Source organism: Mycoplana sp. BE70, assembly GCF_031455855.1.
Classification (GTDB): domain Bacteria; phylum Pseudomonadota; class Alphaproteobacteria; order Rhizobiales; family Rhizobiaceae; genus Mycoplana.
In genome coordinates this window covers 168,137-282,377 of record NZ_JAVDTM010000001.1, presented here as the reverse complement: position 1 = coordinate 282,377, position 114,241 = coordinate 168,137, and the positions used below count along the sequence as shown (strand labels likewise).

Here is a 114,241-nt window from a genome sequence, read left to right as displayed (position 1 = left end):
GGCAGGCGGATGAGGGGCGAGTGCTCTACGCGTTGGCCGCTTTCAGTAGCGCTGCGACCAGCCCGGCCGTAGACGAATCATGGCCGGCGGCGCTCTCCTTGCCCTCGATCACCGGCAGCAGCCCGGTTGCCAGTTCCTTGCCGAGCTCCACACCCCACTGGTCGAACGAGTTGATGTTAAACAGCGCGCCCTCGACGAAGACGCGGTGCTCGTAGAGCGCGATCAGGCGGCCAAGCGCAAGCGGCGTCAGCGCGTCGTAGACCATGGTGATCGACGGCCGGTTGCCGGAGAAGACGCGATGCGGGGCGATCTTGTCCGCCTTCGTCTCGTCCATCCCCTTGGCGGTCAGCTGCGCCTTTGCTTCGGCAAGGGTGCGGCCCTTCATCAGGGCTTCGGACTGTGCCAGGCAGTTTGCCATCAGCAACTGGTGCTGGTGACGAAGTTCCTTTTCATGGCCCTTGGCGGCAATCATGAATTCCGCCGGGATGATGTCGGTGCCCTGGTGGATGAGCTGGTAGAAGGCGTGCTGGCCATTGGTGCCCGGCTCGCCCCAGACGACGGGTCCGGTCGCCCCCTCCACCGGCTTGCTCTCCATCGTCACCGATTTGCCGTTCGATTCCATGTCGAGTTGCTGCAGGTAGGCCGGAAAGCGCGACAGCCGCTGGTCGTAGGGCAGGATCGCGCGCGACGGGTAGCCCAGCACATCGCGATGATAGAAGCCGATCAGGCCAAGCAGCATCGGAATGTTCCGGCGGATAGGCGCGGTGCGAAAATGATTGTCGAGGGCATGGCCGCCCGCGAGGAAATCGGCGAAGTCGTCCTTGCCGATGGCGATCATCAGCGGCAGGCCGATGGCCGACCAGATCGAATAGCGTCCGCCGACCCAGTCCCAGAAGCCGAACACACGATCTTCGGCAATGCCGAAGGCGGCGACCTTGTCGAGCGCCGTCGAGACCGCGCAGAAATGGTGGCCGACGGCGGCTTCACCGAGCTTGCCGGCGATGAACCGGCGCGCCGTTTCGGCGTTGGTCATCGTCTCGATCGTGGTGAAGGTCTTCGAGGCAACGATGAAGAGGGTCGTCTCGGCGTCGAGGGGCTTCAGCGTATCGGCGATGTGGGCGCCGTCGACGTTCGAGACGAAATGCAGGCGCGGCCCGTCATGGTAGGGGGCGAGCGCCAGCGTCGCCATGGCCGGGCCGAGATCAGAGCCGCCGATGCCGATGTTGACGACGTCGCTGATCTTCCTGCCCGTCGCGCCGGTGAGCGCGCCGGAGCGGATGCCGTCGGAAAAGGCGCCCATCGCGTCGAGCACCGCGTTGACATCCGGCATGACATCCCGGCCATCGACCAGGATCGGGCTGTTGGAGCGGTTGCGGAGGGCGGTGTGCAGGACGGCGCGGTCCTCTGTGATGTTGATCTTTTCGCCGGCAAACATCGCGTCGCGCTTCTTCTCGACGCCCGCCTGTCTTGCCAGCGCCTCGAGACCGTCCAGAACGCGATCGTTCACCGCGCATTTGGAATAGTCGAAGAGGAAGTCGTCGAGCGCAACGCTGAAGCGGGCGAAGCGCTGTGGATCGGCGGCGAAGGCGGCACGGATGTCCGTGGCTTTGGTCTCCGCAGCAGTGGTTTTCAGCGTCTCGACAAGCGCGGTCATGGCGGGCTCCTTGAATCGCTACATGGCTGATGGGCGCTAGCTAGTCGTTTTAAACGAGGCGAATCAAGGGCGCTGCGCCAAAATTCGTGAAAATTTAAATCGATTTATCCTGAGGCGGCTACCGCGGCCGAAGATCCTTTCGCAGGATCTTGCCGACGTTCGATTTCGGCAGTTCGTTGCGGAATTCGACATAGCGCGGCCGCTTGTAGTTGGTGAGGTTCTCCCTGCAGTAGGCCTTGACGTCCGCTTCCGTCAGCTCCGGATCCTTCTTGACGACGAAGAGCTTGACCGCCTCGCCGGAGTGCTCGTCCGGCACGCCGATCGCCGCGCATTCGGCGATGCCGGGATGCGTCATCGCCACCTCTTCCACTTCGTTGGGAAAGACGTTGAAACCGGAAACGAGGATCATGTCCTTCTTACGGTCGACGATCTTGATGAGGCCCTTTTCGTTCATGAAGCCGATATCGCCGGTGCGGAAATAGCCGTCCGCCGTCATGACCTTGGCGGTCTCCTCCGGCCGGTTCCAGTACCCCGCCATCACCTGCGGGCCGCGGATGCAGATTTCGCCGAGCTCACCGAGCGGCAGCGAGTTGCCCGCGTCGTCGCGAATGGCGACCTCGGTCGAGGGGATCGGCATGCCGATCGTGCCGGTGAACTCGGCGGAGTCGAGACGGTTGGCCGTCGCGACCGGGGAGGTCTCGGAAAGGCCATAGCCCTCGGCGATCGGGCAGCCGGTCATCTTGTGCCAACGCTCGGCGACCGGCCGCTGTACGGCCATGCCGCCGCCGAAAGTGAGCGCCAGGTTGGAAAAGTCGAGCTTGCGAAACTCCGCATTGTTCATCAGCGCGTTGAACAAGGTGTTGAGGCCCGGAAAGACATTGGGTTTGTAGGTGCCCATGTCCTTTACCAGGGAAGGGATGTCACGGGGGTTGGCGATCAGGATGTTGTTCGCCCCCGTCAGCAGCCCGGCCAGCGAATTCACCGTCAGCGCGAAGATGTGATAGAGCGGCAGCGCGCAAAGGAACACCAGTCGCTCCGGCCGCTGCTTGCCGAGAAACGCCGTCTCCAGCCAGATACCCATCTGCTCCATGTTCGACAGCAGGTTCGCATGGGTGAGCATGGCCCCCTTGGAAACGCCCGTGGTTCCGCCGGTGTACTGCAGGAAGGCGATATCGCCGCGTTGCACCTTCGGATCGGTAAGCTTCAGACCCATGCCGCGGGCAAGGACTGCCCTGAAGGCATGGTGGCCGGGCAGCGACCAGGCCGGGACGAGCTTCTTCACCTTGCGCACGACGAGATTGACGATGAGGCCCTTCACACCCAGCATGTCGCCGATGCTGCAGACCACGACATCCCTGACCTGGGTGCGCGCGACCACCTGCTGAACCGTATAGGCAAAGTTCTCCAGCGCGAACAGGATCTTGGCGCCGGCGTCGTTCAGCTGATGTTCCAGTTCGCGCGGCGTGTAGAGCGGGTTGACGTTCACCACCGTGTAGCCGGCGCGCAGAATGCCGTAGACCACGACCGGGTTCTGCAGGATGTTCGGCATCATGACGGCGACGCGATCACCCTTGGCCAAGCCGCGTGACTGCAGCCACGCCCCGATCCCGGCCGACAGCGCCTCAAGCTCGCGAAAGCTCATCGCCTTGCCCATGCTGGTGAAGGCGGCGCGGTCGGCATACTCTCCGCAATGGTGCACAAGGGCCGCGCCGATCGATTCATACGCCAGCGGCGGGATCTCGGCCGGAGTTCCCGGAGGGTAGGAGGCGAGCCAGACCTTGTTCGGGGTAGGGGCGGCCTGATCCTTGACGGTTGCTGACATGAGCGCGCTTCCTCCCTCGTCTCGACTGCATCCACGGCCTGGAATCGCATCCCCAACCTTACGATGCAACGAGCATGATGCCTTTGATCCATGGCTTCAAGCACAATCGCCGGATATCATTGACGTGCGCGTCAATGAGGCGCGCACTCGGGACTTTGTTTCGATGCAAGCAGACTGGAAATGTGTCCGCGAGGGTGAAAGAATGACAGATAGAGCGGAAGGGAGAGAGCAATGAAAAAACTGTTCGCCATCCTGTTCGCAGCCGTCCTCGAGGGGTGTCTTGCCTTCGCCGCGCCAGCGCCGGCCTGGGCGATCGATGCGTTGCGCTCATCCAACGACGCCACCCTGCTGGGAGGCGGTGATCCGGTGGATGCGCTCGGGCGCGGCGGGGATCCCGTCGACACGTTGCGCGGCGGCGGGCGCTACTATCGCGGCTTTCTCGGCAGCCGGTTCTATCGGGATGGGTACTTTCGCTACAGGGATGGTTACTGGTATCCGCGGTCTGCGTTCACGACCGGCGAATTGCTCGGTGACGTGACGGTGGGGCCGGGCGCGCCGATCTACGGCATGACGACCGAGCAATGGTGCGCCAATCGCTACCGGAGCTACCGGCTCGCGGACAACACCTACCTGCCGAGGACCGGCGGCCCCCGCGTCCCGTGCGTGCCGCAGTAGATCCTGCCAGCCCCCTGCGTGCAGGAATGTGGCCAGATCTGCGGTGGCAACGATGCACGGCTGGCGATGCTCAAATCAGAACGATCCTGAGAATCCTTTCCGCATGAACCGGAACCTGAAGCCGAGCCGCGCAGCGGGATAAGGCCGCCGAATGTTTCGGGCGTCGCGTTCAGAAAAAATCGGACGGCGGGGTCCTTGTTTCGTCGGGGCTCGTTGCGGACCTCGGCCTGGTCGCCATTGGGTCTTGAGCCTCTCGTACTGCGGGATGCACGAGCACGTTGTCGTCGCATCGTCGGTGCGCGCAGCCTGATTGTGCCGAGGCGCGAGTGGGATATACTGGCCCGGGCTGGGGCTTTTGATCTGGGAGGAATCCATGAGCAAAGTCCCGATTCCTGCGACCAAACGGCAACTGCGTCTGGTGAGCGCCGTCGCGGCGAGCGCAATCATCGTGGCGCTCTCAGCGCCGGGTGTTGCGCTTGCGCAGAATGTCCGCGGCAGCGCCACCGGGCCGACATCTGCTCCCGGCTACGACCATCCCGGTCAGTACATCCATCTGCAGGACGTCAAGCCCGCCGACAACATGTACCCGGTGATCCAACATGCAGACCAGGACGAGGCCGCTCAGGCAAAGCTCGCCGCCTTGCAGCAGAGGACCGGCAAGAAGCCCAACATCCTGTTCTTTTTGTTGGATGACGTTGGCTGGATGGACCCAGGTTTCAACGGAGGCGGCGTCGCGGTCGGCAACGCCACGCCAAACATGGACAAGCTCGCAAACGAGGGCTTGATCCTCACCTCCGCCTATTCGACGCCATCATGCTCACCGAGCCGCGCCACGTTGCTGACCGGCCAGAATCCGCTCCACCACGGCATACTGCGTCCACCGATGTATGGCGAGGCGGGCGGCCTTGATGGCGCAATCACCATGCCCATGCTGCTCAAGCCGCAAGGCTACGTTACGCAGGGCGTAGGCAAGTGGCACATGGGCGAGAACCAGGGGTCTCTCCCCCAGAACGTCGGCTTTGACGATTACGTCGGCTTCCTCGGCGTCTCAGACATGTACACCGAGTGGCGTGACGTTTACTTCAACCCCGAAGTGGCGCTGTCGCCGGCTCGCTTCAAAATGATGGAGCAGGACAAGTTCAATCATACCGAGGTGCACTGCACGGCCGCCAACAAGACCAGTTGCGAGGACGGCAGGCTCATCGACCTGACCTACATCAAAGACCTCGACAAGCACTGGCTGGAAGTCAGCCTCGCCTTCCTGGATAAGATGAAGGGTAACAGACAGCCCTTCTTACTCTACCACGCAACGCGGGGCTGCCATTTCGACAACTATCCTTCGGATGAGTGGGCTGGAAAATCCGAGGCCCGCACCGTGTTCAGCGACTGCATGGTGGAAATGGACGATGTCCTCGCAAAGCTCGTCGCTAAATTGCAGGAAGTCGGCGAGCTCGAGAACACGCTGATTATCCTTTCCTCCGACAACGGCCCTGAGTGCGAAGTCCCGCCGCATGGCCGCACGCCATTCCGTGGCTGCAAAGGCTCAAGTTGGGAGGGCGGCGTGCGGGTGCCCACCTTTGCCTACTGGAAGGGGATGATCCAACCGCGCAGGTCTGATGGCCTGTTCGACTTTGCGGACGTTTTGCCCACGGCACTTTCGCTCGCGGGTGTTCATGGCGCGCAGCTTGCCGACCTGTTCCCCAAGACTACCTACATCGATGGTGTCGATCAGGCGTCGTTCCTGGTTGCTAATGACGGCCTGTCGGCGCGTCGCAGTCGGCCCTACACCTTGAACCAATACTTCGCGTCGATGCGGGTGGATGAGTTCAAATACACCTGGACTGCGGAAATTGAGAATGCCGTCGTGCAGAAAGGCGATTGGGGCGGGTTCTCTGGATCAGTCTTCACGGATAGCGGCGGCGCGATCGCCTTCAACCTCTATACCGACCCCCAGGAGGACGTGAACATTGGTGTCCGTCACATTCCGATGATGGTCCCCGTCATGGGAGCGGCGGGTTGGTACCTGCAGGAACTGATAAAATATCCGCCGCAGTTCAAGATCGGCTTCCTGAGCAACAATCCGCCCGTCTACGATGTGCTGCCAAAAGCACAGGAATTGCTGAAGCAGACCCTGGAGAAGAGCGGGATCGGGAGACCGACACCGTAGAGGGTTGATCGGATCTAGGAAACCGCGCTGCTCTTTGTTTGCGATGATGCAGCGCGGTTTTTGGGGGGGGAGAGTAAGTGCAATGTCTGCTTCTGGCGCGCGGCAGACTTTGATCGCACCGACGACCCAAAGGTCGCGCGCACAATGCTCACGACAAGACGTCTTCGCGCGTGTCGAGGCCGTCGATCTGCGCTATAGTCGCCTCGAGTAACGATCGGGGAGGCGTCAATGGCGACGTCCGTGAAGTATCCGTCGGGCCTCATTGCCCTCTTCTTCGTCGAAATGTGGGAACGCTTCAGCTACTACGGCATGCGGGCGATCCTGATCCTCTTTCTTGTCGACCAGGTGCAGACCGGCGGCCTCGGCCTGACGACGGCCGACGCGGCGGCAATCTACGGTCTCTACACGGCTTCGGCCTACATACTGGCCTTGCCCGGCGGATGGATCGCCGACCGGTTCTGGGGGTGCAAGCGGGCGATCATCGTCGGCGGCATCGCCATCATGCTCGGTCACGCCCTGCTCGCAGTATCCGGGACCGCGGCCACGATCTTCTTCCTCGGCCTCGTCTCGATCGCCGCCGGCACTGGGCTGCTCAAACCCAACATCTCGACCCTCGTCGGCCAGCTCTATGACAAGAACGACATCGGCGGCCGCGACGCCGGCTTCTCGTTCTTCTACATGGGCATCAATGTCGGCGCGATCCTAGGCGGGCTGATCGCCGGTTATCTCGGCGAGAACTGGGGCTGGCACTGGGGTTTCGGCGCCGCCGCCGTCGCCATGCTGATCGGCCTCGTCAACTTCCTCTACGCCAGCCGCGGGTCGCTGCGCGACAAGGGCAACGTGCCCGCCGTCCACCACCACCCCGACGCGGCCACCGGCCGACGCGACCACCTCTTCACCGGCATGATCGGCGGCATCGTCGTCGTGCTGGTCGCCGCCGCCGCCGTCACCGGCCAGATCGACCTCGCCAGCGCCGCCGGCCTCGCCAAGGCCATGGGCCTGATCATCGTCACCGTGGCCGTCGGCTTCTTCCTCAACATCTTCTTTGCCGGCGACCTGACCGGGCCCGAGAAAAGACGGATGATCGCGCTTGCCATCCTCTTTGTGGCGGCAGCCCTGTTCTGGTCCGGCTTCGAGCAGGCGGGGTCCTCGCTCAACCTGTTCGCCAACGACCTCACCCGGCGCGAACTCGGCGGCTTCACCGTGCCGGCCTCATGGTTCCAGAACCTCAACTCGCTCTTCATCATCCTGTTGACCCCGGCATTCGCCGCGTTCTGGATCTATGCCGAGCAGCGCTGGACCATCCCGGTCTTCGTGAAATTCGGCGCGGGGCTCATCGCCATGGGGTTGGGCTATCTGGTCCTGGTGCCCGCGGCGCAGACCGCGGCAACCGGCGTGAGGGTCTCGGCGCTGTTCTTGATCGCCACCTATCTCCTCCACACCGTCGGCGAACTGATGCTGAGCCCGGTCGGCCTGTCGACCTTCTCCCGCCTGGCGCCGGAACGGTTTACCAGCCAGATGATGGGCTTCTGGTTCGTCGCCTCCTCGCTCGGCAACCTGATGGCGGGGCTGCTCGCCGCCGGCATGGACACGGAACACGCGACCGGCCTGGAGGACGCCTTCCTGCGCATTTTCATGACCAGCGCCGCCTTCGGGCTGGTGCTCATCCTTCTCGCCCGCCCGCTGACCCGCTGGGTCCTCGGCGGCAGCGAGCGCGTCGAAGAAACAGCCCCGGCCCAATAGGTCCGCGTTGGGCGGGCCGCCGCACGCGTGGCGTTCCGAGATGACCGAGTGGAGAGAGATATGGCCACGCCCGGATGCATGCTTGTGCTGGCAGAGGTAAAGCCCGAACTTTGGGCGGATTTCAACCGATGGTACAGCGACATCCATATGCCGGAGGCCGTGAAGCGGCTGAGGGCGAGGAAAGCGCTCCGTCTGGTCGATCGGTCCACTCCCTGTCGGCACATCGCCATCTATTACTTTGATGACATGGAACAATTCGAATCCGAGACGATCAGGAGCGAACTTGAAGCGCTGGTCCGGGAATTCAATGATCAATGGCGCGAGGGCGTTGCGCGCGAGAGGAGATTTGTCGACATCATCGACGAGCATGTTCCGGTCGCGGATCTTTGAAAGCTGCCTAAACTCCCAACGAGTAGTCTGGCCGCCCCCAGTTCGGAAAGCCGCGAGCCCGGCCCTCTTGATCTATCTAGGGCCAGCACCCGGCCGGCCGTGACGCAAACCGGCTCAGCCGATATCGGCCGCGATGATCTGGTCCATGGGGATGTCGTGCGGTTGGGGATGGATCGTCGCGATCGCCTGCGAGCGGTAGCCGACGCCGATGGCCATCGGCTTTTCCTGCAGTGCTGCGAGCGTGCGGTCGAAGAAACCGCCGCCATAGCCCAACCGATAGTGCGCAGGATCGTAGCCGACCACCGGCGCGATCACGATATCCGGGTCCGCGGCAATACCGTCCACCGGCATGGGGATGTTCCAGACGCCGCGTTCGAGGCGCTCGCCGTGGCGCCAACTGCGAAACAGCAGCGGATGCTTCTTCTCTACGACGATCGGCAGCAGCGCCATGCCGCCGCCCGCCCAGATTTCCTCGATCCAGGGCCGCAGGTCCGGCTCGCCACGGAAGGGCCAGTACAGGCTGATGCGTCGGCCGCGCACGTCCCCCACCGCAGCACGCAGCCGATCAAGGATGTTCGCCGCCGCCTGCGTCCGGCTCTCGGCAGAATGGGCGAGCCGCTGCGTGATCAGCCGCTCCCGTTCCTGTTTCCGCCATCCGGCAACGCCTTCCGGCGGGAGGGGCGTCGCCAGCCTGGTCAGGGCGCCGGCACCGGCCGATGCCGGATCGTCACTGCTGCTTTCCTTGTCGTGCATCGTGCTCTCCCGACGAGGACCTAAATTAGGGCCATTGTGCCGAACAGCGCCAGCATCATCCCTTCCAAGTGCGGCAGTGGTCGTCGCAATCGGGGGTTCCATCGTTGCGCGCCTGCAAGGAACCCGATGTGTACCGGCGGCTGCGGCAAAAAAGATCGTCGTACACGCAAGGTTTTCTTTGCCGTGACATAAGACGCTGATATCACGATAGGCAGGTGATCGGCCCGAGAACACTGGTACGAGGGGCGACGCCGACAAGGAGAAAGACGGTGCATCAGCCCGAAGTGCGCAACATCCGATCCGAACCGCGCCTGCTCGGAGCCGCCCGGCCTTCCAGCGTGGCGTTGATCTCGCCGATTTCCGCCGCGCGCTGGCTCCTTTTCCTCATTATCGTCGCCGGTATCTATTTCTTCCACGGCTTCGTCGTGCCGGTGCTCGCCGCTCTGGTGATCGCCTCTGCAAGCTGGCCGCTTTTCTGCCGCCTCCGCCAGGCGATCGGCGGCAGCCGCACGCTGGCCGCGGCAATCGCCATCCTCTTGATCCTCGGCTTCATCGTCGTGCCGCTGATGTATGCGATCACCTACGCCTTCCAGGAGGTGCGCGAGTGGATCGGCTGGGCGGTGGCGACCAACAAGACCGGCGCGCCGGTGCCCGACTGGATCCGTGCTCTGCCGGTTATCGGCGAGTGGACGGCGAAGCAGTGGACGGATCTCCTGGATCATCCCGGCGCCATTGGCGAGCTGACCCAGATCATCAGCGGCGCGAACATCGGCAACATCTATCGGGTGGCGCTGGCCGCCGGCGGGGCGGCGTTTCACCTGCTCCTGACGATGCTGTTCATGCTGATCGCCCTGTTCTTCATCTACCGCGACGGCGAGACCTTCATGGCGCAGGTCGACAGCATCGGCGAACGCATCCTGCCGATGCGCTGGGGGCGCATCTCGCGCATCGTCCCGGCGACGATCAGCTCGACCGTCACCGGCATGACGCTGATTGCGATCGGCGAGGGCATCGTGCTCGGCGTCGCCTACTGGATCGCCGGCGTTCCCTCGGCCGTCACGCTCGGCGTCCTGACCGGCCTGATGGCGCTCTTTCCCGGCGGCGCGCCGCTGTCGTTCACGCTCGTCTCGGTCTACCTGATCTCCAGCGGCTCGCCCTTTGCCGGCATCGCGCTGTTCCTGTGGGGCTCGATCGAGCTCTTCATCGTCGACAAGACGCTGCGCCCGCGGCTGGTCGGCGGCCCGATCAAGCTGCCGTTCCTGCCGACCTTCTTCGGCCTGATCGGCGGCGTCAAGACGATGGGCTTCCTCGGGCTCTTCATCGGCCCCGTGCTGATGGCGCTCCTGGTCGCGGTCTGGCGCGAATGGGTGCGCGAGGTGGAACTGACCAGCGAGGCCGGCCCGGTCATCGAGAAGCGGGCGGCGGAATAGTCGCGCGAAGCACCTGGGCATGCCGGCAAGGAAGGTCCGTTGCCAGCGCGGGGGGTTTTCAGGCATCGCCGGGGGCGTCCAGCCTCAAAGGGCGGCTCGAAGAAACCATTTGCGAGCAGGGGCGGGGCGCGCGGAATGTCGCACGCCCCCTAAGCCCCTGGCGGCCGTCACAGGATGAAGTCGGACGCCTTCATGGCGAGGGAGAGATCGAGCAGGATCGAGAAGTCTGCCTTGCCGTCGCCGTTCGTATCGCCGTGGATGTAGGTGTCGCCCGACTTGATCTCGTAGCGCAGTTCGCCAGCCGTCTTGTGAAACGCCTGCTTGTCGATGAAGATGAACGCCTGATCGCCGCTTGCCTTGGCGTTGGCATCGATCCCTTTCAGGTCGATCTTGTCGCCTTCCGCACGGGAGAAATCCTTGATGACGTCACGGCCCAGCGAGTTGATCGTGCTGTCCCTGAGGCTTTTGAAAACAAACATGTCCTTGCCGGCGCCGCCTGTAAGCGTGTCCTTTCCAAGGCCGCCGTAAAGCGTGTCGTTGCCGTCACCCCCGACGAGAACGTCGTTGCCGTCATCCCCTTGGAGAAGGTCGTTACCAGCATCGCCTTTCAGCGTGTCGTTGCCTTTTCCGCCATAGAGCTTGTCGTTGCCGGCATCGCCGTTGAACCTGTCGTTGTCGATGCCGCCGCGTAGCGTGTCGTGGCCTGCGCCGGCGAAGATCGTTCCCGTCAGCCGCCCACCCGTGCCGTCATACACGTCGTTGCCGGTCTTCAGGGCCATGTTGCCAATGATCTTGCCGGTGTTCGTTATCTTCTCGATGGAGGGCGTCGCGTCACTGCTGCTATAGATCGCATATTGTCCACCTTTGATCATGCCAGAATTGGTGATGACAAGTGTTTCGGTGGCGTCCGAACCGTGCCAGATCGCCCAGTTGGCGGCCTCTATCGTTCCGGAATTGACAAGCCTTGAGGTCGTCGTGGTCGAGTCGCCGTTCATGTAGACGCCGTCGTAGTCCGACCAGATTTTCCCGTAGTTCTCGACGATGCTATTGAAGCCGTAGATCCATATGCCGGTAGTCCCAAAACTTTTGATGTTGCCTGTTTGCCCGATGACGACGTGCTGGTCGTGGTCCGTGGCGGGGGAGCCGCCGAGAGAAATTGCATCCACTGCGGCGGCAAGTGTGCCATCGACGTAAACAGTCCGCCAGCTACCGAATCCTTGGATGGCCGTTGAATCGCTCGATGAAACGAGCACATTTGCGGCGACGTAGGCGCTGTCGGTAGTGCCAAGGTTAACTTGAACGCCGCTGCCGATCAGATTTGCACCGATTCCCCTCAAAGCCATGATTGAAGTCCTCCAGGTTCTCAATCCCTGGTTGGAACAGCTAAGATGTTTGGAATATTCATGCAACACTTAAAAAGCCGCCTCTAAGGAAGGTGCGAGCTAAGCACGTGGCGCCTCGTGGCGACCCAGCCAATGGACGGTCACAGGGCAACTGTCCAACTATTTGAAATTGAGGGAAAAATGGTGCCGCTTAGGTGACTCGAACACCTGACCCCATCATTACGAATGATGTGCTCTACCGACTGAGCTAAAGCGGCCCGTATCGGCCCACGAAGTTTCGTGGGCCGGAATGTGTGGGGCTGATAACCGCATTGCGCGGAGATTTCAAGTCATCTGTTTGCGCTTTGGTGCTTTTTCATGGCTTGTGGACGCGTCCGACCTCAAAGGGCTGCAAGGCGGGTGCGAGCGGCCCGGTACTCGCCTTCCAGGCGGGCGACGAGCGCCTCGGTAGAGGTGACTTCGGTGACGGCACCGATCCCCTGGCCGCAGCCCCAGATGTCTTTCCAGGCCCTCGCGCCGCTTTCCGACTTCTCGAAGTCCATCTTGGAGGGGTCGGCTTCGGGGAGATTGTCCGGATCGAGCCCGGCGGCGCGGATCGACGACCGCAGGTAGTTGCCGTGGATGCCGGTGAAATGGTTGGAGTAGACGATATCGGCTGCATTGCCCTCGACGACGGCCTGCTTGTAGGCATCGCTGGCGCGGGCCTCGGTCGTGGCGATGAAGGGGGAGCCGATATAGGCCATGTCCGCGCCCATCGCCTGGGCGGCGAGGATGGCGCCGCCGGTCGCTATCGCCCCCGACAGAAGCAGCGGCCCGTCGAACCACTGGCGGATTTCCTGGACGAGCGCGAACGGCGACAGCGTGCCGGCGTGCCCGCCGGCGCCGGCGGCCACCGCGATGAGGCCGTCGGCCCCCTTGCGGATCGCGGAACTGGCGTGGCGGTTGTTGATGACGTCATGCAGCACCAAGCCGCCATAGGAATGGATCGCGTCGTTGACCTCGGGCACGGCGCCCAGGGACGAAATGACGATCGGCACCTTGTGCTTCACGCACAGCATCAGGTCGTGCTCGAGCCGCCTGTTGGACTTGTGGACGATCTGGTTGACGGCAAAGGGGGCGGCGCGGCGCTCGGGGTGCTTCATGTCATGGTCGCGCAAGCCTTCGGTGATTTCGGCAAGCCACTCGTCGAGCTGCGATTCCGGCCGCGCATTGAGCGCGGGGAACGCGCCGATCACCCCCGCCTTGCATTGGGCCAGGGTCAGCGCTGGATGCGAAATGATGAACAGCGGCGCTGCGATCGCGGGTAGCCGCAGATTGTCGCGCAGGATGGCGGGCAGGGGCATGATCGGTCCACAAATTGACGCTTACGAAAACGTAAAAAGCGTAACAATCTTCCTGCGCCTTGAAAAGGCCTCGCATAGTTCGCTCGTAGCCGCTCCCTTCGACCGGAGCGGCTACAGGCGGCCCAAGGCTGCGGTTCCGCGGGTTGTTTTCGCCCCATTGCGGCCGCATGGATCGTCGCAAGGCTTGCAGAACGCTGCCGCAACGTTTACCGAATCCTTAAACAAAGGAAAACGAAGACGCCTTGATCGCGTTTGACCCGCGCGGATGGATCTGCGCGAAGCCGCCCGAGGAGGCAATGTGAGCGGACTGGAACAGGCCATCAGGAATGCGCTCGCGCGCGCCGAAAGCAACGACCCCGAGACCCGTGCGCGGATCTACCAGTCGGCACGCAACGCGCTCGAAGCGGGCCTGCGCAAGCAAGAGATCAACAATCCGGAGGCGATCGCCGCACAACGCCATCGCCTCGAAATGACCATCCGCCAGATCGAGAGCGAACAGCGGGCCGCCCTCAAGGCGGAGCGGCCGCCTGCGGAGCGTGCACCTGTTGCGCCGCCAAGCGTGGCGAACGAGCGCGCTACACCGGCGGCGGATGCTCAGGTGCGGCCCGAGCAGCCGATGGCGCGGGAAAAACCACCCGCCGCAGTCGGAGCGGTGCCGACGCTTGACGAGATCCGTCCTGATCGTGGTGATGGATTTGGGGCGGCCGCCAAAGGTGCGCGGGTTGCCGCCAGCGAGCCTGCAGGGCAGATGGATGCGACCGTTGCAGCCTCCCCCCGAATGGCCAAGGCGCCCAGGCGACGCGGGCGGCTGTTCTCCTTCCTGCTCGTCGTGACGACGCTTGCTGCCGCAGTCGGCACGGCGGCCTGGTGGGTCCAAAGCAGCGGCTTGCTGCTGCCTCCCGGCGCACGCGACGGCAGCGTCGCCAACCCGCCGCAGACGGTGCGGGGAGAGGATTTCTCCGGAACCGATCCCATCAAGGAGGCGCTCGACACGCAGAACACCTTTTCAGCCGACTGGCGGGAAATCTTCGATCCGACACTGACCAGTGCGCTGACGGCCGGCGCCAAGGGGCGTTTCGAGCCTGTCAGCACGGACGAGGGGCCGGCGGTCCGGCTTGTCTCGCAGGTTCCCGATCGCTCCGGCGCCGTCGCGGTTTCGGTGGAGCCTGGTGTGTTGCAGGCCATGGCGGGCAAGACGTCGACCATTGCCCTGACCGTCGAGCCCGAAAGCGGCAAGCCGGTTCAGGTCACGGTCGAATGCGACTTCGCCACGCTCGGCGACTGCGATCGGCATCGCTTCGCCGTCTCCGATCGCACGGATCTGCTGTTCCAGGTGACCTTCGACCGCACGCTTTCGCCGAACGGGACGGGGCGTCTGTTCATCAACAGCGACGTGAGCGGCGGAGGGGCCGGGGTCAACCTCTTTGCCATCCGCGTCCTGCCGGGCGAATGACAAATCCGCAGCCGCGGGGAAGAACGTCCGGTTCGCTATTTCAGGAACTTCGGGCCTGAGCCGAGGATCTTGTCGTCGACCTCGCCGATCGCGCTGCGATCCCTGCCGTCGTAGTCGATCCGTTCGAGGATGTGGCGGATGGCGTTGAGACGGGCGCGCCGCTTGTCGTTGGCGCGCACCACGGTCCAGGGCGCACGCTCGGTGTGCGTCTTGTGCAGCATGCGGTTGCGCTTCTCGGTGTAGTCGTCCCATTTGTTGAGGGCGGCGACGTCCATCGGCGACAGCTTCCACGTCTTCAGCGGATCATGCCGGCGATCATGGAAGCGCTTGATCTGCATCTCGCGACCGATGTCCAGCCAGAACTTGAAGAAGAAGATGTGATCGTTGAGCACCATCCGCTCGAAGTGCGGTGTCTCTTCGAGGAAGGTTTCATACTGCTCCGGGGTGCAGAACCCCATGACCGGTTCGACGACGGCGCGGTTGTACCAAGACCGGTCGAACAGGACGAACTCGCCCGCGGTCGGGAACTGCGCCACGTAGCGCTGGTAATACCATTGCCCCTGCTCGGTCTCGGTCGGCTTGGCGAGCGCGACGACCCGTGCAGATCGGGGGTTCAGATAGGCACGCGTGACGAAGATCGTGCCGCCCTTTCCGGCGGCGTCGCGCCCTTCGTAGACGGCGATCACGCGCCGGCCGGTCGCCTGCAGCCAGTACTGCACCTTTACAAGCTCGACCTGCAGCTTTTTCAACTGTTCGTCGTACTCGTCCCTGTCGATTTTCTTCTCATAGGGAAAGCCGCCCGAGGAGAGGGCATTGTCATCGACCCAGTCCGGAAGCTTCGGATCGTCGATGTCGATCGAGCGCTTCTTGCCGCCGATCTCTATCTCCACAGGTTTGATGTCGGGAAAGATCACCATGCCGCGAGTCCTCCGCTCGATGTCCGGCGAGGAGGACATATCCGCGTTGCGATTTCAAGCGCACCGTGAAAAACATGTCATCAAATCGCGCTATTGCTGCCTGTTGCAAAGGCAATCGCGGAGCAAGCCGATGAAGGTGACGAAGGGAGTTCTGGTGGAGACGCGCGGGTCGACAATTCGGTGGCTCCTGACGCAGTTGTGGGATGAGCGCGTGCTTCTCGCCGCTGTTGTCTTTACCGCCTTCCTGATGTGGATGGGTGGGGTGCCGGCAGGCTGGGTTGTCTTTGCGGCCGTGTTGCTGGTTCTCGCCGGCTTTGCCCGCGCGGATCGCCTCGAGGGCAAAGCTGACGCCGTGCCCGTCGCCATGGCGCGATCGGATGCGAACGCCGGTGATGGACTTGCGTCGATCGCTGTGCTGATCGATGCGCTCGACATGCCTGTGCTGGTGGTGACCGCCGACGAAACGGTCAAGCTCCAGAACCGGGCCGCCACCGCTCTCTTCGGGCCGATCCCGCGCAATGCCGATCTGGCCGGGCGGATCCGCGCGCCGGGAATCCTCGACATGGCACGCGAGGTGATAGCGATCGGCCAGACGAAGGAGATCGAGCATTCCGAGCGGCTGCCGGCGGAGACGGTCTACATCGTGCGTGCGGCGCCGATGCCGTCGCTCGGCCAACGTCTCGGCGGTGGACGCTACTTCCTGATTTCGTTCCGCGACGTCTCGCAGGCGCGGCGGATCGAGCAGATGCGATCAGATTTCGTCGCCAATGCCAGTCACGAGCTCCGCACCCCGCTTGCCTCCTTGCGCGGCTTCATCGAAACCCTGCAGGGGCCGGCGAAGGCCGACGAGAAGGCACAGGAGCGGTTCCTGGGCATCATGCATGAGCAGGCGACGCGAATGAGCCGCCTTGTCGATGATCTGCTGTCCCTCTCTCGACTGGAGTTGAAGTCGAATATTGTCCCCGACGAGATGGTGGATCTCAAGCCGCTGCTCGGTCATGTGCGCGACAGTCTCCAGCCGTTTGCGGCCGAGCTGGGCGTTGAGATCCATCTGGAACTGCCGGAGCAGGCGGTCGAGGTCGCCGGTGACCGGGACGAACTGACCGAGGTGTTCGAGAACCTGCTCGAGAACGCGTGCAAGTATGGTCAGGAGGGAAAGCGCGTCGAAGTGCGGCTTTCCGCGTCGGATGCCGAGCATCCGGAAGTGACCGTCATGGATTTCGGCTCCGGCATCCCGCCCGAGCACGTTCCGCGCCTCACCGAGCGCTTCTACCGCGTAAACGTGGAGGCGAGCCGCTCGAAGAAGGGTACCGGCCTCGGGCTTGCGATCGTCAAGCACATCCTGACGCGCCATCGCGCCCGGCTGGTGGTGAAGTCCGAAGTCGGCAAGGGGACGGTCTTCACCGTCAAATTCTGACACAAAGACCGGCGAAAAATGGGCGTCGTCCGGAATAGCCATAAAATATCAAAGGCTTAATGTGTCATAAATGTTTCGTCAAAGTGACATAAAAGCGATTGCGACGGAGCGCTAGATAGGGCGGCCGATCGACGGCAGGCAAAGGCCGACCGCCGGCGAACCCACACAAGCCCATCATGGGAGACACAGATGAATTCTCTTAAGCTCACCGTAGCCGCACTGGTCGCCTCGGTCGCCTTCGCCGGCGTTGCCGCCGCCCGCGACCAGGTCCAGATCGCCGGCTCCTCGACCGTGCTGCCCTATGCCAAGATCGTCGCCGAAACCTTCGGTGAGACCTTTGGCGACTTCAAGACGCCCGTCGTCGAATCCGGCGGCAGCGGCGCCGGCCTGAAGGAATTCTGCAAGGGCGTCGGTCAGGACACGATCGACATCGCCAATTCCTCGCGCAAGATCAAGGACTCGGAACTGGAGGCCTGCAAGGCAGCCGGCGTTACCGACGTCCAGGAAGTCAAGATCGGCTACGACGGCATCGTCTTTGCGACCGACGCCGGCAATCCGGACCTCGCCTTTGCGCCAGCCGACATCTACAAGGCGCTCGCCGCCGAAGTCGTGGTCGATGGCAAGCTCGTCGCCAATCCCTACAAGAAGTGGTCGGAAGTGAACCCGGCGCTGCCGGACGCCGAAATCGCCGCCTACATTCCGGGCGAAAAGCACGGCACCCGCGAAGTCTTCGAAGAGAAGGTTCTGGCTGTCGGCTGCAAGGATAGCGGTGCTGTCGACGCGATCAAGGCCGTCGTTGCCGATGAGAAGGAAGCGGGCAAGAAGTGCATCGCCGTTCGCAAGGATGGCCTTGCGGTTGACATCGACGGCGACTACTCCGAAACGCTCGCCCGCATCGCCGCCAACAAGACCGGCGTTGGCGTGTTCGGCCTGTCCTTCTATGAAAACAATGCCGACAAGCTGAAGGTCGCCACCGTCAACGGCGTGACGCCGTCGGTCGAGACGATCGCCTCCGGCGAATATCCGGTGTCCCGTCCGCTGTTCTTCTACGTCAAGAAGGCGCATGTCGGTGTCGTTCCGGGTCTGAAGGAATATGTCGAGTTCTTCGTATCCGACCAGATGATCGGCCCCGACGGCCCGCTCGCCGAGTACGGTCTCGTTTCCGCTCCGGACGCCGAGCGCGAAGAGATCCGCACGGCGGTCGAAGCCGGCAAGACCATGTAACACCGAGGGAACCGGCGCAGCCTGCTGCGCCGGTTCCGCTCATTTGCACTTTCCCGCATGAGGCGGCCAGGATATCCGCATGAGCACGACGCTACTACTCGCCATCCTGCCGGCCATTGCCGCGGTCGCCTTTGTTCTCGGCCGCATGCGGGCAAACGCGGTGTCCGGGGGCAAGCCTTCCGCACTGCATTCCCGGCCGAATTACTACGGCGCCTATGTGGCGCTCGCGGCGTTCCTGCCGCCGCTGATCCTCGTCGCCCTCTGGCTGACGATCAGCCCGCTCGTCGTCAATTCTTCCGTCCGTGACAGCTTCCCGGACGCGGTCAAGGCGCAGTCGTCGGCGCAGCAGAGCCTTGCCTTCGGCATGGTCACCACGATCGCCCGCGGTCTTCCGCTGCTCTCGGAGGACGAAGTTCTTTCCGTCAAGCAGGATCCCTCGACGCTGCAGTCGGTCTTCGCCGCAAAGGGTGTCGCCGTCGCCGCCGAGGCGCAGCCCTACATGCTGGAGTCCGCGGCGACGCTGAACGCGATGGCGCAGTCGAGCCAATTGGCGCTCGCCGGCGTCTCGATCGCGCTGTCACTTGCGGGCGCCTTCGTCGCCTTGCGCACCGTCGCGCCGCAGTTTCGCGCGCGCAACAGGGTCGAGCGGGTCATGCTGTGGGCCCTGGTGCTGGCGTCCTCGATCGCCATCCTGACGACGATCGGCATCGTTGCCTCGATGCTGGCCGAGTCGATCCGCTTCTTCAACGCGGTCCCGGCGTGGGATTTCTTCTTCGGAACCGTTTGGGATCCGCGTTTCGCCGGCGCTGGGTCCAGTTCGGAGGGGCAGTTCGGCCTGATCCCGCTGCTGGCCGGCACGCTCTATATCGGCTTCGTCGCCATGCTCGTGGCGGTTCCGGTCGGCCTGTTCGCCGCCATCTACATGGCCGAATATGCGTCCCCTCGCATGCGCTCGCTGGCAAAGCCCCTGCTTGAGGTGCTGGCCGGCATACCGACGATCGTCTACGGCTTCTTCGCGCTCGTCACCGTCGGCCCGTTCCTGCGCGACCTTTCCGCAAACCTCAACGGTCTGGTCACCGGCAACTATGCCAGCTTCATCCAGGCGCAGAGCGTTCTCACCGCCGGGATTGTCATGGGCATCATGCTGATCCCCTATGTCTCCTCGCTGTCTGACGACATCATCACCGCGGTGCCGCGGGCGCTGCGGGACGGCTCGCTCGGCCTCGGCGCCACTCGGTCGGAGACGATCAAGCGGGTGATCCTGCCGGCTGCCCTTCCGGGCATCGTCGGTGCGCTTCTGATGACCGCCTCCCGCGCGATCGGTGAAACGATGATCGTGGTGCTGGCCGCCGGCGTCGCCGCGCGCATGCAGTTCAATCCGTTCGAGCCGATGACGACGGTGACGGTAAAGATCGTCAACCAGTTGACCGGCGACCTGGAGTTCACCTCGCCGCAGACGCTGGTGGCCTTCGCGCTGGGCATCACCCTGTTCTGCATCACGCTCGCACTCAACATCTACGCGCTCTATATCGTCCGCAAATACCGGGAGCAGTACGAATGACCGATCTCCTCTCACCGGTTTCCGGCGATACGGTCTCCAAGGCGCCGCCGCGCCGCGACATCGGCATTCGCCGCCGCTATGCCGCCGAACGCCGTTTCCGCTTCTATGGTCTCGCCGCGATCGTCTTCGGCCTCGTGTTCCTGTTCGTGCTGCTGTGGTCGGTCGCCGGCAAGGGCTACACCGCCTTCCAGCAGACGGAGATGACGCTGCCGGTCGAATTCTCCGAAAAGGTCATCGACCCCTCCAACAAGCGCGCCACCGATCCGAAGGTGCTGGTTACCGCTAACTATCCGTTGCTGGTGCGCAATGCGCTGGCCGAGAAGCTCGGCGTCAAGTCGACCGATCGGGCGGCGCTGAAGCAGGTTTCGGCGATGGTGTCGGATAGCGCGCGTGTGACGCTGCGCGATATGGTGGCCGACGATCCCTCGATCATCGGCAAGACCGTGCCCGTCACCGTTCTCGCCAGCGCCACCATCGATTCCGCCTTCAAGGGGCAGTTCGACCTGACTGTCGACGAGAAGAACCGCAAGGTTTCCGACAAGCAGGTCGGCTGGATGAAGCAGCTTGCGGAGGAAGGTGTGCTCGCCAAGGGTTTCAATACCGGGCTGTTCGTCAATGGCAATTCCAGCCGGCCGGAAGCCGCCGGCCTCGGCGTGGCGCTCGTGGGCTCGCTCTATCTGATGGGCATCGTGCTGGTGCTATCTCTGCCGATCGGCGTCGCCGCGTCCATCTACCTGGAGGAGTTCGCGCCGAAGAACCGGCTGACCGATCTGATCGAAGTCAACATCAACAATCTCGCCGCCGTGCCTTCGATCGTCTACGGCCTTCTCGGGCTCGCCGTCTTCATCAACTTTGCCGGCCTGCCGCGCTCGGCGCCGCTCGTCGGCGGTCTGGTGCTGACGCTGATGACCTTGCCGACAATCATCATTGCCACACGCGCGGCTTTGCGGGCCGTTCCGCCGTCGATCCGTGCGGCCGCCCTCGGTCTCGGCGCCTCGAAGATGCAGACGATCTTCCACCACGTCCTGCCGCTTGCCATGCCCGGCATCCTGACCGGCACGATCATCGGCCTGGCGCACGCGCTCGGCGAGACCGCGCCGCTCCTCCTGATCGGCATGGTCGCCTTCGTCGCCAACGTTCCCGCCACGCCGCTCGATCCGTCGACGGCCCTGCCGGTGCAGATCTACATGTGGGCGAACGAGGCCGAGCGCGCCTTTGTCGAGCGGACTTCGGGGGCGATCATCGTCCTGCTCGTCTTCCTCATCATTATGAACTTTGGCGCAATCCTGTTGCGGCGCCGGTTTGAGCGCCGCTGGTAGTGAGATAGAAGCAGATGAACATCATGACCGAAGCCGTGGCTGAAGAAGCGCTGGAAAAGAAGATGAACTCTGTGCCTTACAAGATGATCGGCAGGGATGTCTCCGTTTACTACGGCGACAAACGCGCCCTCTACGACGTGAACCTCAACATCCGCGAGAATACGGTGACGGCGCTGATCGGTCCGTCCGGCTGCGGCAAGTCGACGTTCCTGCGCACGCTCAACCGCATGAACGACACGATCGACAATTGCCGCGTCACCGGTGCGATCACGCTCGATGGCGACGACATTTACGACCCCGCGATCGATGTGGTCGAGCTTCGCGCCCGTGTCGGCATGGTGTTCCAGAAGCCGAACCCTTTTCCGAAGTCGATCTATGAGAACGTCGCCTACGGGCCACGGATCCACGGTCTCGCCAAGAACAAGGCGGATCTGGACCAGGTCGTCGAGCACAGTCTGCAAAAGGCCGGTCTCTGGAACGAGGTGAAGGACCGCCTGCATGAAGGCGGCACGGGCCTCTCCGGCGGCCAGCAGCAGCGTCTCTGCATCGCCCGCGCCGTAGCCGTCAGCCCGGAGGTGATCCTGATGGACGAGCCCTGCTCGGCGCTCGATCCGATCGCCACCGCCAAGGTCGAGGAACTGATCCACGAGCTGCGCGAAAACTTCACGATCGTCATCGTCACCCATTCGATGCAACAGGCCGCACGCGTTTCGCAGCGCACCGCCATGTTCCATCTGGGCAACCTGGTCGAGGAGAACGACACCGACAAGATGTTCACCAACCCCGACGACCAGCGCACGCAGGACTACATCATGGGCCGGTTCGGCTGAACCCGGTGCAACGTCGCAAATGAATACCCGGCGCTATGGCGCCAGTTGAGGATCACACCATGTCATCGCCCCACATCGCTTCCGTCTACGACGAAGAATTGAAGTACCTTGCGCGCCGCATCTCGGAGATGGGCGGCACCGCCGAGCAGATGGTGGGCGACAGCGTGCGCGCCCTGGTCAACACCGACGCCGCGCTGGCGCAGAAGGTCATCTCGGAAGATGTCATCCTCGACACTGCCGAGCGGCAGATCAACGAGAAGGCGATCCTGACGATCGCCAAGCGCCAGCCAATGGCGGCGGACCTGCGCGAGATCATGGGCGCGATCCGCATCGCTGCGGAACTCGAGCGCGTCGGCGACCTTGGCAAGAACAACGCCAAGCGCGTCATCGCCGTGCAGAGTTCCGGCATGCCGCGCAAGCTTGCCCGCGGTCTGGAGCATCTCGCGGAACTGGCACTGATGCAGTTGAAGGAAGTGCTCGACGTGTATGCGTCGCGCAACGTCGAGAAGGCCAAGGAGATCCGCGAGCGCGACGACGAGATCGACGCGGTCTACACCTCGCTGTTCCGGGAGCTTCTGACCTACATGATGGAAGACCCGCGCAACATCACGCCCTGCACCCATCTTCTGTTCTGCGCCAAGAACATCGAACGCATCGGCGACCATGCCACCAACATCGCCGAGACGATCTTCTACATGGCGACGGGTGCGCCGCCGGAAGGCGAGCGCCCGAAGGACGATCACACCACCTCGGTCGGCGCGGAGAAGGAATGATCTGCGTCGCACTGTTTGAATTCTAGAACGCCGGAGTTCGCAAGGCATGGTTCCCAAGATTACCGTGGTAGAAGACGAGGAGGCGCTGAGCGTCCTCCTGCGCTACAACCTCGAGGCCGAAGGCTTCGAGGTCGATACGATCCTGCGCGGCGACGAGGCGGAGATCCGCCTGCAGGAGCGCCAACCGGATCTCCTGATCCTCGACTGGATGCTGCCCGGCGTTTCCGGCATCGAGCTATGCCGGCGCCTGCGCCAGCGCTCCGAGACCGAACGCCTGCCGATCATCATGCTGACGGCCCGCGGCGAGGAGAGTGAAAGGGTGCGGGGTCTTGCCACCGGTGCCGACGACTATGTGGTGAAGCCCTTCTCGACGCCGGAGCTGATGGCGCGGGTGAAGGCGATGCTGCGGCGCGCCCGGCCGGAAGTGGTCTCGACGCTGCTGAAGTGCGGCGATATCGAACTCGACCGCGAGACGCACCGCGTCCATCGCCGGACGCGCGAGGTGCGCCTCGGTCCGACGGAATTCCGCCTGCTCGAGTTCTTCATGACCTCTCCCGGGCGCGTCTTTTCGCGCTCGCAGCTGCTCGACGGCGTCTGGGGACATGACATCTATGTCGACGAGCGCACGGTCGATGTGCATGTCGGCCGGCTGCGCAAGGCGCTGAACTTCTCCAACATGCAGGACGTCATCCGCACTGTGCGCGGGGCCGGCTATTCGCTGGAGGCCTGATCGGCTGGAAACAATCGGAAACGAAAAACGGGCCCCGCGGGGCCCGTTTGCAATTCTGTCTTTTTCCAGCGTGTCGCCGGTTACCGCATGCGCCGACGTTCGGCCGACGGCTGGTAAGCCAGGCGCTGATGGAAGAGGCAGTAGGGCGAGTTGTCCGGGGACTCGTTGCCGCAGAAGTGAAAATCGTCGGTCAGCGGGTCGCCGTTCGGCCACTTGCAAGTGCGCTCGGTGAGTTCCGTCAGTTCCAGCCGGCGCGACATCGGCAAGACGACGTTCGTGTCGATCCGCGCGAGCGGCGCGTCGTCGTACTCAAACGCGACTTCTTCCTTGACGACGGTCGCGCCTGCCGGGCGGGCGACGGTGCGGGTCACGACGCGCGGGGCGAAGTTCGAGGGGCGCGGCGCGGCGGCCGGCCGCTTGGCCCGTGTCGCCGTCGGCGTGCCGCCGGCTTTAGCGCGACCGGGAAGGGCGAGGCGGTGCACCTTGCCGATGACCGCGTTGCGGCTGACGCCGCCGAGTTGTGCTGCGATCTGGCTGGCGCTCAGTCCTTCGGACCAGAGCTTCTTAAGCTTCTCGACCCTCTCGTCTGTCCAGTTCATCCTATCGCCTCCATTCCAGCGTTCGCTACCGGGAATCCGTCGCCAATGCCCCGGATGGCTCCGGAGCACGGAACGCCTTGATACTGTGGGTGACTAGTTCCGCCGCATGCAGTCTAGCAATTGACTTTTAACCTACTGACAGGGGGACTCTGTGACAAGACTCGCCCGATTCAGGCCGAATCGATTTTCCAGTTTTCCCCAACTTGCTAGTTTGGTGTGACTGCCCGGCGACACTTTCCGCGCGCAAGTCGGGTCCGTCTCCGCGACCAATTGAGGTGGAACGGATGGAAGCTACTTTTATTGACATCGACCGCCGAAATGCTGATAGTGCCGCGGCCGCCGTAGGGCGGCATTTTTCATTTTTCCACACGGAAAGCTCAAGACGGGAATGGATTTCCGCATCCGCTGCGAAGGAGATACGCGCCATGGCTGATGCCACGCCGCTTTACGAGACCTATCTGCGTGCGCCGCTGCGCTTCGAGCGCGGCGAAGGCGTCTGGCTGATCGCGGAAGACGGCTCGCGCTATCTCGACTTTGCCGCCGGCGTTGCGGTCAATTCGCTTGGCCATGCCCATCCACAACTGGTCGACAGCCTCAAGAGCCAGGCCGACAAGGTCTGGCACGTTTCGAACCTCTACGAGGTGCCGGGACAGGAAACGCTTGGTAAGCGGCTGATCGACGCGACGTTCGCCGACAAGGTGTTCTTCACCAATTCCGGCGCAGAGGCGCTGGAGTGCGCAATCAAGACGGCGCGGCGCTATCATTTCGCCAAGGGCCATCCTGGCAAGTTTCACGTCATCACCTTCGAGGGGGCCTTCCATGGCCGGACGCTGGCGACGATCGCCGCCGGCGGCCAGGAGAAGTACCTCGAAGGCTTCGGACCCAAGGCGCCCGGTTTCTATCAGGTGCCCTTCGGCGACATCGCGGCCGTAAAGGCCGCGATAACGGAAGAGACGGCGGCAATCCTGATCGAGCCGGTACAGGGCGAAGGCGGCATCCGCGTCGTGTCGAACGAGTTCCTGCGGGAACTGCGCGCGCTCTGCGACGAATACGGGCTGCTGCTCGTGCTTGACGAGGTGCAGTCCGGCGTCGGCCGGACCGGCAAGCTGTTTGCCCATGAATGGGCCGGCGTCACGCCGGACATCATGGCGGTCGCGAAAGGCATCGGCGGCGGCTTTCCCCTCGGCGCCTGCCTGGCGACGGCGGAGGCTGCGGCCGGAATGGTCGCGGGCACGCACGGCTCGACCTATGGCGGCAATCCGCTGGCCATGGCCGTCGGCAATGCGGTCCTGGACGTCGTGCTGGAAAAGGGGTTCCTGGAACATGTTCGCGACGTGGCGCTGGTGCTGCGTCAGGGCCTGGCCTCGCTGGCGGACCGCTTTCCGGATATCATCGAGGATGTCCGCGGCGAGGGCCTGATGCTCGGCATCAAGGCCAGGGTTCCCTCGGCCGACCTGCTCAAGGCGGTTCGCGCGGAACACATGCTGCTCGTCCCGGCCGGTGACAACGTGCTGCGGCTGCTGCCGCCGCTGGTCACGACGGCCGAAGAGGCGCGCGAGGGGCTGGCACGGATCGAACGGGCGGCGGAGAAACTGAGCGCCGAGAAGAAGCAGGCCTGAGGCGATGCCGAGGCTCAAACAGCAGGACTGACAGCATGGCCAGACACTTCCTCGACCTCTCCGCCATGACGGCCGAGAATCTTCGCACGATCATCGACGACGCCAAGGTGCGAAAGGCGGCGACCAAGGAGGGCACGGCCGACAGGCCGCTCGCCGGCAAGATGCTGGCGATGATCTTCGAGAAGCCCTCCACTCGCACCCGGGTCTCGTTCGACGTCGGCATGCGCCAGCTCGGCGGCGAGACGCTGTTTCTGTCCGGCACCGAGATGCAGCTCGGCCGCGCCGAGACGATCGGCGATACGGCGAAGGTGTTGTCGCGCTATGTCGACGCGATCATGATCCGCACGACCGATCATGCGCGCCTGCTGGAGATGGCCGAGCATGCGACCGTGCCGGTGATTAACGCGCTGACGGACCTGACGCACCCCTGCCAGATCATGGCCGACATCATGACCTTCGAGGAGCATCGCGGACCGGTCAAGGGACGGACGATCGCCTGGACCGGGGACGGCAACAACGTGCTGCATTCCTTCGTCGAGGGTGCGGCCCGCTTCGGCTACCGCATGAACATGGCCGTGCCGCTTGGCTCCGAGCCGGAGGACAAGATCCTCAACTGGGCGCGCAACAATGGCGGCGAGATCATGCTCTGCCACGACGCCGATCGGGCCGTCGCCGGCGTTGACTGCGTCGTTACCGACTGCTGGGTTTCCATGAACCAGGAGCACCGCGCCCGTGGCCACAACATCTTCCAGCCCTTCCAGGTGAACGAGGCGCTGATGCAGAAGGCCGACAAGGACGCGCTCTTCATGCACTGCCTGCCTGCGCACCGCGGCGAGGAAGTCACCGACGAGGTGATCGACGGACCGCGGTCGGTCGTCTTCGACGAGGCGGAGAACCGCCTGCATGCGCAGAAGTCCATCCTTGCCTGGTGCCTGAACGCCATTTGACCGGCCGTTCACGCCCTATTGAAATCGGCTTTTCGCGCCACGATCTATGGCGCGAACCCCGATGTTGCAGCGGCGCCGCTGGCGTCGCATCCGCCGGATGTGAGATCATTCCGACGGCGAAAGCGCAGAATCACTGAAGAACGCAGCCGTCGCAGGCAGATGTGGCCAGCATCCCGCCGGACGGCCGATGGCGTTGAAGGAGCGAAATATGGCCCAGCCAGCCCCGATACTTGGCGAACTCGATTTTGCCGGCGACGACCACGTCGTGCCGTTCCAGGTGGAAGGCCTGGACGTGCGCGGCCGCGCGGTCCAGCTTGGGCCGTTGCTCGACGCGATCCTCGAGCGGCACGACTACCCGCAACCCGTCGCGCGCCTTCTGGCCGAGGCGATCGTGCTGACGGTCCTGCTCGGCACGTCGCTGAAGTTCGAGGGCAAGTTGATCCTGCAAACGAAGAGCGACGGCCCGGTCGATCTGCTCGTCGCGGACTTTTCCAGCCCCGAGAACGTGCGCGCCTATGCCCGGTTCGACGCCGACGCGCTGGAGGAAGCGGTACAGTCCGGCAAGGTCGCCCCGCACGAGTTGCTCGGCAAGGGTATCCTTGCCTTCACCATCGACCAGGGCGCCCACATGCAGCGGTACCAGGGCATCGTCGCGCTCGATGGCCACACGCTCGAGGAGATCGCCGGGGTCTATTTCCGCCAGTCGGAACAGATTCCGACGCGGGTCCGCCTCGGCGTGGCCGAACTGTTCGATCGCGATGAGAACGGCAAAGCCCGTCACCGCTGGCGTGCGGGCGGCATGGTTGCGCAGTTTCTGCCGGAGTCGCCGGAGCGCATGCGCCAGGCGGATCTGCCGGGCGGAGACGGCGAGGAAGTCGGCCACAGTGTCGCTGAGGACGACAAGTGGTCCGAAGCCCGATCGCTCGTCGAGACGATCGATGCCGACGAGCTGACGGATCCGAATGTCGGAACCGAGCGGCTGTTGTTCCGGCTTTTCCATGAGCGCGGCGTGCGGGTCTACCCGCCACAGGCGGTGTTCGACCGCTGTTCCTGTTCGCGCGACAAGCTCAAGGCGGTTCTGTCGGGCCTGTCGCCGGACGAGGTCGAGCATACGGCGACCGACGGCCATATCGCGGCAACATGCGAATTCTGTTCGACGACGTACCGCTTCGAGGTTGGCGAAGTCACCGCCGCCTGACGCATACGATCCTGTTGCAAAGGCGGACGCCGGCCCAGGCGTCCGCTTTTGTGTTAGAATTGCGCGCACGCTGGACAGTACGATCGCGGTGACCGCTTCGTCCGGCCGCCACGCTCGTTGAGGAGCAGGCCATGATCCGCGCATTTGCCTTTCTCGTGCCGATGACAATGATGGCGGCCGATATGCCGGTGGCGAACTCGGACGCCGACAAGCAGCAGATTCTGAAGAATGACGAGGCCTGGCTGAACGCCGTCGCGACAAAGGACCCGAAGGCCATCGCTGCGTTCTATGCCGAAGACGGATCGATCCTGGCGCCGGGCATGCCGATTGCCAAGGGACGAGACGCAGTCGAGGCCGCCTGGAAGGGCCTGGTCGGCATGAAGGACTTCCCTCACCTTTTCGCCCTCCCTTGTTGAGGTCGCCCAGTCGGGCGACATCGCCTATGAGATCGGAACGTACGAACTCGGATACTCGACCGACAAGCCCGTTGACGAAAAGGGAAAGTACGTGGTCGTCTGGAAGAAGGCCGGCGACGACTGGAAGGTGATGGCCGACATCTTCAACAGCGACGGCGCGATCTAGAGCCTTTCCGGGTTAGATTGAAGCATTCTGTTGGCTGAAACGGGCCGCCTGATCGACCGGTCGGCTTGGCCGTAGCACATGGCTACGACACGCGCCGACCGGTCGACCATCCGACTCCGTTTGAGCCAACAGAATGCTTCAATCTAACCCGGAAAGGCTCTAGGCGCCGGGGCTTTCAGTTCAGGGTGCGGCTCTGGCCCGGCGCATCAAGCGAGAAGGCGGGGATGGTGACCTCGAACGCTTCGCCGCTCGTCGTTTCCATCTGGTAATGGCCGAACATGACACCGGATGGCGTGTCGAGCGGGCAGCCGGAGGAGTACTCGTACGTATCCCCCGGTCCCAGCACCGGTTGTTCGCCAACCACGCCGGGACCGCTGACCTCGTCAACGAGCCCGTTCTGGTCGGTGATGTGCCAATAGCGCGTCATCAGCCTGACCGTCGCATCGGAATGGTTGGCGATGACGATGCGGTATCCCCAGACATAGCGGCTGTCGTCCGGGTCGGATTGCTCCTCCAGGAAGTAGGGCTCGACAGTGACCTCGATATCGCGGGTAAGCGCTCTGTACATTCCAAGGCCTTAGGCTGATTGCTCTCGAACGGGTTGCGGCGAACCATGCACGCAGGTGCATCGCATCTGCGCTTTGGCATTTGCGGCAGCACGCTCACCGCTATCCATTGGTTGGCACGTTCTCGACGATCCGATCAAGACAATTGTCGATCGTCAAGCGGCGTTGGCTGCCCCTGGGCGCAAAAAAAAAGCAGCGCACGGCCGGCATGCGCTGCTTTGTCGGGTTCAGGATTTCACCTTCTCCAGCGCCTGGGCGAAGTCGGCGAGCAGGTCCTCGCTGTCCTCGATGCCCGCGGAGAAGCGGACGGTGCCGGGCGAAATGCCGAGTTCGGCGCGGGCCTCGTCGGTCAGGTTCTTGTGCGTCGTCGTTCCCGGATGTGTGATCAGGCTCTTTGCGTCGCCGAGATTGTTGGAGATCTCGACGATCTCGAGCGCGTTCTGCAGCGCGAAGGCGGCTTCCTTGCCACCCTTGAGCTCGATGCAGATCAGCGTGGAGCCGCCGGACATCTGCCTGGCGATGATGTCGGCCTGCGGGTGATCCTTGCGACCGGGGTAGATGACGCGGGCAACCTTCGGGTGATCGGCGAGAAGGTCGGCAATGCGCGAAGCGTTTTCGGTCTGCTGCTTGACGCGCAGCGGCAGCGTTTCGATCCCCTTCAGCAGCGTCCAGGCGTTGAACGGCGACATGGCGGGACCGGTGTGGCGGAAGTAGTCCTGCAGGCTTTCCTCGATCCACTCCTTGTCGGACAGCACGATGCCGCCGAGGCAGCGGCCCTGGCCGTCAATGTGCTTGGTGGCCGAGTAGACGACCACATGGGCGCCGAGCTCAAGCGGCTTCTGGAACAGCGGGGTGGCGAAGACGTTGTCGACGACGACCTTGGCGCCGATCTGGTTTGCGAGCTTGGCCACGCCGGCGATGTCGACCACTTCGAGGGTCGGGTTCGTCGGGCTTTCGAGGAAGAAGACCTTCGTGTTCTTCCTGACCGCCTTTTCCCAGTTGGCGAGATCGCGCCCGTCGACGAGCGTACACTCGACGCCGTATTTCGGCGCCAGCGTCTCGACCACCCAACGGCAGGAGCCGAACAGGGCGCGGGCGGCGACGATATGGTCGCCGGCCTTCACCTGGCAGAGGATCGCGGCAGCAACCGCCGCCATGCCGGATGCCATGGCGCGGCCTTCCTCGGCGCCTTCGAGCAGGCATATGCGCCGCTCGAACATGTCGTTCGTCGGGCTGCCGTAGCGGGCGTAGATGAAGCCCTCTGTCTCACCCTTGAAGCGAGCCTCGGCGGCTTCCGCGGTCTCGTAGACGAAACCCTGGGTCAGGAAGATGGCTTCGGAGGTTTCGGCGTGCTGCGAACGGGTGGTGCCGCCATGGACGAGTTGGGTTGCCGGGCGCCAGGACTTGCTCATGATGATTGCCTTCCAAAACAAAAAAACCGGCCGCGAAAAGCAGGCCGGTTGGACACCCGGCCTTTTTAGCTACTTGTTTAACGTGGCTGCAAGCCGACCGGCCAAATCACCACGGGATATCCGCTCCATACTGCGAGGCGGTGCTTGCGTCAATTGCCGGCATTTGGTTTTGTCGGCCAGTTTAAAGGAACGGTCTATGGTACGTGCAACGGGAATTCTGGCGGATCGCGCCATCAAGGGGCTGTTCGACAACAACAGGCTGGTAAGCGAGGCCGCGCTGGACCGCGACCAGATTCAGCCGGCGAGCCTCGATCTGCGCCTGGGCTCGAAGGCCTTCCGCGTCCGCGCCAGTTTCCTGCCCGGGCCCGCCCATCTGGTCGCCGACAAGCTCGACCGGCTGAAGCTGCATGTGATCGACCTTACCGACGGCGCCGTACTGGAGACGGGCTGCGTCTATATCGTGCCGCTGATGGAAAGCCTCGACCTGCCGGAGGAACTGTCCGCTTCCACCAACCCGAAAAGTTCGACCGGTCGGCTCGACATTTTCACCCGCGTCATCACCGATCGGGCGCAGGAATTCGACAAGATCCCGGCCGGATACAAGGGGCCGCTCTATCTCGAGATCTCGCCCCGGACCTTCCCGATCGTCGTGCGGCGCGGTTCGCGCCTCTCTCAGATCCGCTTTCGCAGCGGCAATGCGCTGCTGACAGACGCCGAGCTACTGGCCCTGCACGCATCCGACACGCTGGTGGCGAGCGACACGCCGAACGTCTCGGGCGGCGGTATTGCGCTATCAATCGACCTGGTGGGCACCGGGCCGGAGGGCCTCGTCGGCTATCGCGGCAAGCACCACACGGCCGTCGTCGACGTCGACAAGAAGAACCAGCACGACGTGTTCGATTTCTGGGAGCCGCTGTTCAGCCGCGGCCGCAACGAACTGATCCTCGATCCGGATGAATTCTACATCCTTGTCTCGCGCGAGGCGGTGCACGTGCCGCCGCTCTATGCCGCCGAAATGACACCGTTCGATCCGCTCGTCGGCGAGTTCCGCGTCCACTATGCCGGCTTCTTCGATCCCGGCTTTGGACACGCCGCCGCCGGCGGCTCGGGCAGCCGGGCGGTGCTGGAAGTGCGCAGCCATGAGGTGCCCTTCATCCTCGAACACGGGCAGATCGTCGGGCGTCTCGTCTACGAGCGCATGCTCGAGCTTCCCGAAAGCCTCTACGGCACCGGACTGGGCTCCAACTACCAGGCGCAGGGCCTGAAGCTGTCGAAGCATTTCCGCACCAGCTGAGCCGGGCGCTCACTGCGACCCGATCGAATGAATCCCGACGCGCGCCGGCCGCAGCTTCGCCGCCGCCGCTCGTTCGGCATCCTCTCTCAATTTCACGTTAGCTGTTTCCTTGGTGACAACCAGTTGTCTCGCTTAGCGCTAGCAACCGAAGCCAGGCCGCCGTTGCGGCATCGGACCGAGCCGTGATGGAGGAAACTCAAATGGCGGTTCACCTTATCAAGGAAGACTCGACCACACCCGTGACAGCCTCGGTTGCCAGTGGTGTCTGGCTGGTACGGGAGGGTGTCACGCTTGCAACCGCGCCCGACGGCTCGGCCTACCGCGGCGCGATCGACGCCAGCGCCAAGGCGAACAGCCGCGTATTCAATGTCGAAGGAAACGTTTTCGCGGACTGGGGGCCTGGCATCTATCTGGGTGAGGGGATCGACAGCAAGATCGGGGTCGGGGACACAGGATCGATCACGAGTTCGACGACGGCGATCATCGCCTGGGCACCAAAGTTGGAGGCCACGGTGAGAATGCAGAACGATGGCGAGATTTACGGCTCCACCGACGGTATCTATGTCGTCTTGACGCAATTCGACCTCACCAACAACGGGACAATCGGGGGAGGCTATACTGCAGTCGTTGCCAGATCGGACGTCACCTATATCGCCAACAGTGGGGTCATAAATGGTGTCGTCGCCGCTTATGGGGACGGAGTGGGCAAGGCTGCGATCAACAACACAGGTACTATCAATGGTCGGCTCGAGGTGCTCACGAATGCGGCACAGGTCAACACGATCTTCAATTCCGGCACGATTGCCGCGCACGACAAGCTGGGCGGTAGTCAGAACGCGGTAATCGGTGGCCTTGCCGCCGAACAGGTGGTCAACACCGGTACGATAAGAGGGGACCTGGACCTCGGTGGAGGGGCGGACACCTTCTCCAACTCCGGTTTCGTTCAGGGCAACATTTCCTTCCAGGCTGGCGACGATGCGCTGACGCTCAATAACGGCGGCGTCATCGACGGCAATGTGGACATGGGAGAGGGCAACGACCGCATCAACCTGATCGGCGGATCGATCACCGGCACCGTGTCGGGCGGTCAGGGAAATGACTACTACGTCATCCGCAACGCAGACGCCGTTTTGACTGAAACAGCGGATCAAGGCGTCGATACCGTCGAAACCCGCACCACCTGGTATTTGGACGACAACTTCGAAAACCTCGTGCTCGCCGGCAACGCGAGCGTCGAGGGGCACGGCAATGAGCTTGCCAATGCATTGACCGGCAACATCGCCTCCAACCGGCTGTTCGGCTACGAGGGCGACGACGTGCTCGATGGCGGAAAGGGGGCCGACCGGCTCGACGGCGGTGCCGGCAACGACACCTATATCGTCGACAACGCGGGAGATGTCGTTATCGAAAGAGCGGGTGCGGGCAGGGACACCGTCAAATCCACCGTCAGCTTGGTGCTTTCGGCGAACGTCGAAAACCTGATCCTTGGCGGAACCGGCGCGCTGAACGGCACCGGCAACGCCCTCGCCAACACACTGACCGGCAATGCCGGCAAGAACGTCCTGAACGGCGGTACCGGCAAGGACACGCTGGTTGGCGGTGCCGGCAACGACACCTACATCACCGATGGCGGCGACACGATCAAGGAGGATGCGAATGGAGGCGTCGACCTCGTCAAGAGTTCCGTCACGCTCACGCTCGGTGCAAACCTCGAAAACCTGACGCTGACCGGTACCAAAAACATTGGCGGCACCGGCAACGCGCTCGACAACGTTCTGGTCGGCAACGCCGGAAAGAACGTTCTGAACGGAGGCGCGGGTGCCGACACTCTGACCGGGGGGCGTGGCAGTGACACTTTCGTCTTCAACTCCGCCCTGAGCAGCAAGAATATCGACAAAATCAGCGACTTCGACACGAAGTCCGACATCATCCATCTGGACGACGCGATCTTCCGCGGCTTGAAGGCCGGTGCTTTGTCAGCCGATGCCTTCCGGATCGGAACTGCCGCTGCCGATGCCAGCGACCGCATCATCTACAACGATGCGACCGGGGCGCTGTTCTTCGATCGCGATGGTTCCGGATCCGCCTACAAGGCCGTGCAGTTCGCCGACCTGTCAGCGGGTCTGAAAAGTGCGGGCATCGCTTATAGCGACTTCTTCGTCATTTAGCGTAGGGATCACTGCAGTGCCTCGGCAAGGCTATCAAGGCTCCCGGATGGCGCCGTCGAGCCCGCGCAGCAGCGGATAGAGGAAATAGGAGATCACGGTTCGGCGACCGACCTTGATCTCGGCCGAGACCGTCATGCCCGGCAGGAGTCGGATCGGCTCACCGTCGGAGTGGAGTTGCATGTCGGTCAGCGGCACCCGGGCCTTGAAGTAGGGAGCAGGCGATTGTCCCGTGGTCGCTTCCTGCTGGGTCGGGTTGAAGGCGTCGCGGCTAATCGTGCGGATCGTCCCGGAAGCTGTTCCGTACTTCTGGAACGGATAGGCGTCGAGCTTGATCCGGGCTTCGCTGTCGACTGCGACGCGCGCGATGTCGCGGGAGTTGACCGAGACCTCCGCTTCGAGCGGGACGTTGAGGGGGACGAGCGTCACGATCGGCTCGGCCTCGCGGACCACCGAGCCGACCGAGCGCTGGGCCAGGTCGAGGACGACGGCGTCGGCCGGCGCCGTCAGCGTGATCATCTCGCGCCTCAGTTCCATTTTCTTCAATTCGTCGGCGGCGGTGTCGCGCTGGTTGCGTAGCTCGACCAGTTGTTCCATCGACGCCCTGCGAAAGTCCTCGACAAAAGCCTGCCGGTCGGCTCGCAGTTTCGCCAGCGTGTGATCGGCTTCCGCCGCCTTGCCGCGCAACGCCGACAGGCTCGTCTCGACATCAAGCCGCGCGTCACGCGCGCCAAGGAAGTTGATCAGCGATCCGCTGTCCTTCCGGTAGAGCGACTCGCGCGCCCCTTCGATGCGATTGAGATTGTCGCGCCGGTTCGTCAGCACCGTCTGCTGATCCTTGCTGGAGGAGATCGCCGCAAGCTGGCCGGCGATCTGCTGGTCGAAATTCTGCACCTGCGCGAGGTAGTAAGCACGCCGCTGGGCGAAAAGCTGCGCTTGCAGTAGTTCATCCGGTGAACTGCCTGGGTTTGCCGTGTAGTCGACCCCTGCGAGTTCGGCGTCGATGCGCTTCACCTGCGCGTCGAGGGCGGAAAATTTCGTGCGCTGCTGGTCGGCGTCCGATTGGCTGAAGGTTGCGTCCATTCTGGCCAGCGTCTGGCCGGCGTGGACCACGTCTCCCGCCGAGACCTCGATGGATCGGATGATCGACGTCTCGAGCGGCTGGACGACGATGGTCGGCTGCGTGGTGACGAGTTTGCCGGGGGCGATGACGACCTCGTCGATCTTCGATAGCGATGCCCAAAGGATGGCCGAGCCGATCAGCGCGGTGATGCCGTAGAGGGTCATCCGCGCTACCCTGGGCGGCGCGCGCTCTTCGAGTTCCACGGCGTCCGACTGGAATTCCGCGATCACCGGCGGGCGGGCGTATTGCACGACGAGTTCGGTTCCGGGCTTGCCGGCCGGAACGGGAAGATTCTCGTGTCCTCGCGCGCTGTCGTCGCTCATGCCACCTGCCTTGTTTGCTGGGACCATAGGTGGCGATAGGTCATGCAGCGCGAAACCAACTGGTCGTGGCGGCCGATATCGGCAACCTTGCCGCGCTCCACGACGAGGATCGCATCGGCATCGACCAGCGTCGACAGCCGGTGCGAAACGATGATGACGGTGCGCCCCTTCGCGATCTTGCTCAGGTTCTCGCGGATGATCGCTTCACTGTCGGGATCGAGCGCGCTCGTGGCCTCGTCGAGAATAAGCAGTTTCGGGTTGGTCAGCAGCGCGCGGGCGATCGCGAGACGCTGCTTCTGTCCGCCCGAAAGGTTGGCGGCGTTCTCTTCCAGCATGGTCTCGAAGCCGCGCGGCAGCCGCTCGATGAACTCCTCTGCGCCGGCAATGCGGGCGACGTCGACGATCTCCTCGATGCTCGCGTCCGGCTTGGCCGCTGCGATGTTCTCGCGCACCGAGCCGCGGAACAGGAAATTATCCTGCAACACCACGCCGATGCTCGAGCGCAGATGAACGAGATCGATTTCCCGGTTGTCGTAGCCGTCGATCCGGACCAGCCCCTGCTGGTTCTGGTACAGCCCCTGGATCAGTCGCGTCACGGTCGTCTTGCCGGAGCCGCTCTTGCCGACGATGCCGAAAACCGAGCCGGCGGGAACGGTGAACGACACGTCGTCGAGCGCCGGGGCGTTTTCCGGCACGTAACGGAAGGTGACCCTGTCGAACTCGATCTTTCCGCTGAACTCCGGCCGGATTCCGCGGCCGCGGCCGGCCTGTTCGCGGCGCTGGTTCATGATCTCGCCGAGCATCCGCACCGAGAGTGCCACCTCCTGATACTCGTGCACCATGGTGACGATCTGGACGAGCGGCCCGGAAACGCGCCCGGCCAGCATGTTGAAGGCGACCAGCGCGCCGATTGTCATCGCGCCGCTGAAGACGTCGAGCGCGCCGAGCCCGATGATGGCGACGCTCATCAGCTTTTCCAGCAGCCCGGTGATGGCCTGGGCGATTGATGAGATCTTGTCGACGCGAAAGCGCACGGAAATGGTTTCGGCCGAACGATCGTCCCACACCTGCCGCTGCCGCGGCTCCAGGGCAAGCGACTTGACCGTGCGCATGCCGTGCACGGTTTCGACCAGCAGCGCCTGCCGCTCCCCCTCGACCCGGTAGAGCGCCTGCAGCCGTCGTTGGAACGGCCCAACGAGCATCATGACGACGAGGCCGACGAGCAAGGCAAAGCCGAGCACGACGAAGGTCAGCTTGACGCTGTAGAGAAGCAGGATCGGCACGAACACCAGCAGCGACAGGCTGTCCAGAAGCGTCAGGAACATACGGCCGGTCAGGAATTCGCGAATGCGCCCGGTCTGCTGCATGTGCTTGACGATCACGCCGGCGGAGGATTGTTCGAACAGGGCTATCGGCAGATCAAGCAAGTGGCCGAACGTTCGCGTGGCGATCCGGATATCGATCTTGTTGGTTGCGTAGAGCAGCAGATAACGCCGCAGAAAGGTGAAGGCCGCGTCGAAGATCAGCGCAATCGCAATGCCGACCGTGAGGACGGTGAGCGTCGCATAGCTCTGGTGCACCAGCACCTTGTCGATCACCAGCTGGAAGAAGATCGGCGTGGTTAGGCCAAGCCCGTAGAGAACGAAGGCCGCCAGCGCCACGTCGCGAAAGAGGCTGCGCTGGCGCACGATCTCCGGAATGAACCAGCGCAGGCCAAAGGGCTGATCGTCATCGAAGAGGCGATAGTTGCGCTTCAGGAGGACGATGGAGCCATGCCAGCTTCGGGAGAACTTCTCCTCGTCGAGAAGAATGAACTCCGGACGCTTCGCGAGCGGATCGAGCACGCGGATCATCCGGTCCTCGCCGCTGCCGGCGGCGGCGGCGATCACGATCCAGTTGCCGTTGTCGAGTTCGGCGAGCACGGGATAGGCCTGGCCCAACGTGAACAGGCCATCCCAGCTCAGGCGGACATGCCGGGCCTTCAGGCCCGCATCCTTCGCCATCCTGAGGAGCTTTCGCGTAGGAACCGGCTGCTCGCCAATGGCATAGTCATGCATCAGCCGTTCGGGCGCCAGGTCGATCCCATGATGACGCGCGACCAGCGTCAGGCATTGCAGGTTGGTGTGCTGAGACGCGCCCATCACCGCTCCCAATAAGTGCCGCGCGTGCTCAGTTGAAATTCGGCGACTCGTTTGTAGATCCCCGTGTCTGCTGCCCCGCATCGCCCGCCGGATGTGCCGCAATGTCGCCGATGCGGCGAACGGCGCCGGCTTCGACAAGACCGTTGAGCGCCTTCTGCATGAGGTCGACCGCATTGGCGAAGGCATCCACCGGCATGACGACCCGCTGGCGGAACACCGGCTTGGGATTGTTGTTCGCGTCGCGTTCGGTCGCCGACAGGGACATCAGGTCGATGCGGACGATCGTGCCCGTGACGGTGATCTCGCCGATGCCATCGGAATAGAGTTCCTGGGTCATTGTGGTCTCCGTATGATGTTGCTCGCAGGTGAAGGAGGAGGGGAATCGTGTTGCCAGGGCGGGAAGGGATCATCCAGATCGCGCGCGCTGCTGGAATCGAAGCCGGCCTCGCCACCGACCAGGCACTCATCGAGCGCTGAGCGGATCGAGGCTTCGGCCAGCCGGGTGCCGATGAAGACGAGCTCCTGCCGTCGGTCGCCCCAGATCGGGCTCCAGTGACGGTCGAGAAGCGCATGGAACTGTGGCTGGCGCGGCCAGTGGCCGCGCGGCACCGTCGCCCACCAGAGGCCTTTCGCCTCGGTGCGCCGCTGCACGCCGGCAATCGACAGCAGTCCGATCCAGTCCGGCCGCGTCGCCAACCAGAAATGACCCTTCGCCCGGATCAGGCCGGGCCAATCCATGGAAAGAAATGCATGGAACCTCGCGGGATCGAAGGGGCGGCGCGCCCGGTACACGAAGCTGGATATGCCGTATTCCTCCGTCTCCGGAACGTGGTCGCCCCAGCCGAACAATTCCTTGTGCCACAAGGGATGCCTTGCCGACTTTGCCTCGGAGAACAGGCCGGTGTTGAGGATGGCCCGCAACGGCAGCACGCCGAAGTCCGTCTCCAGCACGCGTGCATCCGGGTTGAGCGCGGCAATGACCCGGCGAACCGCCTGCCTGGTTTCGGCCGGCACCTCGGAGACCTTGTTGACGACGACGACGTCGGCAAATTCAATCTGCTCGACCAGGAGATCGACGAGGCTGCGATGGTCGTTTTCGTCGCGCGTCGCACCGCGGTCGCTCAGAAAATCGGTGCTGGCATAGTCCGCCAGCAGATTGGCGGCGTCCACGACCGATACCATGGTGTCCAGCCGCGCAATGTCGGCGAGCGCCGCCCCAGCCGCGTCGCGGAAGGAGAACGTTGCGGCGATCGGCAGGGGCTCGGCGATTCCGGTGCCTTCGATCAGGAGATAGTCGAAGCGCCGCTCGTCTGCGAGCCGGCGAACCTCGCCGAGCAGGTCGTCGCGCAGCGTGCAGCAGATGCAGCCGTTGGTCAGCTCGACCAGCGTCTCGTCCGTCCGCGAAAGGTCTGCTCCGCCATCACGAATGAGATCCGCATCGATGCTGATCTCGCTCATGTCGTTGACGATGACCGCCACCCGCAGGTCCTCGCGATTGCGAAGAACGTGATTGAGAATCGTCGTCTTGCCAGCCCCCAGAAACCCTGCCAGCACGGTTACCGGGAGTCGATTGTCGTCGACCATGCCTGCCCCTTGTGCCCAACCTTATGCCGCCAGCTGCGGCCTGAAGAGTACGTCCACGTAGTAGTTCGTGTTGTTGTAGCTGCTCGTGGGGAACACCCCTGCCGCTCCGTATGCGTACACGCCATTGCCGCCGCTCAAGGCCGATGACAGGGCATGAAGATTGTTGTTGTCGACGCCCGAATTGAAGAAGTTGCTGGTTGCCGAGTAATTTCCGTTGCTGCTGTAGGACACGACGTAGGTCGTGTTCGCCTGGATCGAGACGTCGTTCGAGAGATTGACGGTCTGCCAGCCGCTGGCGGTCTCGTTCGTAAAGGTCGCGCTTGCCAGCAGCGTGCCGGTCGCGCTCCACAGATAGCCGGTGTGCGGACCGGTATTGTTGGCGCCCTTGTAGAAACGGAAGCCGGTGATGGAACCGGCCACGTCCGCCTGGAACTTCATGCCGAGGTTGACGCGGTTGTTGTCGTTGACCGAGAGCGTCGTCGGCGTGCTGGTGGCGGCAAAGACGCTCTGCGTGCCCGTCGAGGGCGGGACCACCGTCAGGCTGACGGTGGCCGATGCCGTTCCGCCGCGGCCGTCGGAGATGCTGTAGCGGAAACTTGCCGGTCCGCTGTAGCCCGCCGTCGGCGTGAAGGTGACGGCATTCGTCTGGCCGTTGAATGCAACGGTGCCATTCACTGCGTTGTCCACCCCGGTGATCGTCAGCGGGTCGCCGTCGGGATCGTTGTCGTTGGCGAGCAGCGCTGAGGCCTGGATCGTCGCAGCCGTACCGGGCGTGGTGGTGAAGCTGCTGTCGTTGGCGGCCACCGGAACCGCGTTGGCGGTGGAGCGCTCGAACAGGACATCCACCCAGTAGTTCGACGAACTCCAGCTCGAGGTCGGAAACTCGTTGCCGGAGCCGTAGGCAAAGACGCCGTTGCCGCCGCTGGTAGAACTTGAAGGGGCGCTGAGCACGCCGTTCGTCCGCGTCGTGGTGAAGTAGTTCGGCGTCGCGGCATAGTGGCCGTTGGATTGGTAGCTGGCGACATAGGTCGTGCCGGCGGTGATGTTCACCGGCTGCGAGAACATCACCGTCTGCCAGCCGCTGGCGCTTTCGTTGACGAAGGTGGCGCTCGTCAGCAGCGTGCCGGAGCTGGTCCACAGCGAGCCGACATGGGTGCCGGTGTCCTGGGCACTCTTGTAGTAGCGCAGCCCGGTGATCTGGCCGCTCGCCGAGGCCACGAACTTCACCCCGAGTTCGACCGGGCTGGCGTCGTTGTTCGAGGTGATGCTCGGCGTATCGGTGAGCGAGAACAGGCTCGTCGCCGTCGAGGGCGGGTTGACCGTCAGGCTGACGGTCGCCGATGCCGTGCCGCCGCGGCCGTCGGAAATGGTGTAGCGGAAGCTCGCCGGGCCAGTGTAGCCGGCCGTCGGCGTGAAGGTGATCGCATTTGTCTGGCTGTTGAAAGTGACGGTGCCGTTCACCCCGTTGTCAGCCCCGGTGATCGTCAGCGGGTCGCCGTCGGGATCGTTGTCGTTGGCGAGCAGCGCTGAGGCCTGGATCGTCGCAGCCGTGCCGGGCGTGGTGGTGAAGCCGCTGTCGTTGGCGGCCACCGGAACCGCGTTGGCGGTGGAGCGCTCGAACAGGACATCCACCCAGTAGTTCGTCGAACTCCAGCTCGAGGTCGGAAACTCGTTGCCGGAGCCGTAGGCGTAGACGCCGTTGCCGCCGCTGGTGGAACTGGAAGGGGCGCTGAGCACGCCGTTCGTCCGCGTCGTGGTGAAGTAGTTCGGCGTCGCGGCATAGCGGCCGTTGGATTGGTAGCTGGCGACATAGGTCGTGCCGGCGGTGATGTTCACCGGCTGCGAGAACATCACCGTCTGCCAGCCGCTGGCGCTTTCGTTGACGAAGGTGGCGCTCGTCAGCAGCGTGCCGGAACTGGTCCACAGCGAGCCGACATGGGTGCCGGTGTCCTGGGCGCTCTTGTAGTAGCGCAGCCCGGTGATCTGGCCGCTCGCCGAGGCGACGAACTTCATCCCGAGCTCGACCGGGGTGGCGTCGTTGTTGGAAGCGACGCTCGGCGTATCGGTGAGCGAGAACAGGCTCGTCGCCGTCGAAGGCGGGTTGACCGTCAGGCTGACGGTCGCCGATGCCGTGCCGCCGCGGCCGTCGGAAATGGTGTAGCGGAAGCTCGCCGGGCCGGTGTAGCCGGTCGTCGGCGTGAATGTGATCGCATTCGTCTGGCTGTTGAAGGTAACGGTGCCGTTCACCCCGTTGTCCGCCCCGGTGATGGAGAGCGCATCGCCGTTCGGATCGGTATCGTTGGCCAGCAACGAAGCGGCCTGGATGGTCAGGACCGTGTTCTGGGTAGCCCAGTAGCCCGTGTCGCTGACGGCAACCGGCACGCCGTTGACGGTCGAGGCGTTGAACACCACGTCGACCCAGTAGTTTTCGCCCCGGTACGAACTGTTCGGGAATATGCCCGCGTTGTTGCCATAGGCGTATACGCCGCCGTTCTGGCTGACGCTCAACGGCCCCCGCGTATAGGCAGAGTCGAAGTATCCGGTGCTGCTCGAATAGTAGCCGTTGGTGTGGTAGGAGGCGACATAGGTCGTCCCCGCGGCAATGTTGATCGGGCTGGAAAAAGTCACAGTCTGCCACCCGGAGAGCGACTCGCCGGTCGATGTCGCCGTCCCGAGCAGCGTCCCGTTGGCGGTCCAGAGGCTGACCTTGTGCTCGCCGATATTGTAGAAGCCCTTGTAGAAGCGGATTCCGGAGATGGTGCCGTTGGTATTGGCCTGGAAGCGAACCCCCAGTTCGACCCCGTCGGGCTCGAGGTTGGTCTCGACAGCCGGCTTCGCGGCCAGCGTCCACAGGCTGGCGGTCGAGGGCAGCGTCACGCTCACCTGCTTGCCCGCCGCGGGCGTCTCGAGGTTGACGCTGTCGTCGACGGCCCGCGACATGATCGTGTAGGTGCCGCTGGCCTGGACGACCCAGTTGTAGCTCCAGCTCTCCCGGCCGGTCGCCTTGAACCAGCTGTTGCCGCCGTCGGTGGACACCTCGACGCCGGCGATGACGCCGCCGCCGAGATCCTGGGCGGTGCCGGTGATCGTCACGTGCTGGCCCTCGACGAAGCTGGCGCCGATCGTCGGCGAGGTGATCGTCGAGGTTGGCCGGATGGTGTCGGTCGATTGCGTCGCCAGGGCAAGACTGGAGACGAGCGTCGAGGGCTGGATGCCCATGTCGGCGAACATGTTGACCATCGCCTGCTGGACGTTCCGATCGGTCGGCGTCGTCGCCCCTTCGTGCTGGGCATCGAGCGCCCAGGACCAGAAGACGGTGCCGGCGCTGAAGACGAGGGCGCCGCTCTCGTCGCGGTACATTGTCAGGCTGTGCGTGGCGTCGGCATTGCCGATGGTCGTGCCGTAGTCGCGCAGATAGGTGTTCACCGAGACATTGGAGAGCGACAGATTGACGAGCCCGGCCGGCCGGAAGCCGTTCTCGACGTCGGAGTTCCATTCGTAGCCGAGGATGTTCTGCGGCAGGCTGTAAGTCTGGCCGGGCTGCAGGTTGGCGACGTCGGTGTTGCGCCAGAAGCGAAGCTTTGAGAAATCGTAAGGAACGGTCATCGTGTCCTGGCGATTGCTGTCGACCGTGAACATGGTGCCGATCAGGGAATTTTCCGGCTGCTGGCCGGGATCGGCATAGCGCGGATCGCGCCAAGTGCCGGTGCCGACATTGCTCGGATCGGTGCTGGTGCCCCAGGTCTCCTTGTAGCAGACCATGGTGCGGTAGGGGGTGCCGTTGCCGTCGATGCTGCTTTCCCAGCGAACCTTCCAGTAGCAGTCGTTGCCGCCCCAGAAAGCCAGGTTGACGCCGGCGTCGCGCGCGGCCTCGACGTTGCTGCGTTGCTCGGCCGACCAGTACTCGTCGTGTCCTACAGAGAGGAAGGCATCGTGGTTCAACAATTGGCTGCCGTTGCGGGCCGAATCGACGCCGGAGATGTAGGAGACGTCATAGCCGTTCTGCTCCAGCCAGCGGATGGCGGAATGCTCGGCACCGAAGATGAAATCATGCGTGCCGCCGAACGGGCTGGTGTTGGTGATGAAGGGGCGGTTGTAGCTGACCGCCGAGGCGCGGCCGATCGCATTGAGACCGCAACTGCAGTTGGGCGGCCGGTAGCCGATCAGTTCGGCCGGGTCGACCGGTACCTCGCCGTAATAGAGACTGGCCCCGCCCCAGGCATTGTAGGCCTGCCAGGTGGTGTCCGAGGTCTGGAAGACGATGTTGCTCGTGGAGCTGTCGTCCCGCACGACGAAGGGGATCAGGCTCTGCCCCGCGGTGCCGTCCTGGCGAACCAGCTTGGCGATGTAGACACCGGAGACCGCGTCGGAGGGGATTGCCCAGCTTGCCGACACCGACCAGTTGCCGCAGTCGATCAGGCCCTTCGACATGTCGACGATCGGATGCGGCTGGATTTGCGCGGAGGTGAGCGACTGGTTGATCGTGCCAACCTTGCGGGCGCCGTCACCGCCGTAATAGCCGAGCCGGTAGATGTCGATCCGGTAGTTGGTCGAATCGGTGGCGATCTTGAAGTCCACCGTCTGGCCGATATTGGTGCTGATCTCGGTGGCAAAGCCCTGGATGTTGGCATCGCCGTCGCCGTCGACGCCCCATTCGCTGCGCGGGTTGCCCTGCTTCATGTTTTCGAGGGCGATCTTGTTCGGCGTCGCCGCCGCTGCCGGTTCCGCCGCCAGCGCCGCCATTGGGACGGCCAGCGTATCGGTCGCAGGCTCGGCTTCGGTCGCTGCGGCTGAAGATGCAGGCATGACCGACGACCCGGTCGGCGTTTCGGAGCCGGCCCCTTCGACCGCTGGGGCCGCATCATCTAGGCGTACGGCAGTCCCAGACACGCCGCTGATCGCAGGCGCAACCAAAGTCACGCTCGGTGCAAAGGACACTCCGCCAGCGGGCGAGGCATCGCTGGCCCGGTCGAGCGCCGGGCTGGTGACAGCGCTGGACGCGGCGGCCGTATCGGGTCGGAACGAGACCGATGCAGGGGCCGATGCCTCCGGTGCGATGCTGTCTGAAGACCGGTAATGCACCACCGAAGCGAAGCCGTTTCCGGACGGCGTGCTTTCCGGCGCCTGGTCCGGGCCATCGGCGGACATCGACGGGCCGCCCGCGTCTGCGGACAGACCCTTGACCGCGCTGAACGGCGAGGCGAAACTCCAGGACAAGGCGTAACCACCGGGCGATTGGAAGGCCGATATCCATCCCGGCAACGCCGGCAGATCCACAGAGGATACGGCTTGCGACCATGCCGCCCGCATGTCGGATGCGCCCGGGAGGTCGGGCTGGCTGGTCCCCGTTGCTACCGACAGGCACGAACCCTTGCTAGCCAGATGATGTCGCGCTGCCCCATAGCTGTTGCCACCGGACATGCTCAACAGGTCGTGGTTTCTGATGTGAAGCCTGAACATGTTTCGCCTCCGATCCGCATCGAGCTGCGCGGACATGGGTGCCGGTTGGAATGAATGGATCGTCTCCTCAATGGCTCATTCTGCCAACAATCCGGTGCCGGCGTACTACATCAATCGGTAGTAGCTCGCCCAGGGGAGCCCTCCTCCCATTTGACGATCGAATCCGTGCGCGGCGGGTGTCGCACCCCCATTAGCGTATGTGTCATGACGAGCGCGCCGCGCTGAAGATCGCTTTCCGCAGTTGATGTTCCAAAGGCCGAGGCACCGAAGACGACAGGCGCATCCGATGGTGGAGGAGGTGGGTGTCTCGTAAACTTTTGCGATCGTGTCGATGCATCGTCACGATCGACAGAACGTTACCCCCTATGACGTACGCGGAAGTTCGAACTCCGACGGAATGGCAGATACTGTTCCGGATCGAGGCCCTTAGAATGGGTGTCGAATGTTTCAGGCGAGGGTCGCCCGGAGCGAGGGGGTGCCAGGCCGACGGCCCTCGGATCGTGCGCGGATCTGAATTGAGACCGCGTCGGGCTGGAGCGGAGCATGCCGCGGACAGTGAAGGCGGACGCAAGGTGCGGGCACACGAACTTGGAAGTCTTAGGCATACCGCGCGCGAACCGCGTTCAACACGGCAGGATCGCTTTGCCCAATCACGCCGTTCAGAAACAGCCGTCGCCGATTCGAAGGGCGAAAAGTCAGGTTCTTGGCCGGCATGGCCGATAAGGTTCTTTGTCGTTTCCCTCTTTGTCCCCTGGCTGTTCGATCTGAGTGGGCTGATCATAAGCCCGTATAGACTCGTTCTCCTTGCCATGGTGCTTCCATGCCTGTTCCGATGGCTTAGCGGCGCTGCCGGCCGGTTCCGCGTCGCCGACTTCTGCCTGCTGTTCTACTGTCTGTGGGCGGCGATCAGCATGGTTGTCCGCGATGGATTCGGAGCTGCACTGGAGGGTGGCGGCATCCTGTTCGTCGAAACGATGGGGTCCTATCTCCTGGCCCGGTGTTTCGTTCGAAGTGCCCGCGACTACTACAGCGTGGCGCTCCTGTTCTTCCGCTGCATTCTGTTGTTGATGCCATTTGCCGTCTTCGAAACCCTCACAGGAAACAACGTCCTGCTTGAAACGACACGGGCGCTGTTCACGACGCACTATGCTGTCCCCGACACGCGCTGGGGACTGACGCGCGTTCAGAGCGTCCTGGAACATCCAATCCTGTTCGGCGTGGTCGTCGGCAGTGCCCTAGCGCCAGTGCATCTGGTCCTCGGTTACGGGCAGAGCGTGATCAGGCGCTATTTTCGGACGTCGGTGGTCGCCGTGACGGCGTTCCTGTCCTTGTCTTCAGGACCGCTGACCGCCCTGTCCGTGCAGATCCTGCTGCTCACCTGGAATGGTCTGCTGGCGCACGTAAAGGAACGCTGGAAACTGTTTTGGGCTGTAATGTTAGCCGGCTACGCAGCCGTCGCAATTGCCTCCAACCAGAGCGTCTTTCAATTTGCGTTTACATACTTCTCCTTCAGCCCGGCGAACGCCTATTTCCGTGTGCTGATTTGGCACTTCGGCTCCTCGTCCGCACTGAACCATCCGATCTTCGGCACTGGCATGGAGGATTGGGAGCGACCGGAGTGGATGCCGCCAAGCATCGACATGTTCTGGCTCTACCACGCAATCGTTTATGGCATCCCCGCCGCGCTTGCGATGCTTGCGGCGTTTCTCGCTATTTTTCTCAGCGTTTCGACGCGGCCTGCGTCTGCGGATCCGAAGCTGATGGCCTATCGCCTGGCCTATCTTGCGGCGATGGCCAGTCTCTTCTGTGTCGGCTGGACGGTTCATTTTTGGAATGCCACCTACGTCCTTTTTCTGTTCACGCTGGGAAGCGGTGTCTGGTTGCTGGAAACCGAGGAGCCGGCAACGCGGGAGCGCGACATACGGCCGGTCCGCGGACGCAGTGTTTCCTCGTCCCGTCCCGCCACGGAGAATAGGCGCGGACGCGCGACAAATGGGCCCACTTCATCTTGATTTGCCATGATAATCCGCCCTGCCGGAGAGTTGGCTTTTTGCAAATTCAAGGCGGGCTTTTTTAGTACTGCCGTAAGTGATTGTTAACTGACGTCTGCAATCGTACGGTACCGTTCATTATTCCGGCCGTCACCGCCACTTCGTCGCGTCTGCCGAATGATCGATCACGGATCGGACGAGGGCTGCGGCGCAAGGGGGAGTGCGGTGCAGCGGTTGTGCGACAGGCAGAGCGCGCGGGTTTGAACCGCAAGCAACAGTGCCAGAGACGTCTGGCGAACGTGCAGGCCGCATGACGGCGGCCCGACCTCCAGGTGGCAGGATGCCGCCTCCCCGACACTGACTAAACCCATGAGGAACCACGATAGGTGGGGAAGGGTCTACCTATGACGAACGCGCTTATTTCCGGAGGCATGGCGGCAGCGCCAAGTCCTCTTGCGGCGAAAGCTTCCAGCCGGATCGCAATCACGATCCGCGCCACATTGCTTCTGATCCTGTCGGCCTTCGGCGCGACGCTGCTGGTCCTGGCCAGCATGAATATGTTCTCGACATGGGATAGCATGCGCAGCGCGCAGGCCATGCGGACGAACAATGAGATCGGCGATCTCTTCCTGGCAAGCGCCGGCTCGCTCGCGAGCGAACGGGGAATGATCAACACCGCCTTTGGCAAATCGGCCAGCGCGGCACCGGAAACGGTCGCGAAGATAGCCGAGCATCGCCGGCGCGCGGACGAGGCGCTCGAAGCGGCTCTCGAACGGCTGAAGAACTCGCCTGACTTCAAGGAAAAGGACGAGATGATCTCGAAGGTCCGGCAGGACCACGACGCCCTGAAGGCTCTGCGCCGCGACATCGACGGTCAACTGGCTGTGGACGGAGCTGCGCGAAATCCGGAGATCCAAGGCCAGTGGGTGCCGACGGCGACCGCGCTCATCATGTCGTCGCAGCATCTGCGCATCGACGCGCAGGTAACGCCATCGTCGGCGCTTGCCCGGACGCAAATCGTCCTCGACCTGAGGCAGGCCATCTGGGTGGTCAGCGAATATGCCGGACGCGAGCGTGCCGCAATCGGTGGTGCGATCGCGCGCGGCGCCCGACTGGACGACGGTACGCTCGCAACGCTTTCCGAATATCGTGGACGGCTCGAGCAGTCCTGGGTGTCGATCGAAAGCTATGAGGGCCGCGACTTCGCCGACCCGTCGGTGCTGTCTGCGATCGCTGCGGTGCGCTCGGAGTACTTCGGCACGTTTGAGGATGTTCGCAAAAACATCTACGCCGCCAGTGCGCAAGGCCGCGAATACCCGCTGACCGGTGACGAATGGATGGCCTCGGCGACAAAGGCCATCGACGGCCTGTTGGCGCTGTCGAACGTCATCGGCCAATCTGCAGGCTCCTATACGCAGCAGATCGAGGACAGTGGACGCAACGGCTTCATCGCCAGCACGGCGGTGCTGATTGCCGCCGTGGTTCTGGGGCCGTTTGCCTTCTGGATCGTCACGACCCGGGTTACGCGGCCCATCCAGTCGCTGACGGAAACCATGTCCCGACTGGCCAACGGCGACCTGGAGACGTCGATACCGTCGGTCGAGAGCAGGGATGAGATCGGCGAGATGGCGCGCGCGGTGGAAGTGTTCCGCGAAGCCGGTCGGAACAATCGCCGGCTGGAAGCAGAAGCTCACGAAGGCCGCGAATTGACTGAACGCGAGCGGCGCGAGCGCGAAGCGCAGAGAGCCGTCGAGGCGCAAAAGATGCAGGAAGCGGTCGACGCGCTCGGCACTGCGCTTGGTCAACTGGCCGAAGGCAATGTCGGTCATCGGATCGAAACGGTGTTTGCGGAATCGCTCGACCGCTTGCGGACCGACTTCAACCAGTCGGCGAGCAAACTGGAAGAGGCGCTGCGTTCCGTCGGCCAAAACGCCGCCGCTATCCATTCCGGTTCGGAGCAAATCCGGGCGGCGGCCGATGATCTCTCCAAGCGCACGGAAATGCAGGCCGCCTCGGTCGAGGAGACTGCCGCTGCCATCGAGCAGATCACGACGGCCGTGCGGGACACCAGCCAGAGGGCCGGCGAGGCCGGCGGCCTGGTGGCGCGGGCGCGCGAACAGGCCGAACGCTCCAGTGTCATCGTCGAAAAGACGGTCACCGCGATGGGAGCGATCGAGACGTCCTCCCGCGAGATCAACAACATCATCGTCGTGATCGACAACATCGCCTTCCAGACGAATCTCCTCGCGCTGAACGCCGGGGTGGAAGCAGCGCGGGCCGGAGATGCCGGAAAGGGCTTTGCCGTGGTCGCGCAGGAGGTGCGTGAGCTGGCACAGCGATCAGCGAAAGCAGCGCAGGAAATCAAGGCGCTCATCACGAGTTCGGCCGAGCAGGTCAACACCGGCGTAGCGCTCGTCGACGAGACCGGCAATGCCCTTCGGACAATCGCCGCTGAGGTGCAGGAAATAAGCCACCATGTCACCGCGATCGTCGAGGCCGCCCGCGAGCAGTCCGTCGGGCTGGGTGAAATCAACACGGCCGTCAACCTGATGGACCAGGGCGCGCAGCAGAACGCGGCAATGGTGGAGCAGTCATCCGCCGCCAGCCACAGCCTCGCCTCGGAGGCGGGCGCGCTCAACGAGCTGCTCGCCAGGTTCCGCTTCGGCGAGGCTAGGCAGACGGTGCAGGAAGAGCCCGCTCCGGCCGCTCGGTCGCCGGCGCGCGCATTGATCCAGCGAGTCGCAAGTTTTGCGGGCCGCAGCGGAAACGCGGCAGTCGCGCCGCGCGAACGCTGGGAGGAGTTCTGATCCGCCCCAATCGACAGGGGTAAAGAGGACCTAACTCAGGCACCGGCCATCGACTGGATGGCCGGTGCCTTTTTTTCGTCTGAACGCCCCCTGCCATCTCCCTGCGGAGCCTTTCCTTCCTGACGGCAAGCTGACGACGATCGCCGACTTTCTTCAGAGGCTCGTCAGTTTCGGGGGTGATTGTTGTTGCGTGGACAATCGCAACCGAGGAGTTTGGATCCATGAACAAGGCACTGACGACGCTCGCTTTCCTTGCTGTTCTGCCGGCAACCGCTGCCCTGGCTGCTGATGAATGCCGTGTCCCTGTAGGCCAGGAGCAGTCTCGCGAAGCGCTGACGCAGCTTACAACCGAATTCGGTTGGACGATCGACACGCTGAAGATTGATGATGGCTGCTATAATCTGCGGGTGACGGACGAGAGCGGTAACGTCTTCAAGGTGAAGATCGATCCGGAGACGATGGACGTCGTCGACGGTGAGGTGGAAAGCCTCGCGGACGGCAGCATCTAGACCACGCGTGATCGTGGTTCTTATAGCTGACAGAGGAGGTGCTCAGTTTGCCTCTGTCAGCTACATGTCTGACCGCCATTCAAACTAGAGACGGTTAAATTTTGCGGGGGACACATAGGCGACCCTGCTCGCATTCCAGGTCGACACGGGGCCAGTTTCCCGTGTCGGCGGCTGCTCGATAGGTTGACTCGAGGAACAGCAGCAGCGTCCGGCCGGGATCACCGCTCCGGCGCACTGCCTCGTACGGAAGCAGGAACTCTCCGAGCGTCTGATCGAACCAGGCGTCGGCCGGAGCGACCTTGCGATCGGAGAATCCTTCCGGCGCGGGGTAGGCATAGGAGTAGAACGTCGCGTCGTCAGCTCCCGCACCTCCCGGCCAGAACCCGGCTGAAGACACTTCGTGGCTATAGGCTTCCTGGGAAACGGTGTCGGGGAGGTTGGGCACGCCGCCAGGATGACGCGGAGCTTGCCGACCCGAAAAACGTATAATTGCCAGATCGAAAGATCCCCAGAAGAGATGCACCGGTGAAACCTTCCCCAGGAAGCTCGTCCGGAACTGTTCGAACACGCGCGAGGCGCTGACCAGCGCCCGGTGGAAGCGGCGAACGGCGTCCGCGTCGTAAGGGCGCTCGGCATGGTCCTCGGCGAACGGCACGGGATCGGCGACCTCGTTCGGGGTCCCGTGAATTGTCGGCTGTCCGCCAACCGCCAGGATCGCTTTCCTGGTCCGGTCGAGGAACTCGGCGACGCTCATGGGCTCCAGCCGAAACGACGCCCGCGCACCGCCTTCCGCCTCGGCCACCAGGACATCATCGCAGAAATCCAGGCTCAGCGTCGCCAGCACGGCCTCATCAGGAACCGGTCCAGTCGTCAGTCCGCGGGGCGTGACGTAAAGCGTCGCGTGCCAGGAATGGTTGACCCATGGCGTGTGGGCGAGGCGGTACTTGCCCACGATCTGGCACCACAGGTGGAGTGCGGTGCAGGTTTCACGCCATTCCGAGTACGTGATTGAGGGCCATCGATCCATCATAAGGTAATCCCTCCGATATGATCCGACGGCTCAGATCATGAAGGCTGAACCGGTCCTCGTACAGTAGAAGTCGGCCACGGCAGAGTCTCCGCGTGACAGATCCATCCAGCAATGCTCGGTTTGCGGAGTGGCGACAGCTCCTGCGGTCGGCCTTTCGCGGGTGCTCGCCGCCTTGTCGCTTTCTCGTTGCAGCCCGTTTCTTGGCCGCTGCAGTTGGGCTCACCCTCCGACCCTTTGCCCGGTGTCTGCATCGAACAGGTGCATCATGTCTGCTTCGAAGGAAAGGCTCAGTACCTCTCCCGGTTCCACCCGCGACCGCGACGGCAGGCAGGCGACGATCTGCTGACCGCCCGCATTTGCCGAGACGACGAGCTCCGGCCCGGTGAGTTCCACCACCTCGGCGCGGGCATCGATGGTGATGCCGGGGCCACGGCCTGGCTGCAGTGCCTCCGGCCGAATTCCGAGAACAAGGTGTCGGCCTTCCTTGAGGAGGGCGTAACGTTCGGCGGGCAAGGGCAGGGCGAGGTCGCCGAACATCAGCGAACCGCCCGCCGCGGTGACCTCCAGGAGGTTCATCGGCGGCGCGCCGACGAAGGTCGCCACATAGAGCGTCGCCGGCCGGTTGTAGATTTCCTCCGGCGTGCCGAGTTGCTCGATCCGCCCGTCGCGCATCACGGCGATCCGGGTCGCCAGCGTCATCGCCTCGATCTGGTCGTGCGTGACATAAACCATCGTCGTCTGCAGCATCTGGTGCAGGCGCTTCAGCTCGGTGCGCATCTCCATGCGCAGCTTCGCGTCGAGGTTCGAGAGCGGCTCGTCGAACAGGAACACCTCCGGCTTGCGAACGAGCGCCCGGCCGATCGCCACGCGCTGGCGCTGGCCGCCCGAAAGCTGGGAGGGCTTGCGGTCGAGGAGGTTTTCGATCTGCAGGAGCTTCGCCACATCACGCACCGCCCGGTCACGCTCGGCGGTCGGCACCTTCCGCATCTCCAGCCCGAAGCCGATATTGCGGTGAACCGACAGGTTCGGATAGAGCGCATAGGACTGGAAGACCATGGCAATGTCGCGATCCTTCGGATGCACGCCGCGCACCGACCGCCCGCCGATGCGCACGTCTCCGCCGGTCGCCTCCGCAAGGCCCGCGATGATGTTGAGGAGGGTCGACTTGCCGCAGCCGGACGAGCCGAGCAGCACCAGGAACTCGCCATTCTCCAGCGTGATGTCGATGCCCTTCAGCGTCTCGACGTCGCCATAGGCCTTGCGGACATTTACGATTTCCAGCGCGCTCAAGGCGTCGTCTCCCCGAAGTGAATGGACCCGCCATAGCTGCGCGGAAGGGTGGAAATGGCGTGCGAGGCGAGATCGGTTCCGGCTTTCAGGCAGGCTGCGAGCGGCTCGTCTCTGGCAAGCGCGGCGAGGAAGCCGGCATTGAAGACGTCGCCCGCGCCGATCGTGTCGACGACCGTCACCGCCGGTGCCGTCTGCGACAGGAGCACGCCGTCGGAACCGAGCGCAATCGCACCGTCCGGACCGCGCTTGATGACGACGGTCGCACCGCCCGGCATCAGCGTGCGGATCGCTTTTGCCGCCGCCGCCGGGTCGTTCGTATCCGTGAGCGTCGTTGATTCCACCTCGTTCATGATCGCGATGCGGCAGCGCGACAGCCAGCCTCGTGCGGCTGACTTGTTCGCCTCCGTCCAGCCTTCGATCGGCCAGCCTGTGTCGAGTGCAACGGCAATGTCGTGCCGGTCCGACCAGTCGAAGAAGGAGGGATAGTCGGCCGTCAGGTCGTCGGTGAGGAACGAGCCACAGAGCAGCGCGTAGCCGCCGCCGAGAGCGGGGCCGTCCAGCACAGAGAGCACGTCGGCAAGGCTGAGGCGCGCCAGATGCCCGCGAGTGGTGAAGAAGGTGCGTTCGCCGTCGGGGTGGGTGATGCCGACCGACAGCGTCGTCCCTTCCGGCCGCACAGGCCACTTTTCCGCGCGCGCGTCAAAACCCTCTTTCAGCCAGCGGCCGAACTGATCCGAGCCGACATTGGCGGCGATTGCGAAATCGACGCCGAGCCCGTCCCAGGCGAGCGCGGTATTGCCGGCCGCGCCTCCGACGCGAAGTTCGTCATGGTCGACGATGATCTCCGTCCCTGCCTTGGGCCAGGGCGCAGCGGGCCCAAGGATCAGGTCGACATTGACGTTGCCGACGACAGCAAGCGGTCGCATTATTCGCTCCGCGTGATCTTGGTGGTGCGCACCAGGGTGCCGACATCCTCTACCCGTTGCCAGGCAAAGGCGATCATCAGGCGCTGCGCGACCGGCAGCATGGCAAGCGTCGCCGCCAGGCCGGTCGCGGGCTTGAAGGCGAGCGTCACTGTTCCGGGAACCGCCGCCTCGCCGGACGCGTCGAAGACCACGACCGGTGCTCCGGTAGCGACCGCAGAAGCGGCCATCGCCGTGACGAGACCGGCGGTCGGATCATTGCCGCGGAAGAGGACGACGCCGACGCCCGGTCCCAGCATCTCCATCGGGCCGTGGCGCAGTTGGCCACCTTCCAGCGAGAAGCAGGGACGGCGAGAGAGTTCGGTAAGGCCCAGCGCCAGCGCCTCTGCGGCGCCCTGAAGCCGACGTCCGGACGTGACGACGACGTCAACCTCGGCCAGCGCTGCCACAGTCTCGGAAATGTCCGGCTCCTGCGCAACCTGCAGAGCGGCAAGAGCGGCCGCCGGATCGTCTCCCAGGGCGGCAAGGACGGCGAGGTGCAGGGCGAAGCTGATCGTCAGGCTCCGGGTGGCGGCAAACGCGAGTTCAGTGCCGCCGGCGCCGACGAGGCAGGGCGCGCTTCTTGCAAGAAAGGAATTCGCTTCCAGCGTCAGCCCGAAGGTTTCCGGCGTTCCCCCGGTCTCGGCAAACCAACGCAAAACCTCGGCGCTCTCGCCCGATTGCGACGTCAGCAGGATGGTATTGCCATCGACGCGCAGCGGCTGGCCGAGTTGCTCAGACAGCGGCAAGGCAATGGCATCGATGCCGAGCGCACGGTAGAGCGGCTCGACGGCACGGCCGACCGCATGCGAACCGCCCATGCCGAGCAGCAGCAGCCGGCCGGTCCGCCGAAGCGAGGCGGCGATCGTCATTGCCATGTCGCGCGCATTGTCGAAGGAGGCGATGGCATCGGCGCGCTGCCGCGCCATTTCGCGATCGATCGCGACAAGCCCCGCCGGGCGTGTTCTTTGTACCGTCATGATCATCCCCCGGTCATCCCTTGACGCCGCCACTGGTCAGCCCGGAAATCAGGGCGCGTTGCATGAGGAACCCGATCAGCACCGGTGGCAGGGCGGCAAGCACACCGGCGGTCGCGATCAGGCCGTAATCAGAAACGCGGCCGCCGGCGAGATCGGCAATGGCGACCGTCAAGGTCTTGGCGCGCTGGTCGGATGTGAACAACAGCGCGTAGAAGAACTCGTCCCAGGCGAGCAGGAACGCGAACAATGCCGACGTCGCCACGACCGGTGCGGCGAGCGGCAACGTCAAGATCCGCAGCGTTTGCCAGAGGCTGGCGCCGTCGATCATCGCGGCGGCTTCGATTTCGCGCGGGATCGTGTCGAAGCCGGACTTCATCAGCCAGGTGGTGAAGGGTGCAAGAATCGTCAGGTAGACCAGCGCCAGCCCGAACACGTTGTTCAGCAGCCCCAGATAGGAGAGGCCCATATAAAGCGGGACGGCCAGCGCCACCGGCGGCAGCATGTAGGTGGCGATCACCAGCGACAGCGACCAGTTGAGCGCGGGCGCGCGCGACACGGCCCAGCCGGCGGGAATGGCAAGCGCGATTGCGGCGACCGTCGCCATGCCGGACACCACCAGGCTGTTGCGCAGCGACGCCGTGAAAGCTGCGCCGGCGCTGTTCGCCACGGTCGACAACAGCATCTGGTAGCGCGAAAAATCGGCCGATTGCGGCCACCAACGCAAGGGCTTGGCGGAAAGATCAGCCGCCGGCGAAATGCTCATGACGAACAGCCAGACGAGCGGCGCCAGGATGACCGCGGCCAGCAGCAACGCCGCAAGGTGGATGAAAACGGAAAAGGCAAAACTCTTTCGTTCCATCAGGCGGCACTCCCAGCGGTCCTGCGCACCAGCGCCGCATAGGCCAGCGCCAGAACCGTCACGATCAGGGTGACGATCAGCGCGAGCGAGGCGCCAGAACCGGCCCGCTGGAACGAGAACGCCTCCTGGTAGACGAGGATCGACAACGTACGCGTGCTGTTTGCCGGGCCGCCGCGCGTCATCACCCAGATGATGTCGAAGACCTTGAAGGCCTCGATCGTTCGCAACACCAGCGCCACCATCAGGGGACCGGCGAGATACGGTAGAATGACGAAACGGAATCGGGAAAACGGGCCGGCGCCGTCGACGAGCGAAGCGGCAATGATGTCGCGCGGCACTGCCTGCAGGGCGGCCAGCGCGATCAGCGCCACCAGCGGAAAGTTCTTCCAGCAGTCGGCAACGATCAGCGCAGTCAGAGCCGAGCTGGGCTCACCGAGCCATGAGCGATAGCTGTCCAACAGGCCGATCTGCGTTAAGGCAGCGTTGAGGGCGCCGTACTCCGGATTGTAGATCAGCCGCCACAGCGTGGCGTTGACGACGGTCGGCAGAGCCCACGGCAGGATCATCAGCGCGCGCAGGACGGTGCGGCCGCGGAAATCCTGGTTCAGAAGCAGGGCTGCGAGAACGCCGAGCACCATCTCCGCGGCGACCGAGATGATCGCGAACCATGCCGTCGTCACCAGCGTGCGCTGGAAGTTCGTGCTCGACAGCATCTTCGTGTAGTTGTCGAGCCCGACGAAATTGCCACCCGTTCCGACGAGCTTGGCATCGGTAAAGGACAGCCCGACGGTGTCTACCAGCGGCCAGCCGATCACGGCGATCATGACCGCGAGCAGAGGCGCCATGAGCAGCCATGCGCGCGTCGTCATCCAGGTGCCGGACATCGGGCAGCCTTTCCATCAATGCGACCAGTCGCGGTCTATCGGGCCGATCTGGTCCCAAAGCGGATCACGTCCGGCGCAGTCCTGTCAAATACGCACCCCACTCACTGGGCGGCGCCTGCGGGCGGCGGCGAGCGCCACCCGCATTCCTTGCGTTTTGGCTCAGAGGCCGCTGTTTTCCGCAGCCGATTTCAGCGCATCCTCAGCGGAAGCCTGGCCAAGCAGTGCCTCCTGGATCGCCTGCTGCAGGGCGGTCGAGAGTTCCTGGTACTTCGGCGTCGTCGGGCGCGGATACATGGCGGCGAGGCCGAGCTTGGCCGCGCCGATCAGCTCTTCCTGGCCCTGCGTCACGGCCGGATCCTCGTAGGAGGAGGCCCAGATCGGCAGGCTGAGCTTGGCATACTGGTTCTGCGTGTCCTGCGAGGTCATGTGGACGATGTATTTCCAGGCTTCGTCCGGATGCTTGCTCACCGAGGTGACGCCGAGACCCATCGAGCCGTTGACGGCCGACACTTCGCTCTTGCCAGCCACGCCGGGGGCGGGAACGACGCCGACCTTGCCGGTGACCTTGCTGTCTGTGCCGCTATTGGCGAGGTTGTACATGTAGGTCCAGTTCAGCGCGAAGGCGGCTTCGCCGTTCTCGAAGACCTTGCGGACGTCCTCTTCCAGGAACTCCTTGGAGTTCGGGTTGGTGAGGCCGGAATTGTAGCTGGTGACCATGTAGTTCAGTGCATCCAGCCCGCCGCCGCTCTGGAACGCCGGCTTGCCGTCCTTCAGGAACTCGCCGCCATAGGCGCTGACGAGGGTGGTGTAGTCGCAGATCGCGGCTTCCGCCTGCGACCAGCTCCAAGCGATCGGCGTTTGCAGGATGCCCTTGTCCTTGATGGTCTTTGCCTGCTCGGCCAGTTCGTCCCAGGTCTTCGGCGGTGCCGTGATGCCGGCTTTCTCCAGGATTTCCTTGTTGTAGAACAGGTACTTGGTGTCGAGGATCCACGGCATGCCGTAGGACTTGCCGTCATACTGCACGGTCGTCCAGGCACCCGGAAGGACGCCCTTCTTCATCTCGTCAGTGACGCGCGAGGAAACGTCGACCAGCACGTTGTTGGCCGCGTATTCGGCCGGCCAGATCACGTCGAACAGCACCACGTCGTAGCCGCCGCCGGAGCCCTGGGCCAGCACGGTCTTGTCGTGCAGGCCCTCATAGGGGACGAACTCGAGATTGACCTTAATGTCGGGGTTGGCCTTGGTGAAGGCCTCGGTCATGGCACGCACATCCGCCTCGCTGTAGGCGGCCTGGGCCATGAACAGCGCGTTCAGAGTGGTTTCGGCAAAAGCGTGGTGAGCGAAGGACGCGCTCAACAGCGCTGCCCCGATAAGGGCTTTGGTGATCGAATTCGACATCTCTACCTCCTAGTTTTCAAGCGACAAACAGCGGTGCCACGAAAAGCGGCGACGACACCCCGCGAACGGAATGCCGAAACATGCAGTCATCCTGCCGGATCGGCCGGCATCGGTTCCCTGGAGCTCTTACGGCCCCTCATTAAGTCAAATAACTTGACTTAAATCTTTCCCAGTCTTTTAGTTCCTGTCAAGAGGAATTGCGGGATGACCGACCCACGGCAGATCCGTGCCAAGAGCGGCACGAACCACGAAGGCACGAGTGCCCACAACCGTCGTGTGACGATCGATGCGCTGCGGGTGAACGGCGCGCTTTCCCGCGCCGATCTTGCCCGGGCCACGCGCCTGACGAAGCAGACGGTGTCGAACATCATCGAGGAACTGGAGCGCGACGGGCTGGTCGTGCCGCAGGAGGCGGTTCGCAACGGTCGCGGGCAACCTTCCACACCCTACGCTCTTGTCTCCACCGGTGCATTTGCGATCGGCCTGCAGATCGACCGGTATGTGACGCGGGCCGTTGCGGTCGATCTCGTGGGCACGCAATTGGCGCGCGCGGAGGCCGACTTGCCGGCCGGTGGACCGGCGAACGGGACCAAGGTCGTGCTCGACCTGATCGCCGGGGTGAGGGGGGAACTGGCAAAGGTCGTCGCGGAATCGGAGAAGCGTCTGGTCGGGCTCGGCGTCGCCATGCCTGGCCCCTTCGGCGTGGATGGGGCCGACAACGATCAATGGATGATGGAGGCCTGGCAGAAGTTTCCGCTGCTCGAAACACTGGCCGCACGCACCGGATTGAATGTCAGCCTGCAGAACGATGCCGCCGCCTGCGCCACCGCGGAGCGGATGGTCGGCGCGGCCCATGGGCTCGACAATGCCGTGTGCCTCTATCTCGGCTACGGCATCGGCGCCGGGTTGATCCTGAATTCGGAACTCTATCGCGGCGCGAACGGCAATGCCGGCGAGATCGGCATGGCCCTGCTTTCAGCGGGCGATCCGAAGCGGACGGCGCTCGAGCATCGAGCTTCACTTGCCTCGCTCTACCTCCACCTCGGCATCGATGCGGCCGCGCATGGCGTCCATGGCGACATCGGCCGGCTCGCGGCCGGGGACGATCCGCGTATCCTCGAATGGGTGTCGCACGCAGCCAGCAACCTGCGTTGGGCGGTACACCTGGTCGAGACGATCTTCGATCCCCAGACTGTGATCGTCTGCGGGGGGGCGCCCGAAGCGCTGGCCCGCCGGTTGCTCGCCGCGATGGAGCCATTGCTGCCGTCGATCGCCGACCGGCCCGGAAGAAACCTCCCGCGCCTTACGCTTGGCATGACCGACCCCTGGTCGGTGGCCCTTGGAGCCGCTGCCGAGCCTATCGGGCGTGCTTTCGATCCGCGCTTCTCCGCGATCATGAAATAGACCGAGCGCGCAGCGGCCCGCATACAAAGCGCGCCGTCAGGCGAAGGTCTCGCGGCAACAACGTACACTCCCCGAATATACAGGTTCTCCCGTCGAGTTAGGAATGCTTGTGCGCGTCTGTCCTGACGGTTGCCTCAGAACGTTGATCAATCCGGCTGTGGCCGCCGACAAGATTTGCCAGTCATTTTGGAACCTGCCCGAGGGTCCGGAGGTTAGCCACTCGAACACGGAGAAAGATCTCGAGAGGAGACACGTTTTGACTAGTTCAAACCGACACCCAGATGCCACCCAACCAAAACCGGCTCTGAACGTGGATGCTGTCCAAGCCCGCCAGGGGCGGCTGGGCCGACCCGTTGCTGTGGTCCTTGCCGGCGGGCTTTTGCTGGCCCTGATTGCCTGGGGCGCCGTGGAGTATTGGGGCGAAACACTGGATTCGTCCGTAACGGGTTCGACGGCACCAGCCGTGAGCCAGCCAGCGAACAGTCCAAAGCCCGACGCCGGGACGACTTCCGAAGACAAGACGACCCCGGAAAACACCGCTCCCACTGACCGTGATCCGACGTACCAATCCGGCACTGGCGGCCCGTCGCCGGTTGTCACCCCTGACGGCACCCAACGTTGAGACCTCTTTCGGGATGAACATCCTGAGGTCGAGGCATCGGCACGTCTTCGCCGTGACATTGGCCACGGGTCCCGCCGAACCGGACTGCAGGGGAGGGCGTGCAAAACAGAACCCGCCGAAAGATCGGCGGGTTGCAGAGCTCGGACCCGGCCATTGGCCGGGCCCTTTTCTTCGTTGCTTCGTGCACGTCCTACTGTGCGATCGGGGCGTAGTTGCCGTTGGTCCAGCGGTTGATGTCGTAGCTGGCGTTCTTCAGGTCGCCCTTTTCGTCGAAGGTAACGGTTCCGACGACGGTGTCGATCGGCTGGCCGTTCTTCAGTGCCTCGGCGACCTTGGTCGGATCATCCGAGCCGGCACGCTCGATGCCCTGGGCAAAGGCCTGGATCACCGCGTAGGAGAAGAGCGTGAAACCTTCCGGCTTGAAGCCGCCGGCCTGGATCTTCTCGACGGCTTCCTTCGCCTCGGGCTTGGCCTGCGGGTCCGACGGGAAGACGAACATCGTTCCTTCGCCGGCCGGACCTGCGACCTGCCAGAATTCCGGCGAAGCGATCGAGTCGGGCATGATCAGTTGGAACTTGTAGTTCTGCTCGGCGGCCTGGCGCAGGATCAGGCCGGCTTCCGGGTGGTAGCCGCCGAAATAGACGACGTCGACCTTGGCATCCTTCAGCTTCGTCACGAGGGCATTGTAGTCCTTCTCGCCGGCATTGATGCCGTCGTAGAGCACTTCCGTGAGGCCGCTGTCGTTCATGGTGGCGCGAACCGCATCGGCAACACCCTGACCGTAGGCCGTCTTGTCGTGCAGGACGGCGACGTTCTTGCCGGCATATTTCTCGGCGATCCACGGACCGATGAAGGCGCCCTGGGCATCGTCGCGGGTATAGAGGCGCATGATGTTGGTCCAGCCCTTGGCGGCCGCATCATCCGTCATGACGGGGTTGGAGGAAGCCGGGCTCATCATCAGCGTGCCGTTTTCGGCATAGACTGCCGAGGCCGGGATGCTCGAGCCCGAGCAGGCATGGCCGTCGACGAACTGGATTCCGGCTGCGGTAATGCGGTTGGCGACCGAGACGGCCTGCTTCGGGTCGCACTGGTCGTCCTCGAATTGCAGCTTGATCTGCCGGCCCATCACGCCGCCCTTGGCGTTGATGGCATCGGCGGCGGCCTGCGCACCCTGCCTGAACTGGTCGCCGATCGTGGCGAGCGGCCCGGTCAGCGGGCCGGCCACGGCAAAGGTCAGGTCTTCCGCCCGCGCCGCGGTGCCCATGAGCAGGCCAAGCGCGGTGCCGAGGATCAGAATTCTTCTCATTGTCTCTACTCCCTTTTGTGCCCGCATCGGTGCGGGTCTCTCCTCCAGAAATGAACCTACTCTTGCAAAAAGAGTGGTTGCCATTGGAACCACTCCCAGAGGTAGGCGGCAAGCCCCCGATCCACATGAATGCGCAGGGTCTCGGCATCGCCGTGCCGGTATACGGTGCCCATCACGCCGGCGAACGGCATGGCAGCGCAAGGCCCGGGATTGTCAGGATCGATCGTCGTTGCTTGCGCCAGGAGATGACGCACGCCGTTCCCCTTCGCCTCGAACAGGCGCAAGGCGGAACTGACGGTCGAGACCGCATAGCCCTCATCATGCCATCCATCACGCAAATCAGAAGCTGACAATCCGATAACGAGCAACCGGTCGCGCGCGACACGCACCGCATAACGATCACCGAAGGCAAGCCCAAGCGCGCCGACCTCCTGACCGAGATCATGGCGGGCAAGGAAGCGGTCGATGTCACCGCTGACCAGGCGCTGCGGAACACCGTTGACGGCGCCGACCGCTATCGTTCGGCCTGCAAGGCGGGCATGCGCCCAATCCGGCTCGGGCTGCCATTTTGCGGCGACATCAAGCATGGAGGCGGCTCCCTTCCTCATCAAATGCGCAAGCGGGGACGATGCGCGCCCGCCTGACGTTTCGGAGGTGCTGCAGTTCGATGACGTCGCCCATGCGGGACAGGCCGCGCTCGATCAGTCCGAGCGCGATCGGCCTGTGCAGGGCTGGGCTGAAGTAGCTCGACGTGACATAACCGGTGCTGCGAAGACTGTGGCCATCGCGCTCGATGCCATGCGCGCCGGTCGGTAGCACACCCTTGCCGTCGATCGCTTCCAGCCCGACGAACTGGCGACGATCCGAGCGGGCGGCATCCTCGGTGATCAGCGAGCGGCGACCGATGAATTCCACCTTCTTTCGTTCCAGCGGCGCGGTGAGGCCGAAATCCATCGGCCGGCTGGTGCCGTCGGTGTCCTTGCCGATGACCACATAGCCCTTTTCCGCGCGCAGGATCATGAGCGCTTCGAGGCCGAGCAAGGTCGCGCCAAAAGCCTCGCCGGCCAGCCTTAGCCGCGCCCACAGTGCGGCGGCGTGGTCGGCCGGCACCGAGATTTCGTAGGAGCGCTCGCCGGTGAAGCTGATGCGGGCGATCCGCACCGCAACGCCTTCGAAAGCGCCGGACACGACGGCCATGTGCGGCAGGGCCGCATCGTCGAGCGTGAGGCCGAGATCAACGGTCTCCAACAGTGCCCGCGCCCGTGGGCCGGTGACCGTCAGCGTTGCCATCGCGGCCGTCGCGTTGTGAATGAAAACGCGCCGGCGATCGAAACGGTCCTGCCGCCATTCTTCCAGCAGGGCATGCACGCCCGCCACATGCGAGGAGGAACAGGAGACGATGAAGCGGTTTTCATCGAGCCGCACCAGAACGCCATCGTCGTAGATGTTGCCGCCTTCCGTCAGGATGAAACCGTAGCGGCAGCGGCCGGGCGCCAGCGTCGACATGGTGTTGTAGTAGATGAAATCGAGGAAGGGCGCGGCATCGGGGCCGATGACCTCGATCTTGCCGAGCGGCGAGCCGTCGAAAATCGCGACGCCCTCGCGCGCGGCCTTGGCTTCGGCCTGGATGCATTCTTCCGGTGCCTCCGTGCCATAGAAGGCCGGCCGCAGCCAGCCGCCATAGTCGCGGAACACCGCCCCATCGGCCCGATGCATCTTTTCGAGCGGTAGCCGGCGGAGCGGGGCCATGCGCGTGCTGGAGCGGGCACCGGCGAAGGAGGCCAGCGGCACCGGCGTGAACGGCGGACGATAGGTCGTCGTCCCCACCTCGGGGATGCGCCGGCCGGTCAGTTCGGCCATGAGCGCCAGACCGTTGACATTGGAGGTCTTGCCCTGGTCGGTCGCCATCCCGAGCGTGGTATAGCGCTTCAAGTGCTCGACGGAGACGAAATTCTCCCGCACGGCCAGTTCCACATCCTTGGCCGTGACGTCGTTCTGCAGGTCGATCCAGACCCGTTCCTTCGCGCCCGGCTTCGGCCAGGCCGCGACGATGCCGAGGTTCCGGTCCGAACCGTCGGCAAGCGCCGCCGGCAGGTGGAAATGCCCTGCGGCAGCGCCAACCACCTCGACACCCTCGACCACCCGGCCGGGAACGAAGGCGAGAATATCGTCGCGCCAGTCGAGTTTACCCTGCGCCTGGCAATAGAGATGCACGGTCGGTGTGAAGCCGCCCGAGACGAGCACGGTGTTCGCTTCCAGCACCGTGCCGTCGGAAAGCTTGACGGCGTTGACGGCAGCGCGGCCGATCGCGGTCGTAACGGTCAGGCCCTTCAGCACCCGCACGCCGGCGGGTGACGGGGCGTCCGTGCGGTAGTCGACGACCGTAACATCGGCACCGGCCGCCGCCAGCGCCTCGGCGGTCTCATGGGCAAGCCCGTTGTTCGTCGCAACGACGACCTTGCGGCCGGCAGCGACGCCGAAGCGGCGGAGGTAGACCAGCGCGGCCTCGGCCGACATGATGCCCGGCAGATCGTTGTTGCCAAAGGGCAGTGGTCGTTCGATCGCGCCGGTGGCAAGCACTATCGACCCGGCCCGAACCCGCCACAGTCGATCCGGCGCACCATCCGAGCCCTTCTGGTTGAGGCCGACGAGATGGTGGTCGTAGATGCCGAAAGCCGTCGTGACGGTCAGCACCATAGCTCCGGCCCGCTCCAATTCGGCGGCGACCTCCGCTGCCCATGCCGCACCCGGTTTGCCCTCGATGGTTGCCGCGCGGAAAAGCAGGCTGCCACCCACCTCCCGGCCATCGTCACACAGCACGACGCGCTTTCCGGCGCGCACCGCGTTGCGGGCGGCAAGCAGACCAGAAGGCCCCGCACCAACCACCAGCACGTCGCAGTGATGGTTGATCTGCTCAGCGAAGGCCGGCCCTGTTGCTGTCTCGTCCAGTGTCCCGAGGCCTGCCATCTGCCGGATGCGCGGCTCGAAGTGGTGCCAGTCGGGGAACATGAAGGTCTTGTAGTAGAAGGCGGCCGGGATGAAGCGCGAGAAGGCGTCGAGGAAGGCCTGGCGATCGTTTTCCGCGCTCGGCTCGGCATTCACGCTCCGCACCCTAAGACCGTCCGCGGCCAGCGCCTGCGTGGCGCGCGTGTTCGGCATACCGCCGGCTATGTCGACAAGGGCGTTCGGTTCTTCGACGCCTGCCCCCCAGAGGCCGCGCGGACGGTGGTATTTAAAGCTGCGGCCGAACACGCAAATGCCTCCGGCGAGAAGCGCCGAGGCGACCGTATCTCCTGCAAAACCCTCTACCACTCGGCCGTCGAAGGTGAAGGCTAGCGGCCGCGACCGGTCGATCGCCGTGCCGCCGTCAGTGCGCCATGCCGTCATCGTCGCCTCCTTCCCCAAGTGCTGCGGACTGCGCCACGCGGTGATGCACGGTGTCACGCTCCATGCGGAAGATTTCGCCGCAGGCCATGTGCATCCAGATTTCGTTTGCGGTCCCGCGCGGGTTGTTGCGCTCGTAAAGATAGGCGGTCCACTCACCGTCCGTCACATCGCGAAACCCTTCCGGACGATGGTTGCCGGCATCGCCCCCGAAGCGGAATTCGCTCTCGCTCCTCGGTCCGCAGAAGGGGCAGGGGAAAAGCTGCATGGTGGCCTCCTAGTGCGCGATTCCGGAGCCGGCGGCCTCGTCGATCAATCGCCCGCGTGAAAAACGGTCGAGGTCGAAGGGGCGGCTGACATCGTGATGTTTTCCTGTCGCCAGCAGATGAGCGAGCAGCGTGCCGCCGGCGGGGATGGCCTTGAAGCCACCCGTTCCCCAGCCGCAGTTGAGAAAGAGGCCCGGCAGCGGGCTTTCGCCGAGGATCGGCGAGGAGTCCGGCGTCACATCGACGATGCCCGCCCACTGCCGCATCAGCTGGAGCTGGCGGAATGACGGGAACATTTCGAGCAGCCCCGCGATGACGTCTTCCAGCACCGGCAGGTTGCCGCGCTGGCCATAGGAGGGAACGCGGTCAAGCGCCCCGCCGAGAACGAGTTCGCCCTTGTCCGACTGGCTGGCATAGGTGCCCGTGCCGGGAGACAGCACGACGGTGTCGAGCACCGGCTTGATCGGCTCGGAAACGCAGGCCTGCAAGGCATAGGACGTGATCGGCAGGCGGAAGCCGGCCTTGGCCGCGAGATGCGAGGAATGGCCGGCGACGACCATGCCCGTCCGCTCTGCACGGATCTCGCCGCGGCTGGTCTTCACGCCGCGGCACCGCCCGCCTTCGATCAGAAATTCCTCCACCTCGCAGGACTGGATGATGTCGACACCGAGCCTGTCGGCGGCGCGGGCGTAGCCCCAGGCCACCGCATCGTGTCGCGCCGTGCCGGCCCTGGCCTGCCAGACGCCGCCGAACACCGGGTAACGCGCCTCCGGCGAAAAATTGAGGAGCGGGAGGACGCGGCGCACATCCTCGACGCTGAACAACTCGGCATCCGTGCCGTTGATCTGCATGGCGTTGGCGGTCCGCGCCGCCATTTCCATCTCCGCCTCTGAGTGGGCGAGCGTGACGATGCCGCGCTGGGAGAGCATGATGTTGTAATTGAGGTCCCGGCCAAGCGTCTCATAGAGACGGAGCGCCAGGTCATAGAGCGCCGTGCTTTCCGGGAAGAAATAGTTAGAGCGGACGACGGTGGTGTTGCGCCCGGTATTGCCGCCGCCGAGCCAGCCCTTTTCGATAACCGCAATGTTGCGAATGTTGTGCGTCTTGGCGAGGTAATAGGCCGTCGCCAGCCCGTGCCCGCCGCCGCCGATGATGAGAATATCGTAGCGCGGCTTCGGCGCCGGTGAACGCCAGGCCTGCTGCCATCCCTTCTGGCCCCGGAGGCCCTCCTTGAAGAGCGAAAAAGCAGAGTAGTGCCGGGTCATCGCAAAACACCCGCACGCGCTCCTGCCGAGCGGTGGAATGGCAAGGCCGAGTGCTGCTTCATGCGCTGCCCCATGGATGAAGATGAAGGAACCAGTCGACTGATCTGCACTATCCGTATCACTCTGGACACAAATGTCTAGAGATTTGCAGCAGACTACACGCCCGATTGATCTTCTGCCGGCTATCGCCTTGGGAGCACCCGCGTACAGATATGCCCACCCTTCAGCCGTCCGGCTGAACACGCCGCATCAGGGTTTCAAAGGCCTGGACCTCATCATCCGATGCCTGGCGGCCGGTGAAGCTGAGGAGGTAGGGACGCAAGAGACGCAGCCGCATTTCCCGGTCGTCGCGCATGCCGAGTGTGAAGTGACCGATCTGCGTGAAATAGAGAACCCGGGCCCGGATGAAGGCCTCGGATTCCGGATAATCATAGCGCAGAAACATGCGTGTGAGCGCGTCGACACGTTGGTCATCGGCCTGGTCGACAACACCGCGCACGGCCGCGTCCACCTGTCCCCAGGATCGCACCGCCGCGTCGAGGCGCGGGTCAAACAGGGTCGGGTCCACCCAGCATTCGAAAATCTGGCACACCGCCTTCGTCACGGTCGGCGCGGCGCGAAGGGCGTGCTTTAGGATCGGGCTGGTGTTCTTGCGAAGCCAATAGTCAAGCAGTTCCCTGTGCAGTTCCTGCAAATCGGCAAAGAACCAATAGAAGCTAGACCGCGACACCGCGAGTGTCTTGGCCATGACCTGGATCTTCACGTTGGCGATACCCTCGTCGGTGAGCGCCGCGATGCCCGCCTCGATCCAGGCCTCACGGCTCATGCGACCGGCAGCCTGCCTGGTGGCGCGGTTTCGTGTGCCCGAGGGAGTCGTTGTGCTCGCCATTCTTCTCCCTCAATCGATCGTGTCACCGCATCTGGCGGATTTGGGAAGTCATGATGCCCAATGGCAAACGGATATCAAGTTGGGAGCGCAGGCCGCGGTGCCTTGTCTGCGGTGCCTTGTCTAAAGAGACCCCCTTGGATGTATTCCATCAAAGGGGACTTCCTGCGCCTTAAATTGACCGGATGCTTGCTATCGCGGCGATGAAATCCGCCTGCCGGGACATTCCGGATTTGGACAGGATAGCCTTCACATGCGTCCGTACCGTTTCCGGGCTGACGGACATTTGGAGTGCAGCAGAAACGACATTGTTTCCGGCTGCCAGCGCACGGGCAATTTTGGCCTCCGCGGGCGTCAGGTCATACAGTCCCTGGATGGTTTCCGCCGTCGGTACGCGCGTCCGGTCTATCGGCGTAACAACGAGGAGGGCGGCCGCGTTGGTGAAGATATCTCGCGCGTTGCCTTCGACGGCGACAATGTGCACGACGGCTGGCGGGTGCTGTTCGACTTGCGGCAATGGAAAAGAGCGGCTCGCCAGGCTGCCGTGAACCCGCCGTTGTGCCAGCCCCTCGGCCAGCAGTCGGTTAGCGGCGGCATGATGGAAGTAGAGGCTGTCGTATCCTCCGATCGCGATCTGGGGGGCCATTTCCTGCAGGAGTTGATTGGTGCCCAGGACGCGGCCCTCGCGGTTGAGCACTGCAGATGGCAACCCGCTCAGTTGCAGGGCCTCGACCGCCGCCTTGATCCTCTCGAATTCAAGCCGGCTGGACATCATTGCCGCCCGTGCCAGGTGGGGGCGAAGCTGATCGAGATAGCCGATCGCGGCAGGTGTGACGGGCCCCGTGCGCTTCTTCTTCTCCACCGCGAAAATCATCCGGTCGCCGCTCGGAGACGTGATGAATGTCGATGTGCCGAATCCGTAGCCGAGCGGCTTCATCACCTCCGTAAAAATGGGCTGCGTGTTGTAGTCGTCCTCGGTGAAGTAATCCGCCTCGTCGATAAAGCCGTGGTGATCGATAGTCAGCAGCTTTGCAGCCCTGGTGTTCCTGTTGATCCAGCCTTCTTCCAGCATCTTCTGGCTGAGATCATCGAGGGAAGCGGAACTGATGACGCGCATGCTGGTGGCGCTGGTGTTGAACAGGGCCGTGCCGTGGGCGCCGGCTCCCTGGGCCATCACGTCGAGAACTTTGTCCCAGGTCTCCGGAACGAAGGCTGCCTCGTAGATCAGGTCCAGTGCTTTCACGACTTCGTTCATCACAACCCCGGAACGGCGGACTACTCAGGCACGTCCTTCCAATTACTGGCATCCGATCCTGAATTCCCGGTAAACGTGCGCAAGGTATGTCGCGGCCCTGAGACTGATCGAGGGGTGAAGCTTAATGACAGAAGCGGAAAACGAGGCTAGGCGCCTCCGGGGCATGCACACCAGTGCGCCCGACGTCATGCGCCAGACAGGTTTCAGCATGTTCAAAGTCTAGGAAGTAACCGAAGGCCGCCATACGGCTGTGGCGAAGATGGCCCGCCTCCACTTCGTCAGAGGAACGGGGTGGCCGTGGGACCTGATGGTGGTCGACCCTGACGATCAGCGCCCACTGTCAGGGGAGCCAGCGCTGGACGCAGCGAGAGCAGTCGTGGATCTCTTCCGTGGAAGACGATCGGAAGATCCGGTGCGTCAGATTTTGGATGCCATGCCGCAGGGAGAGCGACGACAGATGGTGGAGATACTCACGCGCCTGATCCAGGCTGCTGCAGTGTCATCGGCGAAGGCTCAATGAGCTTGTGGACGTGTCGCAAGATGTCGTAGGGAAGTGGGTGTCTTCGGCCGCGACCTGTCGAGCTTCTCCTGCGCGTTGCGCTTGCGGACCTCGTTCGCAAGCTGATCTTCGACTGCACTTTCCGACCGGTTGACCCATCCGACTACAACCAACTTCCCCGACTGATCCGCAAATGCTGGGTCGAGCTTTACCCACCCCATATCTCAAAGGCGTCGGTCAGGCCGTTCCTCGATGAGGACGCGATTGGAAGCCACCTGGACGCTTTTCTACAGCAGGAAATCCGCTTTCGTCAGCTTGATCGCATCGTCGAAATGCAGGACGAAGTTCGCCTTCCCATCGCCGTCGGTGTCGCCGTAGACGTAGGTGTCCGACGCCTTCTTCTCGTAGCGAAGCTGACCAGCTTTCTTGGTGAAGTGTGCGGTGCCGATGAACGAGATCGATTTCAGTGGTCGTTGGCCCACTAGCGAGCGAAGCGGCGTTCCACGATTTCATGCAATTCCTGCGGCACCAGAACGCTCCAGTTAAAGCGGGCCGATCAATCTGGCTCAGATCAACCCGACCAACCTGCATGCGTTCCAGAATGCTCCCCCAACCCTTGACAGGTCCGCCAAACTCGCCGATGACTGCGCCATGCCATTTGCGGGTATGATGTAATGGTAGCCTGTCAGCTTCCCAAGCTGAACGCGCGGGTTCGATTCCCGCTACCCGCTCCAGGCGCGCTTCATGCCGATGCAACAACTGGCGCCGAGCCGGGATCGGTTTCTTCGCCGTTGGCGACCGCGGTCGGTCGGTGTGCGGTCTTGTTCCAGACAAACGGCTTGTTGCGCAATTCCGCCACCGCGCGCCAGGCGGCGACGGAGATCAGCATCCAGTAGGGGGCGACCAGCCCCCATCGCCAGCCGACGGCGGTCCGTTCGCGCCGGTCCATCGGAGCGCGGCCGAGCGCGATAAAGACCGCGTAGCTGCCGAAGATGTTGGCAATGTCGATGACAAAGAGCGACAGGTGGAAGACGCCCGGCGCGTATGGGCCTTCGCCCGCCATCCGCCAGGCGACATGGCCGACATAGGCGATCAGCAGGGGATGGGTGAGCGAAGAGAGCAGCAGGCCGCCGATCAGCACCTGGAACACGGCAAACGGCATGACGCCCATTTCGCCCACGACGCGAACAGGCTGGCGCATCAATACAAGCCAGGTCTGCAGCCAGCCCTTGAACCAGCGGGTGCGTTGGCCGAGCCAGGTGCGGATGTCTTCCGGGGCATCCTCCAGCGTCGGCAGGTCCACCGTGTCGCACGTGTAGCCCATGCGGTACAGCCGCAAGCCCAGGTCGGCGTCTTCGGTCACATTGTGCGGATCCCAACCGCCGCAGCGCTTCAAGACCTCGGTGCGGAAGTGGTTGGACGTGCCGCCGAGCGGCATGGGGAGACGTTTGGCGGCGAGCAGCGGCAGCAGACGGCGGAAGAGGGCCGCGTATTCGAGGGCGAACAGCGCGCTGATCCACGACGCCCCCGCGTTCGAGATCACCAGCGGCGCCTGCAGGCAGGCCAGCTCTGCCGGCCCCGACCGGAACATTGTCCAGGCCTCCATGAGTTGCCCGGGGTGGGGGCGGTCCTCCGCGTCATAGACGACGAGGAATTCACCGCGCGCGGCCGGCAGCGCATAGGACAAGGCCTTCGGCTTCGTCCGCGGCAGGCCGGGAGGCACCGTGACGATCTCGAATTGCGGCCCGAGCGGCAGACTTCGCAGGACGTCGAGCGTTGCTGCGTCGTCGGCCTCGCAGATCAGCTTGATGTCGAGGCGGGAGCGCGGCCAATCGAGACGCTCAAGCATGCCGACCAACTGCCTCGCGACGTCGGCCTCGCGATAAAGCGCGACGAAAACCGAGTAGACGGGTCGCGCCGCGGAGGGGGGGGCGAGTTTTAGTGGCGGGCCGCTGCGACGCGGTCCGAAAAGCGCAGACAGGCGAATGACCAGGGCGGACAGGAAGAGGAGAGACAGGATCACGTGCATCACCGCGATCGCGATCAGCGGCACGGTCGCAGCGGCAAGCAGCGCCCCCGACAGGCTCATTCCGGCGTAGAACCCCTGCCGACCCCAGACGGTGAGCCGCGCACTGTGTTCCGGAGTTCTCTCGAACAACTGGCGGGTCGTCTCGCGCGAACGCCGTGCCGCGCCGGCACTCCAGACGGCATCGCGCATTGCCTGCGGAGTCGTGACTGCCAGGCGGGTGCGCAGCAGGGGAAAGCGCTCCAGCGTGTCCTGTAGGAGTTCGATCCGCCCGGCCATCGGCACGATCGCGGTCAGCGGCGGCTGTGACTTGAACGCAAGGCGCACGTTCTGCGGCCGCACGAGTTGGGTGTCGATACCTTCGACGTCGACGATGTGGGCCGGGTCGATGCTGTGCAAGAATGGCAGGCCGAGGATTTCGGCGAGCGCCTCGTAGTAGGCCTCGGCGCGCACCGATCCGCAGGACAGCAGTTCCGTCTCCAGCGACGTGCCATTGCGTGTTGCCCGCGAAAGCAGACCGGAGATCAGCGGCTTGGCGAAGCCGAATCGTTGAAGGATCCTGGTCTCGGCGAGGAGATGCGGGGAGATCGCGCCGATCGGCGCGGGCGAGCCTGTCCGGTCCGCAGCAAACGGGATTGCTGTGGAATTGGACGTCTGATCGGGATAGTCTGCCAGTCGCATGCGGCCAGCGTCGCATCCTCATGATGCGGCGTCCCCTCTAAACCCCAAGTTGATAATAATGCGGCAAGGCGGAATTTCTTCAAGAAAAATTTGCGTACTCGTCGCGCTATGCGTGCTGATCGGCCTTGCCAGCGGCAGGACGGCCGCCGCTGACCCGACCGGGCCGGCCACCTTCCCGACGAGCTTCGACAGTCGGGAGCGGATCCCGAAGCCGGACCTGTCCGCGGTCGCACGGCTGCGGTTTCTGACGACGGTCGATTTCCCGCCGTTCAACTTTATCGATCAGACCGGCAAGCTTGCGGGTTTTCACATCGATCTCGTGCGGGAGATCTGCAAGGAACTGGATATCATCGCAAAATGCCAGATACAGGCGTTGCCGTTTGCGGAACTGCGCGAGAGCCTGACGGCGGACGCGGGCGAGGCGGTCGTCGCGGGCATGGCGGTCACGACGGGGCTGCGGCGCGATTTTGCCTTTTCCCGTCCCTATCTGCGGCTGCCGGCTCGCTTCGCAGTGCGCGCCACCGCGGTTCCGGAGACCGGAACTGCGGCGGCACTGACGGGGCGCCCCGTCGGGGTCGTTGCCGGCAGCGTGCACGAGGCGATGCTGAAAGCTTATTTCCCGACGCTGAACCCGGTGCCGTTCGGTACGCTCGCCGACATGCAAGGTGGCTTGGCCGCGGGCAAGGTGGATGCGGCGTTCGGCGACGGCCTGCAGATGGCTTTCTGGCTCGGCGGTCCGGGTGCCGGGAATTGCTGCCGGTTGTTCGATGGTCCCTATTTTTCCGATGCCTTTCTCGGTGAAGGCCTGACCATCATGACGCGCAAGGACGAACCTGCGGTCGGCGGGGCCATCGACCATGCGCTTCTGTCGCTTTCGCGCAGCGGTCGGCTGGCGGAAATCTACCTGCGCTATTTTCCGGTTGGCATCTACTGAGGGAGCCGGTGGCAACCTGAAGGCGGCTCGCCGTCAGTGCCGGCGCAAACGGGCGATGGCGGCGCGCTCGATGGCCGCGCAGGTGAGCTTGTCGAGACCGAGTCGGTCGCGCAGCATCTGCAGCAGGCGAATTTCCTCGTTGCGGATGCGCTGGTCGGCGGCTGCGATTTCGACGGCGAGTGCATAGGCCGTGTCGACAAAGCGGGCGGGAATGCGCTCGCGAATGACCTCGAGCGTGACATCGAGACCCTCCGGAGCCGCGAGCAGGACCGTGCATTCGCGGGCAGCGTGCAGGATTTGCGCTTCGTCGAACCCGTCGAAGACGGGCAAGGAGCGCGCCAGGCGGCCGATGAGGGCCAGTTCCGCATCGGTCATCGCATTGTCCACAGCCGACATGATCACCATCACTTGGACGAGGGCTTCCTGCAGGTCGTAACGTTCGTTCATCGGGGTCTTTCAAGGCTGCTGGTGTTGGGTATCGCTCATGGGGTCGCCATGGCTGGTGCTGTCTTGCGGCCTGGTTCCGCGGCGGCGCGGATCAGGACTAAACAGCCCAAGGCCGGCCTGCCGTGCGGTTTCGGCGTTGGCCGCGAGGGGCGAGTCAGGATGGGCTTCGGCCCAGCCGTTTTCCACAAGCCACTGCGAGAGGTCCTTGCCCGCCAGCGTGCAGCGGGCAATGGCCGTGCCGCTCCATTCTGCCGACGGCACCTCGCAGTCGATCGTGCGGCCGCGCACCAGATTGGCAAACGCCGTGCGCGCCATCCGCCCGCATGGCCATCCTTCTCCGGATGCGTCCGTGCATTGGCGATTGACCGGGACCGGAACGATCCGGTCGAGCTCCAGAATCTTGCCGCCGATGCTGAATCGGCCGGCGGCAAGCACGATCGGGCGCGCCAGCGCCACGGGTTCGGCCACCGGTGGGGGCAAGCCGCCCGGAGAAGTGTCCGCATGATCGGGCTGCATCTCGGCCGGGTCCGCGGCCGGGGCCGTTTGCGCGACGCTGTCCGCTCCTGCGCTATCGATTGCTGCCGCGCCTGCCTCCGGCAAGGGCATGGGAATATCGTCCTCGCCGGCCGGGCCGATGGTGCTGGGGTCCGGCACCTCGAGCGTGAACTGCGGACCGCCGGCAGCTTCACGGTCTCGGATCTGCCCGGCGCCAAGGGCAATAATGAGCACCGTCGCGCCGATACAGGCAAGCCCCCCGGCAAACGTCTGGCCTTGGGACTTTGCCGCAGACGACGTCAAGGAAACCTCCGCATCACTGACTGGCCCAGATGATCCGGGCGATCCACTCGATGTCCCGGATGTCGAAAGACCGGTTGGGGTGCTCCGGATTGAGCGACAGCAGTTCGATCGAGCGCGGGCTCTGCCGGTGCAGGACCTTTGCCATCACCTCGCCCTCCCGGGTCTTGACGACGACCCGATCGCCCCGGCGCACCTGCGCGGCCGGCTCGACGATCAACACGTCGCCGTCACGATAGAGCGGCATCATGCTGTCGCCTTGGACTTCGAGGGCGTAGACGCCCTGCTTGCGCTCCGGCGACGCGGGGAAATCGACGACATCCCAGCCCTGGCCGGCGGGAAATCCGCCGTCGTCGAAGAAGCCGCCGGCGCCGGCCTGCGCGAAGCCGAGCAGCGGAATAGAGCCCGATTGGGGCGGAAAGGTGCCCTGGGGAAGAATGGCGGTGCGGTTGTAACCTGAGGTTTCGAGACCGATGAATTCATCGATCGTCGCCCCCGTCGCGTCCAGAACCTTTGCGATCGATTCCGTCGAGGGCCAGCGCAGCCGTCCGTCCGTGCCCAGCCGTTTCGACTTGTTGAAAGATGTCGGATCAAGCCCGGCACGCCGGGCGAGCCCGGACGGCGAAAGCCGGTGGCGTTCGGCCAGGGCATCGATTGCCGCCCAGATCCTTTCGTGGGAAAACATCGTCGTTCGTCCTGCTCAGCGGCGCGGGTGAACCTGCGCCGGTTGGGGTCGAGCATAGCGAAGCGGCGGTTCTTAGTAAAGAAAAAAGGAAAATAATCCTCATAGCTCGCGGTCGACTTTGCGCCGGGCGACGACGCTCTCGCGCCAGATTGTGAAGATGCCAGCGCCGACCACGATGGCCGAACCGACGATCATGTTGGGCGTCAGCCGCTCGCCAAAAAGGGTCACGCCCATGAAACCTGCAAAGACCAGTTGCAGATAGGTCAGCGGCTGGACGGCGGCCGCATCGAGCAGGTCATAGGCGCGGATCAGAAAATAGTGGCTTGCCATGCCGGTGATGCACAGCAACGCCATCCAGCCCCAGTCGACCGGCGCAAGTCCTGTCCAGTAGAACGGGCCGACGAACGAGAGGGTGATCGCGCCGACGGTACCGATGTAGAAAAAGCTCGTGGTGGCCGAATCGTCGCGGCTGACGAGCCGGGTGGCGATGACATAGAGCGAGAAGACCGCGGCCGCGGCCAGCGGGAGCAGCAGCATCGGCTCGATGCCATCCCGACCTGGATCGAGGATGACGAGCACGCCGATGAGCCCGAGAAGGATGGCCGTCCAGCGGCGCCAGCCGACCTTCTCGCTCAGCAGCGGCACGGAGAGGACGGCGACGAACAGCGGCGTTGCGGAAAAGATCGCCTGCGAATGTGCCAGCCCCACCTTGGCCAGCGACGTGATGACGATGACGATCTGTGCTGCCAGCATGACGCCGCGCAGGATCTGAAGGACCGGCCGCCTGGTCGCCGCCGCAGTCCGCAGCCCGCCCTTGGAGCGCGCAGCCATCAGGATGGTGAACGCGGCGAAGGCCCAGAAGCGGATCATCGCGATAAAGGCCGGCGGGTAGAGACCGCCGAGATGCTTGGAGATGCCGTCCTGTATGGCGAAGATGACGATCGCCAGGAGGGTGAAGATGTAGCCGCTGCGTTTCATATCCATGGCTCCGCCATATACCGCGGCAGCCCGCAATGCACCTGCAATCCGCTCTTTCAGGGAAAGCGGACACGGCGGCTGGGCAACGGGGGCACCCCGGCGGACGAGCACAGGAAGCGCCTCAGGAGATCGCGATGGGCTATTTCTGGCCTCTTTCGCAAGCCCGCCGCCGGCGCTATCAGTGGCGTGGGCGCATTCGGTCTCGCGCCCGGAGTCCCACCCGTGCACAAGCGCATCCTTTCCGGCATCCTGCTGACGAGCTTTTCCTATTTCCTGTTTTCGGTCCAGGACGCCTCGGTCAAGTGGCTCGTGGCGGCCCTTCCCATCTGGCAGGTCCTGTTCGTGCGCAGCGTAACGATCTTTGCAATCTGCGCCGTATACGGACGCGGACCGCTTCTGCGTCGCGCGTCCGTATCGCCAATTCTCAAGCCGATGTTCGTGCGCAACCTGCTGCTGCTCGCAGCCTGGCTCTCCTACTACACGGCCTCGCGCGATCTCGGTCTGGCAGAACTGACGACGCTCTACTACGCCTCGCCGATCATCGTGACCGTGCTGGCCATCCCGATCCTTGGCGAGGCCGTGCCGCTGAACCGCTGGGTGGCCGTGCTGACCGGGTTCCTCGGCGTACTGATCGCCTGCGACGTGTTCGGCAAGGGGATGACCATCTCGCTTCCGGTCTATCTTGCCCTGCAGGCGGCGGTCTTCTGGGGGATCGGCACCATCCTGCTGCGGAAGACCGCGCTTCAGGAAACCACGCTGGTGCAGATGACGATCTCCAGCGGCTTTCTGATCCTGTTCACAGGACTGGTCGCCCCATTCGTCTGGCTGCCATTCGCCCTTTCGGACTTCGCGCTGATGATCGGAACCGGCGTTCTCGCCGGTATCGCGCAATTTGCCTTGTTCGAGGGCATGCGGCGGGCGGAGGTGTCGCTCCTGGCGCCCTTCGAGTATTCCTCACTGGTATGGGGCTTTATCCTCGGCTTCCTGATCTGGAACGAGGTTCCGGCGCACAATGTCTTCATCGGCGCGGTGCTGATTTTCTCCGCTGGCATGATCATCATCGCCGCGGAGCGCTTTGCGCGTCAACCAACCGAAACACGGACGTAGCATTGTTCGACCGGCCGATGCCGGCTGGTGGCCGAACGGTGTCGGCGAACCAGCCGGCGTCAGAGGTCGGTCATTGCAGTTTCCCGTCGCCGCTTTTGTCTGCCGCGGCGAAGTCGGCCATCACCCGGTTCATGAACTCGGTCTGCGTGACGCTGCCATTGGAGTTGGCGTCGGTGGCGGCGAACTGGTCGGCGGTCAGGACGCCCGTGACTTCCGAATCCACCAGCACCCCGTCCTTGTTCTTGTCCAGGTTGGCGAAGGCCCTTTTCATGAAGGCCTGGTATTCCGAGCGCTGCACCACTCCATCCTTGTTGGTATCGAGTTGATCCTTCTGACCCTGGTGCATCTGCGCCGTTTGCGCCTGGGCAACGGCACCGACGCCCGGGCACGCCACGAGGGCAACCACGAAAATTGTTAGCCTCATGCGCGCCTCACCTGTATCTGCAGGTCAGGAGATTGCCGACAACCCCGCCGACACCGATACCGCCACCGATGGCGGCGATCTGCCCGGTTCCGGCGCCGATGGTGGCGCCGGCGAGGCCGCCGACGATCGCTCCGCCGACCGTTCCGGCGACGCAGGCAAACTCGGCATTGCGGTCGATAACGCTCTGAGAGACCGGCTGCGATGCGCAAGCCGACAGGGCGAATGTGGCACCAACGAGAATGGTGGCCGTATGTTTCTTCATCTTACCCTCCAAGTATTTCTCTTCGCTTCTCACGGAATCGCCAATTCGGGCCGCAATGAATACCGATATTAGTCGTAGCTTGGATGACCCTTGGCGGCTGATTGTCGATTGCATGCATCCAGCTAAAGGTTGCCGTCAGCACAATGCAATTCATGAGCGCGGGCCAAACGGCATCCGCAACTCGGGGGTTCGATCCACGCCTTCGGTGTGGACGCCGCCATCCTACAATCGACGCGAAGTGATGGCAACTCGACCGCGATCAGGATCTATTACAGGCGTTCACACCGCCCAGCTTGCGTCCCGCCAAAATCGGCAGATCGGTATGGCCCGGCGGTTGCGCTGGCAACGCGTGTACGATCCCGGCCGCGAGAAAAGCCACGAATGCGTGGCCCCCACTCCGAGGCTACGGAGAGAGGGCGATCGGTCAGAAAATGTTTGCGACCGAGTGGCCAAGCGCCATGGCGCCGGCATATTGGGCCTGCGGACCCGGCTGCAGCGGGTGGAAGCGGGCGCCCTGGATGTCGCGGAATCGGCGCTCGAGGCCGAGGCTGCGGTAGAAGCCGGCTCCGCCCGCCAGTTCCATGGCGAGCTCGACGGCCGCGATTGCGTTCTTCGCCACCAACGAGCGGCCGATCATCATCTCGTTGACGCTGTCTGCAGACGGCGTATTGCGCTCGACGGTCTCGACCATCCAGCGATGCGCCATCTGCGCAGCCCTGAGCGACGTCTCCATCCGCCCGGCAAGATCAAGCGTGGTCGGACTGGGGTGCCGCTTGCGGGCCGTCTCCAGCGCAATGTCGCGCGCGCTCTCGGCAACGCCGAGATAGACCGCGTAGATCAGCGGAAAGGCGGTGGTGGCAATGATCTGGAACACCGGATGCCACTCGCCGGCGCGGCGCGTCAACGATATCCCTGCATCCGGAATGAAGAGGTTGTCGATGACGACGTCGTTCGAGCCCGTTCCGCGCATGCCGAGCGTGCGCCAGGTCTCGACGATGCTGACTTCCGGAGCCTTCATGGGAGCAGCGAAATGGATGACCGCATCCGGTCCCTCGGCCGTTTCGACGACCGCGCCGGTCATCAGCAGATCGCCGGCGGGGGCGCCGGAGGTAAAGACCTTGCGCGCCGAGATCCGGTATCCGCCCTCGACCTTCGTCGCCTTGCCCGAGCCGCCGATCCAGTCGGAACCGCCGCTGGACAGCAGGATCAGCTTCTCGGCGGCGACCCGCCGCAGCAGCGGCTCGACGGCGGCAACCTGCTGGTGTCGCCAGCGCCAGGCGGGGATAGCCACCTGATGGGTGTGCATCGAAAAGGCCAGCGCCGTCGACGAGCAGGTCTGCGCCATCACCCGCAGCATGTCGGCCAGTTGGCGCACCTCGGCGCCGCCACCGCCCAGTTCACGCGGCACGCCGGCTTCGACGAGGCCGGACTTCTTCAGCAGTTCATAGTTTTCCGCGACGAACAGGTCACCTTCGTCGAACCGAGCCGCACGCTCGGCCAGGACCGGCGCCAGTGCCGTCGCAATTTCGACCGGATCGCCGGGCGTTTCCAGTCGCTTGTCTGTGTCTTTCGGGGACGTATTTGCCATTGTGCTCATGGGCTCCTCCTCTCGCTGCGCCGCGCGTCCTGATGGATGCGCAAAGGACGCAGCAACGCTCTGGACGGCGCACAATCCCCTCCGAAAATCGGTCCGATTTTCGCGGTCATGCGCTAGACCATCGCAGGTTCCTCCCATCCAGGATTTACGTCCAGTTCACGAACTGTACCACCCGTTGGCCGCCGCAGACATTTTGGGCTATGATCCAGCCGAACTCTGCCCGGTGATGATCATGGAAGAACATGGAAGCTACGGCCAGTTCTGCCCCGTATCGATGGCCGCCGAAATACTCTGCACCCGCTGGACGGTGCTGATCCTGCGCGAGTTCCTGTGCGGTACGACGCGCTTCAACGACCTGCGTCGCGGCGTGCCGCGCATGTCGCCGGCGCTCCTGTCCAAGCGCCTGAAGGAGCTGGAACGTGCCGGTGTTATCGTCACGGCGGCGGGCGAAAAAGGCGTGACGGAGTACCGCCTGTCGCAGTCTGGCGAGGACCTGCAGCCGATCATCATGGGCATGGGGCAGTGGGGACAGCGTTGGGTGGATTCGCAGCTTTCGCTGAAGAACCTCGATCCGTCGCTCCTGATGTGGGACATGCGCCGCAATCTGAACCCGCAACCGCTGCCGAAAGGCCGCTGCACGATTCAGTTTCTGTACCCCGAACTGCCGCTCGCCCGGCAGAATTGGTGGCTGGTGGTGGATGAAGGGGCCGTCGATCTGTGCGGGTTCGATCCCGGCTTCGAGATCGACCTGCTGGTGACCAGTTCGCTGCGCAGCATGACGGCGATCTGGATGGGCCTTTCCGTCGTTCGCCGGGAGGTCGAGGCCGGAAACGTCGAGTTCGATGGCGACCCAAGCATAGCCAATGCCATGCAGCAATGGCTCGGGCTCAGCAAGTTCGCTCCGGAGCCCCGCCGGGTCTCCTGACATTTACGTGATCGCGGGGCGCGAGAAAAAGCCGGCCGCGACCTTACACTCGGAAACGCCAGACCCTATATCGCGCCGAGGCGCCTCGATGGCGTGGGAACAGACAATGGGAAGGCTTGGCATGCAGCGTTTTGGACGAATTTTCGCGATGATCGGCGTCGCCGTCATGGTGATGGTGACTGCGGTCGACGTGGCGGAGGCGCGCCGCGCGGGCGGTGGCGGCTTCGGCAGCCGCGGTACGCGCACGTTCTCACCGCCGCCTGCGAACCGCACGGCACCGACGCAGACAGCGCCGATCGACCGGAGCATGACGCAGAAGCCGGCGGGCCAGCAGGCCCCTGGTGCCAACCAGCAGGCGCCGGGCGCTAACCGGCCCGCGGCCCAGCGCCCGGGCATGTTCGGCGGTCTCGCCGGCGGATTGCTCGGCGGCCTGATGATGGGCGGCTTGATCGGCATGCTGATGGGCAACGGCCTTGGCGGCGCCGCCGGTTTCCTCGGCCTGCTGCTGCAGGCGGGCCTGGTCATCGGTGCAATCATGCTGGCCATGCGCTTCTTCGGCCGCGGCAGCCAGCCCGCGCTCGGTGGGGCAGGGGCATCGATGTCGCGGACGGCGGCCTCGGGTTCGACCGGTTCCGGCGTGCCGTCCTTCTCAATCCCCCGCATCGGCAGCGGGCTGGGTGCCGGCTTGGGCAGCACATCGGGTGGCGCATTGGTTGGTGGCGCAGCGGCCGCCCCGCAACAGCCAGACGAGATTGGCGTGCGCCAGGAGGACCTAGAGCAGTTCGAACAGATGCTGAAGGGCGTCCAGGCCGCTTATGGCGCCGAGGACTATGCGGCGCTGCGCAAGCTGACGACGCCGGAGGCGATGTCGTGGCTCGCCGAGGAGTTGAGCGACAACGCCACCAGCGGCGTGAAGAACGAGGTGCGTGACGTTCATCTCGTCCAGGGCGATGTTGCCGAGGCATGGAATGAGGACGGCGCCGACTACGCGACGGTCGCGATGCGCTACGAGAGCATCGACGTGATGCGCGACCGCGCGACCGGTAAGGTCGTCAGCGGCGATCCGGACAATCTGACCGAGTCGGTCGAGGTCTGGACCTTCGTGCGCAAGCCGGGGTCCGACTGGCTGGTGTCCGCCATCCAGGGCACCGAGGCGGCGTAGCACGACGCACATTCTTTGAGAGCGAAGGGGCGCAGCCGTGTTGCGCCCCTTCGTCGTCCTTGCGGTGGTGGGCCGAGCGGGATAGGGATGCCGTCATGAGGAACATCCACTTCCGCAAGGCCGAGCCGCGCGATCTTGCCGCCATCGTTGCGCTTCTTGCCGACGATCCGTTGGGCGCACAACGCGAGATCCAGAGTGAGATGCCGGACACCGCCTATGAGGCGGCCTTCGCGGCGATCGACGCCGATCCGAACCAATTGCTCGCCGTCGCCGTCGATGGCGAGGAGGTCGTCGGCACCCTGCAACTCACCTTCATCCCGGGCCTGTCCCGCGGCGGTGCCTGGCGAGGTCAAATCGAGGCGGTGCGCGTCGCAAGCGGCCGGCGCGGGGAGGGGCTGGGTCACCGCATGTTCGAATGGGCGATTGCGGAATGTCGCGCCCGCGGCTGCCGGCTGGTGCAACTGACGACGGACAAGAGCCGCCCCGACGCGCACCGCTTCTACGAAGACCTCGGCTTTGTCGCCAGCCATGTCGGCTACAAGCTTTCGCTCTGAACGGGCTTGCCCTGGCTTCGTTTCTGGCTTCAATGGAAAGACCAGATGCGCGGCTGATTTTCTGTCAGTTTGCCTTTGGTTTGCAATCCGGATCGGAGTATCCCATGTCTTTCAAGACCTTCGCCGCAACCGCGCTTCTGCTGCTGACCGTTTCCGGATGCGCTAAGAGCGCTGCCAACAACACGGACTACGCCCGTCCGCCGGAACCCGGCGGCGGCATTCGCATCCCGATCAACTGAGTTGGTTGCGCTCGACTCCGCATAGCCTCGATCGGGGATCCTTGCGGGTCCCGGTTGTATGCCCTAGACTGGATTGGTCTTGCACGTTTAAAAAGGTTTGCGGTGCGCGAGTTGATCGCGCGCCGAGCAGTATGCGATCGGGAATTTTCTTCCCTGCAATGGGTTGATCGAAGCACACTTCCTTGGAGGGGTCGATGATTCGTGCCACGCAGATGCTGACTGTTCTCATGCTCACCCTCATTCCGGCGGCGGCGTTCAGCCAGAGCGCACAGCCGGCGCCGGCCCATGTTCCCTTGCAGAAGACGATTGGCCAGGCGAAGCCCGATATCGTGCCCTCGCTGATCGTTCTTAATTCGGACGGCGCCAGCCTTACGGGCGACACGCTGACGCTGACCGGTGTTTCGACGAACGCCGTCATATTCGCCGATCGTCCGGTACGGTCGGCGGGCCACGCGCTGACGGATCACCTGCTGGAGGAGTGGGCGGAAGGCAGCGACAGTTTCGCCAAGGACCCGCCGAATGCGACGGTCTCGGCTTTCAGCAAGGACGGCAAGACGATCCGGGATGCCGTCGTCGTGCTCAAATCGCCCAAGCGCGAGGGTGACCGGCTGGCCTTCGCCGTGGAGGTCCTCGAGGGGAGCCTCGACGGTGCCGATGGCCCGGCATCGATCTTCATCGACATCATAGGGCTGCCGAGAACGCCCGCGTCCTTTGCCGGTGTCGCGCGTCGGACCGCCTATCGTGGTGCCTGGTATGCCGGCGCAGCAGCCGGCGCCGGTTACGCGGCCGCCCCGTATTATCGCCCCTACGCGCCTGCCTGCGGCTACTACCCCTATCCGCCCTGCTACTGAGCGGGGAGACCCCGTGGGCGGCCGCGCGCTGTGATCCGGGAAACGAAATAAGGGCGGGAGCCGCGGCCCCCGCCCTTTGGTGAAATGTATCCGTTAGGGTCAGGGACGACGGCCTATGCCGCCGCCTTCTTTCCAAATGGATCGAACCGGCCGTAGAAGGACTCGTCCTTGGCGGCCATGTCGAGCAGCAGCGGCGTCGGCCTGTAATGATCGCCGTAGCGCTGGGCGAGCGTCTCGCACAGCGCTACGAAGGTTTTCACACCCATGCCGTCGATGTAGGAGAGCGTGCCGCCGGTATAGGGGGCAAAGCCGAAGCCGAGGATGGAGCCGACATCGGCCTCGCGCGGATCGGTGACGATGCCTTCCTCGACCGTGCGGGCCGCTTCCAGCGCGATCGTCACGAGCAGCCGCTCCTTCAGCACCTTCACGTCGACGTCTTCCGGCCGCTGTTGCGGATAGAGGTCCTTCAGGCCCGGCCACAGGCGCTTCTTGGCCGGCTTCGGCGGGTAGTCGTAGAAGCCCTTGGCGCTCTTGCGCCCCAAACGGCCGTCCTCGACGAGTTTTGTCACCAGTTCCATGTGGCGCGGGTCGACGGACTGCGGGCCGAGGTCGGCGATCGCCGCGTTGAAGATCTTGTAGGAGAGATCGACGGCGACCTCGTCGTTGAGCGACAGCGGCCCGACCGGCATGCCGGCCATCTTCGCCGCGTTCTCGATCATCGCCGCCGGCACGCCCTCGATCAGCATGTCGTAGGCCTCGCCGATATAGCGGAAGACGCAGCGGTTGACGTAGAAGCCGCGCGTGTCGTTGACGACGATCGGCGTCTTCCTGATCGCGGCCACGTAGTCGAGAGCGACGGCGAGCGCCTTGTCGCCGGTGTCCTTGCCGAGGATCACCTCGGTCAGCATCATCTTCTCGACCGGCGAGAAGAAGTGGATGCCGATGAACTGGGCCGGGCGGCTCGAGTTCTTCGCAAGGCCGGTGATCGGCAGCGTCGAGGTGTTGGAGGCGTAGATTGCGCCCTCCGGTAGCACGGCCTCGACCTTCTCGGTGACGGCCTTCTTCACATCGCGGTCTTCGAACACCGCCTCGATGACGAGGTCGGCGTCGGCAAGTGCGGCATAGTCCGGTGTCGGCGTGATCAGCGACAGCAGTTTTTCGCCTTCCTCCTTGCTGATCCGGCCCTTGGCGACGCTCCCGGAAACGAGACTCTCGCAAACGGTCTTGCCCCTGTCGGCCGCCTCCTGGTCGCGGTCGATCAGAACGACGGGGATGCCGGCGGCGGCAGTGACATAGCCGATCGAGGCGCCCATGAAGCCGGCACCGACGATGCCGATCTTCCTGAACTCCGCCTTCGGCACGCCGGCGGGACGGCGCGCACCCTTGCCCAGCTCCTGCATGGAGATGAACAGCGAGCGGATCATCGAGAAGGCCTCGGTGGTCTGCAGGATGTGGGTGAAGTAGCGCTGCTCGACCTTCAGCGCCGTGTCGAAGGGCAGTTGCAGGCCCTCGTAGACGCACTTGAGGATCGCGAGGGCAGCCGGATAGTTGCCGGCCGTCTCGCGGCGGAGGATGGCGGGGGCGGCCGGCCAGAGCTGGGCCGAGGCCGGCGTCCAGATGCCGCCGCCCGGAACCTTGAAGCCCTTCTCGTCCCAGGGGGCGACCGGCTTCAGGCCGTCCTTGATCATCTGCTTGGCGGCAGAAATCAGGTCTTCGGGAGCAACGACCTGATGCAGGAGATTCATCGCCTTGGCGCGCGCGGCCGAAAGCGACGAGCCGGTGGTCATCATCTGCAACGCGTCTTGGGTGTTCGCCAGCCGCGGCACGCGCTGGGTGCCACCGGCGCCAGGGAAGATGCCGACCTTGACCTCGGGTAGCGCGATTTTGACCGACTTGGCATTCGAGGCGACGCGGCCATGGCAGGAGAGCGACAGTTCAAAGGCACCGCCCATGCAGGTGCCGTTGATGGCGGACACCCAGGGCTTGCCACAGGTCTCAAGCTTGCGGAACAGCCCGCTCATCTGGCCGGTCAGCGCGAAGAGCTTTTCGACGGCTTGGGCCGGATCCTTCGCCTTTTCCTCCTGCTGCAGCGTGAACATCGACTTGATCATCGACAGGTCGGCGCCGCCGGAGAAGGAGGACTTGCCGGAGGTGATGACGACGCCTTTGACCACAGAGTCGGCGACCGTCTGGTCGATGATCGTGTCGAGTTCGTCCATCACCTCGACGGTCAGCACGTTCATCGACTTGCCGGGCATGTCCCAGGTGACGAGCGCAATGCCGTCGACGTCGGTTTCGATGGTGAAGTTCTTGTAGGTCATTTCTCTCTCCCGAAACCTGTCAGACGCGCTCGATGATCGTCGCCGTGCCCATGCCGGCGCCGATGCAGAGCGTCACCAGCGCGGTGTTGAGGTCACGCCGTTCCAGTTCGTCCAGCACGGTGCCGAGGATCATTGCGCCGGTGGCGCCGAGCGGGTGGCCCATGGCAATGGCGCCGCCGTTGACGTTGATCCTGTCGTGCGGGATCTCGAAAGCCTGGCAGTAGCGCAGCACGACGGCCGCAAAGGCCTCGTTCAGCTCGAACAGGTCGATATCGGACAGCTGCATGCCGGCGCGCTTCAGGAGCTTCTCGGTCACGTCGACGGGGCCGGTCAGCATCAGCGCCGGATCGGAACCGATGTTGGCGAAGGCCTTGATGCGGGCGCGCGGCTTCTTGCCGAGGATCGCGCCGCCTTCCTTCGAGCCGATGAGCACGGCCGCGGAACCGTCGACGATGCCGGACGAGTTGCCGGCGTGGTGGACGTAGTTGATCGCCTCGATCTCCGGATGCGCCTGGATGGCGACGGCCTCGAAGCCGCCCATCTCGCCAGGCATCTGGAAGGAGGGGTTGAGCTGGGCGAGCGCCTGCATGTCGGTACCCGGGCGCATGTGCTCGTCGCGATCGAGGATGGTGAGGCCGTTGATGTCCTTCACCGGAATCACGGAATTCTTGAAGTAGCCCTTCTCCCAGGCGTTCGCCGCCCGCTTCTGGCTCTCGACCGCATAGGCGTCGACGTCGTCGCGGGAGAAGCCGTATTTGGTGGCGATCAGGTCGGCGGAGACGCCCTGCGGCATGAAGTAGGCCGGGAAATTGACGGAGGGGTCCATGTACCAGGAGCCGCCGGACATGCCCATGCCGACGCGCGACATGCTCTCAACACCGCCGGCGATGACGAGATCGTCGGCGCCTTGCGCAATCTTGCCGGCGCCGAAGTTGACGGCGTCCAGGCCGGAGGCGCAGAAGCGCGAGATCTGCATGCCAGGGGCCCTGGAGGAATAGCCGGCCTCGAAGGCGGCCGCCTTGGGGATGACGGCGCCGGCGTCCATCACCGGATCGACGCAACCCATGATGATGTCGTCGACCTTCGATGTGTCGAGCCCGTTGCGGTCGCGGATGGCCTCGAGCACTTTCGCCGCGAGGCGGACGGAGGGCACCTCGTGCAGCGCCCCGTCCTTCTTGCCGCGCCCGCGCGGGGTGCGCACGTGGTCGTAGATGAAGACGTCGGTCATTAATCTCTTCTCCCTATCGGCGCGGCTGCGCCGTCAATCTCTCTCTTCGTCCGCCGGCCCCTCATCCGCCTGCCAACACCTTCTCCCCGCAAGTGGGGCGAAGGGACGATGCCGCGGCGACTGTACTCCCTCTCTCCGCAAGCGGGGAGAGGGTTGGGGTGAGGGCAAACTGTTAGAATGCCTCGGCCGGAAGCGCCATCATCGTCTCGGCGCCGGTCTCGATGCGGGCCTTGCGCAGCGCCGTTTCCGGCATGATGCGCTCCATGAAGAAGCGGGCGGTGATCAGCTTGTTGCGCAGGAACGCCTCGCGCTCGCCGGCACCGGTCGTCAGTCCTGCCTGTGCTGCCTTCGCCATCTTCGCCCACATGTAGCCGACGACGACGAGGCCGAAGAGGTGCATGTAGTCGGTGGAGCCAGCGCCGGCATTGTCGGGCTTGGCCATCGCGTGCTGCATGAACCACATGGTCGATGCCTGCAGGTCGTTCAGCCCCTTCTTCAGGTGCTTGGTGAAGAAGGACAGGCTCTCGTCGGCGCGGTTCTCCTCGCAGAAGTCGCCGATCTCCTTGAACAGCGCCATGACGGCACGGCCGCCGTTCATGCCGAGCTTGCGGCCGACCAGGTCGAGCGCCTGGATGCCGTTGGCGCCTTCGTAGATCATGGCGATGCGGGCGTCGCGCACGTACTGGCTCATGCCGTGCTCTTCGATATAGCCATGGCCGCCGAAGACCTGCTGGGCCATCACCGCGTGGTCGAAGCCCTTATCGGTCAGAACACCCTTCAGGATCGGCGTCATCAACCCGAGAAGATCGTCGGCGGTCTGCCGCTCGTTCTCGCCCGCCGCCCGGTGGGCAATGTCGGATTGAAGCGCGGTCCAGAGCAGGAAGGCGCGCCCGCCTTCGTTCCAGGCCTTGATGGTCAGCAGCGCGCGGCGGACGTCGGGATGAACGATGATCGGATCGGCGCGCTTGTCGGGTGCCTTCGGCCCGGAGAGCGACCGGCCCTGGATGCGTTCGCGGGCATAATTGGCGGCGTTCTGATAGGCGGCCTCGGCGACGGCGAGCCCCTGCAGGCCAACACCCAGGCGCGCCTCGTTCATCATCACGAACATGGCGTTGAGGCCCTTGTTCTCCGCGCCGATCAGGTAGCCGGTCGCCTCGTCGTAGTTCATGACGCAGGTGGCATTGCCGTGAATGCCCATTTTGTGCTCGACGGCGCCGCAGGAAACGCCGTTGCGCTTGCCCGGTTCGCCGTTCTCGTTCAGCAGGAACTTCGGCACGATGAAAAGCGAAATGCCCTTGGTACCCTCCGGCGCGCCCTCGACGCGGGCGAGAACGAGATGGACGATGTTCTCCGACATGTCGTGTTCGCCGGCCGAGATGAAGATCTTCTGCCCGGAGATCCGGTAGGAGCCGTCGCCGTTCGGTACCGCCTTGGTGCGCAGCATGCCGAGATCGGTGCCGCAGTGCGGTTCGGTGAGGTTCATCGTGCCGGTCCAGGTGCCGGATACCATCTTCGGCAGATAGGCCTGCTTCTGCGCTCCCGAGCCATGCACGAGGATCGCCGCGATCGCGCCCTGGGTCAGGCCCGGATACATCATCAGCGACATGTTGGCCGACGACATGTACTCAGCGACGGCGGTGTGCAGGAGATAGGGGAGTCCCTGGCCTCCGAATTCCTCCGGAACCGCGAGCCCCAGCCAGCCGCAATCCCGGTAGAGGTCGAACCCCTCCTTGAAACCCTTCGGCACGCGGACCGAACCGTCGTCGCCGCGCTTGCAGCCTTCCTGGTCGCCGGAAAGATTGAGCGGTAGCAGGACCTCTTCGGAGAGCTTGGCGGCTTCGCCGGCGATGGCCTCGATCATGTCCGACGACGCTTCGGCAAAGCCCGGAAGGTTATTGAAGCGCTCGATGGCAAGCACGTCGTTGAGGACGAACATGGTTTCGTTCACGGGGGCCTTGTAGATTGGCATTGTCTCGCGTTCCTCGGCTCTTCGACGGACCTCTGTCCACGCACTGACAGAGATACTAGGAAAATTTGACGTTTGCGTAAACGTCAAATTGGTCGCACGCGGAAGTTACGAGTGAGCAGGGCAGATCGGCGACCCGAGCACTCTCCCGCAGCAGTTGCGGCGTTCCAACGCGGTACGGTCGGCCTTTTCTATGAGCAAATCGTTAAAAAAGTTCGACCGCGTTAACGGCTTATTTACCATGTTCCGTGAATTGTGGCGCTTGAGGGCAGCTCACGAAATAGTTTCATCGTTTCAGATTTCGCCTGCCGATCGGAGCGTCAGGTCCGGGAAAGATGTGCCTTCTAAAGGTTGTCTCCCGCCTGTGCATCAGAATGGAAGCGCCGGCACCAAAATCTTGCCGGCCCATAAAACAGCAAGGCGGCGCGCACCGAGGACGGCGGCGCGACGCAGGTTCTCCGGCGAGCCGATGGGCTCCCAAGCGAGGCGAAAACATGAACGGATCGCGAGCAAATCCTCCCCGCTACGGCGACAGGTCTTCATTCGACGCGCTGAACCGGACAATAGAAGGTCTGGAGGCGCGAATCGAAGGATTGATGGGCGGACGCGAACGCGGGCGAGAGGCCGGTCATGGCCGCAGCGAGCCGCCGCGGCAGGAGAACGCGCGGGCAACCCCCCTTCGCGATGATCCGGTTGGCGAAATCATGCAGCGCCAGCGCGCGCTGGAGGCGGGCCGCGAACGGCAGGCCGTCCGATCCGACCCCCGTCCCTCAGACAGGTATCCTTCGCAGCAGCAAACCGCACAGCAGGCTGCCCCCGACTTCGCCACGGCGGAGATCGCTCGCGCCCTTGTCGGATTGCGGCAGGATCTGAAGCGCGACATTTCCGACGGTCTCGGCCGCGAGATGGACACGCTGCGTGCGGAGATGCGCGCCATTCGTCAGGCCGCTGAGGCGCGAGACCATGGCGATGACGTGCGCGAAGATTTGCAGCGGCTCGCCCAGGGCATCAACCAGCTCGGTCGGCAGTCCGGCCGGTCAGAAGCCGACGGCCTGCGCGTCGAATTCGATCAACTGCGCTCTGTTCTCGATGGCCTGGCCCGCGAGGATTCCGTCCGCCGCATGGAGGGACGCTGGAACGACGTGGAGCAGAGGCTCACCGCCTCCGACCAAAGCCGCGACGACGAACTGGTGGCCCTCGCCTATCGGCTGGATGAGCTCAAGGCGCAGATCCAGACGGTCAGCGCCACTCCGGCTCTGCGCGATCTGGAACGGCAGCTGCATGCGATGGGGCAAGCGGTGGAGGCACTCGGCCGCAGCGTCCAGCAGGACGACCGGCGCTTTTCCCCGCAGTTCGAGGGGTTGGACCTAAGGCTCGACGAGATCAGTCGGGCGATCGCCGCAAGCGGTCGCGCCCAGAATTCTGCCGCCGAGGCAGCGGTGTTCCAGCGCATCGAAGGCCGCATCGGCGACCTTGCCGACCAACTTGACGCGATGGCCCGCCGCCCGGCGGCCGAGCAGGGGCTCGGCCAGCGGCTGGAGACCCTTGCCTACCGGATCGAGGAAATGACGCACGAAAGAGCGGCCATCCGTCTCGAAGAGCGTCTGGATCAGCTGTCGGCGATGATCGAGCAGGGCCAGCGCGCGCCGGCGATAGGCGCCGATCTGACGCACCATCTCACTGATATTTCCCGCAAGATCGACGCGCTCGACCAGGGCGCGGTCAATGATGTGCTGGCGGAGCGGCTCGACCATCTGGCCCGCCGCATCGACGAATTGGACGTTCCGGCCGAGACGCCTTTTGCCAATGACCGTTTCTCTTCGATCGAAAGCCGCCTGCAGGCGATCGCCGAGCGGCTCGACCGCACGGGCGCAGCACCTGCGGATGATGGCGGTGCATTGCGCAGCCTGGAAGCCCAGATCGCCAATCTCTCGACCCTGATCAGCAAGCCGTCGCCTGCAGTCGCGTTGCCGTCGGACTTCGACAGCCGCATGGCGACGATCGAAGACTACATGGCGACGAACGACGAATACATCATCGAGGCGGCCCGTCAGGCCGCCGAGACGGTGATGCAGGCGTATCAGCGCCATGGTGACGCGGGGGCCGCTCCCTCCGACATGGCGGCAATCTCGGCGCTGGCCGAGGACCTGCGCACGCTGGAAGACGTGATGCGTTCCAGCGAGGATCGCACAGCCCGAACCTTCGAGGCGCTGCACGACACGCTGGTCCAGATTGCCGGACGGCTCGAGCAGCTGGATGCGCCGGGCGAGCGCTATGAAGCGCCGCATGACCGCTACCCCGGACAGGAGCGGCAGGCCGCGCCGGCGATGCCGCCGGTATCTGCGCCGATGCTCATGCAGGACGAGTATCCGTTCGTCGACGACGGCTACGATACCGTGACGTCTGGGTCTGGCGACGACCAGGCGACGGATGAACCAATTGCCGACCGCGAGGTCGAAATGGCCGTTGATGTCGCCGGTTCCGTGATGGTCGATGGCGCCGCAAGTGCGGTCGCGAAGCCCGCCGCCGAGAAGGCCGGCCGGACCAGCCTGATCGCCGGCCTCGCACGCCGCTTCGCGCCGGCGAAGGAGGAAGCACCGCTTGTGGCGGAGCGACAGCAGATCGATCCCGCTCCGTCGATCGACCCGGGCGACGAAATCGCCCCCGAAGTGGCAAACCAGCTGCTGGAGCCCGGTTCCGGTGCGCCGGACGTGCGCAAGATCCTTGAGCGTGTCCGCGCCAACCAGGCCGCGGAAGGCCAGGCTGAATCGGCCGATGCCGGCAAAGCGGACTTCATCGCGGCGGCGCGTCGCGCGGCTCGCATGGCGGCGGAGGAAACCGATCCACTCGCCCGGGTCGCTCCGGAAAAGAAGGGGGCCGGCTCCGGCGCAGCTGCCGCGACCTTCGGCCGCCATCGTCGTCCGATCCTGATGGCCGTCGGCGCGATCCTGCTGGCGATCATGTCCTATCCGCTCGTCAATACGCTGGTGCGTGGCGACGAGGCGCCCAAGGCTTTGCCGGTCGCGCAGGCGGACATCGCCGCGCCCGAAACCGCCGACGCCAAGCCGGCCGCGGTCGAAGTTGCAAGCCAGGACGACGTGGCCGCGGTGCCCGTTGACACGGCATCCGTCGAAATTCTCGAGGAAGCTGCCCCGGCGCAGGTCACCGCTGCTGCGGGTGAGGCCATCACCAAGCCAATGGTCGAAAACACCGCTATGGACACGGCCTCGCCTGCCTTGGCAGTGACCGGCGCCGAGCAGCTGACACGGCCGGCCGACAATTCAATCGCCGTCCAGACCGGCGGTTTCGAGCCGGTCGCAACGATGGCCAAGGCCGTCAATGACATTCCGCCCGGGGAGCAGGCAGTTGCAAGCGCCGGCGCTCCGTCCGGCACGATCGCCGACGTCATCACCGTGCCGCCGGCCATCGAGCCGGCATCGCTGGCCAAATCGGCGGGTGACGGCGACAGCCTGGCATTGTTCGAGATCGGCGCGCGCTACACCGACGGCCGCGGCGTCTCGATTGACATGGCGGAATCCGCGAAGTGGTACGCATTGTCGGCCGAGCGCGGTTTTGCCCCGGCTCAGTATCGTCTCGGCAGCCTTTATGAAAAGGGGCAGGGCGTCGAGCGCGATCTCGACAAGGCTCGCAGTCTCTACGAGCTGTCCGCCAGACAGGGCAACGCCAGCGCCATGCACAACCTCGCCGTCCTGCTTGCGACCGGCGGCGGCAAGGCGCCGGATTTCGCAGCCGCCTCCGAATGGTTCAAGAAGGCGGCGGATCTTGGCGTCCGTGACAGCCAGTTCAACCTGGCGATCCTCTACGCGCGCGGCAATGGCGTCCCGGTCGATCTCGAAGAGTCCTACAAGTGGTTTGCGGTCGCCGCTCGCGACGGAGACAGGGATGCCGCCGAGAAGCGCGACGAGGTTGCCAATGCCATGAAGCCCGAGCAGCTTTCGAGCGCGAAGGCCAAGCTGGAGCTTTGGAAGGAGCAGCCGCTCGATGACAAGGCGAACTCGGTGGACCTGCCCGACGAATGGGTCGGTAAGGGCACCAAGACCGCGTCCGTCGATATGAAGAAGGCGGTCCGCAACATCCAGGCCATCCTCAACAACAATGGCTTCGATGCCGGCACGCCGGACGGCAGCATGGGGCCGAAGACCGTGCAGGCGATCAAGGCCTTCCAGAAAACCGTCGGTCAGCCGGAGACGGGCAAGATCGACGACAAGCTCGTCAATGAGTTGCTGAAGCGCAACAAGCCGCAAGGTTGATTGCCCGCCAATGCGCCGCGGCGCATAAAGCCTGATGGTCGGCCGTTGAGCAGTTGACGGGCCGCCTGAGCACGGGCATGACGGATCATGAAAAAACCACAAGCCGCTTCAGAATGATACGGGGGCGGCTTCCATCTGCGTGCGGATGCATGGCGCTACCGTGAGCGATGGAATTTGCGAACGGGCAGGCATCATGCGCGCCCGCGGAAAACCTGCATGCCGGGCGTGTTCTCTGACCCAGAACACGTGGCGGCCGGTCCAGACTTGGTGAGGGGTGGCGTCAGGGGGCGCCGAAAGTTCCGGGCCGCCGGCCCATCGGGGTAATGCTGTGACAGTCTATCTGCCCATCGCCGAGCTCTCGGTGAATATCTTCATCATCCTCGGCATGGGCGCAGCGGTTGGCTTTCTCTCCGGCATGTTCGGTGTCGGCGGCGGTTTCCTGATCACCCCGCTCCTGATCTTCTACAACATCCCGCCGGTCGTGGCGGTCGCGACGGGCGCCAACCAGGTCGTCGCCTCGTCGGTTTCCGGCGCCATCACCCATTTCCGCCGCGGCACGCTCGATATGAAGCTCGGTACCGTGCTGCTGGTCGGCGGCCTTTGCGGCGCGACCGCGGGCGTGTGGCTGTTCGCCCTGCTGAGGCGCCTCGGTCAGCTCGACCTCGTCATTTCGCTGCTCTATGTGGCGCTGCTCGGCACAGTCGGCATCCTGATGTTGTTTGAAAGCATCAGAGCCTTGCGCCGTGCCGCCAAGAACCAGCCGGTGACACTGCGAAAGCCGGGCCATCACAGCTGGATTCACGGCTTGCCGCTGAAGATGCGGTTCAAGAAATCCAAGATCTACCTGAGCGTCATTCCGCTCGTCCTGCTCGGCTTTTCGATCGGCGTGCTGACCTCCATCATGGGTGTCGGTGGCGGGTTTATCATGGTGCCGGCGATGATCTACCTCTTGCGCATCCCGACCAACGTGGTCGTCGGTACGTCGCTGTTCCAGATCATCTTCGTAACGGCCTTCACCACGATCATGCAGGCGACGGCGAACAACTCGGTCGACATCGTTCTCGCCTTCATCCTGATGGTGGCAGGCGTCGTCGGCGCGCAGTACGGCGTGCGTGTCGGCCAGCGTTTGCGCGGCGAGCAATTGCGGGCCCTGCTTGCGCTTCTCGTGCTCGCGGTCGGCATGCGCCTTGCAGTCGATCTCGTGCTGGCGCCCGAAAACATCTACTCCGTCGTCAGTGAAGGGGGGCGCCGATGAGAAGCCTGGCGTACGCCCTTCTTGCCGCAGCCGTCCTGGCATTGGCCGGTCCGGTCCGCGCGCAGGAGAAACAATCCGAAAACACCGAGCAGTTGGAAATCGGCATCTCCACCGACGAGATCGCCATCTCCTCCGATTTTCGCGGGGCGGACCTCACCATCTTCGGCGCCATCGGGGGCTATGATCCGAACCTTCTGGCGCAGAGCAAATACGATATCGTCGTAGCGCTGGAAGGACCGAAGGACAACATGACGGTCCGCCGTAAGGAACGCGTGCTCGGCGTCTGGGTCAACCGTCATTCGATGACCTTCGAGCTCGCGCCGGAATCCTACTCCCTGTCCAGCACACGCAATGTCGATCAGATCGCATCCGAACAGGTGCTCAACAGCATCGGCGTGGGCCTGCAACATATCCGTCTCGACCCGATCGGCTTCATCGGGGACGGCAGCAGCGTCGCCGCGTTCCGCGAGGCCTTCCTGCATCTGAAGGAAACCGGCGGCTACTTCCAGCGCGATCCGGGCGGGGTGCAGTTCATCAGTGCCAGCCTGTTCAAGGCGACCGTGAAGCTGCCCGCCAACGTCCCGAATGGCACCCATGTCGTGCGGGCCCAGCTTTTCCGCGACGGTGTCTTCATCAGCGAGAAGGCGCTACCGCTAAGAGTCGTCAAGACCGGCCTGGAACAGATGATCTCGAATGCCGCCTATAATCGTCCGGTCTCCTATGGCGTCCTCGCCGTCGTGCTGGCCCTGTTGACCGGCTGGATCGCGAGCGTGGTGTTCCGCAAGGACTGACGATCACGCCAGAAGCATTGCAGCCTTCTTGGCGAGAACGGCTTCATAGGCGCTCTGCAACTCCGCAAAGACGGAACGCTCCGGAGGCGCCGCGCCGCAATGGATGGCGCGCAGTTCGTCCATGAAGTCGCTCCACATCTCCGGCCCGCCGGCCTCCAGGAGTTCGGCGCGGATGCTCAGCTCTTCGCTTACCGGCAGATGCCGGCGGCCCCATGCGCCCATGTGAGCGAAGAGCGGCACGAGGGCGATCGCCATGTCCGTCAGACTGTAGAGCGCCTTCTGCTTGTGGCTCGGATCGTCGGCCCTCGTGATCAACCCCTTCTCGGTCAGCCGCTTCAGCCGGTCGGCGAGGATGTTGGAGGCAATGCCTTCCTCCGATCGCGTCAGCAGCTCGCGGAAGTGGCGGCGATTGCCGAACATCATGTCCCGGATCACGATCAGGCTCCAGCGGTCGCCGAGGATCTCGAGCGTCAGATTGATCGGGCAGCCCGATCGATGTTCGTCCTTCATTGCAGTCTCCGGCGATTCTGATTGCATTTTGCCACCGGTGTGCATAGGCTTCAACTGCTTGCAAATTAAAACCGGAATAGATGGAGGAAGAAGAGGATGAGCAAGGTCATCGTCTGGAACCTGATGACGCTCGACGGCTATTTCGAGGGCGAGGAGAAATGGGATCTGGCCTTCCACGGCCACGCCTGGGGCGATGAGCTTGCCGCCATGAGCGCCGATTTCGGAGAGCGGGCGCGTCTTCTGGTCTTCGGTCGCGTGACGTACGAGGGCATGAAGTCGTTCTGGACGACGACCGAGGAGGAACTGGAGACGAAGTCCTACATGAATGCCCTGCCGAAGCTCGTCGCTTCGCGCACGCTCCGAAGCTCCGACTGGAACAACACCCGCATGACCGACGACATCGTTGGCGAACTCTCCCGGCTCAAGAGTGAGCCCGGCAAGGACATCTTCGTCTTCGGCAGCGCCGACCTGACGGATACGCTGTTGGAGGCTGGCCTCGTCGACGAACTCATGATCGGCCTCGTGCCGACCCTGCTCGGCAAGGGCAATCGCTTCTTCAAGGACAGCGACACACTGCAGCGGTTTGACCTGATCGAGGCACGGCCGCTGAAGACGGGAACGGTGATCCTGCGCTACGCGCCGATGGCGACGTAGCCGCGGGACGTCAGGCCAGCAGATTTGCAAAGCGTACGGAATAGATGCGGTCACGCCCGAGCAGGTGCGCGACAAGCGTCTCGCGCTCAAACAGCCCCGCCATGGCCCGGTGACGCAGATCGAGCCCGCCGGTGGTGACACCGAAGGCCGGCATCAGCAGGCGTCGGCCGTCCGTGGCGAAGCACGGGCGGCGCACCGATTTGTCGCGGCGGCGCACCGTCGCGGACGGATGCAGGTGACCAGCGATCTCGCCCGCGCCGTCAGCAAGCGATGGCTCGTGCCGAAAGATAAGGCCGGCATAGTGCAATTCGTCGGCCGACTGGCCCGGCAGGCCGGTCGTACCGTCCGGGTCATGGTTGCCGTTGATCCAGATCCAGTCGCGCCCGCGCGCCATCGCCTCGATCCTTTGGCGAAAGATCTCCGGCAGGTGTACTGAACCGACACGATCGTGAAAATTGTCACCCAGACTAACGACGATCGCCGGGTCGTGTCGGGCAATGACGGCCTCCAGGATCCTGAGCGTCGCCAGCGTGTCGTAGGGCGGCAGCAGCATGCCGCGGCGCGCAAAGGCGGCGCCCTTTTCCAGATGCAGGTCGGAAATGACGAGCAGCCGCGTGGCCGGCAGGTAGAGCGCGCCGAAGGGATCACAGACCGCCTCGACGCCGGCCACGACCGCGCGCGCCGTCAGCGCGCCGAAGTCCTGCACGTCGGCATTAGCGAGGGCCAGCCTGTTCATTGGCGCATTCCGTTCATTCCGTCGTCCTGTGGCCGCCTTCTTCCAACCATTACCGTTCCGTTTCCGGTGCCGCCAACTCGCCCAAGGCTTCCGCGATCAGGTCTTCGGCCGCCTCGGCCAGCACGGCATCATGGGCTTCGCCCGATACCGTTTCCCTGCCGATCTCCAGCATGACGGGGATCGCCAGCGGCGAGATGCGGTCGAGCGTGCGGTGGGTGATGTGGCCCTTGATTCGGGCAAGCATAAACCCCAGGCGCTCGATGTCCAAAAGACCGGTCGCAGCATCGTGCCGTGTCGCTTCGAGCAGGATATGGTCCGGTTCGTGTGAGCGCAGCACGTCGTAGATGAGGTCGGCCGAGACCGTTACCTGCCGCCCGGTTTTTTCCTTGCCGGGATGGCGCTGGTCGATAAGACCGGCAATCACGGCACAATTGCGGAAGGTGCGCTTCAGCATCCAGCTTTCATCGAGCCAGGCCTCCAGGTCGTCGCCCAGCATGTCCTCGTCGAAGAGCCCGCCAAGGGAGGGGCGGCGAGCACGGAAAGCTGCTCCCAGATCGTCCAGCGCCCAGATCGCCAGCGAATAGTCGGTGGCGACGAAGCCGAGCGGCTTCAGGCCCGCCCGTTCGAGCCGGCGCGTCAGCAGCATGCCTAGCGTCTGGTGGGCGAGGCGGCCCTCGAAGGCATAGATCACCATGTAGTGCCGGCTGCCGCGCGGAAAGGTCTCGATCAGAAGCTCGTCGCGCCTCGGCAGCATCGAGACGTCGCTCTGGATCGACAGCCAGTCGCGGACCTGGCCCGGCAGGGCGCGCCAGCGGTCCGGGTCGGCGAGCATGGTGCGCACCTGCTCGGCGAGGTAGGTGGAGAGCGGAAACTTGCCGCCGGCATAGGCCGGCACCTTCGGATCCTGCGAGAAGGCCTGGCTGACGAGGCATTCGTTCTCGCGGATGCCCTCGAAGCGCAGCACCTTGCCGGAAAAGAGGAACGTATCGCCCGGCGCCATGGTCTCCAGGAAATACTCCTCCACCTTGCCGAGGGCCGCGCCGCCGCGGCCGAGCGAGCCTCGCGCATTGCGCTTGACTAGCCTGAGGTTCAGCATCGGCATCTCGACGATCGTGCCGAGGTTCAGGCGGTATTGCTGGGCGACCTGCAGGTTGGAGACGCGCCAGAGGCCCTCCTTGGTCTTGCGAATTTTCGCGTAGCGTTCATAGGTCTTCAGCGCATAGCCGCCGGTTGCGACGAACTGCACGACGCGCGAAAATGTCTCGCGCGGCAGTACCGCATAGGAGGCGGCCGAGCTGATCTCGGCAAAGAGCGCATCCTCGTCGAAGGCGGCCGCGCAGGCCATGCCGAGCACGTGCTGGGCGAGCACGTCGAGCGCGCCGGCGGTCATCGGCGGGGTGTCCTGTGCGCCGAGATAGTTGGCGTCCAGTGCCGCCTGGCATTCCATCACCTCGAAGCGGTTCGCCGGCACCAGGATCGCTCGGCTCGGCTCGTCCATCCGGTGGTTGGCGCGGCCGATCCGCTGAGCGAGACGGGAGGCGCCCTTCGGCGCGCCGACATGGATGACGAGGTCGACGTCGCCCCAGTCGATGCCGAGGTCGAGCGTCGAGGTGGCGACGACGGCGCGAAGGCGGTTTTCTGCCATCGCCGCCTCGACCTTGCGGCGCTGGGCCACGTCGAGTGAACCGTGATGCAGCGCGATCGGCAGCGTCTCTTCGTTGATGCGCCAGAGTTCCTGGAACAGCATCTCCGCCTGGCTGCGTGTGTTGACGAAGAGCAGCGCGGTGCGGTGCTCGCGGATCGCCTGGTAGACCTCGGGCATCGCATAGCGGGCCGAATGACCGGACCAGGGGATGTGCTCTTCGCTCTTGAGAATGGTGATGATCGGCTTGGCGCCGGAAGGCCCCAGCACCAGCCCGGCGTGATTGTCCTCGCCCGGCACCTGACCGGCGAGCCAGCGGCGCAGGTCCATCGGTTCTGCGACGGTGGCGGAAAGGCCAATGGTTTGCAGCCCCGGCGCCAGCCTGCGCAGCCGGGCGAGGCCGAGCGCGAGGAGATGGCCGCGTTTGGAAGTGACGAGCGAATGAAGCTCGTCGAAGACGACGAATTTCAGGTCCTTGAAGAAGCGCGGTGCCTCACCGTTGGCGATCAGCAGCGCCAGTTGCTCTGGTGTCGTCAGCAGGATGTCGGGCGGGTTCAGCCGCTGCCGCTGGCGCTTGGATTGCGGCGTATCGCCGGTGCGCGTTTCGATCGTGACCGGCAGGCGCATCTCCTCGATGGGTTTTGCCAGGTTGCGCTCGATGTCGACGGCCAGCGCCTTCAGCGGCGAGATGTACAGCGTGTGGATGCCGGTAAACGCCGAACCCGGCGGGACGCGGCCGCGCGCGACGAGGTCGGTGAGGGAGGGCAGAAAACCGGCCAGCGTCTTGCCCGCGCCCGTGGGCGCGATCAGCAGCAGGCTTTCTCCGGCGCGTGCGCGCTCGAGCAGTTCCAGCTGGTGTGCGCGCGGTGCCCAGCCTCTGGCTGCAAACCAGTCGGTAAAAGGCTTCGGCAGCGGGCCGGGCCGGGCGGTGGCGGAATCGGTTGCGTTCACGCCGGTGAAATTAGCCGAACGGACGCGAAAAGGAAGGACCACACTGCGAGACGAACGCGCCGCGACACGTGCCAATATAGCAATTGACAAAGCGAATAATCATGGATAAAAAATATCCACGAATTGAGGGTGCGGCATGAAGCTCAGCGAAGGCGTCGAGCAGGCAATCCACAGCGTCGCCATGTTGGCGAACCTGTCGCCGGAGGGCGTGTTGTCGGCGGCTGCGTTGGCGGAATATCACGGCGTCTCGACCAGCTATCTCCTCAAGCACCTGCAGGCGCTTTCGGGCGCCGGCCTCCTGCAGACAGTCTCTGGTCCGCGCGGCGGATACCGCCTGGCGCGCGCGCCGGCGGAGATATCGTTGCTGGACATCGTTCTGGCGGTGGAGGGGCCGGAGCCGGCCTTTCGTTGCCAGGAAATCCGCCAGCGTGGCCCGAACCCGCTTCCGGCCCGTTACATGACGCGGCCCTGCGAGATCAACGCGGCGATGCTCAAGGCGGAGAAGGCCTATCGGGCGGAGCTGAAGAAAGTGTCGATCGCCGATCTCGGCGCCGAAGTGGCCGCCAGGGACGATGGCGCGATCGCATCCAGAAGCTGCGCCTTTCTGGAGGTGCACGAACGCAGGCAGCGCTCCTGACGACTGCCACACGAGCCATTCCCACATTCCAACCAAGGAGAAAGTCGATGCAGCCTCGTTTCAATTTCGCCAAGGCCTCCCCTGAAGCCTACAAGGCGGTGGTCGCCCTTGAGGAGTTCGTCCAGAAATCGGGTCTGGAGCGCCGCTTCATTCACCTGATCAAGCTGCGCGCGTCGATCATCAATGGATGCGCCTACTGCGTCGACATGCATGTCAAGGAATCCCGTCATGACGGGCTGTCGGAGCAATGGATCAACATGATGTCGGTGTGGAAGGAATCGCCCGTCTATGACGCCCGCGAACGCGCGCTGCTGGGCTGGGTGGATGCCGTCACCAACATCGCCCAGTCCGGCGCCCCGGATGACGCCTACGAAGCGTTGAGGGCGCATTTCTCCGAGGAGGAGATGACCAAGATCACCGTTGCGATCGGCACGATCAACGTCTGGAACCGGCTCGCCGTCGGCTTCCGCTCGCCGCATCCGATCGACAAGCCCGTCAAGGCTGCCTGAAGCAGCCCCGTCGGGCGAAGGAGGCCCCGAGCCTTGGCATCAAGGCTTCCCGGGTATTGTCACATGGCGATGTAGCGGTCGGAGCGGTGGTTGATCGTCAGGAACAGGTTCAGCGCCACCGCGCCGATCACCGAGCAGAGAACGATAAAGGGGGCGGCCACCGCAAAGGCCGCCGCCAGAACCACAAGGTCGACGGCGAGTTGCACCAGCCCGGCCCGCCAGCCGAAGCGATCCTGCAGATATACGGCGAGGATGCCGATGCCGCCCAGGCTTGCGCGGTGGCGGTAGAGGGCGAGCAGACCGTAGCCGAGCAGCAGTCCGGCAAGCAGCGCGGCCCAGAGCGGATCCAGGGTTTCGATCTTCAGGTAGCGCGGCTGGATTTCCGTGATCAGCGAGGTCAGGCCGACCGCGAGGAACGACTTGATCGTGAACGCCTTGCCGAGGCGGCTCAGGGAGAGCGCGTAGAACGGCATGTTCAGCGCGGTGTAGTAGAGGCCGAAGCTGTAGCCGGTCAGGTAATGCAGGATGAAGGCAACGCCGGCGACACCGCTGGCGATGAGGCCGGCGCTGCCGATCAGCGTAAGCCCGAGGGCCGCGATCACGCTGCCCGTGAAGATGCCTTGCGCATCTTCCAGCGGCGAGTGACGCGCGGGGGCAGGATTCCAGAAACCGTAGCGCCGCTTGTCGCCGCTCATGAACATTTCCCTTTTGATTTGAAGCGCTGGTGTGCGGGAACGCGGTCAGCTCCGCCGGCGGGCGAGGAACAGCCGGCCGTGCACGGGCTCACCGGCATCCTTGCGGATGACGGTCGCCTGGCTGAGGAGAACATCAAAACCCGCAGCCGCGGCGCGCTCGCGCACATAGGTTTCGCCATGGGCGTAGCGCAGCGACGTGCGCAGCACATAGCCCTCGTTGGCGCACGCGTCCTCCACGGAGAAGGCGAAGTGGCCACCTGGGGCGATCAGATTGGCGGTGATGGAGAAGAGGGGGGCGAGTTCGCCGAGATACATCAAAACGTCAGCGGCGCTGACAAGCTCGGCCCTTGCGAATGGCAGGTCGGGACCGAAGACGCCGCTCGCGCCGGGCGAGAGCGATAGATCGGCCTGGGCAAGCCGATCGTAAACCTGTTTCTCCCGCGCCTTGGCGAGCATGTTGGCGGAGAGGTCGAAGCCTTCGAGGAAGGCAGTGCGTTCGCGGATCCGGATGCCGAAGAGGCCGGTGCCGCAACCGAGGTCGGCAACGCTTGAAAAGCGCGCCGACCCAATGTGCTCGAAGATAAGCGTGGCCAGTTTCTCGGGAACGCTGTAGCCGAGGCGTTCCACAAGGGCGCTATCGAACCGATCCGCATAGTCGTCGAAGAGTTGTTCGACATAGCGGCTCGGTGGGGTACTTGGGGCGTCGCGCCCGCCAAGCACCGCAATTTTCAGCCCCGCGCCGAATGGATCGGCCGGGGCCAGATCCAGCACTTTGGCAAGTCCAGCCGCAGCCGCCTCCTTCAGTCCGGATTTCTCGGCATACTCCGCCAGTCGGAACCAGCCCGCCGCCCAACGCGGGGCGAGTTCCAGCGCCTGTTCCATCAGTTCCCTCGCGCTCGCAAAATCGCCACTGCCCGCGAGCAAGCGGGCATAGTCGGCGCGGCGGTCGGCGAGCATATCGCCGGAGGAATGCTGCGTAGCGGTTGTCATGATGACGCGACTGGATAAGAGGTGGCATCGCTAATCTTCCAAGAAACGGCAAAACGCAAGGGGAATCGTCACGATTTTCGGCGCCCGGCCCTAAAAAAGCTCTCCTTGCGGTTCTTGCAGCGTCGGCTTAAGACGCACGATGAGAACAACAGGAGCGAGCAGCATGTCGGATGGCGTGAACAGATTCCTCGGCGATACGCCGCTGCGGGTCGCCGTAAAACTCTTGATCCTGTCCATTGCACTCGGGTTCCTGATGTCGGTCTTCGGCCTCTATCCCGATGACATCCTGCGCGCCGTCCGCGACTTCATCATCAACCTGTGGGAGAAGGGCTTTGCCGCCCTCGGTCAGGTCGGGGACTACCTCGTGCTTGGCGCGGTGATCGTCGTGCCGGTGTTTCTCGTCATTCGTGTTCTGAGCTACAGGCGCTGACATGACATCGACGACGACGAAACCGCTCGGCCGCAGGGCCGTTCTCGGCGCCACGCTCGGCGCGTTTGCCGCCACCGTGGCCGGCTGTACGACAACGGACAAGATCGACACCGGCGCGAACGCCAGCGACCAGACCGATGCGACGCTGGCGATGATCAACAAGCTGCGCCGCGAGCGCGGGCTGGAGCCGCTGTCGCGCCACCCCGCCTCTGCAAGGGCCGCCGTCGACCAGGCAAGGCGCATGGCTTCGGCCGGCAAGATGGAGCACAATATCGGTCTCGGCGCGAATTTTGCCAAGCGGATGAAGGGCATGGAAGTGCCGTTGCCGGCGGCCGAGAACATCGCCGTCGGCCAAGCCGACGCGGCGCGCGCGTTCCAGGCCTGGGTGGATTCGCCCAAGCACCTCGCCAACATGCTGGGACCGGGCTATCGCGGCCTGGGCGTAGCGGAAGCCAGAAATACCTCTTCCGGCTACCGGCCCTATTGGGCAATGGTGCTGTCGAGCTGAACTGATTCCGGCGCGCTTGCCGGCAACGCGCCAAAGGGCAGGTAGACGCATGGATGCATCGGTCGGGCCAAACGAGGGGGCAGGCCCTTTTGTCGTGACGCACCGTCTGGTGTTGTCGATCGCCATTCCGATGACGCTCGGATTCCTCACCACGCCGCTGCTCGGTCTGACCGATACCGCCGTCGCCGGCCGTCTCGGTTCGGCGGACGCACTGGCGGGACTTGCGGTCGGTGCGGTTCTCTTCGACCTGATTCTCGGCAGCTTCAACTTCCTGCGCGCCTCGACGACAGGACTCGTCGCGCAGGCTTTCGGCCGCGGCGACCGCAGCGAGGAGCAGGCCATCTTCTGGCGCGCACTCGCGATCGCGATCGGCTGCGGTCTCCTGATCGCGCTTGCCTCGCCCCTGCTTCTACAGGCAGGGCTTGCGCTGATGGCGCCGCCACCGGGTGTGGCGGAGGCGACCATCACCTACTTCTCGATCCGCATGCTGGCCGGGCCCATGGCGCTTTCCAACTACGCCATATTGGGCTTCGTGCTCGGGCGAGGCCAGGGGACGACCGGCTTGCTGCTGCAAGCGATCATCAACGGCATGAACATCACGCTCTCGATCGTGCTTGGTCTTGGCTATGGCTACGGCGTGGCCGGCATCGCGGTTGGCGCGCTGATCGGCGAGACCACCGGCATGCTGGTTGGCCTTGCGCTGGTTCTCTATCGCTTCCAGCGCGCGGACCGCCCGGCGAAGGGGTCGATCTTCGCGGCTGCGCGCATGAAAGCGCTGTTCGCGCTCAACCGGGACATCATGATCCGGACCTTCGTGCTGCTGGCCGCTTTTACGTTGATGACACGTATCGGCTCGTCGTTCGGCCCGCTGTCGCTTGCCGCCAACGCGGTATTGATGAACATCTTCCTGGTCGCCGGCTATTATCTCGACGGGCTGGCGAACGCGGCCGAACAGATCGTCGGCCGGGCGATCGGCGCGGACTATCGACCCGCCTTCGATCGGGCGGTCAGGCTGACGATGGTCTGGTCGTTCGGGCTGGGCGCTGTGACGGCGCTGCTCTTCCTCGTCTTCGGTACGGATATCATCGCGCTTTTAACGACGACCGAGAGCGTCCGCGCGGAGGCCGCAACCTATCTCCCCTGGGCGGCCGTGACGGCGATCACCGGCGCTCTCGCCTTCCAGATGGACGGTGTCTACATCGGTGCGACCTGGTCGCGCGCCATGCGCAACATGATGCTGGCGGCTTTTGTCGGCTATCTGGCCGCCCTTGCCATCTTCGTGCCGCTCTTCGGCAATCACGGGCTCTGGCTGTCGCTGAACCTGTTTTTGGCCTTCCGCGGGCTGTTTCTGGCCGCGCGCATGCCGAAGCTTGCCGGTCAGATCTTCCGATCGGCCCAATAGCTGTTGCGGCTGCCGCGAATGTCGCGGATCGAGGCAAGGCGCTCGCGGTCGCAAAGGTCTGACAGGCCCCGGACGATCGAGGCGGGCAACCCTGGCCCCGCATAGACCATGCACGAATAGAGCTGGACGAGGTCGGCGCCGGCGCGAATCTTTTCCGCCGCCGTCTCTGCCGAGCTGACGCCGCCGACGCCAATGATCGGTAGCGCTTCGCCGACACGCTTGCGCATTTTCGCAAGCGCAATGGTGGACTTCTCGAACAGCGGCTTGCCCGACAGTCCCCCGGCCTCGGCGGCATGGGTCCGGTCAGTCAGCCCGTCGCGGGACAGCGTCGTGTTGGACACGATGAGGCCGTCAAGGTCATGGGCGAGCGCAACGTCGGCGATGTCGTCCAGCCCCTCTTCGGTGAGGTCCGGCGCGATCTTGAGAAAGACGGGAACATGCCGTCCGGTCCGTCCGGCCTGGTCGGAGCGCGCCGAAAGCACGGCAGACAGGAGCGCGGCGAGGCTTTCGCGCGCCTGCAGGTCGCGCAGCCCGGGCGTATTCGGGGACGAGATGTTGGCGGTGAAGTAGCGTGCCACATCGTAGAAAGCACGGATGCCGGCGACGTAGTCTGCGATCCGGTCGTCGCTGTCCTTGTTGGCACCGATGTTCACGCCGATCAGAGACTGGCGCGAGCAGGTTCTCAACCGTTCAAGCGCGGCAGCATGACCCTCGTTGTTGAACCCGAGCCGGTTGATGACCGCGTCGTCGGCAGTGAGCCGGAAGATGCGCGGCTTCGGGTTGCCGGGCTGCGGCTTCGGCGTGACCGTGCCGATTTCCGTAAAGCCAAAGCCGAGGCGGAGCAGCGCTTCGGGCACCTCTGCATTCTTGTCGTAGCCAGCGGCCATCCCGAGCGGATTTGCGAAGTCGAGACCGGCGATAGTCTGGTGCAGCCGCGGGTCGGGGCGAAGGCGGCAGGATGGAACCAGGCCGCTCTTCAGCGCCGTGATCGAGAGACCGTGTGCGGCTTCGGGATCGAAAAGAAACAGCCCCTTGCGGGCGAGTCCGGCCAGCGTCATGTCAGTCCATCTCCGGAAACACATGCCGTCCATCAGCGCCGAGCGGCAGCGATTTTTCCCACAGCACCGCATCCAGCGGCAGCGCGCCGTAGAGGTGGGGGAAGAGCTGGCCGCCGCGGGAGGGCTCGTAGACGAGCGCCTTGCCCAGAGCCGCGCCGTCGATTGCGACCAGCAGCAGGTCGGTCTGGCCGGCGAAATGCTTCGCCGCCGTCTCGGCTGCCTGTGCTGCGGTGGAGAAGTGGATGAAACCATCAGCCAGGTCGACGGGTGCCCCCCCGAACATTCCCTTGGTCCGGGCGGACTGCCACAGACCTGCCGGAACAATCTTGTATATCGTGTCGGACATGGCGCGCTTCTCTGCTCGTTGGAGTGGGCGTATTGTTCGGCCAGCGCATGCCCTTCGGATCGAACTCGGCCTGAAGGGAAGTACGCAGATTGCGCAGTAGCGCTTGCAGCATCGCCGCGGGAATGTCCACGGACAAATTCATCGGGCGGCGCCGTTTTGAGGAGGAAATCGGATGCGGAAGACGATTGCCGGCCTTGCGTTCATCCTGCCGCTCATCATGGCGGGGGCATCGAACGCCGAAGGCGAGGGGCGCTACCAGATGGAGCGCAACGCCGATGGCTTCGTCCGACTCGACACCGTCACCGGCGAGATGTCGGTCTGCAAGGAGGCCTCCGGTCAATTGACCTGTCGCATGGCTGCGGACGAGCGCGCCGCCTTCGAAAAGGAGCTCGATCGTTTGGCGAAGCGTGTGGAAGCGCTTGAGAAGGCACAACGATCAGGCGTTTTCGCGGACAAACCGCGCCTGCCGACCGACGAGGAGATTGACCGGACCATGGGCATCATGGAAAGAATGATGCGACGCTTCATGGATATCGTGAAGACACTGGAGGGTGGGGAGGACAAGACCAGCCCCCAGAAGGACCAGATGCCAGACAAGACCTGAGCGCGGCCGCAGTTCAATGTCGCGTAGCGGGGGGCTGATCATGACTGTGCTCTTGGGAGGGAGCCCGCATGACGACAGGACTGACAATCATCATTGCCGATGACCATCCGCTGTTCCGGGGGGCGCTGAAGCAGGCCTTGCAGGGAATGGCGGACGCGCCGGAAGTCGTGGAAGCGGGCGATTTCGAGACGGCGCGCACGACGGCCGAACTGCATCCGAACGCTGATCTGCTGCTTCTCGATCTGGCAATGCCCGGCGTCAGCGGGCTTTCGGGATTGATGATCCTGCGGTCGGAAATGCCGAGCCTGCCGGTCGTGATCGTTTCGGCCAGCGACGACGCCGCGACGATCCGGCGCGCGCTGGACCTCGGCGCCTCAGGGTTCATTTCCAAGTCCGCCTCGATCGATGAAATCCGCCAGGGGATTGCCACCGTCCTCGAGGGCAATATCTACACGCCCGACGGCTATGAACGCGGTATCGAACAGGACGCCGAGATCGGCGATCTGATCAACCGGCTGCGTACACTGACGCCGCAACAGTCGCGGGTCCTGTCGATGCTGGCGGAGGGGTTGCTCAACAAGCAGATCGCCTATGAGCTCGGCGTTTCCGAGGCGACGATCAAGGCGCATGTCTCGGCGATCCTCCTGAAATTGAACGTCGACAGCCGTACCCAGGCGGTCATCCAGCTCGGCAAGATCGGAGCCACGGTCGCCGTCGCCTGACGGCACTGGCAATGCACACGCTCGAGGGAAGGCCGTTCCGGGCTGCGTTCGGGCCGCGCTATTCCGCCGCGACCTTCAAATTGGCGAGTCGCGTCAGCCAGGCGCGCATCGAAGCGGGACGCACCGGCTTGTTCTGGAGCGAGATGTCGCTGTTTTCTGCCAGCATTCGCACCTCGGCCGAGCGATCGGCCGTGATGAGCAGGCCGGGAATATCGGAGCCGTGCGCAGCGCGCACGCGGGCTATCGCCGTGACACCGGTGCCGTCGCCCAGATGGTAGTCGGCGATGATCGCGTTCGGCGGCGCGCCGTGACCGGCCAGAAGCACATCGATTGCACTAAATGAATCCGCAGTCACGACCTCGCAGCCCCAGCCGGTCAATAGCAACTCCATGCCGTCGAGGATCTTCGGTTCGTTGTCGATGCAGAGCACTCGCAATCCACGCAACTGCTCGCCGGCTGGCGGCTCTTTGGTTGCGGCGGCTTTGCGGCCGGTGGCAATGGTATCGATCGGAATGCGGACCTTGAAGCTGGTTCCCCTGCCCGGCGTCGACTGCAGATCGACGGGATGGCCGAGCACGCGCGAGATCCGGTCGACGATCGAAAGGCCGAGCCCGAGCCCTGGTGCCGTGCGGGCCCCTTCGTCAAGCCGGATAAACTCCTTGAAGACGGTGCGAAATTTCGACGACGGGATGCCGATGCCGGAGTCGAGCACCTGGACGCTTGCATATCCGCCCTTACGCCGCACCCCGACAAGCACCTTGCCGGAATTGGTGTATTTGATCGCGTTGGAGACGAGGTTCTGCACGAGGCGCCGCAACAGGTTCGGATCGCTCCGCACCGCAAGGGAGCTCGCCACGACCGTCAGCGTCAGGTTCTTCGCCCGCGCCATCGGCGCAAAATCGGTCTCGATCCGCTTCAAGAGGTCGTCGAGGCGCACGATTTCCAGACGCGGCTTCATTGCCCCGGTATCGAGGCGGGAAATATCCAGAACCGCGCCAAGAATGGTTTCGACCGACTCCAGCGAGGAATCGATATTCTGGACCAACGGCCGGTTCTCGGAATCGCCGAGCCGTTCGACCAGGGACGTGGAATAGAGCCGGGCGGCATTGAGCGGCTGCAGAATGTCGTGTCCGGCGGCGGCGAAGAACCGTGTCTTGCCGAGATTGGCCTCTTCGGCGGCGGCGCGCGCCTCGGCCAGCTCGGTGTTGACCCGGGTCAGTTCGGCGGTGCGTTCATCGACGCGAAGTTCCAGCGTCTCGTTTGCGAGCTTCAGCGCCCGGTCGGCTTCGACCCGTTCGGTGATGTCGGTGAAGGTCGCGACGAACCCCTTGTCAGGGATGGCGTTGGAGACAACTTCGACGATGCGGCGACCGCCCGACAAAACGAGTTGGAGCGGCTGATCGAATTCCATGATGCCATTGAGGATCGCCCGCCTTTCCGCCGCGGCGACATGACCCTCGGCGACCAGGATGTCGATCACGTCGGTGAGCGCGAAGCCGACCTGGCCGACCTGTTCGGGCAGATCGAGCAACTCGCGAAACCGGCGGTTCCACACCGTAAGATTGTTCGCGCTGTCGAATACGGCAATGCCCTGGTTCATCCGGCCGAGGGCCGTCTGGAGTATGCCCTGATTGTACTGCAGGGCCTCGCTGGCCTGGTCGAGAAGCCAGCTTGTGTCGGCGGTGGTATCGTCGATCCGCTGTAGCGTGAGCGACAGGACGAGCCGTGCCGAGGAGGAGCCGATCGCACTGCCGAGCACCTGCTCGGAGAAGTGGATGAGTGCGATGTCGGCGGGCTTATTGTCCTCGAGCCATCGGCCGGCTTGCTGCTCATAGGTGTGGAACGAGCGTTCGGTCCGCTCCTCGCCAAGGTAGGTGGCGACGGTGTTCTTCAGATCGCGGACCGTCACCTTCGTCTTGCTGCCACGGAAGGCACGCTCGAGCTGGGGGCGCGAGTGGATGAAGATGTTCGCTTGCAGGCGCTCGCTGTTCGTCGGGTTGCGCGACAGTGAGCCGATGATGAACGCGCCGGTGTTGACAAGCAGCGCCAACACGGAGGCAGCGACCAATGGATCGGCCTTCTCTCCGGAAAATACGCCGACCCCCGGCAGCAGAAAGCCGAGGATCGACGTCGCCAGGCCGGAGTTCTCGCTCAGGCCGAGGCTCGGCAGGAAGAGCAGGTAGGCCCAGACCAGCAGGCCGGAAACCATGCCGGTAATCGCGCCCCGGGCGTTTGCCTGGCGCCACAGAAGGCCGCCGAGCAGGGCGGGCGCCACCTGGGCGATTGCGGCAAAGGCGAGCAGCCCGATCGAGGCCAGACCGGCGTTCGAGGTGGAAAACCGATAGTAGGCATAGCCGAGCAGCAGAACGAAGAAGATCGCAAGCCTGCGAATACGCAGCAGCGTTCTCGTCAGGTCCTCTTGCGGCTCGGCCTTGCCGATCAGGTTGCGCCGGAGAACGACGGGGATGACGATATCGTTGGAGATCATGATCGACAGCGCCACGCATTCGACGATCACCATGGCCGTTGCGGCCGAAAAACCGCCGATGAAGGAGACGAGCGTCAGGATCGGCTGGCCCTGCGCCAATGGCAGCGCCAGCACGTAGAGATCGGCGTCGCCCAAACCCTGGAAGGTGAGCAGGCCGCCGATCGCCACCGGCAGCACGAACAGGTTGATCGCCAGAAGATAGAGCGGAAACAGGTAGCGGGCGGTGCGCAGTTCCCCGGCAGTCCGGTTTTCCACGACGGTCACATGGAATTGCCGTGGCAGCATGACGATGGCGAAGGCCGACAGCACGATCAACAGCAGCCATCGCGCCACCGGCGTCTCGTACGACAATGCCGTCATGACGCGCTGGCTCTCGGCGGCACGCAGCCAAAGGTCGCCAAGTCCGTCGAACATGAAATAGACGACATAGACGCCGACGGTCGCGAAAGCGAAAAGCTTGACGACCGACTCCATCGAGATCGCCAGGATCAGGCCGTCCTGATGTTCCGTCGCGTCCGTGTGTCGCGTGCCAAAGATCGCGGCGAAGCAGGCAAGGAACAGGGAGACGATCAGTGGCAGGTCGATGATGGAATGGCTCTCCGCAAAGCCGTATTCGTAGAAATCGACCACGACCTTGACCGAACTCGACACCGCCTTCAGTTGGAGCGCGATGTAGGGAATGGCTCCGATGAGCGCGATGAGCGCGACGATTGCCGCCACGCCCGGGCTTTTCCCGTAGCGTGCGCCGACAAAATCGGCGATCGAGGTCAGGCGCTCGGACTTTGCCAGTCCGACGATCCGGCGGATCAGCGGCAGTCCCAGCGTGAACATCAGGATCGGGCCGATGTAGATCCCGAGGAATTCCGGTCCCTGGACGCTGGCAAGGCCGACGCCGCCGAAATAGGTCCAGGAGGTGCAATAGATGGCGAGGCTCAGCGCGTAGACCAGCGGCCGACCGCGGGTGGCCGCGTCCGGTGCGCGCGTCTTCCTGTCGCCGTAGGTGGCCACCGCGAAAAGCAGCAGCAGATAGGCGAAGGCCGCGGCGAAGATGGTCCAGCCGGGCAGCATGCGTCCTCCCAGATCGGCGGGACCCTTACCCGCCGCCCGGCACAATAGGGCATTCAAACGGCAAAGAAAATCGAATGCGGCTTAGTCTTAAGTCCGATAAATTCCGGAAAGGTTGCAGGATCGCCAGTGGCGCGCAATGGGTGTTCCATGCGACGAAAAACTGCATTAGGTTGGAGATGCAGGCAGCAACAGGAGATGCACATGCTCAACGAATTCAAGGCGTTCATTGCCCGCGGCAATGTGATGGATCTCGCCGTCGGCGTCATCATCGGTGCGGCGTTCAGCAAGATCGTCGAATCGGTCGTCAACGACCTGGTCATGCCGATCGTCGGCGCGCTCACGGGCGGCGGCTTCGACTTCTCGAACTATTTCCTGCCGCTGTCCTCGACTGTCACCGCGAGCACGCTGGCCGCTGCGCGCGAGCAGGGGGCGGTTTTTGCCTATGGCAGCTTCATCACCGCCCTGATCAACTTCCTGATCCTCGCCTGGATCATCTTCCTGATGATCAAGGGCGTGAACCGTGTCCGCACCAGCGTCGAGAAGCAAAAGGTGGCAGAAGCGGCGCCGCCGCCGGAAGACGTCCAGTTGCTGACGGAAATCCGCGACCTCCTGAAGACGCGATCCTCGGTGTGATCCTCGCCAAAAATGCGAGCCGGGTCGCGCCTTCATCACCGAAATCGATCGGAGTGTCAGACAAACTCGCGTGATCGGGCACCGAAATTCCGTTAGAGATCGATCGGAGACGGTCGGCCGGCATTGAACGCGCGCCGCCCGCAGCGGAGAAGTCATGAATATTGTCAATAGCCTGAGCCCGCGGGCGCTGCAGGCGCCGGAAAGCGGCATCGTCGAAGTGGTGAACTACGCGCGCGGTCGGGAAGGGCTCATCCCGCTCTGGGTCGGCGAAGGCGACCTGCCCACGCCGTCCTTCATCTCCGACGCGGCTATGGAGGCTTTGACGGCCGGCGAGACCTTTTATACCTGGCAGCGCGGCATACCGGAGCTGCGCCAGGCGCTCTCGCGCTACTACGAGCGTCAGTTCGGCCGCGCGCTGTCGCCTGAGCATTTCTACGTGGTCGGCTCCGGCATGCAGGCGATCCAACTGGCGCTTCAGGCGCTTGCTTCTCCCGGGGACGAGATGGTCTATCTGAGCCCCGCCTGGCCGAATTTTGCCGCCGCCGCCGAGATCGCCGGGATCCGGCCACTGGCCGTCCCGCTGGCATTCACGGGTGGGCGTTGGCAACTGGATCTGGCGCGGCTGGAGGCGGCGATTACGCCCAGGACGAAGGCGCTCTTTATCAATACGCCCTCGAATCCGACCGGCTGGACAGCGACACATGACGACCTCAGGGCAATTCTCGAAATCGCGCGCCGCCGCGGTCTCTGGATCATGGCCGACGAGATCTACGCTCTCTACTTCTACGCCGGCGGCAGGGCGCCGTCCTTCCTCGACGTGATGGACGAAGGCGACCGGATTGTCTTCGTCAACTCGTTCTCGAAGAACTGGTCGATGACCGGTTGGCGTGTCGGCTGGATCGTCGCTCCGCCTGAGATAGGACAGGTCATCGAAAATCTCGTCCAGTACTCGACCTCCGGCGTGGCGCAATTCCTGCAGAAGGGCGCGGTCGCAGCCCTCGATGCGGGTGACGATTTCGTCCTGTCCAACATCGAAAAAGCAACCCGTTCGCGCGATCTGCTCTGCGATGCGCTGATCGCCACGAACCGCGTCGAGACATTGAAGCCGGATGGCGCCATCTACGCCTTCCTGAAAATCGACGGCGTAAACGACGTCCGCAAGACGGCTCTCGACATCGTCGACAAGACCGGCGTCGGGCTTGCGCCGGGCACGGCTTTTGGTGAGGGCGGTTCGCTCTTCATGCGGGCCTGCTTCCTGCGTGATCCCGCTCAGGTCGCCGAGGCCGCCGAGCGGCTGTCGCGCTACATCGCATCGCTTTAGGCTAAAAACGGCCGCATTGCTTCTTCACCGCCATGGCGCTTTTATGCGTCGTTTCAGACACGAGAGTTGGAAGGGACCCCGATGGCGGTACTAGTAACTGGAGGAGCAGGCTATATCGGCTCGCACATGGTATGGGCGCTCTGTGACGCCGGCGAAGAGGTCGTCGTCATCGACCGGCTCTCCACCGGCTTCCGCTGGGCGGTCGCACCCGAGGCCCGCTTTTACGAAGGCGACATCGCCGATCGCGAATTGCTGCGGCGAATTTTCGCGGAGAACCCGATCGACGCCATCATCCATTTCGCCGGGTCGATCATCGTGCCTGAATCGGTCGCCGATCCGCTGAGCTACTACGAAAACAACACCGTCAAGTCGCGCGCGTTGATCGCCGCGGCCGTGGAAGCGAAAGTCCCCCACTTCGTCTTTTCATCCACCGCGGCGGTCTACGGCACGCCGGACACGGCAGACCCGGTCGAGGAGACGGCGCCGCTGCGACCGGAATCTCCCTACGGCGCGTCGAAGCTGATGACGGAGATCATGTTGCGCGACACCGCGCTCGCGCATGATTTCGCCTACACGGCGCTGCGCTATTTCAACGTCGCCGGAGCTGATCCGCGCGGCCGCACCGGCCAGTCGACGAAAGGGGCGACGCACCTGATCAAGGTCGCCGCAGAGGCTGTGCTCGGCAAGAGGCAGGGCATGGACGTCTTCGGTACGGATTACCCCACGCCGGACGGAACCTGCATTCGCGACTACATCCATGTCAGCGACCTTGCGAACGCTCATCTGAAAGCACTTGAACGCATGCGCGCCGGCGGCGACTCGATCGTCGCCAACTGCGGCTATGGTCGCGGTTTCTCCGTGCTGGAGGTGCTCAATCGCGTCAAGGAGGTTTCGGGCGTGGACTTTCCGGTGCGGATCGCCCGCCGGCGCCCGGGCGATGCCGTGTCGATCGTCGCCAACCCCGCAGTGGCGATGCGGGAGCTGAACTGGCAGCCAAAGCACGACGATCTTGCCTTCATCGTCCGCACGGCGCTCGACTGGGAAGATCACCTCGCCCGTCGCAACCAGATCTGACGCGGCTCCGGCGCTCGCGCGGCAACTTATTCGCCGAGACGTTCTGCCTCATAGGCAATCGAGTGCTGGATCAGGCTGTTCCACAGGTCGTCGTAGAACGCTTCGTCGAGACCATGCTGCCGCGCGTTTTCGCGTGCATTGGCGCGGACTTCCTCGACGCGCGCAGGAATGTCGGCCTTCAGTCCAAGGCCTGCCTTGATCTCGGCCGCGCGGCCGATGAAGGTCCAGCGCTCGGCGAACAGCTGCATCAGCGCGCGGTCGATCCGGTCGATGTTCTCGCGGATTTCCGCCATGGTCCGGCATTCGGCTGCTGTCTCAGGCATTCTCTGTCTCCGGTCTTGTTCGCGTGTGCTTGCCCCGCGGTCATTGCGGTTGGCTGTAACAAAGCAGGAGGAGAGAGGAAAGATGAAAGCGCCTGCGGCGGCGCCGTGCCACATAGGGACCGCGCGAAAGACAGGGAGGGTGCGGTCCTGTTCCTGTTTCCGGCGGTCCCGTATGCTGGCCAAGGACAACCTAGAACACGAAGCTTGAGCGAGCCTTAAATTAACAGGCACTAAAGGGTTGTGTTGGTGGTGGCGGGCTTACCTTAGGTGAGGCGATAGGGATGCAATACCGGAACGGCAGCAAAAAACTTGCCGTAACCGAGCGGTTCTGTGGCAGCGGCGCTCAGGCGCCCAGCGCGAACCTGATGATAAGGCCAACAAGGGCGACGGTTGCGACGCCGGCGATCCAGAGGCCTGCAAACCACATCAGCTTTCGGCCGATTCCGCCCGCAGCCATCAGTGATATCCCTCTTCCGGATCGACCTTGCCGCGGAAGACCCAGTAGGCATAGGCCGTATAGGTCAGGATGATCGGCACCAGCACAATGGTGCCGACAAGCAGGAAGACCAGGCTCTCCTCCGGCGCCGCGGCTTCCCAGATCGTCAGCGAAGTGGGGACCATGTAGGGGTAGAAACTGATCCCAATGCCGGCAAAGCCGAGTACGAACAGGCCGAGTGCCGCCAGGAAGGGCTGGCTATCGTGTTCGCTACGCAAGCCCCGAAGCAGAAGCAGGAAACACCCCAGCACGAGCAGAGGAACGACGATGCTGAAGATGGCGGTCGGCCAGCCGAACCAGCGATTGAGGTAGGCGGGTTCGAGGAAGGGTGTCCAAAGGCTGAAGACACCCATTGCGACAAGCGTTCCGATTGCAGCGCGAAGTGCGTGGACGCGGGCGCGTGCGGCAAGATCGCCGCTTGTTTTCATCACCAGCCAGGTGGAGCCGAGCAGCGCGTAACCGATCAAAAGCGCCACGCCGGTGGCGATCGAGAACGGTGTCAGCCAGTCCCACCAGCCGCCGGCATAGGTCCGGTTTTCAACCGGGATGCCCTGGACAAGGGCGCCGAGTGCGACCCCCTGGGCAAAGGTGGCGACCATGGAGCCGCCAGTGAAGGCGCCGTCCCAGAGGAACTCGCCGCGCCGGGTACGCCACCGATACTCGAACGCGACGCCGCGAAAGATCAGCCCGAGCAGCATCGCGATGAGCGGCATGTAGAGGGCCGGCAGGATCGTTGCATAGGCGAGCGGAAAGACAGCCATCAGCCCGCCGCCGCCCAGCACCAGCCAGGT

General features: G+C 64.0%; 95 protein-coding genes, 2 tRNA genes and 1 riboswitch (1 of these 98 only partly in view). Of the genes, 46 read left to right on the top strand and 51 right to left on the bottom strand.

The genetic code is table 11. The annotated features are described in order from the left end of the window. Nucleotides 1-25: 25 nt before the first annotated feature. Together pgi and J2Y48_RS01345 are read right to left on the bottom strand one after the other, a co-directional pair. Nucleotides 26-1,654: a glucose-6-phosphate isomerase gene (gene pgi, locus J2Y48_RS01350; protein WP_310411544.1), complete on the bottom strand. Its 1,629-nt coding sequence runs from the start codon at nt 1,652-1,654 to the stop codon at nt 26-28. Between the two features lie 118 nt (nt 1,655-1,772). Further along, on the bottom strand, nt 1,773-3,476 hold the full coding sequence (locus J2Y48_RS01345; RefSeq protein ID WP_310411541.1) for a long-chain-fatty-acid--CoA ligase: 1,704 nt from the start codon (nt 3,474-3,476) through the stop codon (nt 1,773-1,775). Nucleotides 3,477-3,707: 231 nt separating this feature from the next. Here J2Y48_RS01345 and J2Y48_RS01340 point away from each other — a divergent pair, with 231 nt between their 5' ends. From J2Y48_RS01340 to J2Y48_RS01325, 4 genes are all read left to right on the top strand, one after another. Then, a complete protein-coding gene (locus J2Y48_RS01340; protein ID WP_310411538.1) occupies nt 3,708-4,151 on the top strand; it encodes a BA14K family protein in 444 nt (147 codons plus the stop codon). 373 nt (nt 4,152-4,524) lie between these two features. Next, complete coding sequence (locus tag J2Y48_RS01335; protein WP_310411535.1) at nt 4,525-6,318, top strand: sulfatase-like hydrolase/transferase; 1,794 nt, start codon at nt 4,525-4,527, stop codon at nt 6,316-6,318. Between the two features lie 228 nt (nt 6,319-6,546). Further along, nucleotides 6,547-8,061: a peptide MFS transporter gene (locus tag J2Y48_RS01330; RefSeq protein WP_310411533.1), complete on the top strand. Its 1,515-nt coding sequence runs from the start codon at nt 6,547-6,549 to the stop codon at nt 8,059-8,061. Nucleotides 8,062-8,121: 60 nt separating this feature from the next. Then, nucleotides 8,122-8,451 carry a DUF4286 family protein gene (locus J2Y48_RS01325; RefSeq protein WP_310411530.1) on the top strand — a complete coding sequence of 110 codons (330 nt, stop codon included), beginning with the start codon at nt 8,122-8,124 and terminating at the stop codon, nt 8,449-8,451. A 114-nt stretch (nt 8,452-8,565) separates the two neighbouring features. Here J2Y48_RS01325 and J2Y48_RS01320 read toward each other — a convergent pair whose 3' ends face one another. Beyond that, nucleotides 8,566-9,204, bottom strand: a complete 639-nt coding sequence (locus J2Y48_RS01320) for a 5-formyltetrahydrofolate cyclo-ligase (protein ID WP_310411526.1) — start codon at nt 9,202-9,204, stop codon at nt 8,566-8,568. A 269-nt stretch (nt 9,205-9,473) separates the two neighbouring features. Here J2Y48_RS01320 and J2Y48_RS01315 point away from each other — a divergent pair, with 269 nt between their 5' ends. Then, on the top strand, nt 9,474-10,634 hold the full coding sequence (locus tag J2Y48_RS01315; protein WP_405030140.1) for an AI-2E family transporter: 1,161 nt from the start codon (nt 9,474-9,476) through the stop codon (nt 10,632-10,634). A 167-nt stretch (nt 10,635-10,801) separates the two neighbouring features. Here J2Y48_RS01315 and J2Y48_RS01310 read toward each other — a convergent pair whose 3' ends face one another. The 3 genes from J2Y48_RS01310 to J2Y48_RS01300 all read right to left on the bottom strand — a co-directional run bounded on the left by J2Y48_RS01310 (nt 10,802) and on the right by J2Y48_RS01300 (nt 13,320). Beyond that, complete coding sequence (locus tag J2Y48_RS01310; RefSeq protein WP_310411523.1) at nt 10,802-11,977, bottom strand: type I secretion C-terminal target domain-containing protein; 1,176 nt, start codon at nt 11,975-11,977, stop codon at nt 10,802-10,804. Nucleotides 11,978-12,158: 181 nt separating this feature from the next. Further along, nucleotides 12,159-12,234, bottom strand: a tRNA-Thr gene (locus tag J2Y48_RS01305). A gap of 123 nt (nt 12,235-12,357) precedes the next feature. Continuing rightward, entirely contained in the window at nt 12,358-13,320 is a 963-nt protein-coding gene (locus J2Y48_RS01300; RefSeq protein ID WP_310411520.1) for a nitronate monooxygenase family protein, read from the bottom strand. A gap of 298 nt (nt 13,321-13,618) precedes the next feature. Between J2Y48_RS01300 and J2Y48_RS01295 the strand changes: the two genes are divergently transcribed. Next, entirely contained in the window at nt 13,619-14,773 is a 1,155-nt protein-coding gene (locus J2Y48_RS01295; RefSeq protein WP_310411518.1) for a biotin transporter BioY, read from the top strand. A gap of 35 nt (nt 14,774-14,808) precedes the next feature. Here the strand turns inward: J2Y48_RS01295 and ppk2 are convergent, their stop codons facing one another. Further along, the gene (gene ppk2 / locus J2Y48_RS01290) at nt 14,809-15,690 is read right to left on the bottom strand and encodes a polyphosphate kinase 2 (protein ID WP_310411515.1); all 882 of its coding nucleotides are present in this window, start codon (nt 15,688-15,690) and stop codon (nt 14,809-14,811) included. Between the two features lie 130 nt (nt 15,691-15,820). Here ppk2 and phoR point away from each other — a divergent pair, with 130 nt between their 5' ends. The 7 genes from phoR to phoB all read left to right on the top strand — a co-directional run bounded on the left by phoR (nt 15,821) and on the right by phoB (nt 23,544). Beyond that, nucleotides 15,821-17,107, top strand: coding sequence for a phosphate regulon sensor histidine kinase PhoR (gene phoR, locus J2Y48_RS01285; protein ID WP_310411512.1), 1,287 nt, complete (start codon nt 15,821-15,823; stop codon nt 17,105-17,107). Nucleotides 17,108-17,296: 189 nt separating this feature from the next. Beyond that, nucleotides 17,297-18,331: a substrate-binding domain-containing protein gene (locus J2Y48_RS01280; protein ID WP_310411510.1), complete on the top strand. Its 1,035-nt coding sequence runs from the start codon at nt 17,297-17,299 to the stop codon at nt 18,329-18,331. Nucleotides 18,332-18,410: 79 nt separating this feature from the next. After that, nucleotides 18,411-19,892, top strand: a complete 1,482-nt coding sequence (gene pstC, locus J2Y48_RS01275; RefSeq protein WP_310411507.1) for a phosphate ABC transporter permease subunit PstC — start codon at nt 18,411-18,413, stop codon at nt 19,890-19,892. Beyond that, nucleotides 19,889-21,211, top strand: coding sequence for a phosphate ABC transporter permease PstA (gene pstA, locus J2Y48_RS01270; RefSeq protein WP_310411504.1), 1,323 nt, complete (start codon nt 19,889-19,891; stop codon nt 21,209-21,211). The genes pstC and pstA overlap by 4 nt, the downstream gene beginning before the upstream one ends. Before the next feature lie 14 nt (nt 21,212-21,225). Next, the gene (pstB, locus tag J2Y48_RS01265; protein ID WP_310411501.1) at nt 21,226-22,041 is read left to right on the top strand and encodes a phosphate ABC transporter ATP-binding protein PstB; all 816 of its coding nucleotides are present in this window, start codon (nt 21,226-21,228) and stop codon (nt 22,039-22,041) included. Between the two features lie 59 nt (nt 22,042-22,100). Continuing rightward, complete coding sequence (gene phoU / locus J2Y48_RS01260) at nt 22,101-22,814, top strand: phosphate signaling complex protein PhoU (RefSeq protein ID WP_310411498.1); 714 nt, start codon at nt 22,101-22,103, stop codon at nt 22,812-22,814. Between the two features lie 46 nt (nt 22,815-22,860). Beyond that, the gene (gene phoB / locus J2Y48_RS01255) at nt 22,861-23,544 is read left to right on the top strand and encodes a phosphate regulon transcriptional regulator PhoB (protein ID WP_310411495.1); all 684 of its coding nucleotides are present in this window, start codon (nt 22,861-22,863) and stop codon (nt 23,542-23,544) included. An 80-nt stretch (nt 23,545-23,624) separates the two neighbouring features. Here phoB and J2Y48_RS01250 read toward each other — a convergent pair whose 3' ends face one another. Then, a complete protein-coding gene (locus J2Y48_RS01250) occupies nt 23,625-24,143 on the bottom strand; it encodes a GcrA family cell cycle regulator (protein ID WP_310411491.1) in 519 nt (172 codons plus the stop codon). Nucleotides 24,144-24,568: 425 nt separating this feature from the next. Here J2Y48_RS01250 and J2Y48_RS01245 point away from each other — a divergent pair, with 425 nt between their 5' ends. From J2Y48_RS01245 to J2Y48_RS25310, 5 genes are all read left to right on the top strand, one after another. Beyond that, nucleotides 24,569-25,762: an aspartate aminotransferase family protein gene (locus J2Y48_RS01245; protein WP_310411488.1), complete on the top strand. Its 1,194-nt coding sequence runs from the start codon at nt 24,569-24,571 to the stop codon at nt 25,760-25,762. A 35-nt stretch (nt 25,763-25,797) separates the two neighbouring features. Continuing rightward, complete coding sequence (gene argF / locus J2Y48_RS01240; RefSeq protein ID WP_310411485.1) at nt 25,798-26,709, top strand: ornithine carbamoyltransferase; 912 nt, start codon at nt 25,798-25,800, stop codon at nt 26,707-26,709. A gap of 208 nt (nt 26,710-26,917) precedes the next feature. Beyond that, on the top strand, nt 26,918-27,907 hold the full coding sequence (locus tag J2Y48_RS01235; protein WP_310411482.1) for an Hsp33 family molecular chaperone: 990 nt from the start codon (nt 26,918-26,920) through the stop codon (nt 27,905-27,907). A 131-nt stretch (nt 27,908-28,038) separates the two neighbouring features. Next, nucleotides 28,039-28,323 carry a nuclear transport factor 2 family protein gene (locus tag J2Y48_RS01230; protein ID WP_310411479.1) on the top strand — a complete coding sequence of 95 codons (285 nt, stop codon included), beginning with the start codon at nt 28,039-28,041 and terminating at the stop codon, nt 28,321-28,323. A 19-nt stretch (nt 28,324-28,342) separates the two neighbouring features. Continuing rightward, nucleotides 28,343-28,489: a hypothetical protein gene (locus tag J2Y48_RS25310; RefSeq protein ID WP_405030146.1), complete on the top strand. Its 147-nt coding sequence runs from the start codon at nt 28,343-28,345 to the stop codon at nt 28,487-28,489. 175 nt (nt 28,490-28,664) lie between these two features. Here J2Y48_RS25310 and apaG read toward each other — a convergent pair whose 3' ends face one another. Both apaG and J2Y48_RS01220 read right to left on the bottom strand, forming a co-directional pair. Then, on the bottom strand, nt 28,665-29,057 hold the full coding sequence (gene apaG, locus J2Y48_RS01225; protein ID WP_310411476.1) for a Co2+/Mg2+ efflux protein ApaG: 393 nt from the start codon (nt 29,055-29,057) through the stop codon (nt 28,665-28,667). A 225-nt stretch (nt 29,058-29,282) separates the two neighbouring features. Continuing rightward, entirely contained in the window at nt 29,283-30,467 is a 1,185-nt protein-coding gene (locus J2Y48_RS01220; RefSeq protein WP_310411473.1) for an O-succinylhomoserine sulfhydrylase, read from the bottom strand. Nucleotides 30,468-30,511: 44 nt separating this feature from the next. Next, nucleotides 30,512-30,590, bottom strand: a riboswitch (SAM riboswitch). A gap of 73 nt (nt 30,591-30,663) precedes the next feature. Here J2Y48_RS01220 and J2Y48_RS01215 point away from each other — a divergent pair. Beyond that, entirely contained in the window at nt 30,664-31,761 is a 1,098-nt protein-coding gene (locus tag J2Y48_RS01215; protein ID WP_310411470.1) for a 2'-deoxycytidine 5'-triphosphate deaminase, read from the top strand. Between the two features lie 200 nt (nt 31,762-31,961). Continuing rightward, nucleotides 31,962-33,929 carry a calcium-binding protein gene (locus tag J2Y48_RS01210; RefSeq protein WP_310411467.1) on the top strand — a complete coding sequence of 656 codons (1,968 nt, stop codon included), beginning with the start codon at nt 31,962-31,964 and terminating at the stop codon, nt 33,927-33,929. Nucleotides 33,930-33,962: 33 nt separating this feature from the next. Here the strand turns inward: J2Y48_RS01210 and J2Y48_RS01205 are convergent, their stop codons facing one another. The 5 genes from J2Y48_RS01205 to J2Y48_RS01185 are packed head-to-tail and all read right to left on the bottom strand — an operon-like array spanning nt 33,963 to nt 44,557. Continuing rightward, the gene (locus J2Y48_RS01205; protein WP_310411463.1) at nt 33,963-35,372 is read right to left on the bottom strand and encodes an HlyD family type I secretion periplasmic adaptor subunit; all 1,410 of its coding nucleotides are present in this window, start codon (nt 35,370-35,372) and stop codon (nt 33,963-33,965) included. Further along, on the bottom strand, nt 35,369-37,513 hold the full coding sequence (locus tag J2Y48_RS01200) for a peptidase domain-containing ABC transporter (RefSeq protein WP_310411460.1): 2,145 nt from the start codon (nt 37,511-37,513) through the stop codon (nt 35,369-35,371). Before J2Y48_RS01200 ends, J2Y48_RS01205 begins: the two co-directional genes overlap by 4 nt. 28 nt (nt 37,514-37,541) lie before the next feature. After that, complete coding sequence (locus J2Y48_RS01195) at nt 37,542-37,850, bottom strand: hypothetical protein (RefSeq protein ID WP_310411456.1); 309 nt, start codon at nt 37,848-37,850, stop codon at nt 37,542-37,544. Next, nucleotides 37,847-39,097, bottom strand: coding sequence for a GTP-binding protein (locus tag J2Y48_RS01190; RefSeq protein WP_310411453.1), 1,251 nt, complete (start codon nt 39,095-39,097; stop codon nt 37,847-37,849). Before J2Y48_RS01190 ends, J2Y48_RS01195 begins: the two co-directional genes overlap by 4 nt. A gap of 21 nt (nt 39,098-39,118) precedes the next feature. Next, nucleotides 39,119-44,557 carry a DUF4082 domain-containing protein gene (locus J2Y48_RS01185; protein WP_310411450.1) on the bottom strand — a complete coding sequence of 1,813 codons (5,439 nt, stop codon included), beginning with the start codon at nt 44,555-44,557 and terminating at the stop codon, nt 39,119-39,121. 809 nt (nt 44,558-45,366) lie between these two features. On the opposite strand from J2Y48_RS01185, the gene J2Y48_RS01180 reads away from it, so the two are divergent. The 3 genes from J2Y48_RS01180 (at nt 45,367) to J2Y48_RS01170 (ending at nt 49,864) form a co-directional block, all read left to right on the top strand. Further along, nucleotides 45,367-46,569: an O-antigen ligase family protein gene (locus J2Y48_RS01180; RefSeq protein WP_310411448.1), complete on the top strand. Its 1,203-nt coding sequence runs from the start codon at nt 45,367-45,369 to the stop codon at nt 46,567-46,569. 383 nt (nt 46,570-46,952) lie between these two features. Further along, on the top strand, nt 46,953-49,355 hold the full coding sequence (locus J2Y48_RS01175) for a methyl-accepting chemotaxis protein (protein ID WP_310411445.1): 2,403 nt from the start codon (nt 46,953-46,955) through the stop codon (nt 49,353-49,355). Between the two features lie 221 nt (nt 49,356-49,576). After that, the gene (locus J2Y48_RS01170) at nt 49,577-49,864 is read left to right on the top strand and encodes a PepSY domain-containing protein (RefSeq protein WP_310411442.1); all 288 of its coding nucleotides are present in this window, start codon (nt 49,577-49,579) and stop codon (nt 49,862-49,864) included. 94 nt (nt 49,865-49,958) lie between these two features. Here J2Y48_RS01170 and J2Y48_RS01165 read toward each other — a convergent pair whose 3' ends face one another. The 7 genes from J2Y48_RS01165 to J2Y48_RS01135 all read right to left on the bottom strand — a co-directional run bounded on the left by J2Y48_RS01165 (nt 49,959) and on the right by J2Y48_RS01135 (nt 57,267). Further along, entirely contained in the window at nt 49,959-50,891 is a 933-nt protein-coding gene (locus J2Y48_RS01165) for a DUF5996 family protein (protein WP_310411440.1), read from the bottom strand. Nucleotides 50,892-51,113: 222 nt separating this feature from the next. Further along, nucleotides 51,114-52,184 (bottom strand): sn-glycerol-3-phosphate ABC transporter ATP-binding protein UgpC, encoded by a 1,071-nt coding sequence (locus tag J2Y48_RS01160; RefSeq protein WP_310411436.1) that lies wholly within the window; start codon nt 52,182-52,184, stop codon nt 51,114-51,116. Then, nucleotides 52,181-53,110 (bottom strand): PfkB family carbohydrate kinase, encoded by a 930-nt coding sequence (locus tag J2Y48_RS01155; RefSeq protein WP_310411433.1) that lies wholly within the window; start codon nt 53,108-53,110, stop codon nt 52,181-52,183. The genes J2Y48_RS01160 and J2Y48_RS01155 overlap by 4 nt, the downstream gene beginning before the upstream one ends. Beyond that, nucleotides 53,110-54,132 carry an aminotransferase gene (locus J2Y48_RS01150; RefSeq protein WP_310411431.1) on the bottom strand — a complete coding sequence of 341 codons (1,023 nt, stop codon included), beginning with the start codon at nt 54,130-54,132 and terminating at the stop codon, nt 53,110-53,112. Before J2Y48_RS01150 ends, J2Y48_RS01155 begins: the two co-directional genes overlap by 1 nt. A 7-nt stretch (nt 54,133-54,139) precedes the next feature. Further along, on the bottom strand, nt 54,140-54,985 hold the full coding sequence (locus J2Y48_RS01145) for a carbohydrate ABC transporter permease (RefSeq protein WP_310411427.1): 846 nt from the start codon (nt 54,983-54,985) through the stop codon (nt 54,140-54,142). Further along, complete coding sequence (locus J2Y48_RS01140) at nt 54,985-55,869, bottom strand: sugar ABC transporter permease (protein ID WP_310411424.1); 885 nt, start codon at nt 55,867-55,869, stop codon at nt 54,985-54,987. The genes J2Y48_RS01145 and J2Y48_RS01140 overlap by 1 nt, the downstream gene beginning before the upstream one ends. A gap of 159 nt (nt 55,870-56,028) precedes the next feature. Further along, nucleotides 56,029-57,267, bottom strand: coding sequence for an extracellular solute-binding protein (locus J2Y48_RS01135; RefSeq protein ID WP_310411420.1), 1,239 nt, complete (start codon nt 57,265-57,267; stop codon nt 56,029-56,031). Between the two features lie 204 nt (nt 57,268-57,471). On the opposite strand from J2Y48_RS01135, the gene J2Y48_RS01130 reads away from it, so the two are divergent. After that, a complete protein-coding gene (locus J2Y48_RS01130) occupies nt 57,472-58,671 on the top strand; it encodes an ROK family transcriptional regulator (RefSeq protein ID WP_310411418.1) in 1,200 nt (399 codons plus the stop codon). A gap of 812 nt (nt 58,672-59,483) precedes the next feature. Here J2Y48_RS01130 and J2Y48_RS01125 read toward each other — a convergent pair. From J2Y48_RS01125 to J2Y48_RS01090, 8 genes are all read right to left on the bottom strand, one after another. Continuing rightward, entirely contained in the window at nt 59,484-60,599 is a 1,116-nt protein-coding gene (locus J2Y48_RS01125; RefSeq protein WP_310411415.1) for an ABC transporter substrate-binding protein, read from the bottom strand. Nucleotides 60,600-60,655: 56 nt separating this feature from the next. Then, entirely contained in the window at nt 60,656-61,186 is a 531-nt protein-coding gene (locus J2Y48_RS01120) for a sarcosine oxidase subunit gamma family protein (protein ID WP_310411413.1), read from the bottom strand. Then, complete coding sequence (locus J2Y48_RS01115; RefSeq protein WP_310411410.1) at nt 61,179-63,986, bottom strand: 2Fe-2S iron-sulfur cluster-binding protein; 2,808 nt, start codon at nt 63,984-63,986, stop codon at nt 61,179-61,181. Before J2Y48_RS01115 ends, J2Y48_RS01120 begins: the two co-directional genes overlap by 8 nt. After that, the gene (locus tag J2Y48_RS01110) at nt 63,967-64,251 is read right to left on the bottom strand and encodes a sarcosine oxidase subunit delta (RefSeq protein WP_310411407.1); all 285 of its coding nucleotides are present in this window, start codon (nt 64,249-64,251) and stop codon (nt 63,967-63,969) included. The genes J2Y48_RS01115 and J2Y48_RS01110 overlap by 20 nt, the downstream gene beginning before the upstream one ends. Before the next feature lie 9 nt (nt 64,252-64,260). Next, nucleotides 64,261-65,514 (bottom strand): sarcosine oxidase subunit beta family protein, encoded by a 1,254-nt coding sequence (locus tag J2Y48_RS01105; RefSeq protein WP_310411404.1) that lies wholly within the window; start codon nt 65,512-65,514, stop codon nt 64,261-64,263. A gap of 223 nt (nt 65,515-65,737) precedes the next feature. Continuing rightward, nucleotides 65,738-66,403, bottom strand: a complete 666-nt coding sequence (locus J2Y48_RS01100) for a TetR/AcrR family transcriptional regulator (protein WP_310411401.1) — start codon at nt 66,401-66,403, stop codon at nt 65,738-65,740. Between the two features lie 169 nt (nt 66,404-66,572). Beyond that, a complete protein-coding gene (locus J2Y48_RS01095) occupies nt 66,573-67,574 on the bottom strand; it encodes a LuxR C-terminal-related transcriptional regulator (RefSeq protein ID WP_310411398.1) in 1,002 nt (333 codons plus the stop codon). 867 nt (nt 67,575-68,441) lie between these two features. Continuing rightward, nucleotides 68,442-68,636, bottom strand: coding sequence for a hypothetical protein (locus J2Y48_RS01090; RefSeq protein ID WP_310411396.1), 195 nt, complete (start codon nt 68,634-68,636; stop codon nt 68,442-68,444). 178 nt (nt 68,637-68,814) lie between these two features. Here J2Y48_RS01090 and J2Y48_RS01085 point away from each other — a divergent pair. Next, a tRNA-Gly gene (locus J2Y48_RS01085) sits at nt 68,815-68,888 on the top strand. Nucleotides 68,889-68,896: 8 nt separating this feature from the next. Here the strand turns inward: J2Y48_RS01085 and J2Y48_RS01080 are convergent. Beyond that, nucleotides 68,897-70,861 (bottom strand): glycosyltransferase, encoded by a 1,965-nt coding sequence (locus J2Y48_RS01080; RefSeq protein ID WP_310411394.1) that lies wholly within the window; start codon nt 70,859-70,861, stop codon nt 68,897-68,899. Nucleotides 70,862-70,919: 58 nt separating this feature from the next. Here J2Y48_RS01080 and J2Y48_RS01075 point away from each other — a divergent pair, with 58 nt between their 5' ends. Continuing rightward, nucleotides 70,920-71,795 (top strand): transporter substrate-binding domain-containing protein, encoded by an 876-nt coding sequence (locus tag J2Y48_RS01075; protein WP_310411391.1) that lies wholly within the window; start codon nt 70,920-70,922, stop codon nt 71,793-71,795. Between the two features lie 33 nt (nt 71,796-71,828). On the opposite strand, the gene J2Y48_RS01070 is transcribed toward J2Y48_RS01075, so the two are convergent. From J2Y48_RS01070 to J2Y48_RS01055, 4 genes are all read right to left on the bottom strand, one after another. Further along, nucleotides 71,829-72,242 carry a tellurite resistance TerB family protein gene (locus J2Y48_RS01070; protein ID WP_310411387.1) on the bottom strand — a complete coding sequence of 138 codons (414 nt, stop codon included), beginning with the start codon at nt 72,240-72,242 and terminating at the stop codon, nt 71,829-71,831. Nucleotides 72,243-72,251: 9 nt separating this feature from the next. Then, nucleotides 72,252-73,040 carry a thermonuclease family protein gene (locus tag J2Y48_RS01065; RefSeq protein WP_310411384.1) on the bottom strand — a complete coding sequence of 263 codons (789 nt, stop codon included), beginning with the start codon at nt 73,038-73,040 and terminating at the stop codon, nt 72,252-72,254. 13 nt (nt 73,041-73,053) lie between these two features. Next, nucleotides 73,054-73,722 (bottom strand): helix-turn-helix transcriptional regulator, encoded by a 669-nt coding sequence (locus J2Y48_RS01060; protein ID WP_310411381.1) that lies wholly within the window; start codon nt 73,720-73,722, stop codon nt 73,054-73,056. A 99-nt stretch (nt 73,723-73,821) separates the two neighbouring features. Further along, entirely contained in the window at nt 73,822-74,706 is an 885-nt protein-coding gene (locus tag J2Y48_RS01055) for a DMT family transporter (RefSeq protein WP_310411378.1), read from the bottom strand. Between the two features lie 216 nt (nt 74,707-74,922). On the opposite strand from J2Y48_RS01055, the gene J2Y48_RS01050 reads away from it, so the two are divergent. Next, entirely contained in the window at nt 74,923-75,807 is an 885-nt protein-coding gene (locus tag J2Y48_RS01050) for a DMT family transporter (RefSeq protein WP_310411375.1), read from the top strand. Nucleotides 75,808-75,877: 70 nt separating this feature from the next. Here J2Y48_RS01050 and J2Y48_RS01045 read toward each other — a convergent pair whose 3' ends face one another. The 3 genes from J2Y48_RS01045 to J2Y48_RS01035 all read right to left on the bottom strand — a co-directional run bounded on the left by J2Y48_RS01045 (nt 75,878) and on the right by J2Y48_RS01035 (nt 78,081). Continuing rightward, nucleotides 75,878-76,231 (bottom strand): EF-hand domain-containing protein, encoded by a 354-nt coding sequence (locus J2Y48_RS01045; protein WP_310411372.1) that lies wholly within the window; start codon nt 76,229-76,231, stop codon nt 75,878-75,880. Nucleotides 76,232-76,238: 7 nt separating this feature from the next. Then, nucleotides 76,239-76,493, bottom strand: coding sequence for a hypothetical protein (locus tag J2Y48_RS01040; protein ID WP_310411370.1), 255 nt, complete (start codon nt 76,491-76,493; stop codon nt 76,239-76,241). 424 nt (nt 76,494-76,917) lie between these two features. Then, on the bottom strand, nt 76,918-78,081 hold the full coding sequence (locus tag J2Y48_RS01035) for an acyl-CoA dehydrogenase family protein (protein ID WP_310412680.1): 1,164 nt from the start codon (nt 78,079-78,081) through the stop codon (nt 76,918-76,920). Nucleotides 78,082-78,322: 241 nt separating this feature from the next. On the opposite strand from J2Y48_RS01035, the gene J2Y48_RS01030 reads away from it, so the two are divergent. From J2Y48_RS01030 to J2Y48_RS01010, 5 genes are all read left to right on the top strand, one after another. Then, nucleotides 78,323-79,015 carry a helix-turn-helix domain-containing protein gene (locus tag J2Y48_RS01030; RefSeq protein ID WP_310411365.1) on the top strand — a complete coding sequence of 231 codons (693 nt, stop codon included), beginning with the start codon at nt 78,323-78,325 and terminating at the stop codon, nt 79,013-79,015. 121 nt (nt 79,016-79,136) lie between these two features. Continuing rightward, nucleotides 79,137-80,177 carry a Tim44 domain-containing protein gene (locus tag J2Y48_RS01025; protein ID WP_310411362.1) on the top strand — a complete coding sequence of 347 codons (1,041 nt, stop codon included), beginning with the start codon at nt 79,137-79,139 and terminating at the stop codon, nt 80,175-80,177. Nucleotides 80,178-80,272: 95 nt separating this feature from the next. Beyond that, nucleotides 80,273-80,731 carry a GNAT family N-acetyltransferase gene (locus J2Y48_RS01020; RefSeq protein WP_310411359.1) on the top strand — a complete coding sequence of 153 codons (459 nt, stop codon included), beginning with the start codon at nt 80,273-80,275 and terminating at the stop codon, nt 80,729-80,731. A 104-nt stretch (nt 80,732-80,835) separates the two neighbouring features. After that, nucleotides 80,836-80,970, top strand: coding sequence for a hypothetical protein (locus J2Y48_RS01015; protein WP_310411356.1), 135 nt, complete (start codon nt 80,836-80,838; stop codon nt 80,968-80,970). 194 nt (nt 80,971-81,164) lie between these two features. Next, on the top strand, nt 81,165-81,821 hold the full coding sequence (locus J2Y48_RS01010) for a hypothetical protein (protein ID WP_310411352.1): 657 nt from the start codon (nt 81,165-81,167) through the stop codon (nt 81,819-81,821). 113 nt (nt 81,822-81,934) lie between these two features. On the opposite strand, the gene J2Y48_RS01005 is transcribed toward J2Y48_RS01010, so the two are convergent. The 3 genes from J2Y48_RS01005 to J2Y48_RS00995 all read right to left on the bottom strand — a co-directional run bounded on the left by J2Y48_RS01005 (nt 81,935) and on the right by J2Y48_RS00995 (nt 87,339). After that, a complete protein-coding gene (locus tag J2Y48_RS01005) occupies nt 81,935-84,142 on the bottom strand; it encodes a 3-hydroxyacyl-CoA dehydrogenase NAD-binding domain-containing protein (RefSeq protein ID WP_310411349.1) in 2,208 nt (735 codons plus the stop codon). 19 nt (nt 84,143-84,161) lie between these two features. After that, nucleotides 84,162-85,370, bottom strand: a complete 1,209-nt coding sequence (locus tag J2Y48_RS01000) for an acetyl-CoA C-acetyltransferase (protein ID WP_310411346.1) — start codon at nt 85,368-85,370, stop codon at nt 84,162-84,164. A gap of 172 nt (nt 85,371-85,542) precedes the next feature. Further along, entirely contained in the window at nt 85,543-87,339 is a 1,797-nt protein-coding gene (locus J2Y48_RS00995; protein ID WP_310411343.1) for an acyl-CoA dehydrogenase C-terminal domain-containing protein, read from the bottom strand. A 491-nt stretch (nt 87,340-87,830) separates the two neighbouring features. Here J2Y48_RS00995 and J2Y48_RS00990 point away from each other — a divergent pair, with 491 nt between their 5' ends. From J2Y48_RS00990 to J2Y48_RS00980, 3 genes are all read left to right on the top strand, one after another. Continuing rightward, nucleotides 87,831-91,607 carry a peptidoglycan-binding protein gene (locus J2Y48_RS00990; protein WP_310411340.1) on the top strand — a complete coding sequence of 1,259 codons (3,777 nt, stop codon included), beginning with the start codon at nt 87,831-87,833 and terminating at the stop codon, nt 91,605-91,607. A 328-nt stretch (nt 91,608-91,935) separates the two neighbouring features. Next, entirely contained in the window at nt 91,936-92,862 is a 927-nt protein-coding gene (locus tag J2Y48_RS00985; protein WP_310411337.1) for a sulfite exporter TauE/SafE family protein, read from the top strand. After that, nucleotides 92,859-93,653 carry a TIGR02186 family protein gene (locus tag J2Y48_RS00980; protein ID WP_310411334.1) on the top strand — a complete coding sequence of 265 codons (795 nt, stop codon included), beginning with the start codon at nt 92,859-92,861 and terminating at the stop codon, nt 93,651-93,653. The genes J2Y48_RS00985 and J2Y48_RS00980 overlap by 4 nt, the downstream gene beginning before the upstream one ends. A 3-nt stretch (nt 93,654-93,656) precedes the next feature. Here the strand turns inward: J2Y48_RS00980 and J2Y48_RS00975 are convergent, their stop codons facing one another. Next, entirely contained in the window at nt 93,657-94,163 is a 507-nt protein-coding gene (locus tag J2Y48_RS00975) for a helix-turn-helix domain-containing protein (protein WP_310411332.1), read from the bottom strand. A 96-nt stretch (nt 94,164-94,259) separates the two neighbouring features. On the opposite strand from J2Y48_RS00975, the gene J2Y48_RS00970 reads away from it, so the two are divergent. After that, nucleotides 94,260-94,817: a dihydrofolate reductase family protein gene (locus tag J2Y48_RS00970; protein ID WP_310411329.1), complete on the top strand. Its 558-nt coding sequence runs from the start codon at nt 94,260-94,262 to the stop codon at nt 94,815-94,817. Nucleotides 94,818-94,827: 10 nt separating this feature from the next. On the opposite strand, the gene pdeM is transcribed toward J2Y48_RS00970, so the two are convergent. Then, nucleotides 94,828-95,553 carry a ligase-associated DNA damage response endonuclease PdeM gene (gene pdeM / locus J2Y48_RS00965; RefSeq protein WP_310411326.1) on the bottom strand — a complete coding sequence of 242 codons (726 nt, stop codon included), beginning with the start codon at nt 95,551-95,553 and terminating at the stop codon, nt 94,828-94,830. A gap of 49 nt (nt 95,554-95,602) precedes the next feature. Beyond that, on the bottom strand, nt 95,603-98,146 hold the full coding sequence (locus J2Y48_RS00960; protein ID WP_310411323.1) for a ligase-associated DNA damage response DEXH box helicase: 2,544 nt from the start codon (nt 98,144-98,146) through the stop codon (nt 95,603-95,605). Between the two features lie 136 nt (nt 98,147-98,282). Between J2Y48_RS00960 and J2Y48_RS00955 the strand changes: the two genes are divergently transcribed. Then, a complete protein-coding gene (locus tag J2Y48_RS00955; RefSeq protein WP_310411320.1) occupies nt 98,283-98,783 on the top strand; it encodes an Rrf2 family transcriptional regulator in 501 nt (166 codons plus the stop codon). A 47-nt stretch (nt 98,784-98,830) separates the two neighbouring features. Beyond that, entirely contained in the window at nt 98,831-99,292 is a 462-nt protein-coding gene (locus J2Y48_RS00950) for a carboxymuconolactone decarboxylase family protein (RefSeq protein ID WP_310411317.1), read from the top strand. A 59-nt stretch (nt 99,293-99,351) separates the two neighbouring features. On the opposite strand, the gene J2Y48_RS00945 is transcribed toward J2Y48_RS00950, so the two are convergent. Together J2Y48_RS00945 and J2Y48_RS00940 are read right to left on the bottom strand one after the other, a co-directional pair. Next, nucleotides 99,352-99,987 (bottom strand): YitT family protein, encoded by a 636-nt coding sequence (locus J2Y48_RS00945; RefSeq protein WP_310411314.1) that lies wholly within the window; start codon nt 99,985-99,987, stop codon nt 99,352-99,354. Between the two features lie 45 nt (nt 99,988-100,032). Then, on the bottom strand, nt 100,033-100,977 hold the full coding sequence (locus J2Y48_RS00940) for a methyltransferase (protein ID WP_310411311.1): 945 nt from the start codon (nt 100,975-100,977) through the stop codon (nt 100,033-100,035). A gap of 163 nt (nt 100,978-101,140) precedes the next feature. Between J2Y48_RS00940 and J2Y48_RS00935 the strand changes: the two genes are divergently transcribed. The 3 genes from J2Y48_RS00935 to J2Y48_RS00925 are packed head-to-tail and all read left to right on the top strand — an operon-like array spanning nt 101,141 to nt 103,317. Further along, nucleotides 101,141-101,407: a DUF6460 domain-containing protein gene (locus J2Y48_RS00935; protein WP_310411308.1), complete on the top strand. Its 267-nt coding sequence runs from the start codon at nt 101,141-101,143 to the stop codon at nt 101,405-101,407. A gap of 1 nt (nt 101,408) precedes the next feature. Next, entirely contained in the window at nt 101,409-101,915 is a 507-nt protein-coding gene (locus tag J2Y48_RS00930; protein WP_310411304.1) for a CAP domain-containing protein, read from the top strand. Between the two features lie 49 nt (nt 101,916-101,964). Next, nucleotides 101,965-103,317, top strand: coding sequence for an MATE family efflux transporter (locus J2Y48_RS00925; protein ID WP_310411301.1), 1,353 nt, complete (start codon nt 101,965-101,967; stop codon nt 103,315-103,317). Here the strand turns inward: J2Y48_RS00925 and J2Y48_RS00920 are convergent. Together J2Y48_RS00920 and J2Y48_RS00915 are read right to left on the bottom strand one after the other, a co-directional pair. Continuing rightward, nucleotides 103,293-104,375 carry a quinone-dependent dihydroorotate dehydrogenase gene (locus tag J2Y48_RS00920; protein ID WP_310411298.1) on the bottom strand — a complete coding sequence of 361 codons (1,083 nt, stop codon included), beginning with the start codon at nt 104,373-104,375 and terminating at the stop codon, nt 103,293-103,295. The genes J2Y48_RS00925 and J2Y48_RS00920 overlap by 25 nt on opposite strands. 1 nt (nt 104,376) lies before the next feature. Further along, entirely contained in the window at nt 104,377-104,721 is a 345-nt protein-coding gene (locus J2Y48_RS00915; protein WP_310411295.1) for a DUF952 domain-containing protein, read from the bottom strand. Nucleotides 104,722-104,893: 172 nt separating this feature from the next. Between J2Y48_RS00915 and J2Y48_RS00910 the strand changes: the two genes are divergently transcribed. Both J2Y48_RS00910 and J2Y48_RS00905 read left to right on the top strand, forming a co-directional pair. Continuing rightward, a complete protein-coding gene (locus tag J2Y48_RS00910) occupies nt 104,894-105,325 on the top strand; it encodes a hypothetical protein (RefSeq protein WP_310411292.1) in 432 nt (143 codons plus the stop codon). A 68-nt stretch (nt 105,326-105,393) separates the two neighbouring features. Beyond that, the gene (locus tag J2Y48_RS00905) at nt 105,394-106,047 is read left to right on the top strand and encodes a response regulator transcription factor (RefSeq protein WP_310411290.1); all 654 of its coding nucleotides are present in this window, start codon (nt 105,394-105,396) and stop codon (nt 106,045-106,047) included. Nucleotides 106,048-106,105: 58 nt separating this feature from the next. Here the strand turns inward: J2Y48_RS00905 and J2Y48_RS00900 are convergent, their stop codons facing one another. Beyond that, nucleotides 106,106-109,603 carry a PAS domain-containing hybrid sensor histidine kinase/response regulator gene (locus tag J2Y48_RS00900; protein ID WP_310411287.1) on the bottom strand — a complete coding sequence of 1,166 codons (3,498 nt, stop codon included), beginning with the start codon at nt 109,601-109,603 and terminating at the stop codon, nt 106,106-106,108. A gap of 201 nt (nt 109,604-109,804) precedes the next feature. Between J2Y48_RS00900 and mscL the strand changes: the two genes are divergently transcribed. The 3 genes from mscL (at nt 109,805) to galE (ending at nt 112,631) form a co-directional block, all read left to right on the top strand. Beyond that, nucleotides 109,805-110,236 carry a large conductance mechanosensitive channel protein MscL gene (mscL, locus tag J2Y48_RS00895; protein WP_310411284.1) on the top strand — a complete coding sequence of 144 codons (432 nt, stop codon included), beginning with the start codon at nt 109,805-109,807 and terminating at the stop codon, nt 110,234-110,236. A gap of 154 nt (nt 110,237-110,390) precedes the next feature. Beyond that, nucleotides 110,391-111,557: a pyridoxal phosphate-dependent aminotransferase gene (locus J2Y48_RS00890; RefSeq protein WP_310411281.1), complete on the top strand. Its 1,167-nt coding sequence runs from the start codon at nt 110,391-110,393 to the stop codon at nt 111,555-111,557. An 81-nt stretch (nt 111,558-111,638) separates the two neighbouring features. Beyond that, nucleotides 111,639-112,631, top strand: coding sequence for a UDP-glucose 4-epimerase GalE (gene galE, locus J2Y48_RS00885; protein ID WP_310411278.1), 993 nt, complete (start codon nt 111,639-111,641; stop codon nt 112,629-112,631). Between the two features lie 26 nt (nt 112,632-112,657). On the opposite strand, the gene J2Y48_RS00880 is transcribed toward galE, so the two are convergent. After that, nucleotides 112,658-112,954, bottom strand: a complete 297-nt coding sequence (locus tag J2Y48_RS00880) for a chorismate mutase family protein (RefSeq protein WP_310411274.1) — start codon at nt 112,952-112,954, stop codon at nt 112,658-112,660. A 456-nt stretch (nt 112,955-113,410) separates the two neighbouring features. Then, nucleotides 113,411-114,241: the 3' portion of a cytochrome d ubiquinol oxidase subunit II gene (gene cydB, locus J2Y48_RS00875; RefSeq protein WP_310411271.1), read on the bottom strand. It continues 174 nt past the right edge of the window; only the last 831 of its 1,005 coding nucleotides appear in the window; its start codon lies beyond the right edge, outside the window — the gene reads right to left on this strand; the stop codon is at nt 113,411-113,413.

What these genes read in the sequence shown, in the direction of transcription:
- J2Y48_RS01145 (WP_310411427.1), bottom strand. Translation starts at nt 54,985, where the DNA reads ATGGAACGAAAGAGTTTTGCCTTTTCCGTTTTCATCCACCTTGCGGCG.
- J2Y48_RS01010 (WP_310411352.1), top strand. Translation starts at nt 81,165, where the DNA reads ATGATTCGTGCCACGCAGATGCTGACTGTTCTCATGCTCACCCTCATT.
- J2Y48_RS01040 (WP_310411370.1), bottom strand. Translation starts at nt 76,493, where the DNA reads ATGAAGAAACATACGGCCACCATTCTCGTTGGTGCCACATTCGCCCTG.
- J2Y48_RS01310 (WP_310411523.1), bottom strand. Translation starts at nt 11,977, where the DNA reads ATGGCTTTGAGGGGAATCGGTGCAAATCTGATCGGCAGCGGCGTTCAA.
- J2Y48_RS01130 (WP_310411418.1), top strand. Translation starts at nt 57,472, where the DNA reads ATGACCGACCCACGGCAGATCCGTGCCAAGAGCGGCACGAACCACGAA.
- J2Y48_RS01170 (WP_310411442.1), top strand. Translation starts at nt 49,577, where the DNA reads ATGAACAAGGCACTGACGACGCTCGCTTTCCTTGCTGTTCTGCCGGCA.
- mscL (WP_310411284.1), top strand. Translation starts at nt 109,805, where the DNA reads ATGCTCAACGAATTCAAGGCGTTCATTGCCCGCGGCAATGTGATGGAT.
- J2Y48_RS01185 (WP_310411450.1), bottom strand. Translation starts at nt 44,557, where the DNA reads ATGTTCAGGCTTCACATCAGAAACCACGACCTGTTGAGCATGTCCGGT.
- J2Y48_RS01035 (WP_310412680.1), bottom strand. Translation starts at nt 78,081, where the DNA reads ATGGCAAATACGTCCCCGAAAGACACAGACAAGCGACTGGAAACGCCC.
- J2Y48_RS01070 (WP_310411387.1), bottom strand. Translation starts at nt 72,242, where the DNA reads ATGAACGAACGTTACGACCTGCAGGAAGCCCTCGTCCAAGTGATGGTG.
- J2Y48_RS01195 (WP_310411456.1), bottom strand. Translation starts at nt 37,850, where the DNA reads ATGACCCAGGAACTCTATTCCGATGGCATCGGCGAGATCACCGTCACG.
- pstA (WP_310411504.1), top strand. Translation starts at nt 19,889, where the DNA reads ATGACCGATCTCCTCTCACCGGTTTCCGGCGATACGGTCTCCAAGGCG.
- J2Y48_RS01180 (WP_310411448.1), top strand. Translation starts at nt 45,367, where the DNA reads ATGGTGCTTCCATGCCTGTTCCGATGGCTTAGCGGCGCTGCCGGCCGG.
- galE (WP_310411278.1), top strand. Translation starts at nt 111,639, where the DNA reads ATGGCGGTACTAGTAACTGGAGGAGCAGGCTATATCGGCTCGCACATG.
- J2Y48_RS01115 (WP_310411410.1), bottom strand. Translation starts at nt 63,986, where the DNA reads ATGACGGCATGGCGCACTGACGGCGGCACGGCGATCGACCGGTCGCGG.
- J2Y48_RS01345 (WP_310411541.1), bottom strand. Translation starts at nt 3,476, where the DNA reads ATGTCAGCAACCGTCAAGGATCAGGCCGCCCCTACCCCGAACAAGGTC.
- pdeM (WP_310411326.1), bottom strand. Translation starts at nt 95,553, where the DNA reads ATGAACAGGCTGGCCCTCGCTAATGCCGACGTGCAGGACTTCGGCGCG.
- J2Y48_RS01165 (WP_310411440.1), bottom strand. Translation starts at nt 50,891, where the DNA reads ATGGATCGATGGCCCTCAATCACGTACTCGGAATGGCGTGAAACCTGC.
- J2Y48_RS01320 (WP_310411526.1), bottom strand. Translation starts at nt 9,204, where the DNA reads ATGCACGACAAGGAAAGCAGCAGTGACGATCCGGCATCGGCCGGTGCC.
- J2Y48_RS00890 (WP_310411281.1), top strand. Translation starts at nt 110,391, where the DNA reads ATGAATATTGTCAATAGCCTGAGCCCGCGGGCGCTGCAGGCGCCGGAA.
- J2Y48_RS01210 (WP_310411467.1), top strand. Translation starts at nt 31,962, where the DNA reads ATGGCGGTTCACCTTATCAAGGAAGACTCGACCACACCCGTGACAGCC.
- J2Y48_RS00880 (WP_310411274.1), bottom strand. Translation starts at nt 112,954, where the DNA reads ATGCCTGAGACAGCAGCCGAATGCCGGACCATGGCGGAAATCCGCGAG.
- J2Y48_RS01215 (WP_310411470.1), top strand. Translation starts at nt 30,664, where the DNA reads ATGGTACGTGCAACGGGAATTCTGGCGGATCGCGCCATCAAGGGGCTG.
- J2Y48_RS01015 (WP_310411356.1), top strand. Translation starts at nt 80,836, where the DNA reads ATGTCTTTCAAGACCTTCGCCGCAACCGCGCTTCTGCTGCTGACCGTT.
- J2Y48_RS01110 (WP_310411407.1), bottom strand. Translation starts at nt 64,251, where the DNA reads ATGCAGCTTTTCCCCTGCCCCTTCTGCGGACCGAGGAGCGAGAGCGAA.
- J2Y48_RS01000 (WP_310411346.1), bottom strand. Translation starts at nt 85,370, where the DNA reads ATGACCGACGTCTTCATCTACGACCACGTGCGCACCCCGCGCGGGCGC.
- J2Y48_RS01105 (WP_310411404.1), bottom strand. Translation starts at nt 65,514, where the DNA reads ATGACCCGGCACTACTCTGCTTTTTCGCTCTTCAAGGAGGGCCTCCGG.
- J2Y48_RS00900 (WP_310411287.1), bottom strand. Translation starts at nt 109,603, where the DNA reads ATGCTGCCCGGCTGGACCATCTTCGCCGCGGCCTTCGCCTATCTGCTG.
- J2Y48_RS01330 (WP_310411533.1), top strand. Translation starts at nt 6,547, where the DNA reads ATGGCGACGTCCGTGAAGTATCCGTCGGGCCTCATTGCCCTCTTCTTC.
- J2Y48_RS01020 (WP_310411359.1), top strand. Translation starts at nt 80,273, where the DNA reads ATGAGGAACATCCACTTCCGCAAGGCCGAGCCGCGCGATCTTGCCGCC.
- argF (WP_310411485.1), top strand. Translation starts at nt 25,798, where the DNA reads ATGGCCAGACACTTCCTCGACCTCTCCGCCATGACGGCCGAGAATCTT.
- J2Y48_RS01220 (WP_310411473.1), bottom strand. Translation starts at nt 30,467, where the DNA reads ATGAGCAAGTCCTGGCGCCCGGCAACCCAACTCGTCCATGGCGGCACC.
- J2Y48_RS00930 (WP_310411304.1), top strand. Translation starts at nt 101,409, where the DNA reads ATGACATCGACGACGACGAAACCGCTCGGCCGCAGGGCCGTTCTCGGC.
- J2Y48_RS01205 (WP_310411463.1), bottom strand. Translation starts at nt 35,372, where the DNA reads ATGAGCGACGACAGCGCGCGAGGACACGAGAATCTTCCCGTTCCGGCC.
- J2Y48_RS01250 (WP_310411491.1), bottom strand. Translation starts at nt 24,143, where the DNA reads ATGAACTGGACAGACGAGAGGGTCGAGAAGCTTAAGAAGCTCTGGTCC.
- J2Y48_RS01300 (WP_310411520.1), bottom strand. Translation starts at nt 13,320, where the DNA reads ATGCCCCTGCCCGCCATCCTGCGCGACAATCTGCGGCTACCCGCGATC.
- J2Y48_RS01080 (WP_310411394.1), bottom strand. Translation starts at nt 70,861, where the DNA reads ATGCGACTGGCAGACTATCCCGATCAGACGTCCAATTCCACAGCAATC.
- J2Y48_RS00995 (WP_310411343.1), bottom strand. Translation starts at nt 87,339, where the DNA reads ATGCCAATCTACAAGGCCCCCGTGAACGAAACCATGTTCGTCCTCAAC.
- J2Y48_RS00915 (WP_310411295.1), bottom strand. Translation starts at nt 104,721, where the DNA reads ATGTCCGACACGATATACAAGATTGTTCCGGCAGGTCTGTGGCAGTCC.
- pstC (WP_310411507.1), top strand. Translation starts at nt 18,411, where the DNA reads ATGAGCACGACGCTACTACTCGCCATCCTGCCGGCCATTGCCGCGGTC.
- J2Y48_RS01025 (WP_310411362.1), top strand. Translation starts at nt 79,137, where the DNA reads ATGCAGCGTTTTGGACGAATTTTCGCGATGATCGGCGTCGCCGTCATG.
- J2Y48_RS00975 (WP_310411332.1), bottom strand. Translation starts at nt 94,163, where the DNA reads ATGAAGGACGAACATCGATCGGGCTGCCCGATCAATCTGACGCTCGAG.
- J2Y48_RS01125 (WP_310411415.1), bottom strand. Translation starts at nt 60,599, where the DNA reads ATGAGAAGAATTCTGATCCTCGGCACCGCGCTTGGCCTGCTCATGGGC.
- J2Y48_RS00940 (WP_310411311.1), bottom strand. Translation starts at nt 100,977, where the DNA reads ATGACAACCGCTACGCAGCATTCCTCCGGCGATATGCTCGCCGACCGC.
- J2Y48_RS00920 (WP_310411298.1), bottom strand. Translation starts at nt 104,375, where the DNA reads ATGACGCTGGCCGGACTCGCCCGCAAGGGGCTGTTTCTTTTCGATCCC.
- phoB (WP_310411495.1), top strand. Translation starts at nt 22,861, where the DNA reads ATGGTTCCCAAGATTACCGTGGTAGAAGACGAGGAGGCGCTGAGCGTC.
- apaG (WP_310411476.1), bottom strand. Translation starts at nt 29,057, where the DNA reads ATGTACAGAGCGCTTACCCGCGATATCGAGGTCACTGTCGAGCCCTAC.
- J2Y48_RS01095 (WP_310411398.1), bottom strand. Translation starts at nt 67,574, where the DNA reads ATGGCCCAGGGAGCCGGCGCCCACGGCACGGCCCTGTTCAACACCAGC.
- J2Y48_RS01340 (WP_310411538.1), top strand. Translation starts at nt 3,708, where the DNA reads ATGAAAAAACTGTTCGCCATCCTGTTCGCAGCCGTCCTCGAGGGGTGT.
- J2Y48_RS00970 (WP_310411329.1), top strand. Translation starts at nt 94,260, where the DNA reads ATGAGCAAGGTCATCGTCTGGAACCTGATGACGCTCGACGGCTATTTC.
- phoU (WP_310411498.1), top strand. Translation starts at nt 22,101, where the DNA reads ATGTCATCGCCCCACATCGCTTCCGTCTACGACGAAGAATTGAAGTAC.
- J2Y48_RS01075 (WP_310411391.1), top strand. Translation starts at nt 70,920, where the DNA reads ATGCGGCAAGGCGGAATTTCTTCAAGAAAAATTTGCGTACTCGTCGCG.
- J2Y48_RS01335 (WP_310411535.1), top strand. Translation starts at nt 4,525, where the DNA reads ATGAGCAAAGTCCCGATTCCTGCGACCAAACGGCAACTGCGTCTGGTG.
- J2Y48_RS01150 (WP_310411431.1), bottom strand. Translation starts at nt 54,132, where the DNA reads ATGATCATGACGGTACAAAGAACACGCCCGGCGGGGCTTGTCGCGATC.
- J2Y48_RS00950 (WP_310411317.1), top strand. Translation starts at nt 98,831, where the DNA reads ATGCAGCCTCGTTTCAATTTCGCCAAGGCCTCCCCTGAAGCCTACAAG.
- J2Y48_RS01175 (WP_310411445.1), top strand. Translation starts at nt 46,953, where the DNA reads ATGACGAACGCGCTTATTTCCGGAGGCATGGCGGCAGCGCCAAGTCCT.
- J2Y48_RS01005 (WP_310411349.1), bottom strand. Translation starts at nt 84,142, where the DNA reads ATGACCTACAAGAACTTCACCATCGAAACCGACGTCGACGGCATTGCG.
- J2Y48_RS00955 (WP_310411320.1), top strand. Translation starts at nt 98,283, where the DNA reads ATGAAGCTCAGCGAAGGCGTCGAGCAGGCAATCCACAGCGTCGCCATG.
- J2Y48_RS01030 (WP_310411365.1), top strand. Translation starts at nt 78,323, where the DNA reads ATGGAAGAACATGGAAGCTACGGCCAGTTCTGCCCCGTATCGATGGCC.
- J2Y48_RS00945 (WP_310411314.1), bottom strand. Translation starts at nt 99,987, where the DNA reads ATGAGCGGCGACAAGCGGCGCTACGGTTTCTGGAATCCTGCCCCCGCG.
- J2Y48_RS01245 (WP_310411488.1), top strand. Translation starts at nt 24,569, where the DNA reads ATGGCTGATGCCACGCCGCTTTACGAGACCTATCTGCGTGCGCCGCTG.
- J2Y48_RS00905 (WP_310411290.1), top strand. Translation starts at nt 105,394, where the DNA reads ATGACGACAGGACTGACAATCATCATTGCCGATGACCATCCGCTGTTC.
- phoR (WP_310411512.1), top strand. Translation starts at nt 15,821, where the DNA reads ATGAAGGTGACGAAGGGAGTTCTGGTGGAGACGCGCGGGTCGACAATT.
- J2Y48_RS01280 (WP_310411510.1), top strand. Translation starts at nt 17,297, where the DNA reads ATGAATTCTCTTAAGCTCACCGTAGCCGCACTGGTCGCCTCGGTCGCC.
- J2Y48_RS01140 (WP_310411424.1), bottom strand. Translation starts at nt 55,869, where the DNA reads ATGTCCGGCACCTGGATGACGACGCGCGCATGGCTGCTCATGGCGCCT.
- J2Y48_RS01060 (WP_310411381.1), bottom strand. Translation starts at nt 73,722, where the DNA reads ATGTTTTCCCACGAAAGGATCTGGGCGGCAATCGATGCCCTGGCCGAA.
- pstB (WP_310411501.1), top strand. Translation starts at nt 21,226, where the DNA reads ATGAACATCATGACCGAAGCCGTGGCTGAAGAAGCGCTGGAAAAGAAG.
- J2Y48_RS01325 (WP_310411530.1), top strand. Translation starts at nt 8,122, where the DNA reads ATGGCCACGCCCGGATGCATGCTTGTGCTGGCAGAGGTAAAGCCCGAA.
- J2Y48_RS00910 (WP_310411292.1), top strand. Translation starts at nt 104,894, where the DNA reads ATGCGGAAGACGATTGCCGGCCTTGCGTTCATCCTGCCGCTCATCATG.
- J2Y48_RS00935 (WP_310411308.1), top strand. Translation starts at nt 101,141, where the DNA reads ATGTCGGATGGCGTGAACAGATTCCTCGGCGATACGCCGCTGCGGGTC.
- J2Y48_RS01135 (WP_310411420.1), bottom strand. Translation starts at nt 57,267, where the DNA reads ATGTCGAATTCGATCACCAAAGCCCTTATCGGGGCAGCGCTGTTGAGC.
- ppk2 (WP_310411515.1), bottom strand. Translation starts at nt 15,690, where the DNA reads ATGGTGATCTTTCCCGACATCAAACCTGTGGAGATAGAGATCGGCGGC.
- J2Y48_RS01190 (WP_310411453.1), bottom strand. Translation starts at nt 39,097, where the DNA reads ATGGTCGACGACAATCGACTCCCGGTAACCGTGCTGGCAGGGTTTCTG.
- J2Y48_RS01235 (WP_310411482.1), top strand. Translation starts at nt 26,918, where the DNA reads ATGGCCCAGCCAGCCCCGATACTTGGCGAACTCGATTTTGCCGGCGAC.
- J2Y48_RS00990 (WP_310411340.1), top strand. Translation starts at nt 87,831, where the DNA reads ATGAACGGATCGCGAGCAAATCCTCCCCGCTACGGCGACAGGTCTTCA.
- J2Y48_RS01230 (WP_310411479.1), top strand. Translation starts at nt 28,039, where the DNA reads ATGATCCGCGCATTTGCCTTTCTCGTGCCGATGACAATGATGGCGGCC.
- J2Y48_RS01120 (WP_310411413.1), bottom strand. Translation starts at nt 61,186, where the DNA reads ATGCTTGATGTCGCCGCAAAATGGCAGCCCGAGCCGGATTGGGCGCAT.
- J2Y48_RS00980 (WP_310411334.1), top strand. Translation starts at nt 92,859, where the DNA reads ATGAGAAGCCTGGCGTACGCCCTTCTTGCCGCAGCCGTCCTGGCATTG.
- J2Y48_RS00925 (WP_310411301.1), top strand. Translation starts at nt 101,965, where the DNA reads ATGGATGCATCGGTCGGGCCAAACGAGGGGGCAGGCCCTTTTGTCGTG.
- J2Y48_RS01100 (WP_310411401.1), bottom strand. Translation starts at nt 66,403, where the DNA reads ATGGCGAGCACAACGACTCCCTCGGGCACACGAAACCGCGCCACCAGG.
- pgi (WP_310411544.1), bottom strand. Translation starts at nt 1,654, where the DNA reads ATGACCGCGCTTGTCGAGACGCTGAAAACCACTGCTGCGGAGACCAAA.
- J2Y48_RS01055 (WP_310411378.1), bottom strand. Translation starts at nt 74,706, where the DNA reads ATGGATATGAAACGCAGCGGCTACATCTTCACCCTCCTGGCGATCGTC.
- J2Y48_RS01045 (WP_310411372.1), bottom strand. Translation starts at nt 76,231, where the DNA reads ATGAGGCTAACAATTTTCGTGGTTGCCCTCGTGGCGTGCCCGGGCGTC.
- J2Y48_RS01200 (WP_310411460.1), bottom strand. Translation starts at nt 37,513, where the DNA reads ATGGGCGCGTCTCAGCACACCAACCTGCAATGCCTGACGCTGGTCGCG.
- J2Y48_RS01155 (WP_310411433.1), bottom strand. Translation starts at nt 53,110, where the DNA reads ATGCGACCGCTTGCTGTCGTCGGCAACGTCAATGTCGACCTGATCCTT.